Source organism: Halomonas sp. TP35 (assembly GCF_052375975.1).
Classification (GTDB): domain Bacteria; phylum Pseudomonadota; class Gammaproteobacteria; order Pseudomonadales; family Halomonadaceae; genus Vreelandella; species Vreelandella citrativorans.
In genome coordinates this window covers 1-91,681 of record NZ_JBQSUZ010000014.1, presented here as the reverse complement: position 1 = coordinate 91,681, position 91,681 = coordinate 1, and the positions used below count along the sequence as shown (strand labels likewise).

General features: G+C 53.3%; 80 protein-coding genes, 2 pseudogenes and 1 riboswitch. Of the genes and pseudogenes, 45 read left to right on the top strand and 37 right to left on the bottom strand.

Going from position 1 to position 91,681, the window contains the following annotated elements:
• The first annotated feature begins 402 nt into the window (after positions 1 to 402).
• The 9 genes from kdgD (at position 403) to ACT3RU_RS14665 (ending at position 10,489) form a co-directional block, all read left to right on the top strand.
• On the top strand, positions 403 to 1,320 hold the full coding sequence (kdgD, locus tag ACT3RU_RS14705) for a 5-dehydro-4-deoxyglucarate dehydratase (RefSeq protein WP_087108243.1): 918 nt from the start codon (positions 403 to 405) through the stop codon (positions 1,318 to 1,320).
• 108 nt (positions 1,321 to 1,428) lie between these two features.
• Entirely contained in the window at positions 1,429 to 2,769 is a 1,341-nt protein-coding gene (locus ACT3RU_RS14700) for an enolase C-terminal domain-like protein (protein WP_087108245.1), read from the top strand.
• 81 nt (positions 2,770 to 2,850) lie between these two features.
• The gene (locus tag ACT3RU_RS14695) at positions 2,851 to 3,792 is read left to right on the top strand and encodes a tripartite tricarboxylate transporter substrate binding protein (RefSeq protein WP_483392781.1); all 942 of its coding nucleotides are present in this window, start codon (positions 2,851 to 2,853) and stop codon (positions 3,790 to 3,792) included.
• A gap of 98 nt (positions 3,793 to 3,890) precedes the next feature.
• Positions 3,891 to 4,397 (top strand): tripartite tricarboxylate transporter TctB family protein, encoded by a 507-nt coding sequence (locus tag ACT3RU_RS14690; RefSeq protein WP_087108249.1) that lies wholly within the window; start codon positions 3,891 to 3,893, stop codon positions 4,395 to 4,397.
• Between the two features lie 36 nt (positions 4,398 to 4,433).
• Positions 4,434 to 5,936 carry a tripartite tricarboxylate transporter permease gene (locus tag ACT3RU_RS14685; RefSeq protein WP_192526663.1) on the top strand — a complete coding sequence of 501 codons (1,503 nt, stop codon included), beginning with the start codon at positions 4,434 to 4,436 and terminating at the stop codon, positions 5,934 to 5,936.
• A 197-nt stretch (positions 5,937 to 6,133) separates the two neighbouring features.
• Positions 6,134 to 7,711, top strand: coding sequence for an aldehyde dehydrogenase (NADP(+)) (locus ACT3RU_RS14680; protein ID WP_192526664.1), 1,578 nt, complete (start codon positions 6,134 to 6,136; stop codon positions 7,709 to 7,711).
• A gap of 148 nt (positions 7,712 to 7,859) precedes the next feature.
• The gene (gene yiaK / locus ACT3RU_RS14675) at positions 7,860 to 8,867 is read left to right on the top strand and encodes a 3-dehydro-L-gulonate 2-dehydrogenase (RefSeq protein ID WP_192526665.1); all 1,008 of its coding nucleotides are present in this window, start codon (positions 7,860 to 7,862) and stop codon (positions 8,865 to 8,867) included.
• Positions 8,868 to 9,520: 653 nt separating this feature from the next.
• The gene (locus ACT3RU_RS14670; RefSeq protein WP_192526666.1) at positions 9,521 to 10,270 is read left to right on the top strand and encodes a FadR/GntR family transcriptional regulator; all 750 of its coding nucleotides are present in this window, start codon (positions 9,521 to 9,523) and stop codon (positions 10,268 to 10,270) included.
• 75 nt (positions 10,271 to 10,345) lie between these two features.
• Positions 10,346 to 10,489, top strand: coding sequence for a hypothetical protein (locus ACT3RU_RS14665; protein ID WP_225733690.1), 144 nt, complete (start codon positions 10,346 to 10,348; stop codon positions 10,487 to 10,489).
• On the opposite strand, the gene ACT3RU_RS14660 is transcribed toward ACT3RU_RS14665, so the two are convergent.
• Entirely contained in the window at positions 10,468 to 11,868 is a 1,401-nt protein-coding gene (locus ACT3RU_RS14660) for an aminotransferase-like domain-containing protein (protein WP_192526667.1), read from the bottom strand. The two genes, ACT3RU_RS14665 and ACT3RU_RS14660, sit on opposite strands and share 22 nt — an antisense overlap.
• Before the next feature lie 136 nt (positions 11,869 to 12,004).
• Between ACT3RU_RS14660 and ACT3RU_RS14655 the strand changes: the two genes are divergently transcribed.
• A complete protein-coding gene (locus tag ACT3RU_RS14655; RefSeq protein WP_192526668.1) occupies positions 12,005 to 13,177 on the top strand; it encodes an MFS transporter in 1,173 nt (390 codons plus the stop codon).
• Between the two features lie 14 nt (positions 13,178 to 13,191).
• Here ACT3RU_RS14655 and ACT3RU_RS14650 read toward each other — a convergent pair whose 3' ends face one another.
• Complete coding sequence (locus ACT3RU_RS14650) at positions 13,192 to 14,127, bottom strand: cation diffusion facilitator family transporter (protein ID WP_192526669.1); 936 nt, start codon at positions 14,125 to 14,127, stop codon at positions 13,192 to 13,194.
• A 129-nt stretch (positions 14,128 to 14,256) separates the two neighbouring features.
• Between ACT3RU_RS14650 and ACT3RU_RS14645 the strand changes: the two genes are divergently transcribed.
• The 5 genes from ACT3RU_RS14645 to ACT3RU_RS14625 all read left to right on the top strand — a co-directional run bounded on the left by ACT3RU_RS14645 (position 14,257) and on the right by ACT3RU_RS14625 (position 19,641).
• Entirely contained in the window at positions 14,257 to 14,784 is a 528-nt protein-coding gene (locus tag ACT3RU_RS14645) for a GNAT family N-acetyltransferase (RefSeq protein WP_192526670.1), read from the top strand.
• Between the two features lie 119 nt (positions 14,785 to 14,903).
• Positions 14,904 to 15,104, top strand: a complete 201-nt coding sequence (locus tag ACT3RU_RS14640) for an alpha/beta fold hydrolase (RefSeq protein WP_318779683.1) — start codon at positions 14,904 to 14,906, stop codon at positions 15,102 to 15,104.
• A 218-nt stretch (positions 15,105 to 15,322) separates the two neighbouring features.
• Complete coding sequence (gene acnA, locus ACT3RU_RS14635) at positions 15,323 to 17,950, top strand: aconitate hydratase AcnA (RefSeq protein ID WP_192526671.1); 2,628 nt, start codon at positions 15,323 to 15,325, stop codon at positions 17,948 to 17,950.
• A 37-nt stretch (positions 17,951 to 17,987) separates the two neighbouring features.
• A complete protein-coding gene (locus ACT3RU_RS14630) occupies positions 17,988 to 18,719 on the top strand; it encodes an ABC transporter substrate-binding protein (RefSeq protein ID WP_318779684.1) in 732 nt (243 codons plus the stop codon).
• A gap of 10 nt (positions 18,720 to 18,729) precedes the next feature.
• On the top strand, positions 18,730 to 19,641 hold the full coding sequence (locus tag ACT3RU_RS14625; protein WP_192526672.1) for a GntR family transcriptional regulator: 912 nt from the start codon (positions 18,730 to 18,732) through the stop codon (positions 19,639 to 19,641).
• A gap of 57 nt (positions 19,642 to 19,698) precedes the next feature.
• Here the strand turns inward: ACT3RU_RS14625 and nirD are convergent, their stop codons facing one another.
• Genes nirD through ACT3RU_RS14610 form a run of 3 tightly spaced genes read right to left on the bottom strand, consistent with a single transcriptional unit; the run spans position 19,699 to position 23,911 of the window.
• Positions 19,699 to 20,088, bottom strand: a complete 390-nt coding sequence (nirD, locus tag ACT3RU_RS14620; protein ID WP_192526673.1) for a nitrite reductase small subunit NirD — start codon at positions 20,086 to 20,088, stop codon at positions 19,699 to 19,701.
• A gap of 26 nt (positions 20,089 to 20,114) precedes the next feature.
• Positions 20,115 to 22,625, bottom strand: coding sequence for a nitrite reductase large subunit NirB (gene nirB / locus ACT3RU_RS14615; RefSeq protein ID WP_192526674.1), 2,511 nt, complete (start codon positions 22,623 to 22,625; stop codon positions 20,115 to 20,117).
• 2 nt (positions 22,626 to 22,627) lie between these two features.
• Positions 22,628 to 23,911 carry an NAD(P)/FAD-dependent oxidoreductase gene (locus ACT3RU_RS14610; RefSeq protein WP_192526675.1) on the bottom strand — a complete coding sequence of 428 codons (1,284 nt, stop codon included), beginning with the start codon at positions 23,909 to 23,911 and terminating at the stop codon, positions 22,628 to 22,630.
• Positions 23,912 to 24,691: 780 nt separating this feature from the next.
• On the opposite strand from ACT3RU_RS14610, the gene ACT3RU_RS14605 reads away from it, so the two are divergent.
• Both ACT3RU_RS14605 and cobA read left to right on the top strand, forming a co-directional pair.
• Positions 24,692 to 27,430 carry a nitrate reductase gene (locus tag ACT3RU_RS14605; RefSeq protein ID WP_483392780.1) on the top strand — a complete coding sequence of 913 codons (2,739 nt, stop codon included), beginning with the start codon at positions 24,692 to 24,694 and terminating at the stop codon, positions 27,428 to 27,430.
• Complete coding sequence (gene cobA / locus ACT3RU_RS14600; protein ID WP_483392779.1) at positions 27,390 to 28,304, top strand: uroporphyrinogen-III C-methyltransferase; 915 nt, start codon at positions 27,390 to 27,392, stop codon at positions 28,302 to 28,304. The genes ACT3RU_RS14605 and cobA overlap by 41 nt, the downstream gene beginning before the upstream one ends.
• Here cobA and ACT3RU_RS14595 read toward each other — a convergent pair.
• Positions 28,269 to 29,416, bottom strand: a pseudogene (locus ACT3RU_RS14595) (MFS transporter). The gene cobA and the pseudogene ACT3RU_RS14595 overlap by 36 nt on opposite strands.
• Positions 29,417 to 29,724: 308 nt before the next feature.
• Between ACT3RU_RS14595 and dkgB the strand changes: the two are divergent.
• The gene (gene dkgB, locus ACT3RU_RS14590; protein ID WP_483392778.1) at positions 29,725 to 30,543 is read left to right on the top strand and encodes a 2,5-didehydrogluconate reductase DkgB; all 819 of its coding nucleotides are present in this window, start codon (positions 29,725 to 29,727) and stop codon (positions 30,541 to 30,543) included.
• Between the two features lie 113 nt (positions 30,544 to 30,656).
• Entirely contained in the window at positions 30,657 to 30,803 is a 147-nt protein-coding gene (gene arfA, locus ACT3RU_RS14585) for an alternative ribosome rescue factor ArfA (protein ID WP_483392777.1), read from the top strand.
• Between the two features lie 40 nt (positions 30,804 to 30,843).
• Here arfA and ACT3RU_RS14580 read toward each other — a convergent pair whose 3' ends face one another.
• From ACT3RU_RS14580 to ACT3RU_RS14570, 3 genes are all read right to left on the bottom strand, one after another.
• Entirely contained in the window at positions 30,844 to 32,694 is a 1,851-nt protein-coding gene (locus ACT3RU_RS14580; RefSeq protein ID WP_483392776.1) for an ABC transporter ATP-binding protein, read from the bottom strand.
• A 146-nt stretch (positions 32,695 to 32,840) separates the two neighbouring features.
• Positions 32,841 to 33,371 (bottom strand): chromate transporter, encoded by a 531-nt coding sequence (locus ACT3RU_RS14575; RefSeq protein ID WP_192526681.1) that lies wholly within the window; start codon positions 33,369 to 33,371, stop codon positions 32,841 to 32,843.
• Positions 33,368 to 33,925, bottom strand: coding sequence for a chromate transporter (locus ACT3RU_RS14570; RefSeq protein ID WP_483392775.1), 558 nt, complete (start codon positions 33,923 to 33,925; stop codon positions 33,368 to 33,370). Before ACT3RU_RS14570 ends, ACT3RU_RS14575 begins: the two co-directional genes overlap by 4 nt.
• Before the next feature lie 191 nt (positions 33,926 to 34,116).
• Between ACT3RU_RS14570 and ACT3RU_RS14565 the strand changes: the two genes are divergently transcribed.
• Together ACT3RU_RS14565 and ACT3RU_RS14560 are read left to right on the top strand one after the other, a co-directional pair.
• Positions 34,117 to 34,785, top strand: a complete 669-nt coding sequence (locus ACT3RU_RS14565) for a GntR family transcriptional regulator (protein ID WP_483392774.1) — start codon at positions 34,117 to 34,119, stop codon at positions 34,783 to 34,785.
• A gap of 68 nt (positions 34,786 to 34,853) precedes the next feature.
• On the top strand, positions 34,854 to 35,429 hold the full coding sequence (locus ACT3RU_RS14560) for a DUF1415 domain-containing protein (RefSeq protein ID WP_483392773.1): 576 nt from the start codon (positions 34,854 to 34,856) through the stop codon (positions 35,427 to 35,429).
• Positions 35,430 to 35,633: 204 nt separating this feature from the next.
• Here ACT3RU_RS14560 and ACT3RU_RS14555 read toward each other — a convergent pair whose 3' ends face one another.
• The 7 genes and pseudogenes from ACT3RU_RS14555 to ACT3RU_RS14525 form a co-directional block, all read right to left on the bottom strand.
• Positions 35,634 to 36,128: a GNAT family N-acetyltransferase gene (locus ACT3RU_RS14555; RefSeq protein ID WP_483392772.1), complete on the bottom strand. Its 495-nt coding sequence runs from the start codon at positions 36,126 to 36,128 to the stop codon at positions 35,634 to 35,636.
• A 131-nt stretch (positions 36,129 to 36,259) separates the two neighbouring features.
• Positions 36,260 to 37,252: an LLM class flavin-dependent oxidoreductase gene (locus ACT3RU_RS14550; protein ID WP_483392771.1), complete on the bottom strand. Its 993-nt coding sequence runs from the start codon at positions 37,250 to 37,252 to the stop codon at positions 36,260 to 36,262.
• A gap of 168 nt (positions 37,253 to 37,420) precedes the next feature.
• A pseudogene (locus ACT3RU_RS14545) lies at positions 37,421 to 37,582 on the bottom strand (short-chain dehydrogenase); the annotation flags it as partial.
• A gap of 27 nt (positions 37,583 to 37,609) precedes the next feature.
• Positions 37,610 to 38,875 carry a nitrate- and nitrite sensing domain-containing protein gene (locus ACT3RU_RS14540; RefSeq protein WP_483392770.1) on the bottom strand — a complete coding sequence of 422 codons (1,266 nt, stop codon included), beginning with the start codon at positions 38,873 to 38,875 and terminating at the stop codon, positions 37,610 to 37,612.
• Between the two features lie 108 nt (positions 38,876 to 38,983).
• Positions 38,984 to 40,336 carry an MFS transporter gene (locus ACT3RU_RS14535; RefSeq protein ID WP_483392769.1) on the bottom strand — a complete coding sequence of 451 codons (1,353 nt, stop codon included), beginning with the start codon at positions 40,334 to 40,336 and terminating at the stop codon, positions 38,984 to 38,986.
• A 304-nt stretch (positions 40,337 to 40,640) separates the two neighbouring features.
• On the bottom strand, positions 40,641 to 41,660 hold the full coding sequence (locus ACT3RU_RS14530; protein ID WP_444628019.1) for a patatin-like phospholipase family protein: 1,020 nt from the start codon (positions 41,658 to 41,660) through the stop codon (positions 40,641 to 40,643).
• 96 nt (positions 41,661 to 41,756) lie between these two features.
• Complete coding sequence (locus ACT3RU_RS14525; RefSeq protein ID WP_483392768.1) at positions 41,757 to 42,482, bottom strand: murein L,D-transpeptidase catalytic domain family protein; 726 nt, start codon at positions 42,480 to 42,482, stop codon at positions 41,757 to 41,759.
• 105 nt (positions 42,483 to 42,587) lie between these two features.
• Between ACT3RU_RS14525 and ACT3RU_RS14520 the strand changes: the two genes are divergently transcribed.
• Positions 42,588 to 44,225: a L,D-transpeptidase family protein gene (locus tag ACT3RU_RS14520; protein ID WP_483392767.1), complete on the top strand. Its 1,638-nt coding sequence runs from the start codon at positions 42,588 to 42,590 to the stop codon at positions 44,223 to 44,225.
• Between the two features lie 131 nt (positions 44,226 to 44,356).
• Here the strand turns inward: ACT3RU_RS14520 and ACT3RU_RS14515 are convergent, their stop codons facing one another.
• Complete coding sequence (locus ACT3RU_RS14515; RefSeq protein ID WP_483392766.1) at positions 44,357 to 46,027, bottom strand: peptidoglycan DD-metalloendopeptidase family protein; 1,671 nt, start codon at positions 46,025 to 46,027, stop codon at positions 44,357 to 44,359.
• 722 nt (positions 46,028 to 46,749) lie between these two features.
• Here ACT3RU_RS14515 and ACT3RU_RS14510 point away from each other — a divergent pair.
• Together ACT3RU_RS14510 and ACT3RU_RS14505 are read left to right on the top strand one after the other, a co-directional pair.
• A complete protein-coding gene (locus ACT3RU_RS14510; RefSeq protein ID WP_483392765.1) occupies positions 46,750 to 47,670 on the top strand; it encodes a LysR family transcriptional regulator in 921 nt (306 codons plus the stop codon).
• An 84-nt stretch (positions 47,671 to 47,754) separates the two neighbouring features.
• Complete coding sequence (locus ACT3RU_RS14505; RefSeq protein WP_483392764.1) at positions 47,755 to 48,756, top strand: glutathione S-transferase family protein; 1,002 nt, start codon at positions 47,755 to 47,757, stop codon at positions 48,754 to 48,756.
• 90 nt (positions 48,757 to 48,846) lie between these two features.
• On the opposite strand, the gene ACT3RU_RS14500 is transcribed toward ACT3RU_RS14505, so the two are convergent.
• Together ACT3RU_RS14500 and ACT3RU_RS14495 are read right to left on the bottom strand one after the other, a co-directional pair.
• Positions 48,847 to 49,329, bottom strand: a complete 483-nt coding sequence (locus ACT3RU_RS14500; RefSeq protein WP_087108333.1) for a PRC-barrel domain-containing protein — start codon at positions 49,327 to 49,329, stop codon at positions 48,847 to 48,849.
• A 123-nt stretch (positions 49,330 to 49,452) separates the two neighbouring features.
• Complete coding sequence (locus ACT3RU_RS14495; protein ID WP_483392763.1) at positions 49,453 to 49,650, bottom strand: CsbD family protein; 198 nt, start codon at positions 49,648 to 49,650, stop codon at positions 49,453 to 49,455.
• Between the two features lie 541 nt (positions 49,651 to 50,191).
• Between ACT3RU_RS14495 and ACT3RU_RS14490 the strand changes: the two genes are divergently transcribed.
• Both ACT3RU_RS14490 and nfi read left to right on the top strand, forming a co-directional pair.
• On the top strand, positions 50,192 to 51,916 hold the full coding sequence (locus ACT3RU_RS14490; protein WP_087108337.1) for a DEAD/DEAH box helicase: 1,725 nt from the start codon (positions 50,192 to 50,194) through the stop codon (positions 51,914 to 51,916).
• Positions 51,917 to 52,040: 124 nt separating this feature from the next.
• Complete coding sequence (gene nfi, locus ACT3RU_RS14485; RefSeq protein WP_483392762.1) at positions 52,041 to 52,751, top strand: deoxyribonuclease V; 711 nt, start codon at positions 52,041 to 52,043, stop codon at positions 52,749 to 52,751.
• A gap of 34 nt (positions 52,752 to 52,785) precedes the next feature.
• On the opposite strand, the gene ACT3RU_RS14480 is transcribed toward nfi, so the two are convergent.
• Complete coding sequence (locus ACT3RU_RS14480; RefSeq protein ID WP_483392761.1) at positions 52,786 to 53,502, bottom strand: glutamine amidotransferase; 717 nt, start codon at positions 53,500 to 53,502, stop codon at positions 52,786 to 52,788.
• 167 nt (positions 53,503 to 53,669) lie between these two features.
• Between ACT3RU_RS14480 and tpx the strand changes: the two genes are divergently transcribed.
• Positions 53,670 to 54,173, top strand: coding sequence for a thiol peroxidase (gene tpx, locus ACT3RU_RS14475; protein WP_192526696.1), 504 nt, complete (start codon positions 53,670 to 53,672; stop codon positions 54,171 to 54,173).
• On the opposite strand, the gene ACT3RU_RS14470 is transcribed toward tpx, so the two are convergent.
• Positions 54,163 to 54,846, bottom strand: a complete 684-nt coding sequence (locus ACT3RU_RS14470) for a gamma-glutamyl-gamma-aminobutyrate hydrolase family protein (protein WP_087108347.1) — start codon at positions 54,844 to 54,846, stop codon at positions 54,163 to 54,165. The two genes, tpx and ACT3RU_RS14470, sit on opposite strands and share 11 nt — an antisense overlap.
• Positions 54,847 to 54,903: 57 nt before the next feature.
• Entirely contained in the window at positions 54,904 to 55,908 is a 1,005-nt protein-coding gene (locus tag ACT3RU_RS14465) for an amidoligase family protein (RefSeq protein ID WP_483392760.1), read from the bottom strand.
• A 129-nt stretch (positions 55,909 to 56,037) separates the two neighbouring features.
• Between ACT3RU_RS14465 and ACT3RU_RS14460 the strand changes: the two genes are divergently transcribed.
• Positions 56,038 to 58,389 carry a mechanosensitive ion channel family protein gene (locus ACT3RU_RS14460; protein WP_192526697.1) on the top strand — a complete coding sequence of 784 codons (2,352 nt, stop codon included), beginning with the start codon at positions 56,038 to 56,040 and terminating at the stop codon, positions 58,387 to 58,389.
• Here the strand turns inward: ACT3RU_RS14460 and ACT3RU_RS14455 are convergent.
• Both ACT3RU_RS14455 and ACT3RU_RS14450 read right to left on the bottom strand, forming a co-directional pair.
• The gene (locus tag ACT3RU_RS14455) at positions 58,386 to 58,814 is read right to left on the bottom strand and encodes a hypothetical protein (protein WP_192526698.1); all 429 of its coding nucleotides are present in this window, start codon (positions 58,812 to 58,814) and stop codon (positions 58,386 to 58,388) included. The genes ACT3RU_RS14460 and ACT3RU_RS14455 overlap by 4 nt on opposite strands.
• 52 nt (positions 58,815 to 58,866) lie before the next feature.
• Entirely contained in the window at positions 58,867 to 59,934 is a 1,068-nt protein-coding gene (locus tag ACT3RU_RS14450; protein WP_087108354.1) for a J domain-containing protein, read from the bottom strand.
• 112 nt (positions 59,935 to 60,046) lie between these two features.
• On the opposite strand from ACT3RU_RS14450, the gene ACT3RU_RS14445 reads away from it, so the two are divergent.
• Positions 60,047 to 61,483, top strand: a complete 1,437-nt coding sequence (locus ACT3RU_RS14445; RefSeq protein WP_087108357.1) for a hypothetical protein — start codon at positions 60,047 to 60,049, stop codon at positions 61,481 to 61,483.
• A 113-nt stretch (positions 61,484 to 61,596) separates the two neighbouring features.
• On the opposite strand, the gene ACT3RU_RS14440 is transcribed toward ACT3RU_RS14445, so the two are convergent.
• From ACT3RU_RS14440 to ACT3RU_RS14405, 8 genes are all read right to left on the bottom strand, one after another.
• The gene (locus ACT3RU_RS14440; RefSeq protein WP_192526699.1) at positions 61,597 to 62,721 is read right to left on the bottom strand and encodes an aminotransferase class V-fold PLP-dependent enzyme; all 1,125 of its coding nucleotides are present in this window, start codon (positions 62,719 to 62,721) and stop codon (positions 61,597 to 61,599) included.
• A gap of 237 nt (positions 62,722 to 62,958) precedes the next feature.
• Positions 62,959 to 63,366, bottom strand: a complete 408-nt coding sequence (gene cdd / locus ACT3RU_RS14435; protein ID WP_018919042.1) for a cytidine deaminase — start codon at positions 63,364 to 63,366, stop codon at positions 62,959 to 62,961.
• A 24-nt stretch (positions 63,367 to 63,390) separates the two neighbouring features.
• A complete protein-coding gene (gene deoD / locus ACT3RU_RS14430) occupies positions 63,391 to 64,134 on the bottom strand; it encodes a purine-nucleoside phosphorylase (RefSeq protein WP_192526700.1) in 744 nt (247 codons plus the stop codon).
• 32 nt (positions 64,135 to 64,166) lie between these two features.
• Positions 64,167 to 65,411, bottom strand: a complete 1,245-nt coding sequence (locus ACT3RU_RS14425; protein ID WP_192526701.1) for a phosphopentomutase — start codon at positions 65,409 to 65,411, stop codon at positions 64,167 to 64,169.
• Between the two features lie 27 nt (positions 65,412 to 65,438).
• Entirely contained in the window at positions 65,439 to 66,767 is a 1,329-nt protein-coding gene (gene deoA, locus ACT3RU_RS14420) for a thymidine phosphorylase (RefSeq protein ID WP_192526702.1), read from the bottom strand.
• Position 66,768: 1 nt separating this feature from the next.
• Positions 66,769 to 67,560, bottom strand: a complete 792-nt coding sequence (gene deoC / locus ACT3RU_RS14415; RefSeq protein WP_087108367.1) for a deoxyribose-phosphate aldolase — start codon at positions 67,558 to 67,560, stop codon at positions 66,769 to 66,771.
• Between the two features lie 86 nt (positions 67,561 to 67,646).
• A complete protein-coding gene (locus tag ACT3RU_RS14410; protein ID WP_192526703.1) occupies positions 67,647 to 68,930 on the bottom strand; it encodes a NupC/NupG family nucleoside CNT transporter in 1,284 nt (427 codons plus the stop codon).
• Positions 68,931 to 68,985: 55 nt separating this feature from the next.
• Positions 68,986 to 69,828: an outer membrane protein OmpK gene (locus tag ACT3RU_RS14405; RefSeq protein ID WP_407647898.1), complete on the bottom strand. Its 843-nt coding sequence runs from the start codon at positions 69,826 to 69,828 to the stop codon at positions 68,986 to 68,988.
• Between the two features lie 352 nt (positions 69,829 to 70,180).
• Between ACT3RU_RS14405 and ACT3RU_RS14400 the strand changes: the two genes are divergently transcribed.
• The 6 genes from ACT3RU_RS14400 (at position 70,181) to cyoE (ending at position 76,034) form a co-directional block, all read left to right on the top strand.
• A complete protein-coding gene (locus ACT3RU_RS14400) occupies positions 70,181 to 70,972 on the top strand; it encodes a DeoR/GlpR family DNA-binding transcription regulator (protein ID WP_192526704.1) in 792 nt (263 codons plus the stop codon).
• A gap of 278 nt (positions 70,973 to 71,250) precedes the next feature.
• Positions 71,251 to 72,237, top strand: coding sequence for a ubiquinol oxidase subunit II (cyoA, locus tag ACT3RU_RS14395; protein ID WP_192526705.1), 987 nt, complete (start codon positions 71,251 to 71,253; stop codon positions 72,235 to 72,237).
• Positions 72,238 to 72,239: 2 nt separating this feature from the next.
• A complete protein-coding gene (cyoB, locus tag ACT3RU_RS14390; RefSeq protein WP_192526706.1) occupies positions 72,240 to 74,216 on the top strand; it encodes a cytochrome o ubiquinol oxidase subunit I in 1,977 nt (658 codons plus the stop codon).
• Positions 74,216 to 74,830, top strand: coding sequence for a cytochrome o ubiquinol oxidase subunit III (cyoC, locus tag ACT3RU_RS14385; RefSeq protein ID WP_192526707.1), 615 nt, complete (start codon positions 74,216 to 74,218; stop codon positions 74,828 to 74,830). The genes cyoB and cyoC overlap by 1 nt, the downstream gene beginning before the upstream one ends.
• Positions 74,827 to 75,150 carry a cytochrome o ubiquinol oxidase subunit IV gene (cyoD, locus tag ACT3RU_RS14380; protein WP_087108378.1) on the top strand — a complete coding sequence of 108 codons (324 nt, stop codon included), beginning with the start codon at positions 74,827 to 74,829 and terminating at the stop codon, positions 75,148 to 75,150. The genes cyoC and cyoD overlap by 4 nt, the downstream gene beginning before the upstream one ends.
• Positions 75,108 to 76,034, top strand: coding sequence for a heme o synthase (gene cyoE, locus ACT3RU_RS14375; RefSeq protein WP_087108380.1), 927 nt, complete (start codon positions 75,108 to 75,110; stop codon positions 76,032 to 76,034). The genes cyoD and cyoE overlap by 43 nt, the downstream gene beginning before the upstream one ends.
• A gap of 129 nt (positions 76,035 to 76,163) precedes the next feature.
• Here the strand turns inward: cyoE and pta are convergent, their stop codons facing one another.
• Together pta and ACT3RU_RS14365 are read right to left on the bottom strand one after the other, a co-directional pair.
• The gene (pta, locus tag ACT3RU_RS14370; protein ID WP_192526708.1) at positions 76,164 to 78,347 is read right to left on the bottom strand and encodes a phosphate acetyltransferase; all 2,184 of its coding nucleotides are present in this window, start codon (positions 78,345 to 78,347) and stop codon (positions 76,164 to 76,166) included.
• Positions 78,344 to 79,528 (bottom strand): acetate/propionate family kinase, encoded by a 1,185-nt coding sequence (locus ACT3RU_RS14365; RefSeq protein WP_192526709.1) that lies wholly within the window; start codon positions 79,526 to 79,528, stop codon positions 78,344 to 78,346. Before ACT3RU_RS14365 ends, pta begins: the two co-directional genes overlap by 4 nt.
• A gap of 147 nt (positions 79,529 to 79,675) precedes the next feature.
• Here ACT3RU_RS14365 and ACT3RU_RS14360 point away from each other — a divergent pair, with 147 nt between their 5' ends.
• The 5 genes from ACT3RU_RS14360 to ACT3RU_RS14340 all read left to right on the top strand — a co-directional run bounded on the left by ACT3RU_RS14360 (position 79,676) and on the right by ACT3RU_RS14340 (position 83,929).
• Positions 79,676 to 80,596: an EamA family transporter gene (locus tag ACT3RU_RS14360; protein WP_192526710.1), complete on the top strand. Its 921-nt coding sequence runs from the start codon at positions 79,676 to 79,678 to the stop codon at positions 80,594 to 80,596.
• Between the two features lie 77 nt (positions 80,597 to 80,673).
• Positions 80,674 to 81,183, top strand: a complete 510-nt coding sequence (locus ACT3RU_RS14355) for a porin family protein (protein ID WP_087105797.1) — start codon at positions 80,674 to 80,676, stop codon at positions 81,181 to 81,183.
• Positions 81,184 to 81,425: 242 nt separating this feature from the next.
• Complete coding sequence (locus tag ACT3RU_RS14350) at positions 81,426 to 82,487, top strand: HlyD family secretion protein (protein WP_192526711.1); 1,062 nt, start codon at positions 81,426 to 81,428, stop codon at positions 82,485 to 82,487.
• Positions 82,477 to 83,643 carry a DUF2955 domain-containing protein gene (locus ACT3RU_RS14345; protein ID WP_192526712.1) on the top strand — a complete coding sequence of 389 codons (1,167 nt, stop codon included), beginning with the start codon at positions 82,477 to 82,479 and terminating at the stop codon, positions 83,641 to 83,643. The genes ACT3RU_RS14350 and ACT3RU_RS14345 overlap by 11 nt, the downstream gene beginning before the upstream one ends.
• 106 nt (positions 83,644 to 83,749) lie before the next feature.
• Entirely contained in the window at positions 83,750 to 83,929 is a 180-nt protein-coding gene (locus ACT3RU_RS14340) for a CsbD family protein (RefSeq protein ID WP_087105804.1), read from the top strand.
• Positions 83,930 to 84,015: 86 nt separating this feature from the next.
• Here ACT3RU_RS14340 and thiC read toward each other — a convergent pair whose 3' ends face one another.
• A complete protein-coding gene (gene thiC, locus ACT3RU_RS14335; RefSeq protein ID WP_225733692.1) occupies positions 84,016 to 85,941 on the bottom strand; it encodes a phosphomethylpyrimidine synthase ThiC in 1,926 nt (641 codons plus the stop codon).
• A gap of 22 nt (positions 85,942 to 85,963) precedes the next feature.
• The gene (gene tenA, locus ACT3RU_RS14330; protein ID WP_192526713.1) at positions 85,964 to 86,632 is read right to left on the bottom strand and encodes a thiaminase II; all 669 of its coding nucleotides are present in this window, start codon (positions 86,630 to 86,632) and stop codon (positions 85,964 to 85,966) included.
• Positions 86,633 to 86,721: 89 nt separating this feature from the next.
• Positions 86,722 to 86,877, bottom strand: a riboswitch (TPP riboswitch).
• A 130-nt stretch (positions 86,878 to 87,007) separates the two neighbouring features.
• Here tenA and ACT3RU_RS14325 point away from each other — a divergent pair.
• Entirely contained in the window at positions 87,008 to 87,610 is a 603-nt protein-coding gene (locus ACT3RU_RS14325) for a class I SAM-dependent methyltransferase (protein WP_192526714.1), read from the top strand.
• A gap of 80 nt (positions 87,611 to 87,690) precedes the next feature.
• On the opposite strand, the gene ACT3RU_RS14320 is transcribed toward ACT3RU_RS14325, so the two are convergent.
• Entirely contained in the window at positions 87,691 to 87,801 is a 111-nt protein-coding gene (locus tag ACT3RU_RS14320) for a phage integrase N-terminal SAM-like domain-containing protein (protein WP_328515363.1), read from the bottom strand.
• Positions 87,802 to 88,063: 262 nt separating this feature from the next.
• Here ACT3RU_RS14320 and ACT3RU_RS14315 point away from each other — a divergent pair, with 262 nt between their 5' ends.
• From ACT3RU_RS14315 to ACT3RU_RS14300, 4 genes are all read left to right on the top strand, one after another.
• Positions 88,064 to 89,599, top strand: coding sequence for a GmrSD restriction endonuclease domain-containing protein (locus ACT3RU_RS14315; protein WP_192526715.1), 1,536 nt, complete (start codon positions 88,064 to 88,066; stop codon positions 89,597 to 89,599).
• Between the two features lie 153 nt (positions 89,600 to 89,752).
• Entirely contained in the window at positions 89,753 to 89,923 is a 171-nt protein-coding gene (locus ACT3RU_RS14310; protein WP_192526716.1) for a hypothetical protein, read from the top strand.
• A 46-nt stretch (positions 89,924 to 89,969) separates the two neighbouring features.
• Positions 89,970 to 90,767 carry a GTPase domain-containing protein gene (locus ACT3RU_RS14305; protein ID WP_192526717.1) on the top strand — a complete coding sequence of 266 codons (798 nt, stop codon included), beginning with the start codon at positions 89,970 to 89,972 and terminating at the stop codon, positions 90,765 to 90,767.
• The gene (locus ACT3RU_RS14300; RefSeq protein WP_192526718.1) at positions 90,764 to 91,372 is read left to right on the top strand and encodes a hypothetical protein; all 609 of its coding nucleotides are present in this window, start codon (positions 90,764 to 90,766) and stop codon (positions 91,370 to 91,372) included. Before ACT3RU_RS14305 ends, ACT3RU_RS14300 begins: the two co-directional genes overlap by 4 nt.
• Positions 91,373 to 91,681: the final 309 nt, after the last annotated feature.

Here is a 91,681-nt window from a genome sequence, read left to right as displayed (position 1 = left end):
TTAGGTTCTGTCTGAAAAGCTGGCGAGCGAAAGCAAGGCAAAATCGGTAAAGAAACGGAGTTTACTAAAGAGCAAACTGAGCTGATTTTTACGCTGTATTGCCGAACACAGGAAATTTTCAGACAGGGCCTGTGGTTCAGCTACACATTGCTGCCTAGAATTTTTTCATATTAATAATAATTTTCAGTTACTTAGCCAGTAAGCGGCTCCACGTCCTGATCGATAATCCGGGGGTTGTCTCATTCAGAACCGTCTTAGGCTAAAGTCTAGAGGAAACTTTGTATGATGTATGACAATGTTGGCTATATGATACTGAGATATTAAACCTGGTACTAAATAACTGAGCCACACGAGTCACCGCTCGTCCAGGTTCGCTTACTGTATAAACAAGAGGAGATTACCATGAACTTTTCCAAAGCGACGCTTAAAGCTTCTATTTCTGACGGCCTGCTTTCCTTCCCTGTAACTGATTTCGATGCTGACGGTAAATTTGATGCTGAAAGTTACCGTAAGCGCCTGCTATGGTTGAAAGATTATGAAGTGACCGCACTTTTTGTCGCTGGCGGTACGGGTGAGTTTTTTAATATTACGATCGACGAGTATCGTGAAATTGTTAAGGTAGCTGTTGAAACCATCGATGGAGATGTGCCGGTCATTGCGAGTGCGGGCCAAAATGTCGAGCTAGCGAAAGAGCAGGTTAAAGCCGCCCAAGAAGCAGGCGCCGACGGCATTTTGTTAATGCCTCCCTATCTTACCGAGTGTTCGCAGTCCGGGATTGTTGATTACGCTGCTAGTGTTTGTGAAGCGACTGAGCTAGGTGTTATCTATTATAACCGTGCTAACGGGTATCTGGGTGTAGATGGTGTCAAGGCGTTAGCCGATCGTTGCGATAACCTGGTCGGGTTAAAAGATGGTAAAGGCGATATGCAAACGCTGAACATCACCATCAAAACGCTAGGTGACCGTTTGGCCTATGTTGGCGGCGTGCCAACGGCAGAAATCATTGCTGAAGCTTACTTGGCCATTGGTGTGAGCACCTACTCCTCGGCGGTCTTTAACTTCGTGCCGGAGATGGCCGTGACGTTTTACAAGGCAATGCGTCAAGGCGACAGTGAGTTCGTTAAGAAAGTAACCCGCGAGTTTTTCATTCCTTTCGTTACTTTGCGCGACACCACGCCGGGGTATGCAGTGAGCTTGGTTAAAGCAGGGGCTGGCATCGTGGGCTACCCAGGCGGCAACGTGCGCGCCCCCCTGACTATGCCTAATGATCAAGAGATGGGTCAGCTTAAGCAACTGGTTGAGAAAGCAAAGTCTTTTTAAGTATTTCTGTTAGTTCATGAGGGATGGCGTTTTGCCGCCCTCGTGATTTCAAAAGCTGACACCTAAAATGGTTACGCGCTGAAGAAGTAGAATGATGGAGAAGTGTTTATGCCAAGTCACAGTACTCCCACAATAACCGAAATGCGGGTCATACCTGTTGCTGGCCGCGATAGCATGCTGCTCAATATCGGGGGAGCGCATTCGCCTTACTTCACTCGTAACCTGGTTATTTTGAAGGATAGCGCTGGCAACGTTGGCGTCGGCGAGGCACCTGGCGGCGCGACGATTGAGCAATCACTTGAGCAGGCAAGAGAGCTTGTGGTGGGGCAGTCGATTAGCCGTTTACGCTCTATGGTCTCTTCTTTAAGTAATGCGGGGCGAAGCGCTGACTTCGAGGATTTTGGTAAGGGGTCTTGGACCTTTGAGTTGCGCATCAATGCGGTTGCGGCACTAGAAGCCGCTTTGCTCGATCTAATGGGTAAGTTCTTAGGCGTACCGGTTGCTGAGCTATTGGGCAACGGTAAGCAGCGCGATAGCGTCGAAGTGCTGGGATACTTGTTCTTCATTGGCGATGGTCATGCCACGCCGCTCGACTTCCGCCGCGGTACGGATGGGGTAAGTCATGAGTGGTACCGTCAGCGCGATGAAGCATCGATGACACCTCAGCGTATTGTAGAGTTAGCTCAAGCTGCTCATGATCGCTACGGTTTTAAAGACTTCAAGCTCAAAGGTGGTGCATTGCCGGGCGAGCAGGAAATAGAAGCGGTCAAGGCACTGCATAAAGCTTTCCCTGAAGCGCGCACCACGATTGACCCGAACGGTGCCTGGTCGCTAAATGAAGCCATTCATCTTTGTAAGGATCTGCATGGCGTCATCGCGTACGCAGAAGATCCGTGCGGTGCTGAACAAGGCTTTTCAGGGCGAGAAATTCTGGCTGAATTTCGTCATGCCACAGGGTTGCCGGTGGCGACCAACATGGTAGCAACTAACTGGCGTGAAATGGCCCATGCCTTGATGCTTCGCTCAGTGGATATACCGCTGGCCGACCCGCATTTCTGGACACTGTCAGGCGCTGTACGAGTTTCACAGCTTTGTCAGGACCATGGCATGACCTGGGGTTCTCACTCCAATAATCATTTCGATATTTCGTTAGCCATGTTTGCTCACGTGGGCGCCGCGGCGGTAGGACGTACGACGGCCCTGGATACCCATTGGATCTGGCAAGAGGGAGATGCTCGTTTGACGCATAACCCACCCGAGATCGTTGATGGGAAAGTGGCGGTTACTGATGAGCCTGGCTTGGGTATTGAAATTGATATGGATCAGATCGAAAAAGCCCATGAACTTTATCGCAGTTTACCGGCAGGCGGACGCAACGACGCCATGGCGATGCAGCATTTAATTGATGGGTGGACCTTTGATCCAAAAAGGCCAGCATTAGTGCGCTAAGTCGGCTCGAATGACCCAGTCGCCGGAAATAACTTCAAAAAGTGATTGGGCTTATAAACGCTAGATAGAGGTAACTTAACAATGAAAAAATTATTAGGCACGCTAACACTGGCCGTAGGGCTTGTCGCTGGTAGTCAGGCTATTGCGAACGATTACCCTAATAAAAGTATCAATATGATTGTGCCATTCTCGGCCGGTGGTGGTAACGATACCTTTGTCCGGGCGCTTCAGCCGTTGCTTGAGGAACAGCTAGGAGAAACGCTGGTCATTCGCAATATTGCGGGCGGCGGTGGTGCGGTGGGCATGTCTCGTGCAGTCGCTTCTAAGCCCGACGGCTATACATTGCTTGCCGCTAGTAACGCAATGTTGACGTTCGAAGCGATGGGTAACGTCCCGTTTACGCATGATGATTTTGATTTTATTGCGAAAATCATCGAAGAGCCGTACCTCATCGCGGTAAGTGAAGATAGCCCTTACCAGGATCTGGATAGCCTGGTGGAAGCCGCTTCAGATAGCTCTATCCGGATCGGGGCGTCGGGTGTCGGTTCTTCTGCGTACATCACCGCTAATGCTATCGCCAACCGCACCGATTCCAACTTCAACCTTATTCCTTACCCGGGTGGCTCTGAAGCTATCTCCGCCGCTATGGGCGGGCATGTTGAAGCGGTAGTGCTGGGCGGGGCAGAGCTACGTTCAGCGCTGGAATCCGGTCGATTGAATGCGCTTGCGACTACTTACGCCGAACGTAGCGACAATCTACCTGATGTGCCCACCTTTCAGGAGTCTGGTTACGATCTTACGCTTACCGTGTGGCGCGGCATTGTAGCTCCTAAAGGTATTTCTGATGAAGTGAAGGAGCGCTGGGTGACGGCGATTCAGCAGATCATAAGCGACGGCTCTTATGAAGAAACGGCCAGCAACTTAGGTACTGATCTATCGCCTCTTTACGGTGAAGAGCTTGATGTTTTCATCAATGAGTCCGCAGGCGTCATGCGCGAAGCCGCTGGCGATCTAGCCAAGTAAAAGCTCTCTTGTGCAGCCAAGGCCTCTAGGGCTTGGCTGCTTTGTCATTAATCAAAACATGATGGGGCTGCCATTAAGAAGGGGCTGGGGTCTGAATAATGGAACGTGATATTGGAAAGCCGCTATTTAATCTTTTTCTACTGGTCGCTTCGGCAAGTGCTTTTGTGGCAGCTGCAGCGCTACCCAACATTGAAATCGTAGGGGATTTATCACCTGCCTTTTTCCCTCAGCTGTTATCTGGATTGATATTTCTATTTGCTATTCCGTGTCTGATTAAAGATGCGCGAGAATGGTGGATAGCCAAGCAAATACATTCGGATACCCCACATGCTTTACAGGTACGAAGTATCGCGCAATGGCTGTTTGTTGTGGCCTTGCTGGCGGGCTATATCTTTGTATTTGAACGAATTGGATATATCGCCAGCACAGGGCTTTTTACCTTTTTCTGCATAATGGGATTCGTAGTGATAAGCGGCGTATGGTCGACGCTTTCGATGTCTCAACGATGGAAGTCGCTTCTCTCTACCTTGGTGTTTTCCACGATATTAGCCGTAGCTATTTTTTATGTTTTTACCGTTCTTTTCAAAATTCCGCTCCCGACTTAAGCGGGTAGCTCTTTTCCTGAGATTTGGGAGACTTATATGATTTCAGGTTATCTCGATGGCCTAGGTATGGTGCTGCAAATCAGCACGTTACTGGCCATTGCTGGCGGTACTCTGCTCGGCATCATTATGGGGTCGCTCCCCGGCTTGACCTCGGCAATGGCGATAGCGCTACTGTTGCCGGTGACCTTTGGTATGCCGCCCGTCGCGGGAATAGGTATGCTGCTAGGTGCTCTGTGTGGCGCCGGCGCTAGCGGATCAATTCCTGCGATACTGCTTAATATTCCCGGGACCCCCTCATCGGTAGCCACCACCTTCGATGGCTTTCCCATGGCTCAGAAGGGCGAAGCGGGCCGTGCACTTGGCTTAGCGATCGTAGCCTCCTTCTTTGGTGGTGTCGCGAGCATGGTTATTCTCAGCCTATTGGCGCCGCCCATCGCTGAGTTCGCCCTACGATTCGGCCCTGCTGAATACTTTTCTTTGAGTATCTTTGGCTTGGTTATCATTGCTTCTGTCGCTGGTAAGTCGTTACTCAAAGGTTTAATTGCCGGCCTGATCGGCTTTTTTGTATCGACTATCGGAACCGATCCTATTACCGGCGTGGGCCGATTTACCTTTAACGAACTTTCGCTGCTGACAGGGGTTAATTTATTGCCAGCTCTCATTGGCCTATTTGCCGTTTCTCAGGTGCTTAAAGATACATTTGAGTACGACCCTCACGAGCGAATGAAAGAAAGTGCGCATCGCATTGATATTGCACGCCCGCGTTTTATTGAAACGTTGAAACACTGGAAAGCTGTCGTAATCGGTGTGATTTCTGGATCGGCGGTCGGTCCTATCCCAGGCGCCGGGGGGAGTATTGCCTCACTGGTAGCCTATGACCAAGCACGACGTTTTTCCAAAACTCCCGAAAAATTCGGTTCGGGTCATGCGTCGGGTATTGTGTCTGTAGAGAGCGCCAATAATGCATTGCTTGGTGGGGCACTGATACCTACGCTCGCACTGGGGATTCCAGGCGAAGCAGCGACGGCGGTACTGCTCGGTGGATTGATGATTCAAGGGATCACTCCAGGCCCCCTTCTATTTGCGGATCAAAGTGGCACGGTATACGGCATTTTTCTAGCTTATCTGATCGCCAACATCTTCATGCTATTGATTATGTGTCTCGGTATTAAGCTATTTATTCGGGTGCTTACTGTGCCTAGAAAACAGCTCCTTGCTGCCATTTTAGTGTTCTGCTTTATCGGCGTGTACGGCGTGGATGGAGATGCATTCAATCTTTACTTAATGCTTGGCTTTGGCATTTTAGGCTATTTCCTTAACCGCTATGGTTTCGGGACTGCGCCCGTCATTCTAGGGCTGATTTTAGGGCCGATTGCTGAGTCAAATTTACGTCGAGGGTTACAGTCCTTCCAGGGAGACTGGACACCGTTCTTTACACGTCCCATCAGTATCACCTTCTTGATCATTGCTTTGGCCTTGTTGGTGCTAACGTTGTGGCAGAACTATCGTACCAACCAGCAAAACACTGCTTCGGGCTAGTTATACTCGAAAGTTATAGCGGTAAAAAAGTGCGCGTCGCGAAAGCGAAGTAGCCTAATTCCTCAGCGCGGTTGAAGACAATCAAAGCAACAAGTTTTGGGTTGTGCTCGCGGTACTGCTAGATGCGCGAGAAAAATGTAAGTAACGCTTGGTCTAAACCGAGAAACTACGAAAACCACTCTCATTTAGGAGGCAAGATGAATCTGACAGGTGAAATGCTCATAGGACAACAGGCTGTTAAAGGTAGCCGTAGTCCCGTTCAGGCAATAAACCCAGCAACCAACGAGCTCCTTGAACCGGCCTATGCGGGTGGTACTCAAGCCGAAGTCGAGCGGGCTTGCGAGTTGGCTTGGAACGCCTTTGATGTTTATCGTGAAACTTCACTTGAGGACCGAGCCAGGTTCTTGGAAACTATCGCTGATGAGATTGAAGTGATTGGCGAGGACCTGATTGAGCGCGCAGTGGCTGAGTCTGGTTTGCCGAAGGCTCGAATTCAGGGGGAGCGCGGGCGCACCTGTGGACAGCTACGTCTGTTTGCAAAAACTGTACGCGCTGGCGAGTGGTTGGACGTACGCATTGATCCGGCTATGCCTGATCGTCAGCCTATGCCACGTTCTGATCTTCGTCAGCGTCATATTGCACTAGGCCCGGTTGTTGTATTTGGTGCGAGTAATTTTCCGCTAGCATTTTCTGTCGCTGGCGGTGATACCGCTTCTGCACTAGCGGCTGGCTGTCCTGTCATCGTTAAGGCTCACGCTGCCCATCCTGGAACCGGTGAGCTGGTTGGCCGTGCTATACAGGCTGCAGTTAAAAAGTGCGCTTTACCAGAAGGTGTTTTCTCGCTGATGTTTGGTTCTGGCCGAGAAGTGGGTACTGCCTTGGTTTCTGATTCACGTGTCAAGGCTGCTGGCTTCACTGGCTCTAGAAGTGGAGGTTTGGCGCTTTGGAAAGCTGCTCAATCACGGCCCGAGCCGATTCCTTTCTACGCTGAAATGAGCTCTATTAATCCGGTTTTCCCGCTACCTGCGGCCCTCAAGTCGCGTGGCGCAGAAATGGGTAAGGCATTTGTTGGCTCACTCAACATGGGCGCAGGCCAGTTCTGTACTAACCCAGGGCTGGTCATTGCGGTTAAGGGGGCCGAGCTAAACACCTTTATCGAAGCCGCAGGTGAGGCCGTTAAAGCGAGTGGCGCGCAAACAATGCTGACGCCAGGTATTTTCGAAGCCTATGAAAGCGGCGTGAAGAGTTTTGCCGACAGTGGTAAGGCGCAAGAAATCGCGCGAGGGCAAAAGGGTGATGGCCCCAACCAGTGTCAAACCGGCTTGTTCGTAGCCAGCGCTCAGGATTTTCTTGGCAATGAAGCATTGCAGGGAGAAGTGTTTGGTTCGACCTCGTTAATCGTTGAGTGTGCTAATACCGCAGAACTCACGCAAGTTGCAGAGCATTTGGAAGGCCAACTGACTGTAACGCTACAGATGGATGATGCTGATCTGGAAGCCGCGCGAGAGTTGTTGCCGACGCTGGAGCGCAAGGCCGGTCGTATTTTGGTTAACGGCTGGCCAACCGGGGTTGAAGTGTGTGATGCAATGGTTCACGGCGGGCCGTTCCCAGCAACATCCGACTCACGTACTACCTCTGTAGGTACGGCAGCAATCTTCCGCTTTCTGCGGCCGGTTTGTTATCAAGACCTTCCTGATGCGCTATTGCCCGCTGCTATTAAACAGGAAAACCCATTAAAACTACGTCGTTTAGTCGATGGTGCACGAGAGAGTTAAGACGTTCGCGTGTATAAATGTTAATGACAACATAGGCCGCTCTCACGAGTGGCCTTTTTAAGCTACGAATATAAAAATATGCACGGTTATATTAAGTCCTTTTATTTCGCCTGAGTATAAAAGCACCTTCATTATGTTTGGAGAAAATATGGCTGACGTTGACTTTGCGACATTGCAAAATACCCTTGAAAAGGCACTATTAAAGGCGGGTCTCACACCAGATGATGCTGCAGTCTGTGCCCAAATTCATGCTGAAAGTACTCGCGATGGTGTCCATTCTCATGGGATCGGCCGGATCCCTCGATTTATTGAATATGTTGGACGTGGATGGATAAATATTAATGCTACGCCAAGCGTTGTACAGCGGTTAGGAGCGATTGAGGTGCTTGACGGAGGCCAAGGCATTGGTGTGCTTAACGCTCTTAGTGCAACAGATCGAGCAATCGCATTAGCGCGTGAACACGGTATGGGGCTGGTAGCGTTACGTGATACTACCCATTGGATGCGTGGAGGAAGTTACGGATGGCGTGCAGTTGAGCAAGGGTTCGCTGCGATTATGTGGACCAATACCGAGTCTTGTATGCCTGCTTGGGGAGGAGTATCGCAGTCTATCGGTAATAATCCATTAGTGATGGCTGTACCGCATAGTTCAGGCCCACTAGTACTCGATATGGCGATGTCCCAATTTTCCTACGGAAAGTTGCAAACAACAGAGTTAAAAGGTGAACAATTACCTATTGATGGTGGTTTCAATGAACGTGGAGAGTTGAGTCGCGATCCTGCTGCTATCGCCGCGACACGGCGCTTGCTTCCAACCGGTTATTGGAAGGGGTCAGGGCTTGCGATTCTACTTGATGCAATGGCCGCTTTACTCGCGCAAGGGAGGCCAAGCCATGAAATTGATGCAGTTCAGCGTGGAAGCGGTGGTGGTAGTTGCCAAGTGTTTATGGTTTTTGATCCAGAGCAGCTGGGTGGCCGTGCGGCCTGTGATGCCCTTGTTGAGGGAATTCAGATGCATTTAGCCGCCACTAGGCCCGCTAAGCAAGGATGCAAAGTACGTTGGCCGGGAGAGTCTACTTTTCGACAGCGATATGGTCGTGAGTTAATCTCAATTGATGATACTTTATGGCAAGCTGTTTGTGAGTTAGCTATCTAGCAGTATGTTAACAAAGGTTAATGATTGTTTGAGATAGTGTATGGCGTGCTAAGTATATGTTGGATTTCATCATGATTAGATAGTTTAAATATAGTGGTTAAATAAAACTTGACATCAATGTGTGTGGTGAAGCCATTATCCTAACTAGGCGCCTATGACTGAGGGAATTGCGATATTTTATATGAGTTTAAGTCAATTTCCCCCCTCATTTGCTGCTAGTAGTCGAGCGCTTTTATGAAATTGATAGATTGACATAAAACATTATTGTGAGGAAGAAACCTGAAACCCTATATAGCGTTGAATTTAAGCACTGAGTAGTCGCAGTATAAGATGGAAAAGGTATACTACAAAAGCGATCGCTCTTTTGATATTGGGTGGTATAAGTCGTATGTTCTAATAGACCCCTTGAGTGAGTAAACGCCTGTTGAAAGGGTAGCAGGTCTCCTATGGTGGCTGAAAAAAGCCTCGAGTTAATACCTTATATCAGTCGACCATAGCAAATATCTTTACGTTGAACACGATAAGGAAACAGTACGGTAGCATGGAGGAAAATTTTTCTTCGCTGGGCATCCTTATAAAGCCTAATAGTACTTATATAACTTTGTTTGTACGATATAGTACAAACAGGTAAATAAATGGAAAGGATCGTTGATATGATCAAACAGACACCTAGTACGGCGTCATTTAAGGTCAATAAAGTCGCTCAGCAGGGCAGTTTGTCTGTTCATGTGGCGGATCAGTTAGAGGCGCTTATCACACAAGGCAAGGTGGCAGTAGGCGATAAATTGCCAACAGAAAATAGCCTTTGTGAATCCTTTGGTGTAAGCCGTACCGTTATCCGAGAAGCCATTACTCATCTAAAATCATTAGGGTTAGTAGAAACCCGACGTGGTGTAGGTACGTCCGTTCTGCGCTCTTCTAAATTGAAGGCGCTTCCAGCAGAGCGTATCAATCCCACTACAGTGGAAGATATTTTGCATCTTTTGGAGCTGCGCTTAACATTGGAACCTGCGGCCGCCGAGTTGGCAGCCCTGCGCTACGATGAGGAAGACCGGCAGCGCTTGGAATTCCAACACCAAGCGTTTGCCAACGCTTATGAAACCAAGTCCCAGGCTCGGGAAGAAGATTATCTATTCCATTTTGCAATTGCTACGGCGACTAAAAACCCTTTTTTTCAATCGTTCTATGAGCAGTGGAGTCAAAGCGTGATTCCACGAGCCAAGCTTCTGAGTAATGATATTAATCCGCTTTCTTCTCAGCGCTATCTGGAGCGGGTGCAAGAAGAGCATGTCCAAATTCTCAATGCTATTTTATGCCGTGATGGCAATGCCGCACGAGAAATGATGCGTCAGCATCTTGGCCGGGCTCGAGATACCTATGCCCAGTATCGTGATTTAAAATAGCGCAGAGAATATCTATCGGCTCTTTCTATCTCACTCTATGGGCTGCAACTACGTGGCGTAACTGCCAGCGCGCCCATGGCAAGTGTCTATCCTTTACTGGGGCAGCGTTATGGTATGGGGAACGTGGCTGCCGGTGCATTGATGGCGAGCACACTCATGTCCTTTATCACCATCAGCGTCATCGTTGGTTTGATGACCTATTTTGGTGTGTTGCCTTGATCGCTATTGGCGGCAATAAACGCTTTAGCTCTGGGATCCTGCAGATAGGCGATATTCAGGCGCAGCCATGGCGTTGTTTGATTGTCAGGGAAAAACAAGTGGCTGGGCGATAGCATGATGTCAAAACGGCGTGCGCTCTCCATTAGTGCCTCCTTCTCTACCGGCGATTTGGCCCATACAAACATGCCGCCTGCCGGTTCAGTGAATACCACCCAACCGACTTGCTTGAGCTGCGTAAGCGCCAGTGCCATCTGGTTGGAGAGCCGGGCCCTTAAGCGTTCAGTGAGTTTTCGATAGCTGCCGTTTTGAAGCAGCGTGATCAGCACCTGCTCAGCAAAACGGGAGGAGGAAATACTGGTCAACATCTTGATATCCACAAGCCGTTGCACTAGTGAAGGCGGGGCGGCTATAAAGCCGACCCGCAGCGATGAAGTGAGCGTTTTGGAAAAGCTGGACAGGTAAATAACCCGTTTAAGACCATCCAGTGCGGCGAGCCGTGTGGTCGGGGTGTGCTGAAAATCAGCGTAGATATCGTCTTCTACAATCGTGAAATCGTACTGCTCGGCGAGCTGTAAAACGCGATGTGCAATCGCCGGTGTTAACGTACTGCCGGTAGGGTTATGAAACACGCTGTTCACGTAAAAAAGCCTGGGACGGTACTCTGCTAACAGGGCTTCCAAACGGTTAATATCCGGCCCATCAGCAAGGCGCGGTATTCCTATCACGCGAACGCGCTGTAAATGCAGCAAGCCGAATAGGTTGTAATAGCCCGGCGATTCCACAAACACCACGTCGCCGGGCTCAAGCAGCATTCTCACCAATAAATCCAGTGAATGGCTGCCGCCGCTGGTCATGACAATTTGCTCAGCACTTGCCGATATTGCGAGTGGGCGCAAGCGCTCCTGGATCAAGCTGCGAAGCTCCTGCAACCCTTGGGGCGTGCTGTATTCAAAGATTCCTGATTGGCTTTTACGCGCCACTTGGCGAATGGCGTGGGTCAGGTCTTCGCTCTCGCGCCAAGCATTAGGCAACCACCCGCAGCCCAGTTTTAGCGAGTGCTCATTAGCGCTAAAAAGCCCCCACAGCCCATTGGTAACTTCTTGAAGAGGGGTAGAGGCTAACGATGGTTGGGGAGTAACGGCAGCGCCATCAGCGATAAAGAACCCGGAGCCGGGTCTTGAGCGAACCAAGCCAATAGCCACCAACCGTTCGTAGGCGTCAATAACCGCATTACGGCTAATATCGAGCTCTGCCGCTAGGCGGCGTATGGAAGGTAAGCGACGCCCGCCCGCTCCATTCTCTTGAATCCAATGGCGAATACTCTCTTCAAGCTGCTGCGCAATCGGGGAAGCAGCATGTCGGTCGACCTGAAGTTTCATAAACATCTCTGCTGCCGGCCACTGTTCTCAAAAACGCAGGAACAGTGCTTGGGTAATGATGGACAAGTGTACCTTACCTCTAGGCGGGATGGGTGCGAACGTAATGGCTTAACCCATGACCCGTTTAGGAAAAAAGATGGACCGATATAACGCGCCCCGGTTGGCTTTTGCACTATGTATGATTACCACTGCGGTTAATTTACAGGCACCGCTTTACGATATCCTGGCGGCGAAAGCAGGCGTCGGTGTGGGCGCAGCCACACTCGCGTTTGCTTGTTACGTCGCGGGCGTCATGCCGGTATTGCTGGGGCTTAATGGGCTGGCGGATCGGGAGGGCCCTAAACCGCTAATCATTGTCGCACTTCTGCTCTGTTTAAGTGCCACTGCGCTAACCCTATTGATGCCTGGCTTGATAACGCTGGGGGTTGCGCGCTTTTTATTAGGCATTGGCACCGGGCTGACCTCAGCCGTCGCGCCTGGATATATGCATCGGTTACTTAATAGTGACGACTCTCGCATGGCAACGACGTACGTAACGTCCAGTACCGCGCTTGGGTTTGGTTTGGGTGCGGCGGTTACCAGTTTGTTTATTCTCCATACGCCCAGCGTGACGCCGCCAAGCCTATGGCTGTATCTGGGCGTAGGCACCATTGCGTTAGTTGCAGTGATGCCACTAAAAAATATCGCACCTGCTGTTACCCAAAGTGCGATGTGGCGACTGCCAGGTTATCCGCCGGGAACACTGAGCTTTGGGCTAGCCATTTTACTTGCATGGGCAACCGTAGGGTTGGTGATTGCTATATTGCCCTCCACGTTAAGCCAGCACGGTTTAACACCCTGGAGTGGTTTTGCCACGTTTGGCATTTGCAGCTGCGGAGTACTGTTTCAGCCTTGGGCACGCGCCTTGGCACCCGTGAAGGCCACGGTGCTGGGGTTGATGATTTTACCTCTCGCCTACGGATTAATTGCCTGGGGCGCCCTTCAGGGGAGCCTGATAGCTGTGTTACTGGGAGCAGTTGCGGCCAGCAGCGCCTGCTATGGGTTTATCTATTTGGGTGGCTTAAGCGGAGTGCTCGCCATTGCTGGCCCGTCTTCTACCCAGGCAAGCGCCGGCTATTTTTTGATGGCGTATGTGGGATTTAGCCTCCCGGTAATTACAACGGGAGCCCTTGTTGATTCAGTAGGCCATGTAGCCGCATTGACGCTATTTGGCGTGGCGTTACTGGTGGGCGCCATTGCCACGGTTAGTCTGCTGCTCATCGGCCCGAACAAATCTTCCAAGCGGCTAGCGGCCATTCGCCAACCATAAGCCGTGCGCTTCGCTTACGCGTGTCTCTCAATCAGCAACCCACAAGAGGGCGCTGCCCATAGCGTATCTGCGGTAAACACCACATCGCACACGACCGGTGCATAGCAGCGCCGCACCTGCTCATCAATCCGTGCGCGAAGCTCATCCTGAGCGGTTAACGACGTGGTGACGCCTTCATCAGGCAGCACCACGTGCACCATAACGTAAAGCAGGCGCCCTGGACGTACCATACGCACACGGACTTCTTGGGTATGCGTTTCTGCCAGTGCCTGAGAGATAGCGTCGCGCACAGGGGCAGCAATGGCTTCTTCGGGCGTTTTATTGAGTAACTCCTTCAGCGCTTGGGAGGCCATGCGTACAGGCACGCCCAAGCACAGCACGACGACCGCAATAACCAGTACCGAATCGATATACGGCACTAGCGTGTTCAAATTTAACTGCTCAAGGAGTACTACCAGGCAGAATGCTGCGAGAACCGCAGCAGAAATCACGCTATTGACGATCCAGTTGAGCTTGTCGGCCGCGATCAGAGGGCTTGCGGTGTAGCGTTGGCTGCGGTGCATTACCCAAGCGGTCAGCGAGCAGGCAAGCGTGGCAAACAGGGCATAGATGACCGCAAGGCCCGCTGCAATCTCTCGCCCGCCAGAGAGGAGCGCGACAAGGGCATCGACCAAAGCAAAGATGGAAACACCCAGAATTAATAACCCTTTACACAGGTTAACCAGCGACTCGAAGTAACTGTATCCAAACGGATAAGATTCACTATCAGGACGGCTGGCTAATTTACTCACCTTGATCGTCACTAAAGCTACACTAAAGTAGATTAGGTTAAATAACCCATCGAGCAAAATAGCCTGGGAATTGGAGGCGAGTGTAGCGGTAATACCGGCACAGCCAATCAAGAGCGCCATAAAGGCGGAAAATGCCAGCGTACGCGTTTCTGTTTTCATGGATATTTGGGCCCACCGCCAGTGATATAACCCGCAAGCATAGCAATATTTGTCATCTTCTAACCAACGAAAGCTATGCATTAAGGCCACAAAGGCGAGTGACAAAGTACTCACAAAGAGAAGGACGTTATGCGTCATGCCAAGGACTTAACCTTTTCGCTATTAACCCCTGAAGACGCTGTCGACCTGTTGGCGTTTGAAACCGCCGAACGTGCCTGGTTTGAGCAGCATATTGAAGCGCGTTATAGGCATTTTTATACGCCTCAAGGCGTCTCACAGCATATTGTTGAGTGCCTTTCTCTGAATGCCCAGCGTCGAATGAGCCCGCTGTTGATACGCAAGAGAGGAATGCTTATCGGCCGCGCCAATTTGCGCGATATTGACGAAAACCAAGCGAAGGTAGGTTATCGCATTGCAAAAAGTGCCTGTGGTCAAGGAATTGCTTATAGGGCGCTTAAGCATCTAATGAAGGAAGCGCGCGGTGTCTATGGTCTCACCACGCTAACGGCGATTGTTTCTGTCGAGAACGATGCCTCTCAGCATGTGTTGCAGAAAGCCAGCTTCGATGCCATGGATATCTTGCCAGCGTACTCCCGAGTGGCCGACAAGCGCGTTGATTGCCTGGTATATCAGTGTGCCTTGAATGCAACCTGCTGAAAGCGGCGTTATAAAGCCCAGCAATGCTCTGTGCTGCGTACCTTGGTAACGTTAAAAAGCGTGTACTACCTTGAAGGCATGCCGTTGATCAATACGCAGCCAACCAGGAGGGGCTAACGATGCCAATGTTAAGCGCGGGGACAGAGCAGGGAACGCCGGTAGAGATTTATTACGAGGTATATGGTGCAGGTAAACCTGTGGTGCTTATCCATGGATGGCCATTAAGCGGTCGTTCCTGGGAAAAGCAGGTACCAGCGCTAGTGAAGGCGGCCCGCATGCGATTAACGCCACCCACGCTGATGAGTTTAATAAAGCGCTGATTAATTTTCTTAATGCTTAACGGCTAATGGTTGTAACGCGCTTCTAACGCCGCCTTGATAGGCGGCGTTTTCGTTGGGGAAAACTGAACTGGGATTTCACCAAAGCAGAAAATCGGCTAAAACAATAAATTGTATTTTTGAGTCGTAAAGTGCAATTATGGCGCCTGAGATCGACTCATCAATCAATAATGACAATCGTCAGATACGGCGGCTGAACTATGCACAATATTGAGAAGCTAACCCACTACACGCACGGCTATTTGACGTTCAAGGGCCATGATTACGCGATTATCGAACTACCCAAATTACTCGGCGAGACGCTTCACAAGCTGCCCTATGTGCTGCGCCTTCTGCTTGAAAATATTATGCGTAATACGACGGGGGAGGAGCGTAAGCGCAGTGCTCAAGCGCTTTTGAGGTGGCTGGAAAACGGCACGAGCAGTGATGAAATCGCCTTTCAGCCGGGGCGGATATTGATGCACGATACAACGAGTACACCTGCGTTAGTGGATATTGCCGCTATGCGTGACGTGATACGTGAGGCGGGTGGTGACCCTGAAGTGCTTAAGCCGCATTTGCCGGTAGATGTTTCAGTAGATCATTCGCTTGCTGTAGAAGTGTTCGCCAGCAGCAGCGCCTCAGAAGACAACCTTCAGCATGAAATGCGCCGTAATCACGAGCGGTATCGTTTTTTACGCTGGGCCTCCTGCGCACTTGAAGGCGTGACCATTCACCCGCCGGGCACTGGTATTATGCACACGTTAAACCTTGAGCAACTGGCCACCGTCGTAACCACTCAAGAGCGGGATGATGAGTGCTGGATGGTGCCCGATACGATGATAGGTACCGATAGCCATACGCCAATGATTAACGGCATTGGTGTATTGGGCTGGGGAGTAGGTGGCCTGGAGGCGGAAACGGTAATGTTTGGTGTACCCACCATGCTACGCATTCCTGACGTGGTGGGGGTTAAGTTGACAGGCACACTGGCGCCACATGCACAGGCCACCGACTTGGCGCTGATAGTCACTCAGCGCTTGAGGGCGCTGAACGTAACGGGTAAGTTCGTTGAGTTTTTTGGACCGGGCGTGAGCACATTAACGGCCGGTGACCGTGCTGTCGTGGCTAATATGGCGCCGGAGTACGGCGCCACTACCGGTTTTTTTGCGGTGGATGAGCAAATCCTCCGCTATCTTGACCAAACAGGGCGTTCAAGAGAAGCCGTTGAACGGGTAAAGCGCTATTGCCAAGCGACAGGGCTGTGGTTTGAAGCCGATGAGCAGCCTACCTATACACAGTGTATAGAGATTGATTTAAGTGGTATTGGTATGCAGGTCGCCGGGCCTACGCGGCCCCAGGATGTACATGACTACACCGACGTGGGAGCGGTGTTGTCACAGCTTGAATTTAAGCCAAGTGCAACATTTAATCGCTCAGTTTCAAGCCTGCCCCGCCACCCCGTAGCGATTGCTGCCATTACCAGTTGCACCAACACGAGTGATCCACGCCTTATTATCACCGCAGGGCTATTGGCCAGAAATGCGCGCCGCTATGGGTTAACACCGCCTGCTTGGGTAAAAACCTCGCTTGCTCCAGGCTCACCAACAGCAGCTACCTATCTCAAGCGGGCAGGGCTAATGGAAGAACTGGCCGCTATCGGCTTTGATATCGTCGGGTATGGCTGTACTACCTGCATTGGTAACTCGGGGCCGCTAACTCCTGAAGTTAAACAGGCACAGGAAGCAGGCAACTGCCGTGCAGTAGCGATGCTGTCGGGGAATCGAAATTTCCCAGGCCGTGTGCACCCAGATCTTGACCTGGGTTTTATCATGTCGCCTGCGCTGGTCGTGGGTTTTGCCTTGGCAGGTAATGCCGAGCATGATTTCAAGCAGCCACTGGCGGAGTATGACGGTAGGAGTATCTACCTGCGTGACTTATGGCCTGCCAGGGAAGACGTCGATGCCGCATTAGCCAAGGCGCTGAACGCTGCCGATTTTGCAAAAGATTTCAAACAGGCAAGCCGTAACGCCCGTTGGGAGGCTCTGGATGCGCCTAAAACAGCGACCTTCCCATGGGAGGAAGCCTCTAACACGCTGCGCCGCCCACCGTTTGCTTCGGTATCCGAGGGCAGCCAGCTAGGCCATTACACTGCTTACCCGCTGCTGATAGTCGGTGATGATGTCACGACCGACCATATCTCACCTGCCAGCGCCATTCCGGCTGATAGCCGTGTCGCTGACTATCTGGTTGAGCGCGGTGAACGTCGTGACGATCTGAACGTATTTGCCTCACGCCGGGGCAATTGGGAGGTCATGGTAAGGGCCGCCTTCCACAATAAAACGTTAAAAAACTATCTCGCCCCTGATGCACCGGTTGCACATACGCGTCATCTACCCAGCGGCGATGTTATACCTCTTTTTGAGGCAGCCAGGCGCTACCGTGAAGCCAATGAATCCGTTGTGATCGTCGCGGGTGAGCGCTACGGTATGGGGTCATCGCGAGACTGGGCTGCAAAAGGTCAGCGGTTGCTGGGCGTTCGTGCGGTGCTCGCCGCAAGTTTTGAGCGTATTCACCGCTCAAACTTGATCGGCATGGGAATTTTGCCGCTGAGCTTACCCGCGGGCGTTAGCTCAACCACGCTGAATATTGAGCCGGGTGATCAAATCGACATTCAGGCGCAGGCCGATACGCTAACCCCTCGCGCTCGAATTACGGTTAATATTTTAAGAGCGCAAGGCGAGATAGAGTCGCTAATGACTATCGCCCAGGTCGATACGCAGGCAGAAATTGCACTGCTTAAAGAAGGCGGCGTTATTCCCTCTCTACTGAAAAAAACATTGGCCTGAGTAATGCTGGCCAAACCTTTCATAAGGAAAGTGATAAGTGAACGATATTAACCGCTTAAGAGATCTAATGGCGCCTACCGGCGTGTTGCGCACCACTATTAACGTGGGTAACCCAATTTTGGCGGGGCTCGATGCTGATCAGCAGCCCTATGGCGTTTCGGTTGATTTGGCAAAGATGATTGCGCACAGGCTGGACGTTGAGCTTGAGCTTCAAGTATATGCTTCCGCCGGTGAGGCCGTTGCCGTTGTCAGCGATGAAAAGGCCGATATGGGCTTTTTTGCGCTAGACCCCAAGCGTGCTGAAAGTATTCAATTTACTGCGCCCTATGTGCTGATTGAAGGCTGCTATCTGGTGCGCGAGGATTCGCCAATTACTGATCAGCAAGAGGCTGACCGCCATGGACAGAAGATCGTGGTTGGTAAGGGCAGTGCTTATGATCTTTACCTTAGCCGCGCTATTCAACACGCCGAGCTGGTTAGAGCACCTACTTCTCCGAAAGTGGTGGCGTTCTTTATTGAACACAAGTTGGATATCGCCGCAGGCGTGAAGCAGCAGCTGGAAGCGGGTATTGAGGAGTTTGGTGGTTTGCGGCTGTTGCCTGGGCACTTTATGACGATCCAGCAGGCGATGGGCGTTCCGAAAAACCGGCCCCAGGAAGCCGCCGCTTTTCTGTCCGCGTTTATTGAAGAGGCAAAAGCGGAGAGGGACGTCGCTCGCTTGTTAGCCAAGCATAATATTCAGGGTGCTTCGGTCGCGCCAAGCGCATAAAGGATGGGTCGTGGTTAATAGCGCATCACCCCTTACTGCTGAGCGTTTGGCAAAGCGTATTCACACGTTGATTAATGAAGAGGCTATACCCGTAGGGAGCCACCTGACGGAGGCGAGCTATGTAACGAAATTGAAGGTCTCCCGAACACCCATTCGCGCGGCCTTTCAGTTTTTGGAAGAGCAGGGGGTGGTGAAGCGTCAGCCTAATCGCGGCTTCTTTTTAGTGGATACCAAGCGTGGGCTTTTTGCCGATGCTGACGAGCCGCTAGAGCAAGGCTCTTCTATCTCGCCACTGTGTTTTACGATTGGCGTCGATTATTTAAATAATCAGATTGCCGGAAAAATTACCGAGGCGGAACTTGCCAAGAAATACACGCTTGGTCGCAGCACGATTCTTCAAGCGATGCATGCCATGGAAGCCGAAGGCTGGGTGTCCAGGCTTTTGGGCTATGGGTGGGAATTTAATGAATTCTTAACCTCTCAAGCAACGTATGATCAGTGTTTTCGTTTTCGTTTGTTAATTGAGCCCGCCGCGTTAAGAGAGCCTGGCTACCAGATTAATAAGAAAGTCTTCAAGCAGTTAAGGGAATCGTTAACGGAGGCAGTGTCTCAAAAAGGTAGCACGATATCTGAACGTCAAATGTATATAAACGGCACCTACTTCCATGAAAGCATCGTTAACGGCTCAAATAATCAGTTTCTGATTGAGAGCCTTAAGCGCGCTAACCGGTTGCGTCGCCTGATTGAATACCACGTTTATGCCCGGCGTGAATCGCCAGTGCCTGAGTATAAAGAGCACTTGGCGATTCTTGATCTGCTGGAGGCGGGGGATAATCAACAAGCGGCTGTTTATCTAACGGAACACCTGGAGCGAACGCGTCAGGAAAAAATGCGCATTGTCCAAGGTGTTTTTGCCCGTTAACGGCACGGCAGGGAAAGATGAAGCTGCTTCTTGCATGGGCATCTTCGCCTATGTGGCTTATTCCTCAATCCACACATCAACCCCTTTAAAACTCACCTTCCAGGTGCGTAGCGTGACGCTCTCATCTTCCAGGCACTGACCATCTTCTAAACGAAAATGCTGCTTGTAGAGGGGGGAAGCCACCACGGCGGCACCCTTTATATCGCCCACAATGCCGTGGGCGATCACATTGGCGTTGGAAAACGGGTCGTGGTGGTCAATGGCGTAAAGTTCACGCGGGTGGCCGGGTAGGTAGAATAGCGCGACTTGCTTTGGCCCCTGTGGCGTTTCAAACCACGCAGCAACCCCGGAAAATGCGACCAGATCGGCTTTACTGCACAGTTTCTGGCCGGTCGGTGCCTTTCTGCTTTGTGTAACCGTTGCTTGCTTCATTGCGGTAGCGGTCATGGAGTAGCCCTTTGAAATGATGACGATTAGGCAGGCCGTAGCTGGCCGCGCTCACTGGTCATGATGATCGATGGGTCCGGGCGGCTATCGTTGACGTAGCTTCTAAAGCGCTTGAGCTTGTCCGGGTCGCTGATGGCGCCCGCCCACTCACATTGATAGTTGTCCACCACGGTTTGCATCTGGCGCTCCAGCTCCTCGCCCATGCCCAGGCGGTCGTCGAGAATTACCTCTTTCAGATACTCCAGCCCGCCTTCAAGGTTTTCCCGCCATACCGAGGTGCGCTGTAAACGATCCGCCGTGCGCACGTAGAACATCAGGAAGCGGTCGATGGTGCGGTAGAGGGCTTCATCGTCAAGATCGGTGGCAAACAGCTCCGCATGGCGTGGGCGCATACCGCCGTTGCCGCACACGTAGAGGTTCCAACCGTTTTCGGTGGCGATAATCCCGATATCCTTGCTTTGTGCTTCGGCGCACTCGCGGGTACAGCCTGATACGCCAAACTTGATCTTGTGCGGTGCACGAAGGCCCTTGTAGCGGTTCTCAAGCTTGATCGCCATGCCTACGCTGTCCTGCACGCCGTAGCGACACCAGGTGCTGCCCACGCAGGATTTTACCGTACGCAGCGACTTGCCGTAGGCATGGCCGGTTTCAAAGCCGGCCTCGATTAGCTCGGCCCAGATATCGGGCAGGTCTTCCAGGCGGGCGCCGAACAGATCAATCCGCTGGCCGCCGGTGATCTTGCTATAAAGGCCATACTTTTGCGCTACCTGTCCCAGCACCACCAGTTTATCCGGCGTGATTTCCCCACCTGCGATGCGCGGCACCACCGAATAAGTGCCGTTCTTCTGCATATTGGCCATGAAGGTATCGTTGGTATCCTGCAGCGGAATATGCGCGGCGTCGGTAATCGGCTCGTTAAAGCAGGAGGCGAGAATGGAGCCTACAGCGGGCTTGCAGATATCGCAGCCCAGGTGGTGAGCGTCCGGCGCGCCGTGCTTTTCGATCAGCTCGCTGAAGGTCTTTATTCCCTTCACACGCACGATGTCGTAAAGCGCCTGGCGGGTATAGGCAAAGTGCTCGCAGAGTGACGTGTCCACCTCGACGCCGCGGGCGGCCAGCTCGTGATCCACCACGCTTTTCAAAAGCGACGCGCAGCCACCGCAGCCGGTGCTGGCGCGGGTATCACCTTTAACGGATGCCAAGTCGCTGGCGCCTGCGTCAATGGCGCTGCAGATGCTGGCCTTGGTGACGTTATGGCACGAGCAGATCATCGCGGTTTCCGGCAGCGCGCCCGGGCCAAGCGCCGGGGCGGCGCCGCTTTGCGGCAGAATCAGCGAGGCGGGCTCTTTGGGTAGCTCGATACCGTTGGCGTAGTACTGCATCAGGGTGTCGTAAGCGCTGTTATCGCCCACCAGCATGGCGCCCAGAAGCTTTTTGCCGTCGCTTGAGACCACCATCTTGCGGTAAATCTGGGTAAGCGGGTCAAGGTAGCGAAACATCCGCGCGCCGGGGTTTTGGTTGCCGTGGGCATCGCCAATCGAGCCTACGTCCACACCCAGAAGTTTGAGCTTGGTGCTCATATCAGCACCGGTAAAAGAAGCGTCGCCACCGGTGAGCGTCGAAAGCGCTGTCTTTGCCATCTGATAGCCAGGCGCCACCAGGCCAAAAATGCTCTGATTCCACAGCGCCACTTCGCCAATGGCTAAAATCGCCGGGTCGCTGGTTTGACACTGATCGTTAATCACTACGCCGCCACGCTCGCCGATCTCCAGGCCGCACTCGCGGGCAAGCTGGTCCCGGGGGCGAATGCCCGCCGAGAACACGATTAGGTCAGTTTCCAGTATTTTGTCATCCTGAAACACCATGCGATGACGGCTGGTTGCGCCATCTTCAATGCGCTGAGTGGCCCGCTCGGTCAGTACCTGAACACCCAAGGCTTCGATTTTTTCGCGCAGCAGCTCGCCGCCCTCAGCATCTACCTGCATGGGCATCAGGCGTGGAGCGAACTCGATCACTGCAGTTTCCAGATTCAAGCCGCGCAGCGCGTTGGCCGCTTCCAAACCTAACAGGCCGCCGCCCACCACGACACCGGTGGCGGCACTTTGCGCCGCATCGCGGATGGCGTCCAGGTCGTCCAGCGTGCGATACACCAGGCAGCCTTCGCGATCGTTACCGGGAATGGGCGGCACAAATGGGTAGGAGCCGGTGGCCAGCACCAAGTGATCATAGGCGTAATGCCCGTGTTCGGTGGCGACTGTTTTTGCAGCGCGGTCGATGGATACAACCGCTTCGCAGCTGTTGAACGTAACGCCGTGGCGTGCGTAGTAATCGGCATCGCAGAGGGCCAGCGCTTCGGCGTCGCGGCCTTTGAAGTATTCGGAAAGGTGCACACGGTCATAAGCGCGGTGGCGCTCTTCGCCAAACACGGTGATATTCATCTGCGCTAAGGCGCCGTTTTCAATCAATTGCTCGACCAAGTGGTGGCCGACCATACCGTTACCAATAATAACCACGTTGCGTTTAGAGGTGGTGGACATGGCTAAGCTGCCTCCAGCGTCGATGAGGGAGTGGGTGGGGTATCAAGAAGCAGGGCGTTGGCATCGGCTTCACCGAACAGCAGCGCCTGGCGGCAGGCGCCCAGATCGGTTTTGGCTAGCGCTTGGGCGAAATACCAGGGGCCGGAATGGGTATCGCCATACAGCACGGCGCCTTCAAGCCTTCCGTTACGCAGTAACAAACGGCGGTAATCGCCGCTTTCCGGGTCGCTGTAATGCAGTACTTCGTGTTCTGGCGCGGCCTCCGTGGGGCCAAACGCGTAGAGGGCCAGGCCGCTGATTTTAAGCTTGGTTGCAGTCGGCGCCTCACGATAGCGGGCGCTGCCATCGCCACACAGCGTGTTGGCTAACACATCTACCTGGCGCCAGATTGGCTCGACCAGGCCGTAGGTGTGCTGTTCGAACTGGCAACACTCACCCAACGCATGAATACGTGGGTCTGAGGTGGTGAGCGTGGCATCGACCATAATGGCGCGCTGTGTAGCCAGGCCTGCCTGATGGCCAAGTTCTGCGTTAGGTGTAACGCCGGTTGCCACGATGATGCTTTGGGCAGGCAGGCGCTGGCCATCCTCGAGTACGACAGCGGCTAAGTTGCCCGCGCCGTCGTCTTCAAAATGGCTAATGCGTGCATTGGTTAAGATGGTCAAGCCACGTTGGGTAAGCGTTGTTTCTAGAAGCCCGGCGGCCATGCTATCCAGCTGACGATTCATTAACCGCTCGCTGCGCTGTAGAACGCTGACGCTGGCACCCCGCTTGCGAAGCCCTTCGGCGGCCTCCAGGCCCAACAAACCGCCGCCGACCACCACACATTCGCCGCCCTGTAGGGCAAGCGTTGCAAGCGTGTCGGCATCTTGCAGGGTACGAAACCCATACACGCCGTTAAGGCCAATGCCGGGAACCTCGGGCAGCGTTGGGCGTGAGCCGGTGGCAATCACCAAGCGGTCATAGGTCAGCGTGCGGCAGGTAGTGACAACACGCCGCTCTTCGCGGTCGATTTCCAGCACGCATTCATTCAGGTGAAGGATGATCCCGTGCTTGGCGTACCACTGCGTATCACGCAGGGCGAGGGCGCTAGGCGGCATTTCATCGGCGAGCAGTGGCGATAGCAGTATCCGGTTATAGGCAGGAGATGCTTCTGCACCAATCACCGTTATCTGCTGGGGTCGATGAGGCAATTTAACGATGGCCTCAAGCAGTCGATGGCTCGCCATGCCGTTGCCGATAACGACTAAGTGATCATCAGACGAGCACCGAGAGATAGCGATCATGGGTTGCTCCTTACAGTTTAGCGCTTGGCTACAAATGCCTATCCACAAATACTCGGCAGCGATAAATGCTGTCGTGGCGCAGCGCTGAAGAAAAGCCAATAAAAAAGCCCCTGAGTCAGCGTCCCGGGCAAGTGGATTGCCAGGAAAGCAGACTCAGGGGCTTCGTTGCCCGGTAGCTGAGGCCAAACCCGTTAGCTGGGTTTCGCACAGAGCAGCCACCGTTGGCTGCCAGCTAAGCTTGAATTTATCTAACCAGTACAGGGCAATTTATCAGCCAAGCCTCGGCTATTATTTATTTTTATATTGATTATCAATGCTTTGATTTAAAGAGATAGATTGAAGGCAGCGCCTTTTCAGCCGCTTACGCTCAGCCTGCGCACGCTATTGGTGCGCTAAGCGGTAAGAATGCACCGTGAGTAGTCAGCGTTAGCAAAAAACCTGCCTACAAGATAAGTCGAAAGATATTTTATTGGTTATTAACCTTCTGTTTAATTTGGTGTTTTTGTTTTAATGGGTTGGTTGGCGTAGGCCTTGCTATTACCTTATCAACAAGCAACAAAGCACAGACGGGTTTATCGGCACAATAAAAGGCAGCCATCGAGTTTGACGGGCAAATAACAACGCTAATGCCATTAGACGACAGGCCATTAATAAATGTGCCCAATCCCGGCAGTGCGACATTTGGCACCGGTGCAGGTGTCCCTGAGACAACGGCGTCCAGGCAGGCTTCTTTGAGGCTCGCTTGGGCGCTTTTTGCTTTTTAAGCGGGAGGAAATCAGTATGTCCCAGGCCACACGCTCGGCTTGTAAAGCAAACACGACGTGCCCTTATTGCGGTGTCGGCTGCGGCGTAATCGCCACTGTGGCTAGCGGCACAATCAGCGCCGTTGAAGGCGACCGCGACCATCCCGCCAACTTTGGTCGGCTATGCGTCAAAGGCTCAGCACTTCACGAAACCCTAGGCCTGCATGACCGGCTCACTACCCCCAGGGTTGATGGCCAAGCGGTTGACTGGAATGTGGCGTTAACCACCTTGGCAGAGCGGTTGCAAACGACTCGCGCAACTTACGGTGCTGAGTCAGTGGGTGCCTACCTGTCAGGCCAGCTATTGACCGAAGATTACTATGTGGCCAATAAGCTATTTAAAGGCTTTTTAGGCACGCCGCACCTGGATACCAACTCGCGACTCTGCATGGCCTCTGCCGTGGCGGCGTATAAACGCTCGTTGGGCGCGGATGCCGTTCCCTGCAACTATGAAGATATTGAAGAGGCCGAGCTGGTGGTGCTGGTGGGCTCGAATCTGGCTTGGAACCATCCGGTGCTTTATCAGCGCTTGAAGGTCGCCAAAACGCGCAATCCGCTGATGCGGGTGGTGGTCATTGACCCGCGCGTGACCGACAGCTGCGAGATTGCCGACCTTTACCTAGGCATCGCACCCGGCAGCGATGCAGTGCTGTTTAACGGCCTGTTGGCCTGGATGGCTGAGAATAACAAGCTGGATCAGCTCTATCTGGATCGCCATACACAAGGTTTTGATGAAGCGCTGTTGGCTGCGAGCCAGCATGATATTAATGACGTGGCGGCCATATGTGATATCGACCCAGAGCGGCTGGAGACCTTTTACTACTGGTTTGCCAGCCAACTCCATGTCGTGACGCTCTACTCCCAGGGCGTCAACCAATCCACCAGCGGTACCGACAAGTGCAATGCGATCATCAACTGCCACCTAGCGGGCGGCAAAATCGGCTTGCCGGGGGCGGGGCCTTTCTCGATTACCGGCCAGCCCAATGCCATGGGCGGACGCGAAGTGGGCGGGCTTGCCAACCAGCTGGCCGCGCATATGGATTACCATACGCCCGGCGCCTTGGACCGAGTCACCCGCTTTTGGGCAACTGAAACGTTAACGCCCGAATTGCCCCAGGCGCCCGGCTATAAGGCGATTGAGCTTTTTGGCGCGGTTGAACGAGGCGACATAAAGGCGCTTTGGATAATGGCCACTAACCCGGCGGTCAGCTTGCCGGATGCCGCCCGCATGCGGCGTGCGCTTGAAAAGTGCCCGCTGGTGATTGTGTCAGAGTGCGTCAGCCATACTGATCTGCTGGCCTATGCCGATATTATCCTGCCCGCGACGGGATGGTCTGAAAAAGATGGCACGGTGACCAATTCCGAGCGGCGTATTTCACGGCAGCGTGGTTTGCTACCTGCGCCTGGGCAGGCGCGTCACGATTGGTGGATTATGTGCGAAGCCGCCAAGCGGTTGGGCTTTCATGAGGCGTTTGACTATACCTATCCCCATGAGATTTTTGATGAGCACGCGCGCCTTTCCGCTTTCGAGAATGAAGGGACGAGTAAACGGCTATTCGATATTTCCGGCCTGGTGGGGCTTGGGCGCGAGGGCTACGACGCGCTGGCGCCAATTCAATGGCCGGTGACGTCTTCAGCACCTCACGGAACGGCGCGGCTGTTTGAAGACGGTGAATTCGCCACGCCTAATGGGCGAGCCAATTTCATCGCCATAACGCCGCGCTTGCCGGAGCAACGCTTAAGTGACGCCTATCCGCTGCGCCTGAATACCGGGCGTATTCGCGACCAATGGCACACCATGACGCGGACGGCGCGCGCCCCCCGGCTGATGAACCACCGCTATGAGCCGTTTATCGAACTCCACCCAAACGATGCCGCGAACTATGGCATTGGTGACCAGCAGCTGGCAGTATTGTCCGCCGCAAGCGGCGAGTACCGAGGGCGAGTGCGAATCTCGAATGCCCAGCGGCGTGGCGAGGTGTTTATTCCCATGCACTGGAGCGATGCGTTCAGTAAATCGGCGCGTAGCGGTGCCCTGCTAAAATCCATCACCGACTCCGTTTCAGGCCAGCCGGAAACCAAGCACGGCGCGGTGGCGTTGGCGCCGCTTAACACGGCTTGGGAGGCAACGCTGTTGATTGCTCACCCATTAGGGGATAATAGCCAGCAGGAAGCGCCCTCGTGGTGTAAAAGCGATTACTGGGCGCGCGTGCCCATGCAGGGCTGCCAGCGCTGGCAGCTGGCAGATTCAAAGCCGGTAAATGACTGGCTGGCGCTACTCGCTATGTGGCTGCCCGAAGGGGCTTCTTTGTGGTGTGAAGACAGCGGCAATGGCCGCCTGCGCGCTGCGGCTATTGTGGAAGGTAAACTGCGCTGGTGGCTGATGGTCGGCCCGCCGCGCGAACTGCCTGGGCTTGCCTGGCTTGAAGCGCGTTTTAATGAAACAGTCATAAGTGATAAGCACCGGCGCCGGCTGTTAGCGGGGTGTGACGATGGAGCCGCCGATACCGGCCCCGTGGTATGCAGCTGCCACCAGGTGGGCCAGGCGGCGATTGTTAATGCCATTCGGGCCGGTGATACCTGCGTTGAAGCGTTGGGCGCACGGCTTGCCTGCGGAACCCAATGCGGTAGTTGTTTGCCTGAATTGAAGTCCCTGATTGAAGAGGAGCGTTCACATGCGCGTGCTAAGCAAGCGTCTACTACAGAAGTGGCCTGAGGCCACGATGCGCTTTACGCAGCGTGTGCTGTCGCCATTCCAGCGCTCTACGCGCAGCGCCTCAAGCACTCCTTCGCTTAAGCTGCGCGGAGAATGCACGGCTGGGCATGTGTATCTGGTGGGCGCGGGCAGTGGCGATATGGAGCTGTTAACGCTGAAAGCCGCCCGGCTGTTAATGCAGGCCGATGCTATCGTGTATGACCGTTTGGTCGGCGACGATGTGTTGGGGCTGGTTCCGCTTTCCGCCGAGCGCTACTACGTCGGCAAGGCTAGCGGCCATCACAGTATGCCTCAAGCGGAAATTGGCGCTTTGATGGTCAAGCTGGCAAGCGCCGGAAAATCGGTGGTGCGCTTGAAAGGCGGTGACCCCGGTATCTTTGCGCGTATGGGCGAAGAGCTTGCCGCTCTGGCGGATGCCAATGTGCCCGCGCACATCGTGCCCGGCATTACTGCGGCGTCTGCCGCCGCCGCAAGCCTGGGGATCCCGCTAACCGACCGGGGCCACTCTCAGCAGCTGCGCTTTATTACCGCACAGCTATGCCGTGAGGGCGGCGCGCCCGACTGGAAAACTCTGGCCCGCCGCGATGAAACCCTGGTGTTTTATATGGGGCTTTCCAAGGTAGAGGCCATTTGCGCAGGGCTACGTCAGGCCGGCTTGCCCGATGAGTGGCCGATCATGCTGGTAGCCAATGCCAGCCTGCCTGAACAGCAGGCATTGGTGGGTACCCTTAACGATATGCCCCAACGCCTGGCGGATCATCCGCTGCCATCACCCTGCGTGATTCTGGTGGGCAGCGTGGTGAGTATGGTGGCGAGCAGCCCCGCTAATGCGCTTGCCTCAGCGGGCATCATCGAATCGGTCGACCTGACGTAGCGTTGGGAACAGGCGCATCCACAGGCCGACCACCGCCAACGTGCCCACGCCGCCAATCACCGCGGCGGGCACTACGCCAAACCCGGCAGCCATGCTGCCTGCGCGGAACTCGCCCAACTCATTGCTTGAGCCAATAAACAGCATATTGACGGCATTCACCCGGCCGCGCATTTCATCCGGCGTGGCCAGCTGAATCACAGTGGTGCGTACATAAACGCTGATCATATCGGCCGCACCCGCCACCAGCATGGCGATCATTGACACCCAGAACAGGGTTGAGAAGGCGAACACCAGATTCGCTAGGCCAAACACGGCCACGGCGGCAAACATCACATGCCCGGCGCGGCGCTTGATGCCGCGAACGCCAAGATAAAGCCCCATCAATAATGCACCCACCGCAATTGCGCTGCGCAATGCACCTAGCCCTTCAGGGCCAACATGCAGAACTTCCTGAGCGTAAATGGGCAGCAGCGCCACGACGCCACCCAGCAGCACGGCAAATAGATCCAACGAAATGGCGCCCAGAATAATCGGCTGATAGCGGATATAACGAATACCTGCGGAAAACGCTTCCAAGCGGTGCTTTCTAATACCTTGGCTTTCTCGACATAGCGCACCGGTACCAGCATCAGTAAGGCCAGCGCGACGATAAAGCAGCCCAAGCACACGGTATAAGCCAGGCTGCCGCCGCCCACACTGTAAAGTACGCCGCCCAGCAATGGCCCGCTAATCACTGCGACTTTCATGATCGAGCTATTCAGCGCAATGGCCTGGGCAAGCTGAGCGCGGGGCACAATATTGGGCAACATACTTTGCAGCGTGGGGCCGGTAAATGCCCGAGCACAGCCAAACAGAGCCAGCACAACATAAAATTCAATAACGCTACCGTGATTGGCCTGCGCCAATAAAAGCAGTAGTGCACTACAAATGCCCTGTACTGCCCAGCTGAGTTGCAGAATGCGCTTGCGCGGAAAACGGTCGACCACATCGCCGGCGGGCAGCAGTAAAATCACCATGGGCAAAAACTGCGCAAGCCCCACATAGGCAAGCGACATGGCATCACGGGTAATGTCATATACTTGCCATGCCACCACAATGGCTTGAATTTGCATGGCAAAAACGGCTGCAAGGCGGGAGAGAAGAAAGCTTAGAAAGCCCGGCTGGCGATGAATGGGAAGCAGTGGGGCATCGGTCGCTGCAAGCGTGTCGTTATCTGAGGGCATGGGCGGTATCTTGGTTAGCAAGAGAATGTTAGCAAGCGAATTTTTATAATTCTATCGCTTATGGCGCCAAACGTGGATCAAAATGCCCGTAAATTCCGCCTGGTTAATGCCAAGCCTATTAAGGGGTTTTTCTAGTGAGTGGTTGAAGTCACGTGACGGCTGCCCCATGTTAATTAACACGCTATCAATAGAAAAGGATGTTAATGATGCAAAAGGTTATGCCTAACCCCGGTTTCGGTACTTTTCGCTTGGAAGGCGATACGCTAAAAGAGAGCATTCATGCGGCGCTTGAAGCAGGCTACCGCCATATCGACACCGCTCAGTTTTACGGTAATGAGAAGGGCGTTGGTGAAGCGATCCGTGACAGCAGCGTGCCACGTGGCGACATTTTTCTAACCACCAAGGTGTGGCACGACAACCTGGCGCCGCAGCGCTTGAAAGAGAGCGTTGATGAAAGCCTTGAAAAACTGGGCACCGATTACGTTGACCTACTACTGATCCATTGGCCATCGCCGGATAACGAAGTGGCGATGGAAGAGTATCTGGCTGCTCTCAAAGAAGTAAAGGCACTGGGCAAGGCGCGCCATATCGGCGTATCCAACTTCACCATCGAGCAGCTTGATAAAGTGGTGGAGATTTTGGGTAAAGGCGAAATCCTCACCAACCAGATCGAAGTGCATCCTTTTCTGCAAAACCGCAAGCTGGTTGAGCGCTGCGAGCATCACGGTATTCAGGTAACGGCCTTTATGCCGCTGGCGGTGGGCAAGGTAATGGACGATGCGACCCTCAAGCAGATTGCTGATGCACATAGCGTAACGCCTGCGCAAATTGCCTTGGCTTGGGTCAATCAGCGCAATATGATCACCATTCCCTCTTCCACCAAGGCGCGTAACATCCAAAGCAATATTGCCGCGTTTGATCTTGTGCTAAGCGACAGCGAAATGACCGACATTGCCAAGCTGGACCGCAAGGAGCGCATCGCCAACCCTGACTTTGCGCCCGCCTGGGACGAGTGATCTTAAATGAGTGCTGAGGAACCTTAAGCTTCTTATAATGTCTTAGCGGTGCCTGTTTTAGCAGGCACCGCTTTTATATAGCTTTTAAATAATCGGCTGTACAGGAAAATTCCATGAAGCAAAAGATTCGCGACAACGCGCTCAAAGCGAAGCTACGAACCCCCATGTTCAAGATGCAACAACAAACGCCCAAAAAGGGCAAAGGCAGCTACTCCCGTAAAGGGTGCAAGGCCCTGCGGGGGTATCGCCAAGCCGCTTAATCAGGCGTTTTGGCAATGCTTCTGCTCTGATCAATCCCTCTTAGCGATAGCCTTTCGCCTGCAGGTGAAATAAATGGGCGTAACGGCCGTTTATCGCGAGTAGTTCTTCATGCGTGCCGCGTTCAATAATTTCTCCCTGGTCGATAACGAGGATGAGATCCGCATTGCGGACGGTTGAGAAGCGGTGCGATATAAGAATCGTCATTTTATTGCGGCTATGCTGCCGAAACCGGGTAAATACGTCGGCTTCAGCGGCAGCGTCCATCGCGGCGGTGGGTTCATCCAGTACTAAAATATCGGCCTCTTCGCGCATGTAAGCACGTGAGAGCGCTATTTTTTGCCACTGCCCGCCGGAGAGTTCCTGTCCGTCCTTAAACCAGCGGCCCAACTGAGTGTTATAGCCTTGAGGCATGCGTTTGATAAAACTGTCAGCCATGCCATTGCGAGCGGCCTGCTGCCAGCGCTCTTGATTATTAAACGCCTGGATGTCGCCCACGCCCAGATTTTCGCCAACCGGCAATTGATAGCGGACAAAGTCCTGAAAAATAACCCCGACGCGTTTGCGTAGCGCACTGCTTTCCCAGTCACGAAGATCACTGCCATCCAGCAGAATTCGCCCCTTTGTAGGGTGATAAAGCCGCGTTAAAAGCTTAATGAGCGTGGTTTTTCCTGAGCCGTTTTCGCCGACCAAGGCAAGGCTTTGACCGGGAGACAGGTGCAGTGAGATATGCTGCAATACCTGCTTGCCGCCTGGGTAAGCAAAGCTTACATCTTCAAAGCGCAGCCCATCGCCGGGAAGAGCGCCTTGCAAGCGCGTGCCGTCTTCCTGCTGGGTAGGTTGTTCCAGGTACTCGTAGAGGTTGGAAAGATAGAGATTGTCTTCGTACATGCCGCTGATAGCTGTCAGGCTTGCAGAAAGCGCAGACTGCCCCTGTTTAAATACCATCAAGTACATGGTCATCTGCCCCAGCGTGATAGCACCTGCAATCGTCTCAACCACTACCCATCCATACGCCGCGTAGAATGTTAGCGTGCCCAGCAAACCAAGCAAGAAGCCCCAGCCCTCACGGCGGAGTGTTAATCGCCGGTCTTCGCTAAATAGCCGGTTGAAAATGTCGCGATAACGTTGCAAAAAAAGCGTCTCAAGGCCAAACAGTTTGACCTCTTTAATGCTGTCTTCGCGGGCCAGCACGGTTTCCAAGTAACCCTGCATACGCGTATCAGGTGAGCGCCTGCGAAACAAGCGAAACGCATCACCTGAAAACTTGGCTTCTGAAACGAACACCGGCAGGGCGCCTGCCGCTAGAATCAGCAGCGCCCAAGGGGAAAACTGCACAAGCAGTACACTAAAACTGACCAGTGAGATGGCATTTTGCAGCAGCCCGAAGGTTTTATTAACCAGCGCTAAAGGTCGCGTGGAGGCTTCACGGCGAGCACGTGTTAATTGGTCATAAAGCTCTGAATCCTCGAACTGGCTTAATGATAGCGTGCCCGCTTTTTCTAAAATCATGACATTGACTTTCTGGCCCAGCAGGGCACGAAGCAGCGACTGCTGAGCAGAAAGCCCGCGTTGGGCCAGTGCGATCAAGGCGATGATGAGTGCCTCTAACGCCACAAGCTCAAGCACCGGCATAATAATAACTGTCAGGTTAGCGGAATGGGTGTCGTGATAGGTGTCCATCGCGTTGACGACGCCATCAACGATTAGTTGGCCCACCCAGGCACCCGCCGCAGGCAACACGCCAGCCACCAGAGTGCAAAGCGCCAGCCCGAACATCATCCAGCGGGAGGTTTCCCAAACAAGGCCCAAGGCTCGCTTGCTGTAGCGAAAAACGTTGAAAAAACCGTTAACCGATGGGGCATTATCAGAGGTGGAAAACAGTGGGGGCATAGGGAGTTAACATTAACCGAGAACGAAAGAAGCTATTATGATGCGTGGGTTGCGTCGCAATAGCCACTTCAACCGCCGGCGCTTTAATAGCGCGCGACGGTTGAAGCAGGAGAAGAGGATGAGCATAGGCTCTTTTCGTACAAACCTTAGGGAAGGATAAAGGCACCGTATACAAGCGCACCCATTACCACAAACGCGGGATGAACGCTGAACCGTACCAGCGCAATCGCGGCAATGGCGCCGATAATCAGCGTATGTACCCACCCCGCGCCATTAACGCCTTCAAGGAAAAAGCCAAACGTTAACCACACCATCATAATGGCGATCACTGGGCGTACCCATTGGCTCATACGCTTGACTTGGGGCGACTCGCGATGACGGTACAAAAGTCCTAGTGCGGCAATCATCAGCAGTAGCGAAGGCACAACCGTTGCCGCTATCGCGACGGCGGCACCGCCGATGCCGGCCACTTCATAACCCACGTAGCCGGCCATTTTAGTAGCGATCGGGCTAGGCAGCGCGTTTCCAAGTGCAAGCGTTTCCGCGAAACCCTGAGACGTCATCCAGCCATAGCGGCCGACTACTTCGGCTTCAAGCAGGGGGATAATGGCTGGACCACCGCCGTAGCCAACAATGTTCGGGACAAAAAACGCCAGGAAGAGCTCCCAATAAATCATGCTGAGTGCTCCGCTTTTTTAGCCGTGGAAGGGCGTAACAGCGCCACCAGCAAAATCGTGCCAATAATAAAACCGGGGTGAATGCCCAGCCAATAAATCAATATGCCAGCGGTAATCGCCATTAGGCTACTGACAAGCCAGCCTAGCGCCTTTTGCGATTTATCAAAGAAGTCCCAGGCCAGTTGCCCCATCATCACCATCACGACGGGAACCACGGCTTGCCCCATCCCTCGAATCCAGGCCACATCCCGATACCGACTAAAAACGCCCAGCATGACCACCATGGCAACTACCATGGGAAAACAAACTGCAAGTACCGACGCTATACAGCCACTAATGCCGCCTACACGGTAGCCTATATAACCAGGCATTTTAGTTGCGATAGGACCAGGTAAGGTGTTGCCAATGGCTAATACATCGGCAAACTCTTCGTCCGTCAGCCATTGGTGGCGTGTAACGACTTCTGCATGTACCAGCGGTATCATTGAGGGGCCGCCACCGAAACCAAAAATACCGACTCGAAAAAAGGCCCAGAACAGGGCTGTCTGTTTCATCAGCGTGTCACGCTATGATAAGCAGGCCGAAAACGGTAGTAGATGCGTTGAAAAACCATATTTTCTCTTTATATCGTTTATAAGTGATAAAATCGATTATTTTTCAGGATAGAATAATATAATCAAGAGCGTTAGCAGGCGTCAAACGGAATAAATGATATGCGCTCACCGGTGGATGAAAGGACCCTACCATGAACCAGTACATTCAGCCCTCCACAACGACAGCATCTAGCCGTATTTACGATATTTTACGCAAAGACCTGGTTAATGGGCGTTTTGCTGCTGGCGAAAAGTTGGCAATCAATGCGCTTAAAGAGTTGTATCAAGTGGGCTTAAGCCCCTTGCGTGAAGCGTTAAACAAGTTGGCCGCCTATGGTCTGCTGATACAGGAAAATCAGCGCGGTTTTCGGGTACCAACACTTTCACGCAGTGAACTGGATGATATTGTAACAACGCGCTTAGCCTTGGAAGGCATGGCATTTGAACAGGCAATTTCGCTGGGGGATGCGGCGTGGGAGGCAAACCTTCTCGCGGCAGAGCATCGCCTGAAATGTGCCGACATGACGCTGGATAATGACGATGAGTGGGAGCGATTGCATACCCAGTTTCATCGCACACTGGTCGCATCGTGTGGCTCTATATGGTCGCTGCGGTTTATTGAACAGTTGCACGATCAATTTGATCGGTACCGGCGCTTGGGGCCCAAAATGCCGGTCATTCGCCAGGAGTTGGATCAGCAGCACCATGAGCTAGTGGCGCTTGCTTTAAAGCGCGATGTGAAAGCAGCGCGAAAGCTTCTTGATGAGCATATCCTTAAATCCTATGAGGCTGCGCTAACGTGCTTTGCGCAGCACGGCTAAAAGCACCAGCTAAGCCATCAGTGTACACTGGCGCGTACTAAACACGATAAAGCGGATGTAAAAGAGCGATGCAATATTCAGATAGTGCTGTCATTGAGCAAACGTTGAGCTGGGTGCGCAACTTTATTGTGGCTGAAAACGTATGTCCCTTTGCTCAGCGAGAAGTAGAGCGTGACACTATTCGTGTGGGCGTCGTACGCTCAAAAAAGCTTGAGGTGGCATTGGAAGAGCTGATGGTCGAAGTGCAGTGGTTGGATGAGCATCCGGAAACAGAAACCACGCTGCTGGTCTTTCCCACGCTTTTTAAGCACTTTGACCACTATCTGGACTATGTAGAACTGGCAGAAAGCATGCTGGCCGAGCAGGGCTATGAAGGTGTTTATCAGTTGGCGACTTTTCATCCGGACTACTGCTTTGAGGACGCCACGCCAGAGGACGCCTCGAACTACACCAACCGCTCACCCTACGCAATGGTGCACCTATTGCGCGAAGCGAGCGTTGAAAAAGCCATTGAGTTTTATGGTGATACCTCGGTCATCCCGGAACGCAATGTGGCCCATTTGACCACGATGGGAAGCAGTAGGGCAGAGCGCTATCTTCAGGATGCATTAGCGCAACGGGCATCTCCGGGTAAAACGCCATAACGCCTTTATTCCTGTTGTTTATTTAAAGCTCAAACGCCCTTGCTTTGGATCGGTTGTTGCGCTTTTCTCTGCGGGTATTCCAAGCGCCGCCACTACAATCAACATGACAATGAGCAAACCTAATGCACCTGTCAGAGCATGGTTCATTGGAGTGGTTGTGATATCGATAAAAAGTTATGAAAATTAATATGTTAGTCGACTAAGTTATAAGAATTTATGCATCACGTAGCTGTCTACGAGTCCTTGTGTCGCGTGACAATAAGCCTTCGGCACCGTGCCCACAATACTAAATCCTAAACGCTGCCAAAGCGCTACCGCTGCGTCGTTCGTAGCTACGACAGCGTTAAACTGCATGGCTTTAAAATCATGGGTGCGGGCGAGTTGCTGAGAGTGTTCACACATCGCGCGCGCAACGCCTTTGCCGCGGGCGGCAGCGGTGACCATATAGCCGCAGTTACACACATGGCTACCCGGGCCTGCCGCATTGGCTTTTAGGTAGTAGCTTCCCACCAGTTCGCCTGCTGAGTCCCTTACGGCATACGTGGCTTTGGGTACTTGGCACCATAGTGAGTAGGCCGCCTCGTAGCTAATGTCGGGGTCAATGGCATAGGTGTGTTGTTCCGCCACAATCGCCTTAAAAGTGGGCCAGAAAATAGCGAAGTCGTCTTGCGTCATCAAGGTGAAGGTAAGTGTAGACATGGTTAATACCTGGTAGAGATAAGCCGAGTAGCATGTGATGGGCGTTAATGGTACCAGGCCGCAGCGATACATGCGGCTGTCAACATGGAAGGGGCATCTGCTGAAGCCCCTTAAGCGGCTGCACGTTGCGCTTATTTTGCTACTTGAGCAACGATTTCGTAGCTACGCACGCGGTCGGCATGATCAAAAAAGTCACTATTAATCATTAATTCATCGGCGCCTGTACGTTCCTGAAAGTCTTCAAGTCCCGCTTTAACTGTTTCTGGACCACCAATAATCGCGGCACCCAGGAACTGGTTGACCTGCGACTGCTCCATGGGTGACCAGTCCAGTTGCTCTACCGGGGGCTGCGACTGAGTGGGCTTGCCACGAATAAGGTTCAGAAACTTCTGCTGGGCGGAGGTAGCAAGGTAATGCGCCATGGCATCATTTTCAGCGGCCATCACCGGCAGTCCGACCATGGCATAAGGCTTATCCAGATGCTCAGACGGGCGGAAGTTATCGCGGTAGAGGCGTAACGCTTCAAATAGATAGCCGGGTGCAAACTGCGCCGCAAACGCAAAGGGCAGGCCCAGCCTGGCGGCCAGTTGGGCGCTGTAGCCGCTTGAACCCAACAGCCAGATAGGCACGTTAGTTCCTTGGCCTGGCACCGCTTTCACCTGCTGGCCGGGCTCTGCATCACCCAGGTAGCGACGCAGCTCGCTTAGTTGCTCGGGGAAATCATCTACGCCAGCATGCATGCTGCGCCGCATGGCACGCATAGTGGCACCGTCAGAACCAGGCGCCCGCCCAAGCCCCAGGTCAATGCGCCCAGGGTAGAGCGTTTCCAGCGTGCCAAACTGCTCGGCAATCACAAGCGGAGGATGATTAGGCAGCATTACCCCGCCCGAGCCTAGCCGTATAGTGGAAGTGTGGCCTGCCAAATGGCCAATCAGAACGGACGTGGCGGCACTGGCTATTCCAGGAATGTTGTGATGTTCGGCAAGCCAGTAACGGGTATAGCCCAACTGCTCGGCTCGCTGTGCCAGTGAAACGCTATCACGGAACGTTTCAGCAGCGCTGCCGCCTTGGCGTATAGGGGCAAGGTCGAGAACAGAGAGCGCGGTCGAAGAGAGTTGGCTCATATTTCACCTACTAATAAAGACGTGGAGCATGCTTAAGAATTTGGGCGCGTATGCAATGAGACGGTACGCGGTTAAATCATTAGCACGCTTGTTAGTAGAGTGTATGCGGGCTATGAAGGCCAAATGCAAGGAGTAGCCCCTTTTGAGCTGCGTAACCTGTTTTATCGGTTAGTCACTCGGCGGGGTGGGGCGAATCAGGATCTCGTTAACGTCGACATGAGCCGGTTGAGAGAGCGCATAAATAACCGCGTTAGCGACATCGCGAGCTTCCAGCGCCGTTTCAGGCGGTTCATCAAAAAAGGGCGTATCGACCATGCCGGGCTCAATCAAACCAGGTGACATCACTGGATGGCCCGTTTAGCGTGAGTGTGCTGGAGCCTCTTTGAGCATGGAGGAGAGATCGAGAATGGTTTGCGCCATGTCTGCCATGCTTTTGCTTTGATCCATCGATGTCTTGCGAAGAAAGCGGTAAGCCTCCTCTTCACTTATTGATTGGTGCGCCATAATAAGTCCTTTAGCGCGTTCAATCAGCTTACGTTCACGCAGTGCCTTACGGGTATTTTCCAGCTCATCGCTTAACCCTTGTAGGCGGCTGGACTGGGCCTGGGTTAACGCTATCAGGGAGCGGCCAAGCGGTGAGGTCAGCGCGCTGGCCGTTAAATCACCCAGCGGCTGGGCATGGTTAAGTGCCAGTAACTGTTCGCAAGGCGCAGGCTTATGCGCGCCATGCTTGGTTTTGGTCTGCTCAAACGTTGCTTCTGCCTGGTGTATTTTGCGATAGCAAAGCGCGGCTAACTGTGCGTTTAACGTATCTTCGACGCTTTTAATGGCGTCGATACGCAGCGTGGTTAGCTCGTACCAGGTTTCACCCAACGCGTTAGACGTTATGTGCGGCGACGCTGGCTGGCAGGCGGCCTCACGCAGCTGTTGAATGCCGGTTAGCGTGCTGGCTGAAACGGCCTGCTGCCAGGCAAGCACGGCGTCTGGCGTAGCAAATTCGATAAAAGTGTCAAAACAGCGCTGCTGGTCGTTAACCAGTTGGCCGAGAAGTTGGCGATGATTGTCATCAAAATGGCCAAGGGTATAGCCAAAGGCGCCACAGGCACGCTCTTGTCCGGCTAGCTCCTTGCCTTGCATGAGATGGAAAATAGCCACCAGCGCGCGGGTGATATCTGGATCGTCTGAGGTGTCGGCAGCTTCGAAGACAATCGCTAACAAACCGCCAATAAGGTGATTAAAGGCTTGGGTGGCGGCATCGGGAGAAATAGCAACGTTATCAATGGCGCTGCGCAGTACGTTTAAGTCGTCCAGGGCGTTCCACACGGCGGCTATCCGGCGCAACAGGCGTGCCGCCGCCTGCGGGCGCACTTCCTGGCTTAGCGCCTCTAAGCGCCTGCGCAGCAGCGCTTCGGCCTCTTTGCTCTTGTTAATATACGTCTGGCGGCGTGTTTTAAAGCGCTGACCTTGAGAGGCGAGATAAATCGTTGAGGCACCGCGTTCGCGCTGAAGCACATGGATAAAACGGCTAATATCCGCAACGATTTCTGAGGTCGTTGCTAAATAGCGAAAATTGTCGATATCGCAACGAATGGCGGTTAAGAGTAGCTGCTGGGCAGATGACATAACGATTTCCTTTTACTCGCCGCGTTGCCCCTTCTCCCATGGCTGGCTTGCGGCGGAGAGTAGGGGGCTGCTTGAGTGTAATGCCTGGTGTTAACGTAATGCCTGGCGCTAACGTAATGAAAGGGCCCCCGCACCGGTATCATCGCCCACGGCATCACGGTAAGCGTTTGCTTCTTGTGCTTCCGTTATGTCGTTAAACCGAACGACTAATACACACGAGGCCAGTACCAGAACGGTCACGCCCAGGTAAAATAGCCCTTGTTGATAGCTTAAGCTTTCACTGCGAAACAGAAAGGCTGCCGAGACGGCGCCGACATTTCCGCCTGCACCCACAATCCCGGCAACTGCGCCCAAGGCTTTTTTATTGATAAACGGCACGACACCGAACGTGGCGCCTTCGGCCATTTGTACGAAGAGGCTAAACACCAGCATGATGCCAATGGCCAAGCTTAGAATGTGCATTTGCGAAAAGGCGACCAGCGCAATACCTTCACAAAGCAGCGCAATAAATAGCCAGCGCACGCGTCCTTTTAACCCGCCCTGTTTGGCGAATAGGTCCGAGAAAACACCACCCAGTGTGCGGGCAAAAATATTCATCAACCCAAAAAGCCCTGCAATCATGCCAGCCATTGCCAGCGTTAAGTCGAATTTGTCGAAGAAGTAGATAGCCGCAATATTGTTGATCGTAAGTTCAACACCAAAACAGAGCCCATAAACTACAAACAGTGCCCAAACGCGGATGTCTTTCGCCGCTGCTAAAAAGCATTGAGTGGCGCTGTTCTCGCCCGTTGCCTCGGGCAATTCACCCCGTGCGCGCAGGTCACTAAAGTTGCCGTCAGGCGCATCCTGCGTGAGGAACCAGTAACCGAGCCCGGTGATAAACATCACAATGCCGGGCACGACCATGGCAAGACGCCAGCCTAGCGCTTCGTTAACGCCCAGCATTAGCATGCCTGCAAAGATAAGCGGCATGAGAATTTGCGTGGTACCGCCTCCCAGATTACCCCAGCCCGCACTCGTTGCATTGGCGGTACCCACGACATTGGGCGCAAACATCATGGTGGTGTGGTACTGCGTAATCACGAATGAGGCACCGATAGCGCCAATGGCTAAGCGGGCTAGCAGGAACGTCTCAAAACTATTGGCAAAGCCGATGCCCATGACCGGTAGGGAGCCTAAAATGAGCAGGCCCGTGTAGGTTTTGCGCGGTCCTAATCGGTCACACAGCAATCCGATCAGGAGCCGTACGATAACGGTAATCGCGACAGACGCGATGATCGTGTTGCCAATTTGTGTCTGTGTCAGGGAAAGGTTATCGCGCACCACCGCCATGAGTGGCGCGATGCCGAACCAGCCAAAGAAACAGATATGAAAAGCAAACCACGACAAGTGGAAGGCACGCATCTGAGGCGTGGAGAACGTCAGCAGTCGAATACGATTGGCTTTATTGCGTATGTCCATGAGATGGCCTCGGGGATCTTGAACCAGTTGAGCATCACGCAACGCTAAATCGCTTTGCTGCGTTACGTGTTCACGAGAACATGCCTTCGTCATTGAAGGTCAGGCTCGACGCACTCGTACCCGGTTGGGCCTGGTCTACGCCTACCATCACAAGAGATAGTTAAGCAATTAATTCGCCATCGGGGGTTTTTGTAAGCCTTATCAGTTGGTTACTTTTTATAGGCCGGAGATTTACAGAAAGAGGAACAGCCCCACGCGCTGTTGATGGGCATGCCGTAGGCGGCATGCATCACAATAGTGCTGTTTAGTCGTGCAGGTAAACGGCGTCGATATCCAGCGTTGAGTGATTGCCGATTGCCTCGAAGTGCTCATCCAGCCAGCGCTGCGCGGCGTCTCGGCCTTGTTCAAAAAGGTGTGAAAGAAACGACCATTCCGAATTCATCTTGCTGGAAACAGAAAGATTTTCCAGCGCTTGCTCGCCGCTAATACGATGAAAGAGTGCCTGCTGGTAACAGTTATTGATCCCTTGCTCTTCCAGGGCGTGTTGCAGTAGCGCAATCATGCGTATCTCTTTAATCAGCGCGGCGTTAAAGGTAATTTCGTTAAGTCTGTTCAGAATGGATGACGCACAGGTCGGTACTGAGTCGCGGCTGATAGGGTTAATTTGTATCAGCAGGATATCGCGTGAACTGCACTCCTCCATTAAGGGAAACAGTGCAGGATTGCCCATGTAGCCACCATCCCAGTAGGCCTCGCCATCAATTTCAACGGCCTGGAACATCAAGGGTAAACAGGCAGAGGCCATCACAGCATCAAGGCTCATCTCTTCACGACGAAAGACACGCTGTTTGCCCGTGCGCACATTGGTGGCCGCCACAAACAGCTTAAGCTGCTCGCATTGGCGCACCCGCTCGAAATCAATGTGTGCATCAACGATGTCACGCAGTGGGTTAACGTTCAACGGGTTGAATTGATAGGGCGAGATCAGGCGCGTCATAAGGTCCATCGCGATATAGCCTGGCGAATGATCAAGGCTCCAGTTGCCGGTCCAGACATCCATCGGCGAACGGCGTACCGGGCTTGCCATACCCGCGCGGCTGACGGCCTGCCAAAAGTCCGTAAGTGCTTGCCTGGCTAACGGCTTGCCGCCCCTGGTAAGGGCATCGGCCATCACCACGCCATTCATGGCGCCGGCACTGGTGCCGCTAATACCTTCTATTTCGATGCGCTCATCTTCAAGCAGGCGGTCAATGACGCCCCATGAATAAGCGCCGTGTGCCCCACCACCTTGCAATGCGAGATCCAGCTTCTTGACTTGAGTCATAAGGCCTCATGCGTTAGTTAGCTTATTCATGCTGCACTGCTTCTCAGCATGACATAAGAACCAACACATGCCACCACCAACGCGTATGAGACGAATTTAACGCTGCGCTAAATGGGGGGAGCCTGGCGTTTGGCAGCGTAAGAAATCTGAGCTGGCGAGCCACTCTTCATCGGGGTAATAGGCAAACACATACTGATCTTCTCTTAAGCTATCAATCAGCGGGTAAGTGATATCCTCGCGTACAGCGGGACAGCCATGGCTGCGGCCGAGACGACCTGTTTGCGCGATAAAGTCGTCGCTAACGTAGTCGGCTCCATGAATCACAATGGCACGTTCGTAGGCGAGGTCGTTGACCTCGGGTTCCAGCCCGTTAAGCCTAAGGGAGTAGCCGTTGCGTCCGTAATAGCTATTCATGGTACGAAACAAGCCAAGACTTGATTGATAACTTTCAGGAATATTCGAGAAGGTTTCGGCTTGCGCATCACCAGAACCCTGACCATGGGAGACCAATTCCTCAAACAGTAGCGTGTGCTGGCGCAGATCAAAGACCCACATGCGCCGCTCGGTGGAAGGCAGTGAATAGTCGATAACTGCCAGCCGCTCGACATTGGGATCCGCACAGCTAAGCGCTTGGGCGGCAAGGCGCAGCGCTTCTGGGGTAGCCGAAGGCGCTAATTGAAGCAACTGATGATTAAGTGATAACACACCGGGAGGAGGCGTTGAGGCGACATCAGAAAAGAAACTGCTCGCGTATAAAGGGAGGCTAATGAACGCGAAAGGTAAACAGCATGACAACGATAGTGGGCGCAAACGGGTTACCATACAGAGCAATCCTGCTGACAAGAGCGACGACGAAAAACAGTAAACGGCTATGATGAAAGTAAGCATGCCGCGAATGGGAATTCATAGTAACGCAAGGAGAGGGTGATGAACGAGATGCAGTCACTAAGACAATGGGCGATAGGGGCCGCTCTAGGTCTAGCACTGTCCCATATCCCCTTCGGTGTAACACCGGCGTATGCGGCCTCTGAGCCGCTTAAACAGGCACTTATACAGCGCTTGGCGGCTGAAGATCAGGCGTCGCTGCCGATCCGTGAATTTTATCAATTGCGTAATGAGCAGCTAGCTTGGCGCGAGGCTTCATCGGTTGAGGCGTTAGCCAATGCGCTTAACCTGCTTGAAAGTGATGGTTTGACCCCTAGTGACTACCGTGCCGATAGATTGTTGAGCGCTTTCCAGAGTAGCCAGAACGCTGGAGAGTCCGCTCAGGCCGCGTTTGATATTCAGGCAACGTCGTCGCTGTTGTTGGCGCTCGATCACTTGGAGCGTGGCAAGGTCAACCCGCGTGACGTTGAGCCGAATTGGGATGCCCCACGCCCTGAGCGTCGCTACTCGCTGGCTCGCGTTGCTCAGGCCGTTGATGACCAGGCGTTGGAGCGCGCCTTTGAACTGGCTCGCCCGGCCTCAAGTGAGTATCAGCAGTTGCGAGAGGCGCTCAGTCGCTATCGTCAGATGGCCACGCTAGGCAGCACCCCGTATTTGCCGTCGCGCGAAGTCTCGCTGCGTCCGGGTGATAGGGATGATGACGTTATCCTGCTGCGCCAACGTTTGGCGATGTGGGGAGAAGATGGCCTGGTCTCGGCAGACAGCAGCGCCTATCCCATGATTGGCGTTCAGGCGCCAGGCGATAGACGCACCTTTGATACTGAACTCGAAATGGCCGTAAAACGCTTTCAGAGGCGCCATCAATTAACCGCCGATGGCGTCGTCGGCGATCGTACTCGTCTGGCGCTTAATGCACCTGCCGCCTCACGTGTTGATCAGTTGCGGGTTAATCTGGAGCGTGCTCGCTGGATAAGCCCCCAGCAGTCTAGCGAGCCGCGGGCCTGGGTGGATATCGCAGGCTACCAGTTGCACTATATTCGGCCAAACGGCCAGCAGTGGAATGCTCGGGTGGTCGTTGGGTCGCCGCGCCGTGAAACGCCTATTATTCACTCATCCATCAGCCACCTAACGATCAATCCCAGCTGGACGATTCCGCCTACTATCCTGCGTGAAGATGTTCTGCCCCGTATACGTCAGAACACCGACTATTTAGCCCAGCATAATATGCAGGTGATCAATATGTCCGGTGCGCAGCTAGACCCCGCCGAGGTTGATTGGCAACGCCCAGGGGGCGTTATGTTGCGCCAGGTAGCGGGTAACAGTAACCCTTTGGGTCGAGTGGTGGTGCGTTTTCCCAATAATGACATGATCTATTTGCACGACACGCCAGCACAGGGGCTTTTCCAGCGTGATCAGCGGGCATTGAGTTCTGGCTGTGTACGCGTGGAAGGGGTGCGCGAATTTGCCCAAATGCTTTTGCAAGACAGTGGCAGTCGTTATCAGCTCAGCACGCTATTAAATAGCGGTGGCAGCGACCGTAATGTGAACTTGCCTCAGCGCATTCCTGTCGCGCTACATTACTTGACCGCATGGCCCAATGCCCAAGGGGAAGTGGAGTTTCGCACGGATATCTACCGGCGCGATGCGTCACTATTGGCAGCGCTCCAGCGTTCTGTATGAACGTAGAGGGCAGGCCAGCGTGTAGATAGCGCAAGGTGCGTGGCTACCGTTCAGGGTATAAAAACGACAATGCCGCCCCCTGGGGGCGGCATTGTTATAGGGTGTTACAGCTTGGATCACAAAAACCTGGATTACTCAGTATCGCTCTCTGACTGGTAGCCCGCCACGCTAATCGTGCCGGTTTCGCCACTTTCAAGTGCAGCAAGCATCGGTTCGGCCTGGCGTTGGAAGGCAATCAGTGTGTCGCCGTTTAAGCCCATGTTTTCAGGCAGGTCTATCGTCATTGCATTAACGGGTGAGTTATTAACGATGACCTCGTAATGCAGGTGAGGGCCCGTACTGCGGCCAGTGTTACCCGAAAGCGCGATGCGCTCGCCCATGGCGACGCGCTGGCCCTGGCTTACCAACTGCCGGGACAAGTGCAGATAGCGCGTACGATAACCATTGTCATGGCGGATAATAATATAGCGGCCTGCGGCTGGGTGGTTGGCAATTTTCTCAACACGGCCATTGGCGGGGGCAGTCACCGGTGTGCCAATAGGCATCGCAAAATCAGTGCCATTGTGCGGGCTAATCCGGCCTGTTACCGGATGTTTGCGGCGCGGGTTGAAGTTGGAGCTAAGGCGATAACTGCCGTCAAAGGGGTAGCGGGCGAAAGAGGGGTCCAGACTATTGCCTTCGGGGGTATAGAAGTTATTATCGGTGGCATTACGTACGACAGTGAGGTCCATGCGCTCTCCGGCATACTTTACTGCTAGTACGCGGGAGCCCAGCGTTTCTCCATCAATCATGTCGGACTCAACCAGCACCTGGAATTGGTCGCCACGGCGACTGTCCCGGCGGAAATCAAGTTTCTTCTCTAGCAAGTGAGTAAGCTCGGTAACCGAGCTACTGCTCAAACCTGTTGCTTGAGCTGAGCGGGCGAAACTACCGCTAACACTACCCGCAAAAAGGCGTTGAACCGGCTCACCCTGTCGCTCAATAGACGTAATGGCGAAATTGTCAGTGTCGCTTTCTATTAATACCCCGTCGCGCATGTTTTTCATCATGCGAAGCGCGAGCAGGCGGCCGTCCTCGTCTAGCTGGTAGTCGAAGCTGTGGCCTGCACGCCAGTTTGTCAGCATTCGAGATTCTGGCATGTCATCCAGCAGTGCCAGTACTTCGCTATAGCCTAGTCCCAGCTCATCTTGTGCCAGAACGGCAAAGGTTTCACCTGGCTCAACAAGGTGGGTTTTCCATTCGGGGACATAGGGCTCTTCAGCAGCCAGTTCCAGCTCAAGAAAAGAGACGTCATCGAACAGATCAATGCCGTAATCTTCATAAGAAGTAGCATCTGCGATTTCGACAGAGGACGACGGATCGATATCGAGCATGCCGCTTGAAAGTGTGCCTACGACAACCGCCATATGCAGCGCGCCGTTATCGATTGCACTGTGGGTGAGTAATGCACTGGGGGGCTGGTGTTCTGCTACCGCCGCATCCGCACTGGAGATAAGATCAAGATCAACGATTTCTGTTGCCGCTAAATCGCTAAGGGGGATATGTTCGCGGGTGGCATCAATGGCCCTTGAGGCGCGATTGATGGCATCAGCAACCGGCGTTCGTTCCTGACCAAGGGAAGGAAGACCTGGCGCTGAATCGCTGGGAAGCGGTACTAACACGCTTTCAAGCGGTGTATGGGGTTGGTTTAAATCGTGATACGTTGTAATTAATTTTTGTGCGCCCAGCACAGTGACCATTGTAGCCACAGGTAACAGTAACAACTTATGCGTGCGGGGCAGCGAATGAAGGATTCGCAACATGGGTAAATAGACCGCCGAGTTCGTGATCGAAAACGAATATGAAAGTAAACAAACCCCGGAACCATACCCCATGGAGCAAAAGGTGCATAGACTGTATATCTGTACATAAAAGATACTTTTGCTATATGAGCATAAGTAAATGGCAGATATTACTGTTTGTGAACACTGTTTGCTAACAAAGGTAAATAAAAGCTTGAATAAAGCAAGTCGGCTAGCTCTGCGCATCGCATGCTTCAGACCTGAAAAACATGAGAATTATTAACCTAACCATAGACAGGTAGGGAGTAGTGTAAAGGATTTATAGAGGCTGGGAGGGTCGAGTAAGTAAGATCTAATAGGAGTTGTTGTTATTATTGTTTAAAAACAAGTGCTTAAATTTTTATTAATGTTAGTTAAGAGTTTTTGAGTTAGGCGAGGATAATACCGTTAGCCATGGATGCTGTCTGTCAGACTTAAGCCGGGGTTGATCTTGATGTTTTTTTTTGTAACAAAAGGTTAATTGCAGATTTTTTGAGTGTTTTTAACGTGGTTAGGCAACAGCTGACAGGCTGATGGATTCGCATAGCTGCGCTTGGCGTTGCTGGTCCGAGGAGGCTGTATTGTGCCGGATGGCGCAAATAAGCGCTGAATAAGCGGTACTTTTTATTGATTACTGGCATTCTAGTGAGATTTTTTCGAAGATTAAGCGGATTGTATCGCTGTATAGCATCGAGGAAATCGAAATGTCCCGGGTAACACTTGCGCAATGGCAAATGCTGGCAGCCGTGGTAGACCATGGAGGATTTGCGCGTGCAGCGGAAGCGATCCATAAAAGCCCCTCTACGTTGAACCATGCCGTTCATAAGCTGGAAGAGCAGTTAGGTGTTCAGGTGCTTGAGCCGGTTGGGCGTCAGGTTCGCTTGACGGAAGCCGGTGAATTACTGCTGCGTCGCGCACGTCAATTGGTAGAAAGCGCAGCCTCTTTAGAAGATGTGGCGTCAAGGCTGGCGGCAGGCTTGGAAGCTGAAATTATCGTGGCAATCGAGCAGATATTCCCTGCGGCGGTCCAGGCGAAGGCGCTAGAGCGCTTCTCGGAAGAGTACCCACAAGTACGCGTGCAGCTACATGAGAGCGTGCTCCACGGTGGAATTGAAATGCTCTATGACGGCCGTGCAGACCTCGTGGTTTCGGGTATATCGGCGCAGGGTTTTTTAGGCGAGCCTCTGGTGCTCGTTCGCTTTATTGCGGTTGCCCATCCGGATCATGCCCTACACCAGTTGGGGCGATCACTGGACCTCCGCGATCTGGCGCAGCATCGCCAGTTGGTGGTTCGTGACTCAGCCTTGCGTCAGCCTTTGGATGCAGGGTGGTTAAAGGCCGAGCAGCGTTGGACGGTAGGTCATTTGAACACCTCTCTGGATATGTTAAAGCGTGGCCTGGGGTTCGCTTGGATGCCTGAATCCCATATTACAGAAGAGCTAGCGCGTGGCGAGTTAAAGCCGCTACCGCTTCCGGCGGGTGGTATACGTGAAGTACCTGTTCAGATGATTTTTCGGGATCGTGATCGTGCGGGGCCTGCCGCTCATGCCATGGCTACTGCGTTAAAGCAGGCGGTCAACGAACTCTATTCTCATGGTTCGATTATCTCGAATGAAACACCGTAAAACATCCGCTTGAGCATCTGTGCACCGGGGGTATGCTGAAGGTAGCGTCGTCAGATACTTATTACCCCCTTTAGGAGATGCCTTATGGGCTTGCTTGTTAATGGTGAATGGCACGACCAGTGGTACGACACGAAAAAGAGCGGCGGTGAATTTGTGCGTGAGTCTGCTCAGCTGCGTGATTGGGTCGGCGATCAACCGGAAACTGACGGGGCCTGCTATCCCGCTGAAAAGGACCGCTACCATCTATACGTTTCGTTAGCCTGCCCTTGGGCGCACCGCATCCTCATAATGCGTAAGCTAAAAGGGCTGGAGTCGTTGATAGGCGAGTCACATGTGAGCCCTTTGATGTTAAATAAGGGGTGGACCTATGAGCAGAATGAAGGCTCAAGCGGTGACGCCGTTAACGGCGTTGATTACCACTATCAGCTATACACCATGACCAATCCCACCTATACCGGTCGGGTAACGGTCCCGGTGCTCTGGGATAAAAAGCGAAGTGCCATCGTTAATAATGAGTCGGCCGACTTGTTACGTATATTGAATGTCGCGTTTGATGATCTTACTGGCAACCACTTGGATTTTTATCCGGAGGATTTGCGCGAACAGATCGATCAAGTGAATGCCGATGTCTATGACCATATTAACAATGGCGTCTACAAGACCGGTTTTGCCACCGAGCAGGCTGTGTATGAAAAGCATGTTCACGCGCTATTTGAAGCACTAGAGCGTGTGGAAAAACGCTTGGGTAACCAGCGTTACTTGGCGGGGGAGTGGCTAACAGAAGCGGATATCCGCCTGTTTACGACGCTGATTCGTTTTGATGCCGTGTATTACGGCCACTTCAAATGCAATTTTAAGCGTATTGAAGACTTTCCCAACTTGTCCAACTATGTGCGTGAGATCTACCAGTGGCCGGGGGTGGCTGAAACGGTTGATATGGATCATATAAAACGTCACTACTACTATAGCCACGATACGATTAACCCAACACGCATTGTACCCGCTGGGCCGCTGCTTGATTTTGAACGCCCCCATGATCGAGAGCGCTTGCCGGGACGTGGGGTACGTTCTAAGCAGAGCGCTTAGGCAGCTTGTTCAGCACAGCCGCCGTTGCAAACCAGAAGACCGCCGAAAAGGCGGTCTTCTGTTATTACGTTAGCTTGATGATTAGCGGTGTTAATCGTGATCTGATATGGCTTCACGTGTTGATTGCCAAGCGCTTTGTGCGCCATCGCGTGTAGTTTCCCAAGCATCGCGCGCATTTACTTTGGTTTGTTCCCACCAGTCATGGTTGTAGGCAGGAAATTCTTCAACTTCTTCGGGGGTTGCATCAAGAATAATGCGGTGCTCGGTATCCCCGTCGCTCTCAGTGTGAGTTTCAAGCGAGAAGTAATCAGTGCCTACAACGATCTCACGACCACCAAGGCCTAATACGGCGCCACTCTCAATGACCAGCGCATTAATACGCATCTCTTCATCGAACAGAATATTATCGACTTCACCGATCTCATCGCCGGATCCATTGTTGAAGTAGACGTCAGCGTCAAGAATATCTTTAGCGGAGTACATGCCTTGGGGCTCTTCTGACGCTTGCACTCCGAAGGCCAGGCTGCCTAGCAGGGCGGTACCGATAGCGGTGGTTAACATTGTCTTACGCATAGCTTCTCTCCATGTGGCTAAAGTACAGAATGGTCAACAATTGGCTGCCCATTCATTGCTCGTCACCAATAACTTGCAACGTTTGACTAAAATAGAAGCGAGTAGGCTTATGACGCTGACGGGTTATAGCGTGTTGGCCCAATCATCAGCACGTCTTTCAGCTTCTTCACGCGTCAGACCATATTTTTTCTGAAGCTTGCCCACTAGCTGATCTTTCCTGCCACCAATCTGATCAAGCTCATCATCGGTAAAGTCGCCCCAGCTAGTGCGTGCTTTACCTTTCATTTCCGTCCACTTGCCTTCAATTTGATCCCAGTTCATACATCACTCCTTGAATTGCTGAACGTGTTGAGGCATCTAATTAAGTTAGACGATGTTTACACAAGTGCAAGTGAAGGTGTTTGTTTTGGGTGAAGTAAAAGAAGGTGAAGTAAAAAGGCTGGTCATTCATTATTTGAGGTGTTAGGATGCGCGCTCCTCGCATGTGTTGACCCCTCCATCACGACGATAAGCGATGTCTACGTAGTTTTTATATTTGATGCGTAGCAAGGCTTGCTGGAACATCTCTATAATTGCAGATGTTCATTGCTGTGAAGATGGCGCGCCTCCAGCATTTCACCAAACGGGTGAAATCGGCGCAGAAGGTCGCCACAGCGGTTGGCCCTTTATATAGATTTGAAAATATATAGGTTTGCCAGCCGTATGCCAGGTGCGACCGGCGTCTCCGACTCCACTGATGACATTATCCGCTTATTGACGGAACCTGTTTTTCGATGCTGCCTTTTAGCGCGCGTCGATGTCAGAGTCAGAGACGCTTACGATGCTCTTTTGCCGGTACTGCCGGCCTACCAAGGTGTGATTAATGACCTCGACTTCTGTCGCCTCGCCGAGCTTCGGCGATCTGGCTCTATTGCCTGCCGTTCTGTCTGCTGTTGAAGCACAGGGCTATGTAACCCCTTCACCTATCCAGGCGCAAACTATTCCTGCGTTGCTGGAAGGTCGCGATATGCTGGGCCAAGCACAAACGGGTACCGGTAAAACCGCAGCATTTGCTTTACCGTTATTGTCACGACTGGAACTTCAACGTCGTGTACCCCAAGTATTAGTCATGGCCCCAACCCGCGAGCTTGCTCAGCAGGTGGCAGCCTCATTTAGTAAGTATGGTCAAAACCTGCAGGGCCTTGAAGTGGCAATCCTGTGTGGTGGCCAAGAGTACCGTGAGCAGTTAGGCGCGCTGAAGCGCGGTGCCCAGGTTATCGTTGGCACCCCCGGCCGTATTATTGATCACCTGGATCGCGGCAGCTTGAAGTTGGACGGCCTGTCAGCACTCGTGTTAGACGAAGCTGATGAAATGCTGCGCATGGGCTTTATCGACGACGTTAAACGCGTGGTCGCCGATACCCCGAAAGATGCACAGCGTGTGTTTTTCTCGGCCACACTGCCGACTGAAATTGAGCGCATTGTTAACCGCTACCTGGTTGACCCGGTAAAAGTGGCGATTGAGTCGCGCACGACCACTGGCGAAAACATTGAGCAGCGCATTGTACGCGTAGACGGCGGTGCCAAGCTTGAAGCGCTGGCACGTATTCTTGAAGTCGAGCCGGTCGATGCCGCTATTGTCTTCGTACGTACTCGCGCCGCTTGTACTACCCTGGTTGAGCAACTGACGGCTCGTGGCGTCAACGCCGCTGGCCTGTCCGGTGACCTGGACCAAAGCCTGCGCGAGCGTACGATTACTCGCCTGAAGCGTAGCAAGGTCGACGTACTGATTGCGACTGACGTTGCTGCCCGTGGTCTTGACGTGCCGCGCATTACGCACGTTATCAACTACGATCTTCCGCAAGATGCAGAAGCGTATACGCACCGTATCGGCCGTACTGGTCGTGCTGGTCGTAGCGGCATCGCGATTACCTTTGCCGGTTTCCGTGAAGGTCGTAAAGTAGGCTGGATGGAGCAGGCAACCGGTCAGAAAATGACCGAAATGCCGCTGCCTGACGAAGCTGCTATTCGCGCTCACCGTGACGAAGTTTTCCACCACCGTGTGGTGGCAGCGCTTACCAAAGGCGCAGAAGAGCAGCAGGCACTGGTAGAGCGCCTGGTAGAAGAAGGTCACGACGCTATTCAGCTGGCCTGCGCCTTTGCTGCCATGGCACGTGCTGATGAAGCGCCGATTGGCCGCTTGCAAGCGCCGCGTAAAGAGCGTGCACCGCGTGAAGGTGGCAGCGCCAAGCCAGGTGCTCGCCGTGAGCGTGGCGAACGTGGTGAGCGTCCTCGCGCACCTAGCGAAGGCATGACCCGCTATCGCGTATCTGTTGGCCATAAAGACGGCGTTAAGCCAGGCCAACTGGTTGGCGCACTGGCGAATGAAGGCGGCATTGAAGGTGCACGTATCGGCCGTATCGATATCCGTAACGCCTTTTCCGTGGTTGAGCTACCCAGTGGTCTGCCTTCCACTATCCTGACCAAGATGGCCCGTGCTCGCGTAGCCGGTCGTCCGTTGGAAATCAGTGAAGACAGCGCGCCTGAGCGTGCGCCGCGCCGTCGTCGTGATGATGGTGATGCGCCGATCCGTCGCCGCGAAGCGTAATCGCTTAAGCATGCGATAGCGGTATTAACCGCGCCTAAAATGCCCTCGTACCGGTTTCCGGTGCGGGGGCATTTTTTTGCTACGCTAAAAGATGACACGCCAAAAAAGCGACAGGGAGTCGACAGTGAAAGCAGCCTTGCATGAATGGAACCTGGCGCCTAAAGAGGCTATTGCGCTTCAGAAAAAGCTTGCTACACGGTTAGAGTCTGATGACCGTATTGCTCCGGTAACGCACATCGCCGGGATGGATATTGGCTTTGAAGACAACGGAGATACGACGCGGGCAGCCGTGGTGGTGCTCAAGTGGGACCCACAAACAGCACCTGACTTAATGCTTGTTGAGCAAGTTGTTCATCGTGAGCCGACGCGAATGCCGTATATCCCAGGGCTGCTCTCTTTTCGCGAAATACCTGCGGCACTGGGCGCCTTTGAACGGCTCAATATACTGCCCGAATTAATCATGGTGGATGGCCAAGGGATCGCCCACCCCAGAAGGCTCGGGATCGCTGCGCACTTAGGGCTATGGCTAGACCTGCCCACCATCGGCGTTGCCAAGTCACGCCTTTACGGCAAGCACGATGAGGTAGGCGAGACACGTGGGGACTGGGTGCCGCTGCGAGCCGGTAGCGAGACGATTGGTGCCGTACTGCGCTCGCGTGACAAGGTGAAGCCGGTATTTGTCTCGCCTGGCCACCGAATTAGTCTTGAAACATCGCTTGATTGGGTAATGCGTTGCCTGGGACGTACCAAGCTGCCAGAGCCTACCCGCTTGGCCGACAGGTTGGCTTCAAGGCGCGACCAACATGTCAAAAAGCCCCAGAATTCGCTGTTTTAAAATGCCTGGCTCACGTGACCACGTGATGAGCGTTTTATAAAAGCGTGATAAAGCGCTTGAGTAAGCTTGTAGCCTCCTGCGTTTCAACCACCTGAGCGGCAATTGCCTCTGCGTCTTGTTGCTGGTCAAGCAGCACTTCGCGCTGATGCGCTATATAAGCGCGCATGACAGGTATGGTGAATTCAGGATGAAACTGCACGCTCCACTGGCGCGGCCCGTAACGCAGTGCCTGGTGCGCATCGTGGGAATTACAGGCCAATACCTGGGTATTGGAAGGCGGCGTTAACACAGACTGCGCATGGGTCAGGTGGGCCATGAAGTGTGCAGGTAGCTGGCTAAACAGGGGGTCTTGAAGGCCCGCATCCGTCAGCGTAACGCTATGCGTACCCAGCTCACGCCCCTTGGGGTGGAAGTCGCTTACGCCTCCAAAAGCCGCTGTCATTAACTGATGGCCGTAGCAAACTCCTAACATGGGAATGTCCGCTTGAAGCGCCTCCTGTAGCCAGGGTTTTAAGCGTTCGCTCCAGGGCTCTTTGTGGCTCACCATGCTGTGCGAGCCAGTAATGAGAATGCCTGCCAGCGCTTTTAGCGGTAGCGGCGCAGACTCCTTTCGGGCGTCCCATACGCGAAGTGTTAAATGCTCAGGCAGCGTATCGTTTAGCTGTTGCTCAAAGAGGGTTTCAAAATCACCGTGCTGTTCGACAACATCAGAAAATGCATCGCCGGTTTTAATAATGACGACAGAGGCCATATTGATTCCTGTGAAAAAAGGCAGCCTGGTACGCAAACTGCTGATGCGAGCACCAAGGGGATAAAGCATGTCATTATGCGATAGGGCGAATAGGATGCAACCGCCATTCAGTGTGTAACGCCAATAATGAGCGATCCTGTTCATTAGGCTTTAATAAGGAGATGACAATGCAACACGTGACGCGTGCCGGTGAACCGATGGATGTGGCCGGGGTAATACCTTCCGTCGGTCAAGCCGCGCCAGAGATGGTATTAACCGATGGCAATCTTCAAGACGTAACGCTGGACACCTACGCAGGCAAGCGGAAAGTCCTCAATATTATTCCCAGCGTCGACACGCCGACCTGTGCCATGTCGACACGGCGTTTTAATGAGCTTGCCTCTAATTTGGACGATACCGTGGTGTTGGCGGTGTCGGCTGATCTGCCCTTTGCCGCTCAGCGATTTTGCGGTGCGGAAGGGTTGGATAACGTTAAAACGCTTTCCACCTTCCGCCATCCCGAGTTTTTAGAGGCCTGGGGTGTCGCGCTGCGTAATAACCCTATGGAGGGCTTATGTGCACGTGCTGTGGTGGTGCTGGATATCGATAATCGCGTACTGCATAGCGAGCTGGTCAGCGAAATTAAAAATGAACCGAACTACGATGCGGCACTGGCCGTACTTACGGCGTAGCTGACTGCTGACAACGTTTAGCGGCCTCCAGCAGCGCACTAATCAGGCGTTGCTGGGGTCGGTTAAATATCAGCCATTCGGGATGCCATTGAACCCCGATTAAAAAATCATGTTCGCGCGATTCGATGCCTTGCACCAGACCGTCACGGTCACGCGCGACAATCTCTATCCCTTGGCCCGCTTGGTTAACGGCCTGATGATGAAGGCTATTTACCCGGCACCAGGTGACGCCGAGTAATTGATACAGTTGGCTTGCACCCACAATATCGACCGTCTTACGGGGAAGTACCGTGCGTCGACGTTTTAAGCCTTCGTGGGTGGTGTAAATATCGGGGTCCAGCGTGCCGCCTAAATGTACGTTGATTAATTGGGCACCTCGGCAAATACCCAAAACGGGTGTGTTTAAGGGAATGAATCGTTCAAGTAAGGCAAGTTCCAGAGCGTCGCGTGCTGGGTCAAGGCGTACATCCAGCTGGAGCTCACCGCCGTAGAGGGTCGCCTGAATATCATCGCCACCGCCAATAATTAACCCATCCAGATAAGCTGGCAACGGGCGGGAAGGGGATAGCCGTAAGGGTTTTCCGCCATGCCGCCATACGGCAAACCAGTCAAACCACCAGGCAAGGTGGCTTTTATAATCCGAGGTGGTAATTCCAATAAGCGGCCGTTGCATTCAGATAAGTTCTCTTGAGTCGTCAAAATAGCCGTGCTGCTGACATGGAGCGCTGCCTTAACGGCGCATCCATGTTTTCAGTTTGTCTTTTAAGCGCATCATGAACGGTCGATTTTGCTTGGCTATATATTCATCACAGCGTGCTTGAAGAAGCCGAGTGTCCGCCGCGAGTTTTTCCACTTCAACCCAGCGATTCCATTCCACTACCGCCCCCCACTCTGGCTGAGAGAGCTGTGCATTGGGCAAGCGGTAATGAAACGTGGGGCGCGGCTTTATAAGTTTGGTATGCAGCAGCGCGTGAGGATGCTCTGGACACAGATACGCAAATAACGGCAGTAGATCAAACTCACGATTTCGCGTGGCGTTATAGTGCAGGTAATCGTTAATAAACGATGCAAGGTCTGGCTGGTAGCGACTATCCAGCACCTTTAAGGCGTACTCCTTGGGGAAAGGATTAGCATGGGGCAACACTTCACGGGTGATATTCACTTTGATCTCATCGCGAAGCCAATGGGCCAGCAAGAGATAAGCACGCAGCATCGCCAGCAGGTAGTCAACGTCCAGGCGCGCTACCTCCAAATTAAGGTGTAAACCAAAACCATACAGCAGGCTAGCATCAGTGCCTTTTGCACCCTGGTCGCGTAATGCTTGAAAAATAGTATCCAGCTCTTCAAGTTCATTCCACGGCACCGGCGGACAAATAAGCTCGGTGGGCACCAGGCCTGTTACCATGTCGCCAATAAATTCGCGGGTCTTTTGGTGAAATTCCAGACGGCGCTGGTGCCGATGCCGCTCCCATTCGCTATCCTGGTTGGCCTGCTCTTCAAGCAATGCCTGATCGGGGTGGGCATACTGGGTATCAAGCTCAATGCCAAATACACCCCAGCGGGTTCCCTCAACCAGTAGCCGGTGGGGGCTTACCACGTTAAGCTCACCTTTAAACAGATCGCGGACCACTAATGCAGTGTCGTGGGGTGGCAAGCCGGCAAATTCGATCTCAATGCCCACACGGCGTACCTTACCGTCGCTATTTAACCGGTTCGGGGGAGCTTGCAGCGTCATCTCGGCATCCTGTGAGGTGAACGTTTAGACTATCAGCCTATCATAGTCGCGCAGGTAGGCTGAGCGGATTCCGGGAGGCGAGAAGGAGTAGGCGCGGTGTCATTTTTGAATCCATTTTAGGAGCATGGCGTGCGACAGCACTGGATAATTAACACGGCCATCTACATTGCGTTAACGGTACTGGTCAGCGTAATGGCGGCTCAGGTTCAGGCCCAGGTCGTCTCGCTTTCCGGTTTAAGTGGAAATGAGCCGAACCAGGAAGAAGAGGTCAGCAGTGATGAATTCCAACGCTCGCTGAATGATGTTATCACCATGCTCGACAATGAAGAGCAGCGTACGGCGCTACTTAACTCGCTGCGCAAGCTACAGGTAACAGCGGATGCTACTCAAGAGGAGGGCATCGTACGCCAAGGGCTGCTGGGCGCGCTTGCCGACACGCTAACGGATCTCGGCGAGCAGGCCCAGTCAGGCAACTCACCGATTGATGAGTGGTCACGGCAACTGGTGCAAGGGGCCGCTGATCTGCGTGCTTTAAATGCTGGCATGGATCGCGGGCAGGTGATCCGTGAGGTTGTTGACGGCGCAGTGATGGGGATTATCTGGATCACGCTGCTGGTACTGATGATTGCCTTTGGCCGCTTGGTTGCGACGCGCCGAGAATGGCCCCTGGATTTGCCCCGTGACCCCAAGGCGTGGCTGCTGGCAGCGCATTTTCTACGCCGCATGCTGCCTTGGGCACTGGCCTTTGCGATTATCTTGGGCATTGCCCAACTGCTGCCCTACAGCCCCGGGCGCACGGTGGTGTTGGTCATTGCGTATGTCTGCCTGTTTGGTCGTGCGTTATCGGTAGTTTTCGAGACCGTCATTGCCTTCTTTAGCCGAGGGCACCGCTTTACCGCTGTGCAACTGTTGCAGCAGCAGGCACTGCGTGGGCTGTTTGTGATCGGGGCGTTGATCGCTTTGGGCGACGCGGTAAATTCAGCGCGCCTGGTGGATCTACTGGGTACCGAGCTCTCAGGCCTTGTTTCGATGCTGTCCAATATGCTGGCCGCGCTGCTGGCTGCGCGCTTTATTATCAAGTTCAAGCAGCCAGTACGCCATCTCATTTGTAACCGGCCCTATAAGCAGCGCCGGGAGGCCAGCACGGCCGTTGAGATGGTTCGTACCTTGGGTGGCTTATGGCATATCCCGGCACTGCTACTGGTGGGTGGCTCGTTATTGGCTATTTTTATCACCGTGGGCGATGTCGGGACCGCTCTGGCACGTTCGATAATTTCTGCGAGCTTGCTGGTACTTACCCTGGTGATTACCGGGTTGATACGCCGTCAATCCGAGCGCTTGAGTAAGCGTCGTCGTCGGCGCTTTAGCCAGTACCGAAAACGCCTCGAGCGCTTTGGGTTTGTGTTGGCGCATATCTGTTCATGGATGGTATTTGCTGAACTCTCCATGCAAGTATGGGGAGGATCGTTGTTTGGGCTAGGCCAAGAAGCGGTGGCCAGTACGCGTATCGGCCAAGCGCTGGTTAGCCTAGGGGCGACAATTTTGTTGGCATGGCTGGTGTGGATATTTGCCGACACGGCCATTCAGCGGGCGCTGACTTCCTCGGGCCGCGCTCGCGGTCGGCGGGTTAACCAGGCGCGGGCGCAAACCATCACGCCGATGATCCGTAACGTGATCTTTGTCGCCATTTTAATTATCGCGTTTATTGTCGGGCTGGCTAACCTGGGGGTGAACGTTACACCGCTGCTGGCGGGTGCCGGTGTGATCGGCTTGGCGATAGGTTTTGGCGCACAGACGTTGGTTCAGGATTTGATTACCGGCATCTTTATTCTGATTGAAGATTCGTTGGCGGTGGATGATTTTGTGCGCATCAATACCCATATGGGGACGGTAGAAGGGCTGACTCTGCGTACCGTGCGGTTACGCGACCTGGATGGCGTGGTACATATTATTACCTTCAGTCGTATTGAATCGATCCACAATATGTCGCGTCAGTTTGGTATTGCGCTAATGCGGATACGCATTCCCTATGATATGAAAATTGATGATGCCATTACGCTAATGCAGGAAACCGCCCAGGAGCTGCGCAATGACCCGATGATGCGTCATTACATCTGGTCGCCGCTTGAAATGCAGGGGGTTCAGGGATTTGAAGAGGGCTGCCCTATCTTGCGCATGCGCTTTCGGACCGCTCCTGAAATGCAATGGGATGTTTCGCGGGCCTTTAATCTACTGCTTAAACAGAGGATGGAAGCGCAGTCCATCGATCTGGGTGTGCCGCGTCTAAGTGTCAGCATGGAAGCGCGCTCAGAAGACCATATGGAGCCGACCGGAGGCACCGACCTATCGCTTGATAATGGGGAAGCCACAACGGGTGAGCACGAGGCCAATAAAAAGCCTGCACCGCCCAAGCCCGCCCCGCAGCCTACTCAAGCAGAGATAGAGCGTGATGAGGGGGGGACGTATCGCGGCTCACCTTAAGCCGCAATCGTCTGGCTCAAGGTAAGTCCCAGCGCAATCCCCAGGCCTGTACCGATGGTGAAAATCGCAATGAGTAGCCAAGCGCCGCGCAAGCCACGCCAGCGGTTGTAGAGTTTTACGACGTGGCTGACGCGGTCGACCAATTTATCGTGACGGGAAACTATCTCGTCAGGCGGTACTGAAAAGTCGTTGGCAACATCATCCTGCCAATGGGCGCCGTGGGTTAGCCCAAGCTGAGTACGCAGCTTCCCAATGTCGCTCAGCGTGGCGTGCAGCTTATCGTAGTCTGCACGCCGCTTGGCGACGGCGAATGCAGCTTCAGCATCCTGGCGCAAAGCGCTGTTGGGGCAGCGAGCAACGGCTTGCTGTAGCTCTTCATCGTTTGCTTGGGGTGGAACGTTAAGGCGTTGGTACAAATCCCGCATAGGTGCATTGTTCTTTTAGGGTTGGAGGTTAACACCAGAGAGTGCGCATATTTTATCGATAGGTTTGCATCAAGTAATCATAGGCGCTTTTTATGCGTTGAAAACGTGCTGAAGCAAGGGCAATTTGATGTTCACTTTGGGTATAGAAGCGGTCCGGATGGTGTAGCTGTGCCATACGCCGGTAGGCACGGCGCACTTCTGCTTGGGTAACGCCGGGTGATAACTCCAGTACCGCTAGGGCGCGGGTGGTGCGATCAGGTGGCGGCGGTGTGGACGAGCGCTGTTGATGGCTGTGCTGATAGCCGTTCTGATAGCCCTGGTGTGAGTTCTGCTGTGAGCCTTTTTGTGAACCGCTTTTCGAGTTTTGTTGCTGGCGCTTTGTGCGCTCACGCTCCTCTTTGCGCCGAGCACGTTCCTGCTGCTGTCGGGCCTTGTCGTTATGAGCTTGGTCTTTACGCGCCTTGTCGTTGCGAGATTTGTCGCTGCGGGCTCTCTCACGCTCGGCCTTTTCCTGGGCTTTCGAATGCGCGCGTTGGGCTTCTTCTTCCTGGCGCCTTTTTTCCTGCTGTTCGGCTTCTTCCTGCGCCTCGCGGGCCTGGCGGGCAGCCTCTTCAGCCTTGCGTGCTTGCTGCGCGTAATAGTCAGCGTCATGGACGCGCCAATAGGCGTCGCGGCTGGGATCTTCCGGCAGAGCGAGCGCTCGTCCTGTAAGCTCTTTAAATAGCGTGCCAAGTGTTGTGGGCAGCACATTGAGCAAATCTGCCACGAACCGCAATATATAATGGTTCGACAGAGAAAGGTCTCCATTGTCGGTTGCCACCGTGATGGCTTGATGCATTACGCCAAGGCTATGCTCTTCAGAGCACTCCTTGCGAATGACTTCAGCGGCAAGCTGAATAGCCTTGAGGTCGCGCTGCCGCGCAATATGCATGACTGGCGCCAGTTCATGCCCATGACGAAAGTGCGCGCACACCTGGGCCAAACGGCGTCGCCGTTGACCTTCTGAAACGTGTTGGCGGTGTACCAATATCCAGGCCAACAGCAGTAGCTTTGCCGTATCCACTTGGCTGCGGCTTTGCAGTAGCAGCAGCTCAAAGGGGGAGAAACGGGCAATGGGCATTCCCAGGCTCCAAAGGCGTAAAGGTGAACCATCCCCGCATGAAGCGGACCATCATGACAATTGGTGTCATGGTATATCATCGCTCAAGGCAATGAAGTAGGAGATTGACCAGGTGATTAACGTCGAGCGCAAAAATAGCTACCAGCTACGCCTTACACGGCGGCTCAAGGAAGAGACATCGCATAGGCTTGACGTCTATCTTTTTGTACCTGGCGAGCTGGGTTTAAATGCTCACGTCATCTCGGAAGAGGCATTTTATCACTCATCCATTAGTGTCTCGCGGACGTACTATAGCGATGCCTACCACCTGCCGCTAGTGCATAGCCGGCTCGCTAGCCGTAATCAGTTGGGCAGCGAATCTTACCGATTAAGCTTAAGTCTTTATGCGTATCAGTATGTGACTGCCATGGAGCGGACGACTCAAAAAATGCTGGTCAGCGAGCGCAAACTGCGTAGCGAACGGCAAAAAGAGTCCAGCGATGTGCAGACGCTAAGAGAAGAGCTGTGTGAGCAACTGAATGAAATGCAGAAGCTCAGCGAAAGCATTTTAAGGAAGATGCGCCGCAACCAACCCACGGACGAGCGCTTATACAAATATTTCGCCAATATCGATAACTATCTTTCCTGGTTTACTGAGCAGCAGCTGCTTTCACTAGTGGCCTATATGCCAAGAGGTGGCGAGTTTAGTGATATCAAGCGCCAGTTTATTAATGTTTGCGAACGTGAAAGTGAGTATCGACGCGAACAGAAGTACAACTCAGAGCGTGTGATGGAAGACCCGACACGCATGTCGAATAAAATGCGCTTGCTACGACGCTTGATTGAATATCCGATTACCTTGAAGCAGGAGGCGCTGGAGTTAGGCGGCGGTGAGCAAAAAGCCGTAAAAGCGTTGGCAACCGCACTGGTAATGGCCTGTGTCACGCTGGGAGTATTGCGCGTACGCGAAGTCGTTGGCGATATTACGGCGCTGTTTGTGCTTGCCATGGCGCTGCTGTATGCCTTGCGTGAAGTGTTTAAGGACGACCTGCGCAATACGCTTTGGCGCCTGCTGCGTCGGGGGCGGCCAAAATGGCGTCGCCAGTATGTTGACCCCACGCGTAATGCACTGGTGGGGCGTCAGCTTGAATGGTTTGATTACAAGCGCTACACCGCCCTGAATGAAGACATCAAACAGATGCGAAGACGGACCGTGGCTGAGCGGGAAGAGGATGTGCTGCATTACCGTTCCAGTTCCCGTATGTCGCCCACGCGGTTTTTGAGTGGTTACGAGCATACGCGAGAGACACTGTATATTGATCTCTTGATGCTGACCCGCTTAATGAGCAAAGAGAAGCATCATATCTTTCGGTTAAAAGATGGCCAGGCCGTACGTGAAAGCGTTGAACGGCGCCATTTGTTCAACCTGGTGGTGCGTGAAACCGGCAGTGAAGATGCCCCTTACCTGGCGCGTTGGAAGGTGGTGGTTAGTCGTTCGGGCATTGTCGATGTCGAAAAAGTTGCTGAAAGTGGCGTCTCAGAAGGCACATCCAGTGAGCTCAGTCCTTAAGTGCAGCCTCTGCGCATACGAGTGCCAGCCAGCTGCAAGCGATTCACTCAGAGGCGCCCGAAAAGACGCTTCTGAGTGGATATAGTCAGTGTTAAGCAACGTGTAACGGCTGATTAATTGAACGAATTAAGGGCCTTTTCCAAGTTGTCCACACTGCGTTTAGTATGATGCAGCTTATCCAGCCCAAACAGGCCGATACGAAAGGTCTGGAAGTTATCACCTTCATCGCACATTAAGGGCACACCGCCCGCCACTTGAATGCCCGCTTGGGCAAACTTGCCGACAAGCCCGGCGTCGTTGGTGTAGCTGACCACGACACCCGGCGCTTCGAAGCCGTTGGCGGCGACACTGATAAAGCCATGGCGCGAGAGCATATCCCGTACGCCCTGACCAATCGCCTGCTGCTCTTGCTTCACCTTGGCAAAGCCGTATTCGCGGGTTTCCTGCATGATATCGCGCAGCTGGCGCAAGGCATCCGTTGGCATGGTGGCGTGGTAGGCATGCCCACCGTTTTCGTAGGCCTGCATGATCGCGTGCCATTTGGCTAAATCGCAGGCAAAGCTGTTGCTTTGCGTTTCGCTTAAGCGCTGTGTGGCGCGTTCGGAAAGCATGACCATGGCGCAGCAGGGTGAACCGCTCCAGCCCTTTTGCGGAGCGCTTACCACCACATCGATGCCCAAATTCTGCATATCTACCCATAGGGTGCCTGCGGCAATGGCATCCAGCACAAACAGGCCACCCACCTCGCGCGTCGCTTGCGCCACGGTACGAATGTAGTCATCGGGCAGTAGTAGACCCGCAGAGGTTTCTACCTGGGGGGCAAACACCACGGCGGGTTTTTCCTGGCGGATACGCTCGGCGGCTTCTTCCGCAGGTACGGGCATAAACGGCGACTGCGGGTCATTGGCAGTCACGCGGCGTGCTTTGAGTACCGTGTGTTGGTCGGTTAAACGGCCCATCTCGATAATCTGCGTCCAGCGGTAGCTAAACCAGCCGTTACGAATCACCAGGGTTTTCTGATCCAAGGCGAACTGACGTGCGACCGCTTCCATGCCAAACGTCCCGCTACCGGGAACAATGGCCGTTGCATGGGCGTTATAGACCTCTTTCAGCGTGGTCGAAATATCGCGCATGACGCCTTGAAACTGCTGCGACATGTGATTGAGCGAACGGTCGGTATACACCACCGAGTATTCAAGCAGTCCGGTGGGATCAACGTTGGGCAGTAGGGCCGCCATGGCGTTCTCCTTGATAAGTAAGCGTGCGAGATAAAGTGCCTTACAGGGTTTGGGGAATTAGAGCCCGAAGAAATAGAGTTCGAGGAATTAGAGCCCGAGGAAATAGAGTACGAGGAATTGTTAGGCGAGGCCAGTGCTGGCAGTGTGGTTCGCAAGGCAATAAAAAAACCGCCGTCATGAAGACGGCGGCAGAGTGGCAACCAGCCTGATGCAGCTAACTGCAGTAATGAATGCGGCCTAGCGTTGAGGCAATTGCTCGGGGCCAAAGGCGTCCGGCAGTAATGTTTCCATGGTGTAGGTTTTGAGCACCTCACCCTGGCGGGAGATAACCATGATTTGCGTATCGGGGGTAGCGAACTCACGAATACGCTGGCGGCAATCCCCACAGGGCGTGCATAGGTGCTCACCCGGCCCCATTACATACACCTTGGCAAGCTCGCGCTGGCCAGCGGTTACCATCGCGCTAATGGCCGATGCTTCCGCACAAAGCCCCTTGTAGTGAGCGACTTCGACGTTAGCGCCTACGAACTGCTGGCCATCCGGGCACTCCATGATGGATGCCACCGGGTGGTCGGAGTAAGGGACGTAGGCATTATTCAATGCATCAAGCAGCGTGTTGACCAGAGCAGAGTCTGCTTGGCTCATAGATGATTCCTCGGTTTAACCCACTTAGGCATTGTGACCCACTTGGGCGTTGGCGGCGTCATCACGCAGGACGGTATCCAGCGCGATGATCATCATATCGTTGAACGTCGTTTGACGATCGGCGCTGGAGAGCGCTTCACCTTTCAGAATATGATCCGATACGGTGCAGATGGTCAGCGCACGTGCACCGAACTCGGCGGCGACGCCGTAAAGGCCAGCAGCTTCCATCTCAACGCCTACAATGCCGTAGCGCTTCATCAGCTCGGCCATATCGGTTTGCGGGTTGTAAAACAGATCGGCGGAGAAAATGTTGCCCACTTTCACCGGCACGTTTTGCGCTTTGGCGGCGGCCACGGCGTGGCTTGTCAGCTCAAAATCTGCAATAGCGGCAAAGTCGTGGTCGTTAAAGCGCATGCGGTTCACCTTGGAATCCGTACACGCACCCATGCCGATCACCACATCACGAACGTTAACGTCGTCGCGTACCGCGCCACAGGAGCCCACACGAATAATCGACGTCACGCCGTAATCGGTAATTAGCTCTTTGGCGTAAATCGAGACCGACGGAATACCCATGCCGTGGCCCATAACGGAAATTTTGCGGCCTTTATAGGTGCCGGTATAGCCCAACATGCCACGCACGTCGTTCACCTGACGCACGTCATCAAGGTAAGTTTCGGCAATGTACTTGGCGCGCAGCGGGTCGCCGGGCATCAACACCGTATCCGCGAAATCACCCTGTTCAGCATTAATGTGCGGAGTAGCCATGTGGTTTCCTTATGTCTTGTTAAATAGCGCTATCAGGCAGCATACGATAGAAAGCTTTTGCCATCGTCCATCGCGGGAAGGGCGAAGTAATCCGCCAGTGTCTGGCCAATATCGGCAAACGTATCGCGTGCGCCCATCGGCCCTGGCGCGAACCCAGCGCCGCTGACCATCACAGGAATGTATTCGCGCGTGTGCTCAGTACCTTCCCAGCTTGGGTCGCAGCCGTGATCCGCGGTAAGAATCAGTAGATCGTCACTGTTCAACGCAGCCAGCAGCTCCGGCAGGCGAGCGTCAAAGTGCTCAAGGGCGGCCGCGTAGCCCGGCACGTCACGGCGATGACCGTAGACCGAGTCGAAATCAACAAAGTTGGTCATGATCATGGTCGGGCGGTCGCTGGTTTCAGCAGCGGTGCGCGCCACTTCACTTAACGTCGCATCCATCAGCGCATCGTGGCCGCTGGCTTTGACCTTGTGGGTAATGCCGCAGTGGGCGTAGATATCGGCAATCTTGCCAATCGATACCATTTCACCACCGGCATCGGCGAGCTTTTGCAGTACGGTCGGCGAGGGCGGCTCAACACTGTAGTCGCGACGGTTACCGGTACGCGCAAAGCTTGCGCTGTCTTCACCCATAAACGGACGGGCGATCACCCGGCCGATGTTGTAAGGCTCGAGCAGCTCACGCACGGTTTCGCACAGGGCGTAAAGGCGATCCAGGCCAAAATGCTCTTCGTGGGCGGCAATCTGGAAGACTGAATCCGCCGAGGTATACACAATCGGTTTGCCGGTTTGCACGTGCTCGTCACCCAGGCGGGCGATGATTTCGGTGCCTGAGGCGTGGCAGTTGCCGATCACGCCGGGCAGGTTCGCCGCCTGAACAATCTTGTCCAGCAGCGCAGCAGGGAAGCTTTCGGTCTTGTCGCTAAAGTAGCCCCAGTCAAAACGTACCGGCACGCCGGCGATTTCCCAGTGGCCGGACGGGGTGTCCTTACCGCTGGAAATTTCCTGAGCGTGCGCGTAGGCGCCTTCAAGCACCTCGGGCAGAGCAACGCCTTCGGCAACCGTGCCGGTGCTATCCCGGTGGGCGTGAAACAGGCCAAGCTTGGCCATGTTAGGCAACTTCAAGGGGCCCGAGCGCTCAGCCGTATCGGCGTCGCCACGCGCGCAGGCGGCAGCGATATGGCCCAGGGTGTCCGAGCCTTCATCGCCGAAGGCGGCGGCATCGGCGGCGCTGCCGATGCCGAAGGAGTCTAGTACCAGCACAATTGCACGTTTCATGGCGTTTTCCTCGTCAGATGGTGCTAATTAAAGCGCTTCACCGCGATAGGTTTCCTGGAGCAGTGAATCAATCGTTGCTTCACCCGTGCCAATAGTGATCGCTGCACGCAGCTGGGCAGCGGCGCGGTCAGCTGCTTCATCGCTACGTGCGTGAACGAAGGCCAGCGGCTGCTGGTTATCCACCTGGGCGCCCAGTTCGGCAATCGCACTAAAGCCCACGCTATGATCGATACTGGCATCGTTACGCAGGCGACCACCGCCCAGTTCCACCACGCTCATGCCTACTGCGCGAGTATCGATGCGCAACACATTGCCCGACTGCTCGGCATACACGGGTTTGACCACGTTGGCTTTGGCAAGGTAGCTGTCTGAGCGCTCCATAAAGTCACCCGGGCCGCCCAGCTCACGTACCATGCGTGCGAATACTTCGGCGGCGGCACCCGAGGTCAGGGCTTTTTCAAGCTGGCTTAGGGCATCTTCACGGCTTTTCGCCAGTTTGCCCGCCATGAGCATTTCCACGGCCAGTTCACGGGTAACCTGCATTACGCGGCTGTTCGGGCGCTCACCGCGCAGCAGTTCCAGCGTCTCGACGATTTCAACCGCGTTGCCCGCGCACGGTGCCAGCGGCTGGCTCATGTCGGTGAGAAGTGCGGTCGTCGGCGTACCGGCCTGGGTGGCCACCGTGGCGATACTTTTGGCAAGCTCGTGGGATTTTTCGGTGGTGGGCATAAACGCGCCACTGCCGACTTTGACATCCATGACCAGCGCATCAAGGCCAGAGGCAAGCTTTTTACCCAGAATGGAGGCGGTAATCAGCGGAATGGACTCAACCGTGGCGGTGACGTCACGCACGCCGTAAATGCGCTTATCCGCCGGTGCCAGGTTGCCGGTCTGGCCGATGATCGCCACACCGGTAGATTTCACCACGTCGCTGAAGCGCTCAGGGGCAGGGTAAGGGTCGTAGCCGGGAATCGATTCAAGCTTGTCCAGCGTGCCGCCGGTGTGGCCCAGGCCACGGCCTGAAATCATGGGAACAAACGCGCCACAGGCAGCGACCCACGGGCCGAGCACCAGAGACACCAGATCACCCACGCCGCCGGTGGAGTGCTTATCTACCACTGGGCCGGGCAGGTTGAGTGAGTCCCACTGCATCACGTGACCCGAGTCACGCGTGGCGGTGGTTAGGGCTACGACTTCCTCACGGCTCATGCCGTTAAGAAATACCGCCATGGTGAAGGCGCCAATCTGAGCGTCGCTGATGCGGTCATCGGCAATGCCTTGAATAAACGTTTTGATATCCGCAGCTGCCAGCGGGTTGCCATCACGTTTTTCGCGAATTAATTCCTGCGGGAGCATATTAGTAGCCTTCCTGTGGTGCTGCGCTTTCTACGCCGCCCAGTGTGTTTAATAAATTGGCTAAAAGACTGGATGCGCCAAAGCGAAAATGTGCCGGTGTAATCCATGCACTGCCCATGATGTTGCTTGCCAGCGCCAGGTACTCAGCGGCTTCTTCTGTGGTGCGCACGCCGCCTGCGGCTTTAAAGCCAACGTCTTTGCCGCTTGCTTTAATCGCGTTCAGCATAATTTCGGCGGCTTCCAGCGTGGCGTTGGTGGCCACTTTGCCGGTAGACGTTTTAATAAAGTCGGCGCCGCCTTCAATAGCAAGCTCGCTAGCACGTTTGATAAGTGCTGGGTCTTTGAGTTCGCCTGATTCGATAATGACTTTTAACTGGGCCTGATCTGCGCAGGCGGCTTTACACATTTCAACCAGCTCAAGGCCGGTTTCTTCGTCACCTGCCATCAGCGTGCGGTAGGGGAACACCACATCGACTTCGTGGGCGCCGGAGGCAACTGCGTCACGGGTTTCACGGGCAGCCGCCATAATGTCATCGCCGCCATTAGGGAAGTTGGTAACGGTCGCGATTTTTACCAGCTCGTTGAGTTTGTGGGCGGTCAGCGCACGCTGAGCGGTAACAATAAACTGCGGATATACGCAGACGGCCGCCGGATTACCGTGAGGCGTTTTAAGCTGCTGGCAAAGCGCTTCAATCGTGCCGTCGGTGTCGCTGTCATTCAGGCTGGTCAAATCCATTAAGCTCAGCGCTTGGCGGGCGGCCTGGATGACGTGGGGAGAGGCTGTCGCGGTCATTGGATTCTCACAAAATTGATAAAAGACAAAACGGGCACTGCGAGATAAAACAGCAGCGCCCGTTGCATGGTGTCGTACTCGCTGCGTTAGGTCGTAATACTGCTCAGCGAGATGAAGAAGCCAGCAATGGTGGCTGACATTAAATTGGACAGTGTACCGGCCAGAACGGCTTTGCCCCCAAAGCGGGCAATTTCAGCGCGACGGCTCGGCGCAATACTGCCTAAACCGCCCAACAAAATAGCGATTGAAGACAGGTTGGCAAAGCCGCACAGGGCGAAAGACAAGAAGGCCGTGGTATGGGGAGTCATTAATTGACCCGTCGCGGCAACCACCTGCTCCCCATCAATGTAGGGGGCCAGGTTAATAAAGGCGACGAACTCATTAACCACTAGCTTCTGGCCAATAAAGGAGCCAGCAACGGTGGCTTCAGCCCATGGCACGCCCAGCATGAAAGCCAGCGGGGCAAACAGCCAGCCCAGGATCATTTCAAGGCTCAGCGACTCAAATCCAAACCAGCCGCCAACGCCTCCTAAAATGCCGTTGATCAGTGCGATCAAGGCAATAAAGGCCAGCAGCATGGCGCCAACATTGGCCGCCAGCATCAGGCCAGAGGTGGCGCCCGAGGCCGCAGCATCCAGCACGTTGGCGGGTTTGTTTTCCTGCTCTTGAAGCTCTTCCTCGACTTTAGAGATGCTGTCGCTGTCAGTCGCATCCTGGGTTTCCGGCATGATCAACTTGGCGAAAAGCAGACCACCCGGGGCTGCCATAAACGACGCAGCAACCAGATACTCCATGGGAATGCCCAGCTGTGCGTAACCGGCAAGTACTGAACCCGCTACTGAAGCAAGGCCGCCACACATAACGGCAAACAGCTGCGAGGGCGTCATGCGAGCAATAAACGGACGTACCACCAGCGGCGCTTCGGTTTGGCCTACGAAGATATTGGCTGTCGCAGAAAGCGACTCCGTACGCGATGTGCCGAGTGCTTTTTGCAGCCCGCCACCCAGAATACGAATCACCCACTGCATGATGCCCATGTAGTAAAGCACGGCGATCAGCGAGGAGAAGAAGATAATGACCGGCAGGACCTTGATCGCGAAGATAAAGCCAACATTATCAACATCAGCCAGACCACCAAACAGAAAGCCAATACCGTCGTTGGCATAAACCAGTACCTGGCTTACTCCCATGGAAATGGTTTGCAAAAAGGTTTGTCCAAACGGCACATAGAGGACAAACGCCCCGATGGCTGCCTGGATACCAAAAGCGCCCAGCACGGTACGCAAGCGAATTGACTTACGGTCGTAAGAAAAAATCAGAGCGATGGCCACCAGAGTGACCATGCCAACCAAGCTCATAAGGAGTGTCATATGGGAATCCTTTGAGTCCGCTAGGGGGGCTCGTTTAAAGTTAAGTTGAGCCTGTTTAAAGTATGTTGAGCTTGACAGAGTAAATCATCGCGTTTTGATAAGCATTCGGCGTGCCGAGCTTATTCTCCGAGTAGCGATACTGAACGCCCGTTGTGATCAAATCGCTGGGGTGCCACCAAAGGCTCAGCGCACCGTTGGTGCCTACGCTTCCGGCTTTGCCATCTACATAGTTCTGTTCCAGGTAGTCACTGTCGCGGCCAAACGTTTGCTCGTGCCAGTTGGTGACGCTGAAGTTTTGATTAAGGGCGGCGAAGTCATAGCCCGCGACCCAGCCCGCCATGTAGCCATTCATGCCAGTATAGCTTTCGCTCTGAACGCGTGCTGCGCCAATAAAGGGTTTAAACCATAAGCCGTTGGCGAATGTTGTGCGGTAGCCCAGGCCCAGGATTTGGTCTTGTTCGCGGCTGTTATAGCCGTAGTCACGGAAGTCGTACACGTGAGCGTAGAGCGACAGCGGGGTATCCCCCAGATAAATGTGTGACGTTACCTTGCCTGCCGTGCGGAAGTTATCTTTACCGCCGCTTGATTCATCGAACCGGTCGTTGGTCGGGTTTTCGAAATCAAAGAAACCGTAGAACTCGCCCCAGCTAAAGCCCGCACCGCCTTCTATCTCTACGTAGGTGAAGTCGCTTTTTGCCGCGTTGGAGGCCGTGCGACGTTCGGTACCGTTAGACCAGTCGAGGTAGTTAACCGAGACATTGGCAAAGGACCAAAGAGGTGTCGTCGGTTGGTGCGGCGCATCGGCAGCTATTGCTGGTGTTGCCAGTGCCAAGCCAGCGGCTAAAACGCCAACGCTGGTAGTGAATGAAAAAGTACGCATTGAGATCGGAGCAGTCATGTAAGCCTCAAGAGGGATTGCCACAGTTTGGCCGTCGTTAGAATTATGTGGGCTGGCGAAAATGTTATAATTATAACATTGCATGTTATTTTTTTAACGCCCATTTGCAATAAACTCAAACCACCGCTTCTTGGATGCCTCTATCGGGGTGTCGCAGGAAGGCATGGAGTTAACCGAACGTCTAAGGCCAGGCTTGCATGTTCCAGACGTTAAGCTTGTGGCTTTAACGTCACGGCCATAGGCTAAGTACGCCGTTGGATATAAGTACGCCGTTGGATAACAGTGGTCATGGCACGAGCCATACACGACATATTATAAAGTGAATAATAACGGTATTGAGGAGACGTCTGGTATGAACGACCGTAGCGCCCAACGGTTGGCATTGCTTCAGGAAACGCTTGCCGGTGGTGGTACGTTGCATTTACGTGACGCCGCTAGTTTATGCGGTGTTTCAGAAATGACCATACGCCGCGACCTTTCAACGCAGCCTTCTGCGTTAGCGCTGCTGGGCGGAAGGTTGGTAATGGCAAGTTACCCAAGTAGCACTCCTGCGTACGATTTGGCGGAGCAGCAAGCCAACGACTATCCGTTAAAGCACTTGCTCTGCAAGCGGGCCGCAAGCTTTATTGAAGAGGGCGATACGCTATTTATTGATTGCGGCTCAACGCTGGTGCCTCTTTTGGGGCAGCTGGGGAATTTTCATGAGCTAACGGTGGTGACCTATGCGTTAAATGTCGCCACGGCGGTGTCGGCTCTACCCAATGTGCGTTTGGTGCTATTGGGCGGGCTGTTTTATGCGTCATCACAATCGTTTGGCAGCGATGATATGCGCGCTGCCATTGAGCGTATCGGTATCAATAAGGCATTTATTTCAGCTGCTGGGGTTGATTGCACGCGTGGCGTTAGCTGTTTTCACTTTCATGAAGTAGCCCCCAAGCAGGCGGCTATTGCCTGTGCTTCGCAGCGCTTATTAGTGATCGACGCGAGTAAAATCGGCATGATTCGCCCCGCCTATTTCGCGTCATTGAACGATTTTGACATTGTTGTGACTAATGAGGGCGCTGCGCCCGCGTTATTTACCCATTTTACGGGGCGTGTGCTTACCCACCTTCCTGTTCCATCTTCTTTTGAGCAATCGTGTTAGGAAGTTACGGCCAGGTGCGTCAAATCGTCGCTTTGATTCGTTGCTTGGATCAAAGGAAGATACGTCGGTTAGAGCGGGCCTCCTTCATGTTAGGATGTCGGTTCAATCCGCTACCTGCTTCCAATCCCGGTAGCGCATATTTTTCCCGGAGCACAGGCAGTACCTCTGGCAGAGTGTTTTGGGAAGGGTATGGGGTGTTAGTTAGCTGACATATGGCATATCGTTTGGCTTGCTGTTTGACGGCTAGTTTTGTAACGCAACTCTGACGAGATCGCACCATGCAACAACCTTCCTACTGGCGCAGGTCAGGCACTCTGGTGCTCATTGCGCTATGCTTGCTGCTTGCAGGCTGTAGCTCGGCCTTAATGGACCCAAAAGGTGTCGTTGGTGAAACCCAGCGTTCACTGATCCTGAGTTCATTTGGCTTGATGCTGATCGTGGTCATCCCCGTTATTGTTATGACGATAGTGTTTGGCTGGTACTATCGCCGTAGCAATACGATGGCTGAATACCTACCTGATTGGGCGCACTCCAACTGGATCGAGGCCATTGTTTGGCTGGTTCCTGTCGTAATCGTCGCTATTTTGGGCGTAATTACCTGGAAAAGTTCACACGACCTTGACCCCCATCGCGCACTTGAAAGTGATACTCCTGAGCTTGAAATCCAGGCCGTGGCACTTGATTGGAAATGGCTGTTCATTTATCCCGAGCAAGGTATTGCAACGGTAAATGAAGTGGCATTCCCGGTTGATACGCCCGTCCGTTTCCGAGTGAGCTCCGGTTCGGTGATGAACTCTTTTTTCATTCCTCGACTAGGCAGCCAGATTTATGCCATGGCAGGAATGGATAATGACGTTTATCTCGAAGCTAATGAGATCGGTACCTATAGCGGTCGTTCGACCAACTATAGCGGTGCAGGTTTCTCTGGAATGATCTTCGATGCTCACGCGACATCAGATGAAGACTTTGATGCGTGGGTAGAAGAGGTTCGGCAGTCACCACAAACGCTGACCTACCCAGAAGGCTACTCACAATTGGCTGAGCGCTCTTCGTTCAACCCCGTTGAGTACTTCGCAAGTGTTACACCTGAGTTCTATGAGCGTCTGGTCTCCAGCTTCCATACTGGCAGCGATCCTGAAACCGACACTCAAGATGCGCCCCGCGCACCAGCTATCGATAGCAATGAAGCCTATCAAACGACCGACAACCAAGCGAGTGGCGAGGCTGAAGAAGGCCAACCTGTGAGCAATGAGGCGGGAGAGTAACCGTGTTCGGTAAATTAACCCTAGAAGCAATTCCCCTTCACGAACCCATTCTGGTTCTTGCGGGTCTCGTGGGGATTCTAGGCGGCGCGGCGTTGTTAGGCGCGTTGACCTATTTCCGTAAGTGGGGCTGGCTATGGAACGAGTGGTTCACCTCCGTTGACCATAAAAAGCTCGGTATCATGTATTTCATCGTGGCGCTTATCATGCTGCTGCGCGGTTTTGCTGATGCCCTGATGATGCGTGTACAGCAGGCGATAGCCGCAGGCGGTTCGACAGGCATTTTGCCGCCTGACCACTACGACCAGATCTTTACCGCCCACGGCGTTATCATGATCTTCTTCGTGGCCATGCCTATGGTTATCGGCCTGATGAACCTGGTTGTTCCGTTGCAGATCGGTGCGCGCGATGTTGCGTTCCCGTTCCTGAACAACCTGAGTTTCTGGCTGTTCGCGGTTTCTGCTCTACTGGTTAACATTTCTCTGTTCGTGGGTGAGTTCGCTACCACTGGTTGGTTGGCTTATGCGCCGTTATCGGGGATAGAGTACAGCCCCGGGGTAGGGGTCGATTACTGGATATGGGCGTTGCAGATATCCGGGATAGGTACCACGTTAACGGGTATTAACTTCTTCGTTACTATCCTGAAAATGCGTACCAAGGGCATGACCATGTTCCGCATGCCGATCTTTACCTGGACGTCGCTGTGCGCCAACGTACTGATCATTGCCTCTTTCCCGATTTTGACCGCTACTATTGCCATGCTGACGCTGGATCGTTACCTGGGGATGAATTTCTTCACGAACGATATGGGCGGCAACATGATGATGTACGTCAACCTTATCTGGGCGTGGGGTCACCCTGAGGTTTATATTCTGATTCTGCCGGCCTTCGGTGTGTTTTCAGAAGTTATCGCGACCTTTGCACGCAAGCGTCTGTTCGGTTACCACACCATGGTATGGGCAACGATCGCGATCACGATCCTGTCATTCATCGTTTGGTTGCACCACTTCTTTACCATGGGCGCAGGTGCCAACGTCAATGCCTTCTTCGGCATCATGACAATGATCATCGCCATACCGACTGGGGTGAAAGTCTTTAACTGGCTGTTCACTATCTTCCGTGGACGCTTGGAAATGACCTCGCCGACCCTCTGGACGCTGGGTTTTATTATCACCTTCGTCCTCGGTGGTATGACAGGCGTTATGCTGGCGCTGCCGGCGGCAAACTTCGTGCTGCACAACAGTCTGTTCGTTATTGCCCACTTCCATAACGTTATCGTTGGTGGCGTGGTCTTCGGCATGATGGCGGGTCTGACCTACTGGTTCCCGAAAGCCTTTGGCTTCACGCTTGACGAGAAGTGGGGCAAGCGCTCGTTCTGGTTCTGGGTGTCAGGTTTCTACGTGGCCTTCATGCCGCTATACGTACTGAGCTTCTACGGTGCTGTGCGCCGCATGAACTCTTACCCGAACGCTGAATGGCAGCCCTGGTTTATCGTTGCCTTGGTCGGTGCACTGCTGATTGCTGCGGGTATCGCTTGTACGCTCATTCAGTTCTACGTAAGCGTGCGTAACCGCGATAAGTATGCTGATGTGACCGGCGACCCATGGGATGCCCGTACGCTGGAGTGGGCAACCTCTTCACCGCCTCCGTTCTACAACTTTGCGCGCCTGCCCGTCGTTGGTGATATCGACAGCTTCTGGTCACAAAAGCAGCGTGGCAACGAGCAGTTGAACGATGCGCCTTACACGGATATCCATATGCCGAGGAACACGGTGGCCGGCCCCGTCATCAGTGTCTTTGCGATGATCTTTGGTTTCGCCATGGTATGGCACATCTGGTGGCTGGCTGGGTTCAGTGCAATCGGCATGCTGGTGAGCTTCCTGATGCGGGTATCTAACGACGATATCGATTACTACGTGCCTGCTGCAGAGGTCGAGCGAATCGAACGTGCTCATCAACAACGTGTGGAGGCCCAGGCGTAATGGCTACTGAATCCCTACATCACGATGCCCATGCTGAAGAGCATGAGCACCACGATGCCGGTCCTACCAAGGTATTTGGTTTCTGGGTCTACCTAATGAGCGACTTAGTGATCTTCGGAACACTATTCGCCACCTACGCCGTGCTCATGAGGGGCACGGCAGGTGGGCCGACCGGCGCGGATATTTTTGAACTACCTTTGATTCTCTTCGGCACCTTTGCACTGCTGATCAGTAGTTTCACCTTCGGCATGGGCGTTCTGGCAATGAATGCCAATCGCGTCGGCCAGGTGAAAATGTGGCTGGGCATTACGTTCGTGCTGGGCCTGATGTTCCTGGGGATGGAGATCTATGAATTCTATCACCTGATCCATGAAGGTTTCGGCCCAGACCGCAGCGCCTTCCTGTCAGCGTTCTTTACACTGGTAGGTACCCACGGTCTGCACGTGACCTTCGGTATGATCTGGATTCTGGTCATGCTGGTTCAGTTGTCGACCAAGGGCCTGAATGATAAAACGCGTCCGCGTATCCTGTGCTTGAGCTTGTTCTGGCACTTCCTGGATATCGTCTGGATCTGTGTCTTCTCCTTCGTCTACTTGATGGGAGTGCTGGTATGAGTTCTTCTAGCCAACCGTCCGGTCACGGCACCGTAAAGTCCTATGTAACGGGTCTTGTGCTGTCGTTAGTCCTGACTGTCATTCCATTTGGCGCGGTTATGCTGGGTTCGTTCAGCTTACCCGTGAACGTGGGAATCATCACTGTGACGGCCGTTTTGCAGGTGCTGGTTCAGCTTGTGATGTTCATGCACTTGGACTTCAAGACTGAAGATGGCTGGAACATGCTTTCCTTCGTCTTTACGGTGCTGATTCTCGGCCTAGTGGTAGGAGGTTCGCTGTGGATCATGCAGCATCTACATCTCAACATGATGATCGGCTAACCAGCATGCCCAATCGGTGGCACGATCTGCTTGAGCTAACCAAACCAGGAATCATTGGCGGCAATCTCATTGCCGCCCTTGGCGGCTACTTTCTAGCCGCGCACGGTGAATTCGATCTGGTGACGTTTGCTTCGGTCATGTTGGGGATCGCGTTAGTGATCGCCTCAGGCTGTGCCTGTAACAACGTGATTGATAGGGATATTGATGCTCTGATGGCGCGCACGCGCCATCGTCCTCTGGTTAGGGGAAGCGTCTCTATCACGCAAGCATTGGGCTTGTCGGCGTTTCTGGGTATCAGTGGTGTGGTCTGCCTGGCATTGGGCACCAACGGGTTGACGGTGGCCTTGGCTGTTATCGGATGGGGCGTGTATGTGGGGGTGTATAGCCTCTATATGAAGCGCAACTCCGAATACGGCACGGTAGTAGGCAGCCTGTCAGGCGCTATGCCGCCCGTGATTGGGTACTGCGCCGTGACGGGTACCTTTGACAGTGGGGCGATGGTTCTGCTGTTGATCTTCTGCCTCTGGCAGATGCCGCACTCCTATGCCATTGCGATTTTCCGCTATGCCGATTACCAGCGCGCTTCGATTCCCGTTCTGCCTGTTGTTCACGGGATCAAGCGCGCAAAGCATCACATCCTTGGCTACATTGTGGCGTTTATTCCCGCCTCATTGGCTTTGGTGCTGGCGAGTAAGGCAGGTACTGGCTACCTGTGCGTCGCACTGACCATGGGGGGCTACTGGCTCTACCTGGCGATTTGCGGCTACCGGCTGGATGATGATGTACGCTGGGCCAAACGCGTATTTGGCGTCTCGATTTTGACCATCACCGCGATGAGCCTGGTGATTGTGTTGGAATCCATGGTGCCAATAATGTGGGCGTGATTGACCCACACCGCTAAGTGGTTGAATTAGAAAAGCCCCGGGTAGTTAAACTGCCCGGGGCTTTTTCTTGTCTTAAAGCTTACTTACCATTGATCGCACCTGCGAAGCTTATCAGGTGCGATGACGGGTTTACGCTTCTCGCTGGCTTGCCTGAATAGCGGTCAGCGCGATGGTGTAGACGATATCATCCACCAGCGAGCCTCGGGAAAGGTCATTCACCGGTTTGTTTAAGCCTTGCAGCATGGGGCCGACGCTGACTACGCGGGCACTACGCTGCACCGCTTTGTAGGTCGTGTTGCCGGTGTTCAGGTCCGGGAATACAAAGACGGTGGCGCGGCCCGCTACGGGCGAATCTGGCGCTTTCTGCTTACCCACGCTCTCAATGGCGGCTGCATCGTACTGAAGCGGGCCATCGATCAATAAGTGCGGGGCACGCTCTTTGGCGATGCGCGTAGCTTCACGCACTTTATCGACATCCGCGCCGGTGCCTGAATCTCCCGTTGAGTAGCTGATCATGGCCACGCGCGGCTCAATGCCAAACGCTTCTGCGGAGCGGGCGCTTTGCAGGGCTATTTCAGCCAGCGTTTCGGCATCCGGGTCCGGGTTCACCGCACAATCGCCATACACCACTACCTGCTCTGGCAGCAGCATAAAGAAGATTGACGATACCTGGCTATATTCTGGCGCGGTCTTTATCAGCTGAAACGCCGGGCGCACGGTGTTAGCGGTGGTGTGGATAGCACCCGAGACAAGGCCATCGACTTCATCCAGCTGGAGCATCATGGTGCCAAGCACCACGTTATCCTGTAGCTGGGCCTCAGCGGTGAGTTCGTTAAGCTTGCCACGCCGACGTTCTACCATGGGCGCGATATAGTGGGCACGCGTGCTTTCGGGGTCGATAATCGTCAACTCGTCAGGCAGTGCTAAACCGCGGTTACGCGCCACTTCCTCGATGTTTTCACGACTGCCCAACAGCACGCAGTTGGCAATGCCGCGCCGCTGACAAATAATCGCTGCCTCCACCGTGCGGGGCTCGTCGCCTTCCGGCAGTACGATTCGTTTTTTTGCGTGCTGAGCCTGTTTAACCAACTGATAGCGAAACGCCGAAGGAGATAAGCGCCGTGCATAGCCGTGGCTTAACTTATCTTTTAGCCATTCAAGGTCGATATGGGCAGCGACAAAGCGCGCCACCTGCTCGGCACGCTCGAAATCATCAACGGGGATTTCACTGCTAAGCTGGCTCAAGTTTTGAGCCGTGGTCAGGCTGTCGGTTTCAACCGCCAGCACGGGCAGGCCGGTTCTAAGCGCTGGGCGACACATCTCAATCATATTGTCGTTAGGCAAAAAACCGTTGGTCAGCAATATGCCCGCCAACTGAGTGCCGTTCATGGTAGCGAGGGCGGACGCCAGCACGACGTCGTCACGGTCGCCAGACGCCACCACCAGACTGCCGGGTGTAAAGATATGCAGCGCATTCGCCGCGCTACGCGCACACAGGCTTGTCGACATTACCCGGCGGCTTGCCGCATCGCCTTCATTCAGCACCTTGGCACTTAGTGCCCGTGCCACGTCCAGCGTGCGGGGCGCATTGAGGGTTTTGCTGTAAGGCACGATGCCGATTAGGTGAAAACTGTCGGTGGCTAGTGACGGTGAATAGCCGCGAAGCTCGTTAAGCACCGACTCTTCAAGCTGCGGTTTAATGGTGCCCGGCGCTGCCGAAAGGTCATCTTCCTGGCCGTAAGGCAGGTTCTTCATGCGCATCAGGATGCCGCCCAACGTGCGGGTCGAGCTAACCCCGCCAAAGCTTCTGGCGTGCATATCCAGCTCTTCAGCAAGTGCCTGTGGCTCGTTTAAATCCCCGGTGCCAACCAGAATGATTCGGGCATTAAGTGCATGCGCCAGTTGAGCATTGGTTTGCGTCGCGTACGTGGTGTACTGGGTAGGCACTACGCCTTCCACTACGACTAAATCCAGCGCATTACCGTCCCGCTCAGCCTGTTGCATTACCTGCTCATAAAGCTCGACCACATTTTCCATTAGCTCATCGGTTTGGTCATCGCGCAGCAGGCGCTCCAGCCGGGCTTGTGAGATCGGCGAAGGCGGGCGCAGGTTGAGCGTGCGAGACACCAGTGCCGTTGAGCGATCAAGGCCCGGGCCGTTCAGCTCTTTTTGCATAAACGGCTTCAAAAACCCGGCTTTAAGGCCAATGGTGTCGAGCGCCTGAATCAAGCCTAAACAGGCTGAGGTTAATCCGGCCCCCATGCTTGTGGGCACCAGAAGAATGGCTTGAGGTTGAGAGGGGGACGAGCTCATGCTTGGGCCTCCAGGCATTGACGTGTTTCCATCGCGATACGGCCTTCTTCGTCGGTAGGAATGACCCAGGCTTCGGGACCCTGGTGATTTGCCCTGTCCAGCTTGCCCTCTTTACCGCGAATCATCACGTCATTGCTCGCCTCATCAAGGGCAAAGCCAAAGTGAGGCAGCAGGCTGATAACGCGGCTGCGTACAAGAGGAGAGTTCTCGCCGATGCCACCGGTAAAAATGACGCCATCAAGCGTCGGCAGTGCGCAAGAGAGAGCAGCAAGCGACTTGGCAATGCGGTAGCAAAATACATCCAGCGCCAGCATGGCTCTTGCATGACCCTGCTCTGCTGCTTCCTCTACTTCGCGCATATCGTTGGTTAAGCCAGAAAGCCCCAATAGCCCGCTTTGCTTATTCAGCACGTCATCAATCTTGTCCAGCGACCAGCCTAACTGACGGTGTAGGTGGGCGTGCAAGCCTGGGTCGACATCGCCGCTGCGCGTGCCCATCACCAGGCCTTCCAGTGGGGTAAGGCCCATGCTGGTGTCCAGGCTTCGGTTATTCCAAACCGCTGCGGTTGAGCAGCCGTTGCCCAAGTGAGCCGTTAGCCAACCACCCGCACCGCGCGGGCTAAGCTCGGCAGCCCGCTGGCTAACAAAGGCGTGGCTAGTGCCATGGAATCCGTAGCGACGAATGCCGTGCTCAGCGTAGAGGTTCTCTGGCAGGGCATAGCGGTAAGCTTTTACTGGGAGGGTTTGGTGAAACGCGGTATCGAATACCGCAACCTGAGGTAGTGCTGGAAATATCTTTTGGGTAGCGCTGATGCCTGCCAGGTTGGCAGGGTTATGCAGAGGTGCCAACGCGGCGGTGGCCTTAATCGCACTGATAACATCACTATCAATCAAAGCGGCCTGAGTAAACTTCTCTCCGCCATGAACAATGCGATGCCCAATAGCGCCCGGAATGCGTCCTTCCAGGCTGTTTAAAATGGCGTTGAGCACTTGAGTATGGTCAGCATTGGGGAGTGCATGGCTAAAGCTTCCCCCCGCGCTATTTATTCCTTTTAAGCGGGCATCGGCGCTGCCTAAGCGCTCTGCCAAGCCTGCTAAGCGCGGGGCATCAGGGGCCGGATCGATCAGTGCGTATTTAATAGAGGATGAACCACAATTAATAACCAGCACCGGTGCATTCATAAAGAATCTACCAAAAGAGTAAAGGTTTAGTTTGTACGTTAGTGTGACAGGCGGCAAGGGGCATTAACGTAGGCGGATATTTGTTTAGCCATTCGACTCAAATCCGGGCATGCTTGACGGTTAACGTTCTTTTGCTGCCTGGAGCCTATGTCTACGTCGTCGTTACCCAACCACCTGCCGCGCCACTTAGCCATTTTGCTGCTAATGACCGTTGGCACCATGTTCGCTGCCAACCATGTATCGGCCAGGCTTGCCTTTGATAACGGTACAGGGTTACTGCTGGCCGTATTAACGCGTTCCGGGGTAGCCTGTTTGATCCTGCTCGCCCTTGTGATCGTTCAGAAGAAACGCTTCTGGCTGCCTTCGGGCACCTGGCCCTGGCAACTGGTGGTAGGCCTTCTTATCACCATTCAAAGTGTCAGCCTTTATTCAGCGGTTGCGCGGCTTCCTGTTGTTATTGCGCTACTGTTGGTCAATACCTTCCCCATTCAGTTAGCACTATTGAGTTGGGCGCTGGGCGGGCCGCGTCCGTCGCTTCGCAGTTGCCTTATTATGGGGACCATTTTAATCGGGCTGTTGGTCGTGCTGGATATTCCTGCGTGGCTTTCCAGTGCTGACAGTATGGGGCCTGAATGGGTCGCCGGCATCGGATTTGGGTTGCTGGCCGCATTCGTTTTCGCCTGCGCGCTATGGGTTACCGAGCACCGTTTATCCCAGGTAGGCAGCACACTGCGCAGTCTTTTAACCATGCAAACCGTGTTTTTCGCCATGGTAATCGGTGGGGCTTTAGGTGTCGTGCCAGGTGGTATGAGCCTACCTGACAATAGCCAAGGGTGGGTGGGGTTGGGGCTTTTGGCGCTGCTTTACGCCACCGCGTTCTCGACACTGTTTATTTTTGTGCCGCGCCTGGATATGGCCCGCAACGCCCCGGTCATGAATATCGAACCTGTCGCCTCTTTGGTGATCGGTTATTTCGTATTAGGGCAAACGCTAAGCCCTGGCCAGTTATTGGGTGGGGCGGTCGTGGTGGGTGGTATTGTCGCACTTAGCCTATCCAAAGGGCGGTAAACGTTGCGTTCTTTTCGGACATGTACCACAATGAAGTTGTGTAAGGAAACACTGTTTTTTAACGGAGGTACATGACGATGAAGATGACCGTATTATCACTCACTTCTGCGGCACTCTTGGTCGGCGCGGGTGCATTCGCTGCATCAGCCCAGGCACAGCAATCATTTGGTCACCCTGAAGGTTACGTGGCGGGCGACGCCATGTTTTGGAACCTTGATCCTGACCGCGGTTCCTCACGTAACGACGTAGGCCTGCGTTTGCGCGGTGGTGCGCAGTTCAATGATTACTTCGCGCTCGAAGGGCATCTGGGTACTGGTGGCTCCGATGGTGATACCAAGCTGGATTACCTGGTAGGTGCTTACGCAAAAGGCATCGCGCCTATTACCCCCAATGCACGCCTGTATGGTCTGATCGGTGTCACTGAAGTGGATTTCGACCACGACAGTGAAAGCGGTTTCTCCTATGGCGCGGGCGGTGAAATTGATGTCGCCAACAATCTGGCCATCAGCGCTGATTACATGCGCTATCTGGACAAGTCTGCCTACGATTTCGATGCGGCAAGCGTGGGCTTAAAATACCGTTTTTAATGATTAACGCTTAAAACGCGTTAGTGGTTTATCCAACCCCAGGGCCTTTTGGCTCTGGGGTTTTTTATGGATTTTTTCTGTAGGTAGCCAAGGGCACTGCTAAATAACGCTAATAAAGCAGAAGGGTGGCTCATTGTTAGCTTGCTAATCATTTGCTAAAATGCGCTATTCTATTAAGCATCCGCTGGCCACAAGCGCTCTGCGCGTACGTAGAAGGCGCGCAAAACAAAGAGTAAAACTCCATGTCCCCTGATCAAAAATTCGCCCGCTGGGTGAAGGTGGCGCTGGCTGCCTTTGCACTGCTGTTTATCTATTTCTTGATAGCTGACAGCTTCATGCCCATGACGCCCGAGGCCAGGGTAATGCGCCCGGTTGCCCGTGTGGCACCAGAGCTCAGCGCGCCAGTGAAAGAAGTGACCGTGCGTGACCATCAACAGGTTGCCAAAGGCGATGTGCTGTTTCGTCTGGACCCCGAGCCCTTTCAGCTTGCCCTTGATCAAGCGCGGCTAAACCGTGAGCAGGCTGAGCGCGAAAACACGCGCCTTGAAGCGGAGCTTGCCGCCGCACGGGCGGTGCTGGCCTCTGCCCAGGCAACTGCTGAGGAGCGCAGCAGCGAGCGGCGCCGTGGCGAAGCCCTGGTGGGGCGGCAGAATATTTCACGCCAGCAGTACGAGCAGCAGGTAGCGGCTGAGCATACCGCCCTGGCAGAAGTGGCTTCCGCCGAGGCGAAGATACAGAGCCTGGAAGTACAGCTAGGCGAGGACGGAAATACCAACCTGCGCTTGCGCCAAGCCGACAACGCACTTAAGAAAGCGCAGTTGGACGTCGAACGTACCGAAGTGCGGGCGGCAGAGTCAGGCCAGGTGACGAACTTGCAGCTTCAGGTGGGCGACTATGTTCAGGCGGGGCAGCCAGTGATCGCACTGGTGACTCAGAAGATGGATATCGTTGCCGACTTCCGTGAAAAAAGCCTACGCCACGTACTGCCCAGCGACTCGGCTGCGGTGATCTTCGATGCCATGCCAGGGCATATCTTTGAAGGGCAGGTCAGTGCTTTTGATGCTGGCGTGCGGGAAGGGCAACTGACCGCTGATGGGCAACTGGCGGATATTCCTACCTCTGACCGCTGGGTGCGCGATGCGCAGCGCTTGCGTATTCATATTGTCCTCAACGAACCCATTGCTGCGCTGCTGCCAAGCGGCGCCCGGGCAACGGTGCAACTGCTACCGGGGGAACATGCGCTGGCGCATCCCTTTGCATGGCTACAAACGCATCTGATCAGCTGGCTACATTATGTCTATTAGTGCGGGGTCTACTAATGCAGGGCCCGCTGATACAAAACAGGCTGATGCCAGCGCGTGGTCAATCAATCGCGCGCTGCACGGCTTTTTTAAACGCACGCCTCGCCGTAGCGGTGCTGGCCCTGAAGCGCCTGGCTATCATCGCTTGAGTGAGAATGCCCTGCGCCAGTGTTTGCGGGTGGCCGGTGGTGGCACACTCGGGTTTATCATCAGTCAGTTAATGGGTTGGAACTACGGTGTTTTCTTTACCGTTTTTCCGATGTTTTTGCTGGGTATGGTGCCCATTCTGAATATCAGCATTATTCGCCAGTTTTTAGGTAACGTATCGGTGAATGCGCTGGAAGTCAGCCTGGTGGTCGGCCTGCTCAAACATATGCCGGTGGTGATGACGCTGGTCGTGTTGGGTATGTTCCTGTTTCGGTTTAGCCTGATGGCAAAAGGCCCGCTGTTTCTGTTTGGGGCCAATGGCGTATTAACCTTAAGCATTCTGCTGCATTTTGCGAGCTACCCCAGCGTCGATCTAGCTGATTTGTTGGCCTCCAATTTTGTGGCCAGTGTGCTCGCTGTGTTCATCGCCATGCTGATGTACACACTTTTCCCCGACGTTGAGCCCCGCCAACCGCCGCCCAAAAGCACCAAGACTAAAGCGCAGATGCGCCATGAAACGCTGATGGGCGGCATTACCGCGACACTTTCCTTTGTCGTTTTTCAGGTGCTTGACCTGCAGGGGTCGCTCTCGGCACAAATGGCGACCATTCTGGTACTGTTCGCGATGGGCTATGCCGGTGCACGCGTATCCGCTCGCAAACGCGCCATCGGCACGCTATTGGGATGTAATCTGGCGCTGATAATGCAGCTTCTGCTTTACACACAAAGCAATCACTTCCTGCTGGCGATTGTGCTTTATTGGTTGGGGCTATTGCTGTTTGGGCGCGAACACATACTTGAAGGTGGCGGTTCCGGCATCGGGTTTGGCGGGATGACCACTTTAGGCATTCTGTTTGGGCAATCATTAGGACCGAATCAGGACCTTGTCTATAGCGCCCTGTACCGTTTTTCATCCATGAGCGTGGCGCTGGTAGTAACGCTGCTGTTTATGGCTTGCCTGCATTATGTGCTCAATCTTTGGGAGCCTACGCGACTACCAGAAAGAAAGTGAGGTAACTTTTTTAACAAAGGCTACTCTAATAAGGCAGCTGTGATGTGAAGGGCAATATGTTCTTCCCTCCAGCGTGTTTCCTACTAACGGATTAGAGGTGTATGTCATGAGTGGAAAAGACGATAAAGTAAAAGGCGCCGCTAACAAAGCCGCTGGTAAAGTGAAAGAAGCGGCTGGCAAAGTAACGGGCAGCGAAAAAACGGAAGCCAAAGGCAAAATGCAGCAGGCTAAAGGCGAAGCTCAAAAAGGTAAAGGCGAGGTGAAAGAGAGCCTCAAGAAAAAATAGCCTTGCTACGCACGTTAGCGTAACACGTCGACAACAGGGGCCCTTAGGCCCCTGTTTGCGTTTATGTTTTTCGTTTTCAAACCGTTTTACACTTCCTGATACAGCTGGCTTCCCGTTTGGCGAAACTTCTCCGCCTGCTCTTCCATACCGCGCTTAACCGACTCCGCGTCGTTAGTGCTTTCTGGCGTGCGGTCGCGGTAGGTGTCGCGTACTTCCTGGCTAATCTTCATCGAGCAGAACTTCGGCCCACACATGGAGCAAAAATGGGCGACCTTCGCGGAATCCTTGGGCAGAGTTTCGTCATGGAATTCCCGCGCGGTGTCTGGGTCTAGCCCCAGGTTGAACTGATCTTCCCAGCGGAATTCAAATCGTGCCTTGGAAAGCGCATTGTCACGCCGCTGTGCTGCCGGGTGGCCCTTGGCGAGATCCGCCGCGTGGGCCGCAATCTTGTAGGTAATAATACCGGTCTTTACGTCATCTTTATTGGGCAGGCCCAGGTGCTCTTTCGGCGTGACGTAGCAGAGCATGGCACAACCAAACCAGCCGATCATCGCGGCCCCAATGCCCGAGGTAATATGGTCGTAGCCTGGTGCGATATCCGTGACCAACGGGCCGAGTGTGTAGAAGGGCGCTTCATCGCAGTACTCCAACTGCTTGTCCATGTTCTCCTTCACAAGGTGCATGGGCACGTGACCGGGCCCTTCAATCATTACCTGCACGTCGTGCTTCCAGGCAATGTGGGTCAGCTCGCCCAGGGTTTTAAGCTCGGCCATCTGCGCTTCGTCGTTGGCATCGGCGATAGAGCCAGGGCGCAGGCCGTCACCCAGCGAAAATGCCACATCGTACTGCTTGCAGATCTCGCAGATCTCCTCGAAGTGGGTATACAGAAAGCTCTCCTGATGATGATACAAACACCATTTGGCCATAATCGAACCGCCGCGAGAGACGATGCCCGTCACCCGGTTGGCGGTAAGCGGCACATAGCGCAGCAAAACGCCTGCGTGAATGGTGAAGTAATCCACACCCTGTTCGGCCTGCTCTATCAACGTATCGCGAAACACCTCCCAAGTCAGATTCTCTGCCACGCCGTTGACCTTCTCCAGCGCTTGGTAGATAGGCACTGTACCGATAGGTACTGGCGAATTACGCAAAATCCATTCGCGAGTTTCATGAATGTTCTGCCCGGTGGAGAGATCCATGATGGTATCCGCGCCCCAGCGAATCCCCCAGGTCATTTTGTCGACTTCTTCTTCAATCGACGAGGTGACGGCCGAGTTGCCCAGGTTGCCGTTAATCTTGACCAGAAAGTTACGCCCGATAATCATCGGCTCGCTTTCGGGGTGATTGATGTTATTAGGAATAATCGCCCGCCCGCGAGCGACTTCATCGCGCACGAACTCCGGCGTAATCTCCTCCGGAATGCTGGCGCCGAAGCTCTGGCCGCGATGCTGGTGGCCCAGGATTCGCTCCACCTCGGCATCGCCTGAGTACTTTGCAGAGAGCGCTTGGCGGCGCTGGTTCTCGCGCAGGGCGATAAACTCCATTTCCGGCGTGATAATCCCTTGGCGGGCATAGTGCAGCTGGGTAACGTTCTTGCCTTCCTTTGCCCGACGCGGCGTGCGGTTCAAATCAAAGCGCAGCTGGGCCAGCATGGGGTCGTTAGCGCGGCGTTTGCCGTATTCAGACGTATGGCCTTCTAAAAACTCGGTGTCGCCACGCTCCTCAATCCACGCCCGGCGAAGCGCGGGAAGCCCACGGCGTAGATCAATCTGGGCGTTGGGGTCGGTGTAGGGGCCAGAGGTGTCGTACACCAGCAGCGGCGGGTTCTGTTCATCTACGCTGGTCGTTTTGGTCGGCGAGAGGCTGATTTCCCGAAACGGCACGCGGATATCCGGGCGCGAGCCTTCAAGATACACCTTGCGTGAACCGGGCAGTGGGGCAATCGCGGCGGCATCCACTTGGGCGGTTTCGGCTAGAAAGCGGGCTGTCTTCTGGGTAACGGTTTTGTTCATGGTTATATCCTTGTTATTGGAATTAATCGGAAAGATCCAGGCCCATCTGCCAGAAGTCGATTTCCAAACGCGTGGCATCGCGGAAAATTTTGCTGAGCTCATTAAAGCGGGCAGGGGTGACGTCGGCCAAGCGTGCGTCAAGCCATTCAAGCTCGGCCTGCATGGCGGCTTGAAACTCCTCGCTTTCGTACATCGCAATCCAGGCATCAAACGGGTTGTGTGTGCCGCGTAGGGTTGTGGATTGTGCGTTCAACCAGTTGGCAATCTCGCCATAGCCCACTAGGCACGGGGCAAGTGCTACGTGTAAATCCAGCAGGTCGCCACGGTTGCCGGTATCCAACACGTAGCGGGTGTAGGCCATGGTCGCCCGAGCTTCTTGTAGCTCGGCAAGTGCCTCCTCGGAAATACCCCACTCGCTGCAAAAGCCCACGTGCAAGCCCAGTTCCACGTCCACAATGGTTTTCAACCCTTCGTGGGCCTGGCGCAAATCGGCAAGCGTAGGGCTTTTGTAGGCGGCCAGCGCATAGGCGCGAGCGAAGTGAATCAGAAACAGATAATCCTGCTTCAGGTAGTGACGAAATGACGCTTCTGGCAGCGTGGCGTTGCCCAGCTGGCGCACAAAGTCGTGCTCAATGTAGGCGCGCCAATCGTCATGGCAGGCAGTGGTTAAATCAGTAAAGCGGTAGCCCATACATCCTCCGGGAGTAGTGATCCGAAGGGCAGGCGAAAAGATCGAGGAAATGGCACGGAAGGGGGCGAGCGATCCTGGGAGAGAGCTGGCCGGCGCCATCGCTTGATCCCTACGCCGGTACCCGCGCGCTCGTAACAAGAGCAGCGCATTAGCCGGATCAGGTTCAGCGGGACCAGCGCTCGGCAGCAAAATTGCTACGCCCTGCGCCATCTCAGCCGGATTCACCGGCACCCCGTCAAGCATTCAACTCAGCGAGTCTAGGTGGCGGTTGAGGGAGATGCAAGGGGGCGGACGACGGTGCTACGTGTTAATTTGAATTGATTATGACGATTAACACTCATCATTACAGCGTGATGCGATCAGGAAATACTGACATTGACCACTGATAACAAAACGGGTTGGGAAGCCTTCTATCGCGCCAATCAAACGCGAGCCGCCTCGCCGCTGTTACGCCGCGCTCTGGGAAATGAATGCTTACCCAAAGGCAGTGGCCATGCTATCGATTTAGGGTGTGGAGGCGGCATCGAAACCGCGCTACTGCTGACGTCGGGGTGGAAAGTCTTGGCGATCGACAAAGCGCCCAACGCCATTGCGCGAGTTGAAACACTAAAAGCTGAATTGCCCGGCGCTGATTTGACGGTGATGGTTTCGCGCTTCGAGGAATTGAAAGACCTGCCATCGTCTGCCCTGGTCCACGCCGGGCTAAGCCTGCCGTTCTGCGAGCCAGCGCACTTTCCCATTCTATGGAACATGATTCTTTCAGCGCTTGAGCCGGGAGGGTTATTTGTCGGGCACCTTTTCGGTAATCGGCACGATTGGGCCAAGCATCCAGCAATGAGTTTTCACTCGAAGGAAGAAGTAGGAGCCCTTTGCGGCAGTTTAGAGATCGAGCTTTTTCGCGAAAGTGAAGGAGAGGGCGGGCTGGTAACGCATCACTGGCACCGGTTTGATCTTATCTTGAGAAAGCCAATGGTTTGATTGAATCGCCTTATTTAATGGGGGGGGTGCTACGTGCCTGAGCGCTTGATACTCCTGGCATTACCTCACTTCAGTGCCCGTCATCGCTGCAGTGCGTCAAAACGAATGAAGAAGCGAATCCAGTAGCAATACGTTTTCTCGGTGCGAAGGTTATAGCGTTTTACCCGCAAGGTGGCCCGGATCCTATCCATTAGCTTTATGGGGTATCTCTTTGTATTAATTCTAACGTGTATTTATATACAGTTTATTGGGCATGGCAAATCGTGCCAGCACACGAATTTTGGATAGGCAGCCAAAATTTGCTTTGCTAGTAATAGAATCAATGAGGTAGATTTGGTTTAGGCGGCTAGATAACCCCAATGAATGCGCTGGCGCGTTCATTGAGGTTATTCAGCTGGCTATATAATCACTGTTATCTAGGCATGCGAAATTAGGAAATAAAGGACTTTAATTGTGGCAAAAGTTAACTTAGATGCGTTAATACAACGAGAAGATTTCACTGTTGACGGTGGGGCGGGCGCTCAAAATTTAGCGGACAAGCTTAAGGTAAGTGAGCTAGTTAAAGGGGAAAGCTTTTTTTATTCTTCTCTAAGAAAGCCAGATTTTCAAAGAGAAACATCTGATTGGGATAAGGGGAAAATAACATCATTTGTCAAAAGCTTTATAGACGGTGATCTAATACCCTCTATTATCCTCTGGCAGGCGGGTCAATACACGTTTGTGATAGATGGTGCTCACCGACTTAGTGCGCTAATTGCCTGGGTTAATGGTGATTATGGAGACGGCTTTATTTCGCAGTCGTTCTTTAATCATGAGGTAGATTCAGAGCAGAAGAAGGTGGCTGATCAAACAAGGCGCCATGTAGATCGAGAAGTTGGGTCATATAGTAGTTTTATGAGTGCCATTAGAGATCCTGAAAATGCGAATCCTAGAGTCCTTGCCAATGCTAATAAGCTTGGATTTTTATCATTACAGCTTCAATGGGTAACAGGTAGTGCTGAAAAAGCTGAAAATTCTTTTTTTACAATCAATCAAAAAGCTACACCAATTAGTGATACAGAAATCTCTCTTTTAAAGGCCAGAAAAAAACCATACGCAATGGCTTCTCGAGCAATATTGCGATCGGGTGCCGGGCATAAATACTGGGATGTATTTTCGCCTGAAATACAAAGTGAAGTTGAAAGGCTGGCAAAAGAGATTAACGAAAATCTTTTTACTCCCGAAATGAAAACACCCGTAAAAACACTTGATCTTCCACTCGCTGGTAAAGGCTATTCATCAAGAACCCTACCTCTTATTTTTGATTTAGTGAAGTTAGCAAATGATGTCTCCGAGAAGGAGGTAAGTGAAGATGCAGACGGAAAAGAAACAATTCAATATTTGAAGAATGTTAATAAAGTTGTACGCCGGTTTACCACTACGCACCCTTCTTCGTTAGGGTTGCATCCTGCAGTATATTTTTATAGTGAAAAAGGGCGCTATCAGCCTACTGCATTTATGGCTTGGATAGAAATTATTAAAGACTTTGAAAATAAGAAGTTCTTCAAAAAGTTTACAGATATACGTCAGAAGCTAGAATCCATCTTAATTCAATATAAGTATTTCACTAATCAAGTAACCATTAAATATGGAAGCGGGATTAAAGGGTATCTCCAGCTAAAAGAAGTATACGAAAAGATAATGGAATTAGTACTGGCCGAGATTGATGTTGTAGAAATAGGTGGAAAGCTAAAGAGTGCGTTTCCTTACTTAAATATCGAATTCAGAGGGGATCAGCCTCAATCAAAAGATTTTAATGAAAATACCAAGGCGGAAGTTTTCTTAACCACTGCACTTAAAAGCGCAAATAGATGCAACATATGTGGTGGCTATATACACGTAAAATCTATTTCTATTGATCATATCGATCGAAAACAAGATGGCGGAGTAGGTGTTGCTGATAACGGTCAGCTAACCCACCCATATTGCAACACAACCTATAAAAATTAGCTAACAAGTGCGTGCACAGGATGTCAAGAAGCTACGCTTTTGCCACCCGTGACGCAGGCGTAAGCTTGTACCACCAATGGAGATATTTCATGAAATATGACGGTATAGATGATGAGCTTGATGCATCCGATAACGATGATGACAAGGAGGAGTGTGGCAACTGTAATGGCAGTGGAGAAGCAGATTGCCCAATGGAGTATGGCGGGCCATGCCCTGAGCAATGCCCTGCCTGTGGTGGAAGTCAGAAGGTATTCTGTAATGACTGCGACGGAACAGGGTGGCAAGATTCTTATTAAACTCTTGGTATCGCAATACGTGAAATAATACCTAGCGTGCATTAATTATCACGCAGACAATAGAGATAAGTGATATGCCAGAAACGAAAGAAGGGGCGGGAATGAAAGAGAAAATAATTGCAGGAGTCGTTATTGCTTTAGCAAAACCGGCATTTGATGTGTTGGCCAAGCTCGCAAATTGGGGAATAGATCAGGCAAGGAAGTCCCCTGAGGCAATCAAGGATTTTGTGATATGGTGGAATGGAAAGACGATTGCCGTCATAGGTGCTACTGCCTCTGGAAAAAATAGTTTTTACGACTGTCTGCTCGAAAAAGATCCACCTAAAGAACATATCCAAACCAGAGGGGCGGAAAAAGTAGATTCGTTTACGGTAAAGCGTAATATTCAAGGTCTTGACACTATTGAGCTTAGATGCAAACGATCAGTGAATGTGGGCGGGGAGGTTGATGAGCGAATTCGGTATTGGCCTCAGGCTTGCAGTGATGCAGATTTTATCTTTTATCTGGTGGATATGGAACGGTTGAATGATCCAGATCTTCATGACATCTATCACTCACGCATTGGAGATGACCTTAAATGGCTTGGAGCGAATCTAAGCAAGTTCAAGGCGGGGGGCAAGGTACATCTGTTACTGAACAAAATCGACAAAGTATTAGAAATTCCATCGCGCGTTGATAATCGTAGAGAATTTATCGAAAGCGAACTCAATAAACACGTAGCAGAGATGGAGAGAAGAGCAAAGTCAATTTTTGATCTCAACTCCTCGGCTCTGAGTGGTGTCTCTCCAATGTGCATGGTGGACAAAGATTTATTTAATTGCCTATTCGATGGGGCTCTGGCTCGTATCTACAGTCAGGAGCATCCAGAATGAAGTGTTTGTTGCTTCTTCCCGACTTTTATCAATCTGGCGAGATAAATGTGTGGGGTGATGGTATGTCATTGCCCATGCCTGTCAGTGTTTGTAAAGATATTCCGCTAAGAGAGCTTCCAGATTGCTTTGTGCTTGGAATCCCAGAGTCGTTGCTACGGGCTAATATAGAGCAAGATTTTGTATATGCACAATATGTACGACTTGATTCTAAGCGAAGTGTTCTTTCTTTTTCAATTCGAGGAGGGAATGATAAATCCGGTAGGACTGTTGGTTTAACGATTCTTCAGTTGCTGGATAAGGGCGAGCCTTTAATATTTCCACCAGAAGCACCATCAAGCTTGCCTGATTCAATAGGTGAAAAAAACACGATAGAAAATCGAATTGGAGCTATGATGAGGTCGCTTCAGTCTGACTCATTCTCGAATATAAAAGACATGATTTCAGCAGTGGAAAAATATCCGAAACTCCGAAGCTTCGCAAGTGAGCATGTAGACTCGCTGGCTCAGAAACCGCAGTGGACACCAAATAAAAAAAAAGGATACAGCTTCATGATAGGATTTTTGGTCGTACTTCTTCTGCTGGCGATCTTAATAATTGAATTATAATTTTTCTTGGCGAATTACAAATTCTTGGATAATCGTTATTTTAGTCGAGGTTGTTGGCGCAATAAGCGGACGACAGCTAACAAAGCGCTGCTATCGGACAAATTTTCCGCTGCGCTCCAAATTTGCCGTAGAGCGCGGCGTTATACATGAGAAGGAACTCAGATGAGCCTGAAAGAGCACTTTGAATTACTAGCTACCTACAACCAGTGGATGAACTCGAAGGTTTATGCGGCTGCAGGGCAAATCTCTGCGACAGACTTGGCGAAAGATCGTGGGGCTTTTTTTGGCTCCATCCTGGGCACTCTGAAC

Excerpts from the sequence above, each read along its gene's own strand:
- kdgD (WP_087108243.1), top strand. The coding sequence starts at position 403 with ATGAACTTTTCCAAAGCGACGCTTAAAGCTTCTATTTCTGACGGCCTG.
- ACT3RU_RS14700 (WP_087108245.1), top strand. The coding sequence starts at position 1,429 with ATGCCAAGTCACAGTACTCCCACAATAACCGAAATGCGGGTCATACCT.
- ACT3RU_RS14695 (WP_483392781.1), top strand. The coding sequence starts at position 2,851 with ATGAAAAAATTATTAGGCACGCTAACACTGGCCGTAGGGCTTGTCGCT.
- ACT3RU_RS14690 (WP_087108249.1), top strand. The coding sequence starts at position 3,891 with ATGGAACGTGATATTGGAAAGCCGCTATTTAATCTTTTTCTACTGGTC.
- ACT3RU_RS14685 (WP_192526663.1), top strand. The coding sequence starts at position 4,434 with ATGATTTCAGGTTATCTCGATGGCCTAGGTATGGTGCTGCAAATCAGC.
- ACT3RU_RS14680 (WP_192526664.1), top strand. The coding sequence starts at position 6,134 with ATGAATCTGACAGGTGAAATGCTCATAGGACAACAGGCTGTTAAAGGT.
- yiaK (WP_192526665.1), top strand. The coding sequence starts at position 7,860 with ATGGCTGACGTTGACTTTGCGACATTGCAAAATACCCTTGAAAAGGCA.
- ACT3RU_RS14670 (WP_192526666.1), top strand. The coding sequence starts at position 9,521 with ATGATCAAACAGACACCTAGTACGGCGTCATTTAAGGTCAATAAAGTC.
- ACT3RU_RS14665 (WP_225733690.1), top strand. The coding sequence starts at position 10,346 with ATGGCAAGTGTCTATCCTTTACTGGGGCAGCGTTATGGTATGGGGAAC.
- ACT3RU_RS14660 (WP_192526667.1), bottom strand. The coding sequence starts at position 11,868 with ATGAAACTTCAGGTCGACCGACATGCTGCTTCCCCGATTGCGCAGCAG.
- ACT3RU_RS14655 (WP_192526668.1), top strand. The coding sequence starts at position 12,005 with ATGGACCGATATAACGCGCCCCGGTTGGCTTTTGCACTATGTATGATT.
- ACT3RU_RS14650 (WP_192526669.1), bottom strand. The coding sequence starts at position 14,127 with ATGAAAACAGAAACGCGTACGCTGGCATTTTCCGCCTTTATGGCGCTC.
- ACT3RU_RS14645 (WP_192526670.1), top strand. The coding sequence starts at position 14,257 with ATGCGTCATGCCAAGGACTTAACCTTTTCGCTATTAACCCCTGAAGAC.
- ACT3RU_RS14640 (WP_318779683.1), top strand. The coding sequence starts at position 14,904 with ATGCCAATGTTAAGCGCGGGGACAGAGCAGGGAACGCCGGTAGAGATT.
- acnA (WP_192526671.1), top strand. The coding sequence starts at position 15,323 with ATGCACAATATTGAGAAGCTAACCCACTACACGCACGGCTATTTGACG.
- nirD (WP_192526673.1), bottom strand. The coding sequence starts at position 20,088 with ATGACCGCTACCGCAATGAAGCAAGCAACGGTTACACAAAGCAGAAAG.
- nirB (WP_192526674.1), bottom strand. The coding sequence starts at position 22,625 with ATGTCCACCACCTCTAAACGCAACGTGGTTATTATTGGTAACGGTATG.
- ACT3RU_RS14610 (WP_192526675.1), bottom strand. The coding sequence starts at position 23,911 with ATGATCGCTATCTCTCGGTGCTCGTCTGATGATCACTTAGTCGTTATC.
- ACT3RU_RS14605 (WP_483392780.1), top strand. The coding sequence starts at position 24,692 with ATGTCCCAGGCCACACGCTCGGCTTGTAAAGCAAACACGACGTGCCCT.
- cobA (WP_483392779.1), top strand. The coding sequence starts at position 27,390 with ATGCGCGTGCTAAGCAAGCGTCTACTACAGAAGTGGCCTGAGGCCACG.
- dkgB (WP_483392778.1), top strand. The coding sequence starts at position 29,725 with ATGTTAATGATGCAAAAGGTTATGCCTAACCCCGGTTTCGGTACTTTT.
- arfA (WP_483392777.1), top strand. The coding sequence starts at position 30,657 with ATGAAGCAAAAGATTCGCGACAACGCGCTCAAAGCGAAGCTACGAACC.
- ACT3RU_RS14580 (WP_483392776.1), bottom strand. The coding sequence starts at position 32,694 with ATGCCCCCACTGTTTTCCACCTCTGATAATGCCCCATCGGTTAACGGT.
- ACT3RU_RS14575 (WP_192526681.1), bottom strand. The coding sequence starts at position 33,371 with ATGATTTATTGGGAGCTCTTCCTGGCGTTTTTTGTCCCGAACATTGTT.
- ACT3RU_RS14570 (WP_483392775.1), bottom strand. The coding sequence starts at position 33,925 with ATGAAACAGACAGCCCTGTTCTGGGCCTTTTTTCGAGTCGGTATTTTT.
- ACT3RU_RS14565 (WP_483392774.1), top strand. The coding sequence starts at position 34,117 with ATGAACCAGTACATTCAGCCCTCCACAACGACAGCATCTAGCCGTATT.
- ACT3RU_RS14560 (WP_483392773.1), top strand. The coding sequence starts at position 34,854 with ATGCAATATTCAGATAGTGCTGTCATTGAGCAAACGTTGAGCTGGGTG.
- ACT3RU_RS14555 (WP_483392772.1), bottom strand. The coding sequence starts at position 36,128 with ATGTCTACACTTACCTTCACCTTGATGACGCAAGACGACTTCGCTATT.
- ACT3RU_RS14550 (WP_483392771.1), bottom strand. The coding sequence starts at position 37,252 with ATGAGCCAACTCTCTTCGACCGCGCTCTCTGTTCTCGACCTTGCCCCT.
- ACT3RU_RS14540 (WP_483392770.1), bottom strand. The coding sequence starts at position 38,875 with ATGTCATCTGCCCAGCAGCTACTCTTAACCGCCATTCGTTGCGATATC.
- ACT3RU_RS14535 (WP_483392769.1), bottom strand. The coding sequence starts at position 40,336 with ATGGACATACGCAATAAAGCCAATCGTATTCGACTGCTGACGTTCTCC.
- ACT3RU_RS14530 (WP_444628019.1), bottom strand. The coding sequence starts at position 41,660 with ATGACTCAAGTCAAGAAGCTGGATCTCGCATTGCAAGGTGGTGGGGCA.
- ACT3RU_RS14525 (WP_483392768.1), bottom strand. The coding sequence starts at position 42,482 with ATGGTAACCCGTTTGCGCCCACTATCGTTGTCATGCTGTTTACCTTTC.
- ACT3RU_RS14520 (WP_483392767.1), top strand. The coding sequence starts at position 42,588 with ATGAACGAGATGCAGTCACTAAGACAATGGGCGATAGGGGCCGCTCTA.
- ACT3RU_RS14515 (WP_483392766.1), bottom strand. The coding sequence starts at position 46,027 with ATGTTGCGAATCCTTCATTCGCTGCCCCGCACGCATAAGTTGTTACTG.
- ACT3RU_RS14510 (WP_483392765.1), top strand. The coding sequence starts at position 46,750 with ATGTCCCGGGTAACACTTGCGCAATGGCAAATGCTGGCAGCCGTGGTA.
- ACT3RU_RS14505 (WP_483392764.1), top strand. The coding sequence starts at position 47,755 with ATGGGCTTGCTTGTTAATGGTGAATGGCACGACCAGTGGTACGACACG.
- ACT3RU_RS14500 (WP_087108333.1), bottom strand. The coding sequence starts at position 49,329 with ATGCGTAAGACAATGTTAACCACCGCTATCGGTACCGCCCTGCTAGGC.
- ACT3RU_RS14495 (WP_483392763.1), bottom strand. The coding sequence starts at position 49,650 with ATGAACTGGGATCAAATTGAAGGCAAGTGGACGGAAATGAAAGGTAAA.
- ACT3RU_RS14490 (WP_087108337.1), top strand. The coding sequence starts at position 50,192 with ATGACCTCGACTTCTGTCGCCTCGCCGAGCTTCGGCGATCTGGCTCTA.
- ACT3RU_RS14480 (WP_483392761.1), bottom strand. The coding sequence starts at position 53,502 with ATGGCCTCTGTCGTCATTATTAAAACCGGCGATGCATTTTCTGATGTT.
- tpx (WP_192526696.1), top strand. The coding sequence starts at position 53,670 with ATGCAACACGTGACGCGTGCCGGTGAACCGATGGATGTGGCCGGGGTA.
- ACT3RU_RS14470 (WP_087108347.1), bottom strand. The coding sequence starts at position 54,846 with ATGCAACGGCCGCTTATTGGAATTACCACCTCGGATTATAAAAGCCAC.
- ACT3RU_RS14465 (WP_483392760.1), bottom strand. The coding sequence starts at position 55,908 with ATGACGCTGCAAGCTCCCCCGAACCGGTTAAATAGCGACGGTAAGGTA.
- ACT3RU_RS14455 (WP_192526698.1), bottom strand. The coding sequence starts at position 58,814 with ATGCGGGATTTGTACCAACGCCTTAACGTTCCACCCCAAGCAAACGAT.
- ACT3RU_RS14450 (WP_087108354.1), bottom strand. The coding sequence starts at position 59,934 with ATGCCCATTGCCCGTTTCTCCCCCTTTGAGCTGCTGCTACTGCAAAGC.
- ACT3RU_RS14440 (WP_192526699.1), bottom strand. The coding sequence starts at position 62,721 with ATGGCGGCCCTACTGCCCAACGTTGATCCCACCGGACTGCTTGAATAC.
- cdd (WP_018919042.1), bottom strand. The coding sequence starts at position 63,366 with ATGAGCCAAGCAGACTCTGCTCTGGTCAACACGCTGCTTGATGCATTG.
- deoD (WP_192526700.1), bottom strand. The coding sequence starts at position 64,134 with ATGGCTACTCCGCACATTAATGCTGAACAGGGTGATTTCGCGGATACG.
- ACT3RU_RS14425 (WP_192526701.1), bottom strand. The coding sequence starts at position 65,411 with ATGAAACGTGCAATTGTGCTGGTACTAGACTCCTTCGGCATCGGCAGC.
- deoA (WP_192526702.1), bottom strand. The coding sequence starts at position 66,767 with ATGCTCCCGCAGGAATTAATTCGCGAAAAACGTGATGGCAACCCGCTG.
- deoC (WP_087108367.1), bottom strand. The coding sequence starts at position 67,560 with ATGACCGCGACAGCCTCTCCCCACGTCATCCAGGCCGCCCGCCAAGCG.
- ACT3RU_RS14410 (WP_192526703.1), bottom strand. The coding sequence starts at position 68,930 with ATGACACTCCTTATGAGCTTGGTTGGCATGGTCACTCTGGTGGCCATC.
- ACT3RU_RS14405 (WP_407647898.1), bottom strand. The coding sequence starts at position 69,828 with ATGACTGCTCCGATCTCAATGCGTACTTTTTCATTCACTACCAGCGTT.
- ACT3RU_RS14400 (WP_192526704.1), top strand. The coding sequence starts at position 70,181 with ATGAACGACCGTAGCGCCCAACGGTTGGCATTGCTTCAGGAAACGCTT.
- cyoA (WP_192526705.1), top strand. The coding sequence starts at position 71,251 with ATGCAACAACCTTCCTACTGGCGCAGGTCAGGCACTCTGGTGCTCATT.
- cyoC (WP_192526707.1), top strand. The coding sequence starts at position 74,216 with ATGGCTACTGAATCCCTACATCACGATGCCCATGCTGAAGAGCATGAG.
- cyoD (WP_087108378.1), top strand. The coding sequence starts at position 74,827 with ATGAGTTCTTCTAGCCAACCGTCCGGTCACGGCACCGTAAAGTCCTAT.
- pta (WP_192526708.1), bottom strand. The coding sequence starts at position 78,347 with ATGAGCTCGTCCCCCTCTCAACCTCAAGCCATTCTTCTGGTGCCCACA.
- ACT3RU_RS14365 (WP_192526709.1), bottom strand. The coding sequence starts at position 79,528 with ATGAATGCACCGGTGCTGGTTATTAATTGTGGTTCATCCTCTATTAAA.
- ACT3RU_RS14360 (WP_192526710.1), top strand. The coding sequence starts at position 79,676 with ATGTCTACGTCGTCGTTACCCAACCACCTGCCGCGCCACTTAGCCATT.
- ACT3RU_RS14355 (WP_087105797.1), top strand. The coding sequence starts at position 80,674 with ATGAAGATGACCGTATTATCACTCACTTCTGCGGCACTCTTGGTCGGC.
- ACT3RU_RS14350 (WP_192526711.1), top strand. The coding sequence starts at position 81,426 with ATGTCCCCTGATCAAAAATTCGCCCGCTGGGTGAAGGTGGCGCTGGCT.
- ACT3RU_RS14345 (WP_192526712.1), top strand. The coding sequence starts at position 82,477 with ATGTCTATTAGTGCGGGGTCTACTAATGCAGGGCCCGCTGATACAAAA.
- ACT3RU_RS14340 (WP_087105804.1), top strand. The coding sequence starts at position 83,750 with ATGAGTGGAAAAGACGATAAAGTAAAAGGCGCCGCTAACAAAGCCGCT.
- thiC (WP_225733692.1), bottom strand. The coding sequence starts at position 85,941 with ATGAACAAAACCGTTACCCAGAAGACAGCCCGCTTTCTAGCCGAAACC.
- tenA (WP_192526713.1), bottom strand. The coding sequence starts at position 86,632 with ATGGGCTACCGCTTTACTGATTTAACCACTGCCTGCCATGACGATTGG.
- ACT3RU_RS14320 (WP_328515363.1), bottom strand. The coding sequence starts at position 87,801 with ATGGATAGGATCCGGGCCACCTTGCGGGTAAAACGCTATAACCTTCGC.
- ACT3RU_RS14305 (WP_192526717.1), top strand. The coding sequence starts at position 89,970 with ATGCCAGAAACGAAAGAAGGGGCGGGAATGAAAGAGAAAATAATTGCA.
- ACT3RU_RS14300 (WP_192526718.1), top strand. The coding sequence starts at position 90,764 with ATGAAGTGTTTGTTGCTTCTTCCCGACTTTTATCAATCTGGCGAGATA.